The organism is Tropicimonas isoalkanivorans (genome assembly GCF_900112335.1).
GTDB classification, from domain to species: domain Bacteria; phylum Pseudomonadota; class Alphaproteobacteria; order Rhodobacterales; family Rhodobacteraceae; genus Tropicimonas; species Tropicimonas isoalkanivorans.
This window is the reverse complement of the sequence record NZ_FOLG01000001.1, coordinates 396,277-511,619: the sequence shown is the minus strand read 5'-3', so window position 1 is coordinate 511,619 and position 115,343 is coordinate 396,277. Positions and strand designations below refer to the sequence as shown.

The 115,343-nt window shown below is 64.2% G+C and carries 99 protein-coding genes, 1 tRNA gene and 1 pseudogene (2 of these 101 only partly in view); 46 read left to right on the top strand and 55 right to left on the bottom strand.

From position 1 onward, the window contains the following. Positions 1 to 659, bottom strand: partial view of an invasion associated locus B family protein gene (locus BM075_RS02340; RefSeq protein WP_093359049.1) — the 5' portion only. Its footprint begins 61 nt before the window's first position; the window shows 659 of its 720 coding nt (coding positions 1–659); its start codon is at positions 657 to 659; the stop codon falls past the left edge of the window. A gap of 526 nt (positions 660 to 1,185) precedes the next feature. Between BM075_RS02340 and BM075_RS02335 the strand changes: the two genes are divergently transcribed. Further along, positions 1,186 to 2,733 (top strand): helicase HerA-like domain-containing protein, encoded by a 1,548-nt coding sequence (locus BM075_RS02335; protein WP_093359048.1) that lies wholly within the window; start codon positions 1,186 to 1,188, stop codon positions 2,731 to 2,733. 195 nt (positions 2,734 to 2,928) lie between these two features. On the opposite strand, the gene BM075_RS02330 is transcribed toward BM075_RS02335, so the two are convergent. The 10 genes from BM075_RS02330 to BM075_RS02285 all read right to left on the bottom strand — a co-directional run bounded on the left by BM075_RS02330 (position 2,929) and on the right by BM075_RS02285 (position 14,922). After that, positions 2,929 to 4,182, bottom strand: coding sequence for a DNA polymerase IV (locus BM075_RS02330; RefSeq protein WP_093359047.1), 1,254 nt, complete (start codon positions 4,180 to 4,182; stop codon positions 2,929 to 2,931). A gap of 227 nt (positions 4,183 to 4,409) precedes the next feature. Further along, entirely contained in the window at positions 4,410 to 8,159 is a 3,750-nt protein-coding gene (gene metH / locus BM075_RS02325; protein ID WP_093359046.1) for a methionine synthase, read from the bottom strand. A gap of 166 nt (positions 8,160 to 8,325) precedes the next feature. Continuing rightward, positions 8,326 to 8,919: an RBBP9/YdeN family alpha/beta hydrolase gene (locus BM075_RS02320; RefSeq protein WP_093359394.1), complete on the bottom strand. Its 594-nt coding sequence runs from the start codon at positions 8,917 to 8,919 to the stop codon at positions 8,326 to 8,328. A 78-nt stretch (positions 8,920 to 8,997) separates the two neighbouring features. Further along, complete coding sequence (citX, locus tag BM075_RS02315; protein WP_177208222.1) at positions 8,998 to 9,558, bottom strand: citrate lyase holo-[acyl-carrier protein] synthase; 561 nt, start codon at positions 9,556 to 9,558, stop codon at positions 8,998 to 9,000. Then, positions 9,545 to 10,396 carry a triphosphoribosyl-dephospho-CoA synthase CitG gene (gene citG, locus BM075_RS02310; RefSeq protein WP_177208221.1) on the bottom strand — a complete coding sequence of 284 codons (852 nt, stop codon included), beginning with the start codon at positions 10,394 to 10,396 and terminating at the stop codon, positions 9,545 to 9,547. The genes citX and citG overlap by 14 nt, the downstream gene beginning before the upstream one ends. 101 nt (positions 10,397 to 10,497) lie before the next feature. Beyond that, entirely contained in the window at positions 10,498 to 12,015 is a 1,518-nt protein-coding gene (gene citF / locus BM075_RS02305; protein WP_093359043.1) for a citrate lyase subunit alpha, read from the bottom strand. Positions 12,016 to 12,028: 13 nt separating this feature from the next. After that, positions 12,029 to 12,901 carry a citrate (pro-3S)-lyase subunit beta gene (gene citE, locus BM075_RS02300; RefSeq protein ID WP_093359042.1) on the bottom strand — a complete coding sequence of 291 codons (873 nt, stop codon included), beginning with the start codon at positions 12,899 to 12,901 and terminating at the stop codon, positions 12,029 to 12,031. After that, positions 12,898 to 13,191 carry a citrate lyase acyl carrier protein gene (gene citD, locus BM075_RS02295; RefSeq protein WP_093359392.1) on the bottom strand — a complete coding sequence of 98 codons (294 nt, stop codon included), beginning with the start codon at positions 13,189 to 13,191 and terminating at the stop codon, positions 12,898 to 12,900. Before citD ends, citE begins: the two co-directional genes overlap by 4 nt. A 42-nt stretch (positions 13,192 to 13,233) precedes the next feature. Further along, complete coding sequence (gene citC, locus BM075_RS02290; protein WP_218152799.1) at positions 13,234 to 14,313, bottom strand: [citrate (pro-3S)-lyase] ligase; 1,080 nt, start codon at positions 14,311 to 14,313, stop codon at positions 13,234 to 13,236. A gap of 138 nt (positions 14,314 to 14,451) precedes the next feature. Beyond that, a complete protein-coding gene (locus BM075_RS02285) occupies positions 14,452 to 14,922 on the bottom strand; it encodes a heme-degrading domain-containing protein (protein ID WP_093359391.1) in 471 nt (156 codons plus the stop codon). A gap of 123 nt (positions 14,923 to 15,045) precedes the next feature. On the opposite strand from BM075_RS02285, the gene BM075_RS02280 reads away from it, so the two are divergent. The 3 genes from BM075_RS02280 to BM075_RS02270 all read left to right on the top strand — a co-directional run bounded on the left by BM075_RS02280 (position 15,046) and on the right by BM075_RS02270 (position 19,331). Continuing rightward, entirely contained in the window at positions 15,046 to 15,936 is an 891-nt protein-coding gene (locus BM075_RS02280) for a CAP domain-containing protein (RefSeq protein ID WP_093359041.1), read from the top strand. 111 nt (positions 15,937 to 16,047) lie between these two features. Further along, positions 16,048 to 17,697, top strand: a complete 1,650-nt coding sequence (locus tag BM075_RS02275; RefSeq protein ID WP_093359040.1) for an FMN-binding glutamate synthase family protein — start codon at positions 16,048 to 16,050, stop codon at positions 17,695 to 17,697. Between the two features lie 83 nt (positions 17,698 to 17,780). Then, positions 17,781 to 19,331: a bifunctional aminoglycoside phosphotransferase/ATP-binding protein gene (locus BM075_RS02270; protein WP_093359039.1), complete on the top strand. Its 1,551-nt coding sequence runs from the start codon at positions 17,781 to 17,783 to the stop codon at positions 19,329 to 19,331. A 21-nt stretch (positions 19,332 to 19,352) separates the two neighbouring features. Here BM075_RS02270 and BM075_RS02265 read toward each other — a convergent pair whose 3' ends face one another. Continuing rightward, positions 19,353 to 20,234, bottom strand: a complete 882-nt coding sequence (locus BM075_RS02265; protein WP_093359037.1) for a sugar phosphate isomerase/epimerase family protein — start codon at positions 20,232 to 20,234, stop codon at positions 19,353 to 19,355. A gap of 170 nt (positions 20,235 to 20,404) precedes the next feature. Between BM075_RS02265 and BM075_RS02260 the strand changes: the two genes are divergently transcribed. Continuing rightward, entirely contained in the window at positions 20,405 to 20,953 is a 549-nt protein-coding gene (locus BM075_RS02260) for an SIS domain-containing protein (RefSeq protein WP_093359036.1), read from the top strand. A gap of 61 nt (positions 20,954 to 21,014) precedes the next feature. Here BM075_RS02260 and BM075_RS02255 read toward each other — a convergent pair whose 3' ends face one another. From BM075_RS02255 to BM075_RS02245, 3 genes are all read right to left on the bottom strand, one after another. Beyond that, positions 21,015 to 21,974: an ABC transporter permease gene (locus BM075_RS02255; protein WP_093359035.1), complete on the bottom strand. Its 960-nt coding sequence runs from the start codon at positions 21,972 to 21,974 to the stop codon at positions 21,015 to 21,017. Further along, positions 21,971 to 23,539, bottom strand: coding sequence for a sugar ABC transporter ATP-binding protein (locus BM075_RS02250; RefSeq protein WP_093359033.1), 1,569 nt, complete (start codon positions 23,537 to 23,539; stop codon positions 21,971 to 21,973). The genes BM075_RS02255 and BM075_RS02250 overlap by 4 nt, the downstream gene beginning before the upstream one ends. A gap of 113 nt (positions 23,540 to 23,652) precedes the next feature. After that, positions 23,653 to 24,591 (bottom strand): substrate-binding domain-containing protein, encoded by a 939-nt coding sequence (locus tag BM075_RS02245; protein WP_093359031.1) that lies wholly within the window; start codon positions 24,589 to 24,591, stop codon positions 23,653 to 23,655. A 961-nt stretch (positions 24,592 to 25,552) separates the two neighbouring features. On the opposite strand from BM075_RS02245, the gene BM075_RS02240 reads away from it, so the two are divergent. Continuing rightward, complete coding sequence (locus BM075_RS02240; RefSeq protein WP_093359029.1) at positions 25,553 to 26,452, top strand: NAD(P)-dependent oxidoreductase; 900 nt, start codon at positions 25,553 to 25,555, stop codon at positions 26,450 to 26,452. Between the two features lie 154 nt (positions 26,453 to 26,606). On the opposite strand, the gene BM075_RS02235 is transcribed toward BM075_RS02240, so the two are convergent. The 13 genes from BM075_RS02235 to BM075_RS02180 all read right to left on the bottom strand — a co-directional run bounded on the left by BM075_RS02235 (position 26,607) and on the right by BM075_RS02180 (position 42,930). After that, positions 26,607 to 27,833 carry a glycosyltransferase family 4 protein gene (locus tag BM075_RS02235; protein ID WP_093359027.1) on the bottom strand — a complete coding sequence of 409 codons (1,227 nt, stop codon included), beginning with the start codon at positions 27,831 to 27,833 and terminating at the stop codon, positions 26,607 to 26,609. Continuing rightward, entirely contained in the window at positions 27,830 to 29,209 is a 1,380-nt protein-coding gene (locus tag BM075_RS02230; RefSeq protein ID WP_093359025.1) for a hypothetical protein, read from the bottom strand. Before BM075_RS02230 ends, BM075_RS02235 begins: the two co-directional genes overlap by 4 nt. Before the next feature lie 103 nt (positions 29,210 to 29,312). Further along, on the bottom strand, positions 29,313 to 29,906 hold the full coding sequence (locus BM075_RS02225; protein ID WP_245758718.1) for a WcaF family extracellular polysaccharide biosynthesis acetyltransferase: 594 nt from the start codon (positions 29,904 to 29,906) through the stop codon (positions 29,313 to 29,315). Positions 29,907 to 29,917: 11 nt separating this feature from the next. Next, a complete protein-coding gene (locus BM075_RS02220; protein ID WP_093359021.1) occupies positions 29,918 to 31,048 on the bottom strand; it encodes a glycosyltransferase in 1,131 nt (376 codons plus the stop codon). A 76-nt stretch (positions 31,049 to 31,124) separates the two neighbouring features. Beyond that, positions 31,125 to 32,117: a glycosyltransferase family 2 protein gene (locus BM075_RS02215; RefSeq protein WP_177208220.1), complete on the bottom strand. Its 993-nt coding sequence runs from the start codon at positions 32,115 to 32,117 to the stop codon at positions 31,125 to 31,127. A 37-nt stretch (positions 32,118 to 32,154) separates the two neighbouring features. Further along, on the bottom strand, positions 32,155 to 33,156 hold the full coding sequence (locus tag BM075_RS02210) for a glycosyltransferase family 2 protein (RefSeq protein ID WP_177208219.1): 1,002 nt from the start codon (positions 33,154 to 33,156) through the stop codon (positions 32,155 to 32,157). Then, on the bottom strand, positions 33,119 to 33,931 hold the full coding sequence (locus BM075_RS24335) for a hypothetical protein (protein ID WP_177208218.1): 813 nt from the start codon (positions 33,929 to 33,931) through the stop codon (positions 33,119 to 33,121). Before BM075_RS24335 ends, BM075_RS02210 begins: the two co-directional genes overlap by 38 nt. Positions 33,932 to 33,938: 7 nt before the next feature. Further along, positions 33,939 to 35,021: a glycosyltransferase gene (locus tag BM075_RS02205; protein ID WP_143089801.1), complete on the bottom strand. Its 1,083-nt coding sequence runs from the start codon at positions 35,019 to 35,021 to the stop codon at positions 33,939 to 33,941. Between the two features lie 215 nt (positions 35,022 to 35,236). Continuing rightward, the gene (locus BM075_RS02200) at positions 35,237 to 36,022 is read right to left on the bottom strand and encodes a Stf0 family sulfotransferase (protein WP_177208217.1); all 786 of its coding nucleotides are present in this window, start codon (positions 36,020 to 36,022) and stop codon (positions 35,237 to 35,239) included. 27 nt (positions 36,023 to 36,049) lie between these two features. After that, positions 36,050 to 37,225, bottom strand: coding sequence for a glycosyltransferase family 4 protein (locus tag BM075_RS02195; protein WP_093359011.1), 1,176 nt, complete (start codon positions 37,223 to 37,225; stop codon positions 36,050 to 36,052). A 2-nt stretch (positions 37,226 to 37,227) separates the two neighbouring features. Beyond that, positions 37,228 to 39,042, bottom strand: a complete 1,815-nt coding sequence (locus BM075_RS02190) for an ABC transporter ATP-binding protein (protein ID WP_093359009.1) — start codon at positions 39,040 to 39,042, stop codon at positions 37,228 to 37,230. 673 nt (positions 39,043 to 39,715) lie between these two features. Further along, positions 39,716 to 42,202, bottom strand: coding sequence for an ATP-binding protein (locus BM075_RS02185; RefSeq protein ID WP_093359007.1), 2,487 nt, complete (start codon positions 42,200 to 42,202; stop codon positions 39,716 to 39,718). Then, complete coding sequence (locus BM075_RS02180) at positions 42,199 to 42,930, bottom strand: winged helix-turn-helix domain-containing protein (RefSeq protein WP_093359005.1); 732 nt, start codon at positions 42,928 to 42,930, stop codon at positions 42,199 to 42,201. The genes BM075_RS02185 and BM075_RS02180 overlap by 4 nt, the downstream gene beginning before the upstream one ends. A gap of 241 nt (positions 42,931 to 43,171) precedes the next feature. Here BM075_RS02180 and BM075_RS02175 point away from each other — a divergent pair, with 241 nt between their 5' ends. The 3 genes from BM075_RS02175 (at position 43,172) to BM075_RS02165 (ending at position 47,497) form a co-directional block, all read left to right on the top strand. Beyond that, positions 43,172 to 44,203 (top strand): ABC transporter substrate-binding protein, encoded by a 1,032-nt coding sequence (locus BM075_RS02175; protein WP_093359003.1) that lies wholly within the window; start codon positions 43,172 to 43,174, stop codon positions 44,201 to 44,203. Between the two features lie 69 nt (positions 44,204 to 44,272). Then, positions 44,273 to 46,429: an ABC transporter permease gene (locus BM075_RS02170; RefSeq protein ID WP_093359001.1), complete on the top strand. Its 2,157-nt coding sequence runs from the start codon at positions 44,273 to 44,275 to the stop codon at positions 46,427 to 46,429. A 15-nt stretch (positions 46,430 to 46,444) separates the two neighbouring features. Continuing rightward, complete coding sequence (locus tag BM075_RS02165; protein ID WP_093358999.1) at positions 46,445 to 47,497, top strand: ABC transporter ATP-binding protein; 1,053 nt, start codon at positions 46,445 to 46,447, stop codon at positions 47,495 to 47,497. Positions 47,498 to 47,556: 59 nt separating this feature from the next. Here the strand turns inward: BM075_RS02165 and BM075_RS24725 are convergent, their stop codons facing one another. The 14 genes and pseudogenes from BM075_RS24725 to BM075_RS02100 form a co-directional block, all read right to left on the bottom strand. Then, entirely contained in the window at positions 47,557 to 47,919 is a 363-nt protein-coding gene (locus BM075_RS24725; RefSeq protein WP_245758717.1) for an SbtR family transcriptional regulator, read from the bottom strand. Between the two features lie 24 nt (positions 47,920 to 47,943). Next, positions 47,944 to 48,120 (bottom strand): annotated as a pseudogene (locus BM075_RS25145) (helix-turn-helix domain-containing protein); the annotation flags it as partial. 67 nt (positions 48,121 to 48,187) lie between these two features. Continuing rightward, a complete protein-coding gene (locus BM075_RS02155; RefSeq protein ID WP_093358996.1) occupies positions 48,188 to 48,979 on the bottom strand; it encodes an SDR family NAD(P)-dependent oxidoreductase in 792 nt (263 codons plus the stop codon). A gap of 21 nt (positions 48,980 to 49,000) precedes the next feature. After that, positions 49,001 to 49,567 carry a DUF4334 domain-containing protein gene (locus BM075_RS02150; RefSeq protein WP_093358994.1) on the bottom strand — a complete coding sequence of 189 codons (567 nt, stop codon included), beginning with the start codon at positions 49,565 to 49,567 and terminating at the stop codon, positions 49,001 to 49,003. 148 nt (positions 49,568 to 49,715) lie between these two features. Continuing rightward, positions 49,716 to 50,759 carry a LacI family DNA-binding transcriptional regulator gene (locus BM075_RS02145; protein ID WP_177208216.1) on the bottom strand — a complete coding sequence of 348 codons (1,044 nt, stop codon included), beginning with the start codon at positions 50,757 to 50,759 and terminating at the stop codon, positions 49,716 to 49,718. 73 nt (positions 50,760 to 50,832) lie between these two features. After that, positions 50,833 to 51,267 carry an L-fucose mutarotase gene (gene fucU / locus BM075_RS02140; protein WP_093358990.1) on the bottom strand — a complete coding sequence of 145 codons (435 nt, stop codon included), beginning with the start codon at positions 51,265 to 51,267 and terminating at the stop codon, positions 50,833 to 50,835. A gap of 18 nt (positions 51,268 to 51,285) precedes the next feature. Further along, a complete protein-coding gene (locus tag BM075_RS02135; protein WP_093358988.1) occupies positions 51,286 to 52,536 on the bottom strand; it encodes a class II D-tagatose-bisphosphate aldolase, non-catalytic subunit in 1,251 nt (416 codons plus the stop codon). A gap of 164 nt (positions 52,537 to 52,700) precedes the next feature. Then, entirely contained in the window at positions 52,701 to 53,645 is a 945-nt protein-coding gene (locus tag BM075_RS02130; protein WP_093358986.1) for an ABC transporter substrate-binding protein, read from the bottom strand. Positions 53,646 to 53,870: 225 nt separating this feature from the next. Further along, positions 53,871 to 54,890: an ABC transporter permease gene (locus tag BM075_RS02125; protein ID WP_093358984.1), complete on the bottom strand. Its 1,020-nt coding sequence runs from the start codon at positions 54,888 to 54,890 to the stop codon at positions 53,871 to 53,873. A 25-nt stretch (positions 54,891 to 54,915) separates the two neighbouring features. Then, a complete protein-coding gene (locus tag BM075_RS02120; protein WP_093358982.1) occupies positions 54,916 to 56,466 on the bottom strand; it encodes a sugar ABC transporter ATP-binding protein in 1,551 nt (516 codons plus the stop codon). A gap of 109 nt (positions 56,467 to 56,575) precedes the next feature. Then, positions 56,576 to 57,745, bottom strand: a complete 1,170-nt coding sequence (locus tag BM075_RS02115; protein WP_093358980.1) for an iron-containing alcohol dehydrogenase — start codon at positions 57,743 to 57,745, stop codon at positions 56,576 to 56,578. Between the two features lie 298 nt (positions 57,746 to 58,043). After that, on the bottom strand, positions 58,044 to 58,814 hold the full coding sequence (locus BM075_RS02110; RefSeq protein WP_177208240.1) for an L-iditol 2-dehydrogenase: 771 nt from the start codon (positions 58,812 to 58,814) through the stop codon (positions 58,044 to 58,046). Positions 58,815 to 58,899: 85 nt separating this feature from the next. Next, positions 58,900 to 59,907, bottom strand: a complete 1,008-nt coding sequence (locus tag BM075_RS02105; RefSeq protein WP_093358978.1) for an aldose epimerase family protein — start codon at positions 59,905 to 59,907, stop codon at positions 58,900 to 58,902. A gap of 54 nt (positions 59,908 to 59,961) precedes the next feature. Further along, entirely contained in the window at positions 59,962 to 60,900 is a 939-nt protein-coding gene (locus tag BM075_RS02100) for a tagatose kinase (RefSeq protein ID WP_093358976.1), read from the bottom strand. Between the two features lie 536 nt (positions 60,901 to 61,436). Between BM075_RS02100 and BM075_RS02095 the strand changes: the two genes are divergently transcribed. From BM075_RS02095 to BM075_RS02060, 8 genes are all read left to right on the top strand, one after another. After that, positions 61,437 to 62,462, top strand: coding sequence for a LacI family DNA-binding transcriptional regulator (locus BM075_RS02095; protein WP_218152798.1), 1,026 nt, complete (start codon positions 61,437 to 61,439; stop codon positions 62,460 to 62,462). 260 nt (positions 62,463 to 62,722) lie between these two features. Then, the gene (locus tag BM075_RS02090; protein ID WP_093358972.1) at positions 62,723 to 63,643 is read left to right on the top strand and encodes an ArsR/SmtB family transcription factor; all 921 of its coding nucleotides are present in this window, start codon (positions 62,723 to 62,725) and stop codon (positions 63,641 to 63,643) included. A gap of 98 nt (positions 63,644 to 63,741) precedes the next feature. Further along, the gene (arfA, locus tag BM075_RS02085) at positions 63,742 to 65,250 is read left to right on the top strand and encodes an arabinosylfuranosidase ArfA (RefSeq protein ID WP_093358970.1); all 1,509 of its coding nucleotides are present in this window, start codon (positions 63,742 to 63,744) and stop codon (positions 65,248 to 65,250) included. A 108-nt stretch (positions 65,251 to 65,358) separates the two neighbouring features. Beyond that, a complete protein-coding gene (locus BM075_RS02080) occupies positions 65,359 to 66,618 on the top strand; it encodes an extracellular solute-binding protein (protein WP_245758716.1) in 1,260 nt (419 codons plus the stop codon). A 75-nt stretch (positions 66,619 to 66,693) separates the two neighbouring features. After that, the gene (locus BM075_RS02075) at positions 66,694 to 67,587 is read left to right on the top strand and encodes a carbohydrate ABC transporter permease (RefSeq protein WP_245758715.1); all 894 of its coding nucleotides are present in this window, start codon (positions 66,694 to 66,696) and stop codon (positions 67,585 to 67,587) included. Next, positions 67,584 to 68,426 (top strand): carbohydrate ABC transporter permease, encoded by an 843-nt coding sequence (locus BM075_RS02070; RefSeq protein WP_093358964.1) that lies wholly within the window; start codon positions 67,584 to 67,586, stop codon positions 68,424 to 68,426. The genes BM075_RS02075 and BM075_RS02070 overlap by 4 nt, the downstream gene beginning before the upstream one ends. A gap of 3 nt (positions 68,427 to 68,429) precedes the next feature. Further along, positions 68,430 to 69,503, top strand: coding sequence for an ABC transporter ATP-binding protein (locus tag BM075_RS02065; protein ID WP_093358962.1), 1,074 nt, complete (start codon positions 68,430 to 68,432; stop codon positions 69,501 to 69,503). An 856-nt stretch (positions 69,504 to 70,359) separates the two neighbouring features. After that, complete coding sequence (locus tag BM075_RS02060) at positions 70,360 to 71,538, top strand: metal-dependent hydrolase family protein (RefSeq protein ID WP_218152797.1); 1,179 nt, start codon at positions 70,360 to 70,362, stop codon at positions 71,536 to 71,538. Positions 71,539 to 71,734: 196 nt separating this feature from the next. On the opposite strand, the gene BM075_RS02055 is transcribed toward BM075_RS02060, so the two are convergent. Genes BM075_RS02055 through BM075_RS02035 form a run of 5 tightly spaced genes read right to left on the bottom strand, consistent with a single transcriptional unit; the run spans position 71,735 to position 75,275 of the window. After that, positions 71,735 to 72,250 (bottom strand): DUF3299 domain-containing protein, encoded by a 516-nt coding sequence (locus tag BM075_RS02055; protein WP_093358958.1) that lies wholly within the window; start codon positions 72,248 to 72,250, stop codon positions 71,735 to 71,737. Beyond that, a complete protein-coding gene (locus tag BM075_RS02050; RefSeq protein WP_093358956.1) occupies positions 72,238 to 72,759 on the bottom strand; it encodes a DUF3299 domain-containing protein in 522 nt (173 codons plus the stop codon). The genes BM075_RS02055 and BM075_RS02050 overlap by 13 nt, the downstream gene beginning before the upstream one ends. Further along, the gene (locus BM075_RS02045; protein WP_093358954.1) at positions 72,756 to 74,006 is read right to left on the bottom strand and encodes an ABC transporter permease; all 1,251 of its coding nucleotides are present in this window, start codon (positions 74,004 to 74,006) and stop codon (positions 72,756 to 72,758) included. The genes BM075_RS02050 and BM075_RS02045 overlap by 4 nt, the downstream gene beginning before the upstream one ends. Further along, the gene (locus tag BM075_RS02040) at positions 74,003 to 74,677 is read right to left on the bottom strand and encodes an ABC transporter ATP-binding protein (RefSeq protein WP_093358952.1); all 675 of its coding nucleotides are present in this window, start codon (positions 74,675 to 74,677) and stop codon (positions 74,003 to 74,005) included. The genes BM075_RS02045 and BM075_RS02040 overlap by 4 nt, the downstream gene beginning before the upstream one ends. Positions 74,678 to 74,699: 22 nt before the next feature. After that, entirely contained in the window at positions 74,700 to 75,275 is a 576-nt protein-coding gene (locus tag BM075_RS02035; RefSeq protein ID WP_093358950.1) for a DUF2796 domain-containing protein, read from the bottom strand. A 615-nt stretch (positions 75,276 to 75,890) separates the two neighbouring features. Between BM075_RS02035 and BM075_RS02030 the strand changes: the two genes are divergently transcribed. The 5 genes from BM075_RS02030 (at position 75,891) to BM075_RS02010 (ending at position 81,770) form a co-directional block, all read left to right on the top strand. Next, positions 75,891 to 76,874, top strand: a complete 984-nt coding sequence (locus tag BM075_RS02030; protein ID WP_093358949.1) for an AraC family transcriptional regulator — start codon at positions 75,891 to 75,893, stop codon at positions 76,872 to 76,874. A 166-nt stretch (positions 76,875 to 77,040) separates the two neighbouring features. Next, positions 77,041 to 78,471 (top strand): amidohydrolase family protein, encoded by a 1,431-nt coding sequence (locus BM075_RS02025; protein WP_177208214.1) that lies wholly within the window; start codon positions 77,041 to 77,043, stop codon positions 78,469 to 78,471. A 125-nt stretch (positions 78,472 to 78,596) separates the two neighbouring features. After that, positions 78,597 to 79,364, top strand: coding sequence for a DUF3299 domain-containing protein (locus BM075_RS02020; RefSeq protein WP_093358944.1), 768 nt, complete (start codon positions 78,597 to 78,599; stop codon positions 79,362 to 79,364). 142 nt (positions 79,365 to 79,506) lie between these two features. Next, entirely contained in the window at positions 79,507 to 80,559 is a 1,053-nt protein-coding gene (locus BM075_RS02015) for an alkaline phosphatase D family protein (RefSeq protein WP_093358943.1), read from the top strand. Positions 80,560 to 80,585: 26 nt separating this feature from the next. Then, positions 80,586 to 81,770 carry a carbohydrate porin gene (locus tag BM075_RS02010; protein ID WP_245758714.1) on the top strand — a complete coding sequence of 395 codons (1,185 nt, stop codon included), beginning with the start codon at positions 80,586 to 80,588 and terminating at the stop codon, positions 81,768 to 81,770. A gap of 73 nt (positions 81,771 to 81,843) precedes the next feature. On the opposite strand, the gene BM075_RS02005 is transcribed toward BM075_RS02010, so the two are convergent. Beyond that, positions 81,844 to 82,062, bottom strand: coding sequence for a hypothetical protein (locus BM075_RS02005; RefSeq protein ID WP_177208199.1), 219 nt, complete (start codon positions 82,060 to 82,062; stop codon positions 81,844 to 81,846). Between the two features lie 119 nt (positions 82,063 to 82,181). Here BM075_RS02005 and BM075_RS24720 point away from each other — a divergent pair, with 119 nt between their 5' ends. Then, positions 82,182 to 82,904 (top strand): DUF3604 domain-containing protein, encoded by a 723-nt coding sequence (locus BM075_RS24720; RefSeq protein WP_245758713.1) that lies wholly within the window; start codon positions 82,182 to 82,184, stop codon positions 82,902 to 82,904. Between the two features lie 23 nt (positions 82,905 to 82,927). Beyond that, entirely contained in the window at positions 82,928 to 84,265 is a 1,338-nt protein-coding gene (locus BM075_RS24715; protein ID WP_245758712.1) for a DUF3604 domain-containing protein, read from the top strand. 493 nt (positions 84,266 to 84,758) lie between these two features. Here BM075_RS24715 and BM075_RS01995 read toward each other — a convergent pair. Together BM075_RS01995 and hpt are read right to left on the bottom strand one after the other, a co-directional pair. Then, positions 84,759 to 84,833 (bottom strand) — tRNA-Gln (locus BM075_RS01995). A 258-nt stretch (positions 84,834 to 85,091) separates the two neighbouring features. Beyond that, on the bottom strand, positions 85,092 to 85,655 hold the full coding sequence (hpt, locus tag BM075_RS01990; RefSeq protein ID WP_093358939.1) for a hypoxanthine phosphoribosyltransferase: 564 nt from the start codon (positions 85,653 to 85,655) through the stop codon (positions 85,092 to 85,094). Between the two features lie 85 nt (positions 85,656 to 85,740). Between hpt and BM075_RS01985 the strand changes: the two genes are divergently transcribed. Further along, the gene (locus BM075_RS01985; RefSeq protein ID WP_093358937.1) at positions 85,741 to 86,184 is read left to right on the top strand and encodes a type II toxin-antitoxin system RatA family toxin; all 444 of its coding nucleotides are present in this window, start codon (positions 85,741 to 85,743) and stop codon (positions 86,182 to 86,184) included. On the opposite strand, the gene BM075_RS01980 is transcribed toward BM075_RS01985, so the two are convergent. The 4 genes from BM075_RS01980 to BM075_RS01965 all read right to left on the bottom strand — a co-directional run bounded on the left by BM075_RS01980 (position 86,181) and on the right by BM075_RS01965 (position 89,290). Next, positions 86,181 to 86,810, bottom strand: coding sequence for a hypothetical protein (locus BM075_RS01980; protein WP_143089800.1), 630 nt, complete (start codon positions 86,808 to 86,810; stop codon positions 86,181 to 86,183). The two genes, BM075_RS01985 and BM075_RS01980, sit on opposite strands and share 4 nt — an antisense overlap. A gap of 134 nt (positions 86,811 to 86,944) precedes the next feature. Next, complete coding sequence (locus tag BM075_RS01975; protein WP_177208239.1) at positions 86,945 to 87,457, bottom strand: CinA family protein; 513 nt, start codon at positions 87,455 to 87,457, stop codon at positions 86,945 to 86,947. Between the two features lie 154 nt (positions 87,458 to 87,611). Continuing rightward, positions 87,612 to 88,112 (bottom strand): phosphatidylglycerophosphatase A family protein, encoded by a 501-nt coding sequence (locus BM075_RS01970; protein WP_093358933.1) that lies wholly within the window; start codon positions 88,110 to 88,112, stop codon positions 87,612 to 87,614. Next, positions 88,109 to 89,290: a bifunctional 2-C-methyl-D-erythritol 4-phosphate cytidylyltransferase/2-C-methyl-D-erythritol 2,4-cyclodiphosphate synthase gene (locus BM075_RS01965; RefSeq protein ID WP_093358931.1), complete on the bottom strand. Its 1,182-nt coding sequence runs from the start codon at positions 89,288 to 89,290 to the stop codon at positions 88,109 to 88,111. Before BM075_RS01965 ends, BM075_RS01970 begins: the two co-directional genes overlap by 4 nt. Before the next feature lie 171 nt (positions 89,291 to 89,461). Between BM075_RS01965 and dusB the strand changes: the two genes are divergently transcribed. The 9 genes from dusB (at position 89,462) to hflX (ending at position 101,477) form a co-directional block, all read left to right on the top strand. Next, positions 89,462 to 90,469, top strand: coding sequence for a tRNA dihydrouridine synthase DusB (gene dusB / locus BM075_RS01960; protein ID WP_425445182.1), 1,008 nt, complete (start codon positions 89,462 to 89,464; stop codon positions 90,467 to 90,469). After that, on the top strand, positions 90,469 to 91,557 hold the full coding sequence (locus BM075_RS01955) for a two-component system sensor histidine kinase NtrB (protein WP_093358926.1): 1,089 nt from the start codon (positions 90,469 to 90,471) through the stop codon (positions 91,555 to 91,557). Before dusB ends, BM075_RS01955 begins: the two co-directional genes overlap by 1 nt. Before the next feature lie 3 nt (positions 91,558 to 91,560). Continuing rightward, positions 91,561 to 92,934: a response regulator gene (locus BM075_RS01950; protein WP_093358924.1), complete on the top strand. Its 1,374-nt coding sequence runs from the start codon at positions 91,561 to 91,563 to the stop codon at positions 92,932 to 92,934. Positions 92,935 to 93,034: 100 nt separating this feature from the next. Then, the gene (locus tag BM075_RS01945; protein ID WP_093358921.1) at positions 93,035 to 95,293 is read left to right on the top strand and encodes a sensor histidine kinase NtrY-like; all 2,259 of its coding nucleotides are present in this window, start codon (positions 93,035 to 93,037) and stop codon (positions 95,291 to 95,293) included. A gap of 24 nt (positions 95,294 to 95,317) precedes the next feature. Then, complete coding sequence (gene ntrX / locus BM075_RS01940) at positions 95,318 to 96,730, top strand: nitrogen assimilation response regulator NtrX (RefSeq protein WP_093358919.1); 1,413 nt, start codon at positions 95,318 to 95,320, stop codon at positions 96,728 to 96,730. Between the two features lie 158 nt (positions 96,731 to 96,888). Then, positions 96,889 to 98,265, top strand: coding sequence for a Trk system potassium transporter TrkA (gene trkA, locus BM075_RS01935; RefSeq protein ID WP_093358917.1), 1,377 nt, complete (start codon positions 96,889 to 96,891; stop codon positions 98,263 to 98,265). Positions 98,266 to 98,278: 13 nt separating this feature from the next. Beyond that, positions 98,279 to 99,802, top strand: a complete 1,524-nt coding sequence (locus BM075_RS01930; protein ID WP_093358915.1) for a potassium transporter TrkG — start codon at positions 98,279 to 98,281, stop codon at positions 99,800 to 99,802. Between the two features lie 161 nt (positions 99,803 to 99,963). Further along, positions 99,964 to 100,197, top strand: coding sequence for an RNA chaperone Hfq (gene hfq, locus BM075_RS01925; RefSeq protein WP_042461931.1), 234 nt, complete (start codon positions 99,964 to 99,966; stop codon positions 100,195 to 100,197). Continuing rightward, positions 100,194 to 101,477, top strand: a complete 1,284-nt coding sequence (gene hflX / locus BM075_RS01920; RefSeq protein ID WP_093359387.1) for a GTPase HflX — start codon at positions 100,194 to 100,196, stop codon at positions 101,475 to 101,477. The genes hfq and hflX overlap by 4 nt, the downstream gene beginning before the upstream one ends. A 96-nt stretch (positions 101,478 to 101,573) precedes the next feature. Here hflX and BM075_RS01915 read toward each other — a convergent pair whose 3' ends face one another. Then, positions 101,574 to 102,866, bottom strand: a complete 1,293-nt coding sequence (locus tag BM075_RS01915) for an O-acetylhomoserine aminocarboxypropyltransferase/cysteine synthase family protein (RefSeq protein ID WP_093358913.1) — start codon at positions 102,864 to 102,866, stop codon at positions 101,574 to 101,576. Positions 102,867 to 103,118: 252 nt separating this feature from the next. Here BM075_RS01915 and BM075_RS01910 point away from each other — a divergent pair, with 252 nt between their 5' ends. The 12 genes from BM075_RS01910 to BM075_RS01855 all read left to right on the top strand — a co-directional run. Continuing rightward, a complete protein-coding gene (locus BM075_RS01910) occupies positions 103,119 to 103,961 on the top strand; it encodes a c-type cytochrome (RefSeq protein ID WP_093358911.1) in 843 nt (280 codons plus the stop codon). 115 nt (positions 103,962 to 104,076) lie between these two features. Continuing rightward, entirely contained in the window at positions 104,077 to 104,736 is a 660-nt protein-coding gene (locus tag BM075_RS01905; RefSeq protein ID WP_177208213.1) for a CerR family C-terminal domain-containing protein, read from the top strand. Beyond that, positions 104,736 to 105,689, top strand: coding sequence for an HlyD family secretion protein (locus BM075_RS01900; RefSeq protein WP_093358907.1), 954 nt, complete (start codon positions 104,736 to 104,738; stop codon positions 105,687 to 105,689). Before BM075_RS01905 ends, BM075_RS01900 begins: the two co-directional genes overlap by 1 nt. Beyond that, positions 105,686 to 106,618, top strand: a complete 933-nt coding sequence (locus BM075_RS01895; RefSeq protein WP_093358905.1) for an ABC transporter ATP-binding protein — start codon at positions 105,686 to 105,688, stop codon at positions 106,616 to 106,618. The genes BM075_RS01900 and BM075_RS01895 overlap by 4 nt, the downstream gene beginning before the upstream one ends. After that, positions 106,615 to 107,748, top strand: a complete 1,134-nt coding sequence (locus BM075_RS01890; RefSeq protein WP_093358903.1) for an ABC transporter permease — start codon at positions 106,615 to 106,617, stop codon at positions 107,746 to 107,748. Before BM075_RS01895 ends, BM075_RS01890 begins: the two co-directional genes overlap by 4 nt. Positions 107,749 to 107,841: 93 nt before the next feature. After that, positions 107,842 to 108,885, top strand: a complete 1,044-nt coding sequence (locus BM075_RS01885) for a Gfo/Idh/MocA family protein (RefSeq protein ID WP_093358901.1) — start codon at positions 107,842 to 107,844, stop codon at positions 108,883 to 108,885. 3 nt (positions 108,886 to 108,888) lie between these two features. Next, complete coding sequence (locus BM075_RS01880) at positions 108,889 to 109,908, top strand: Gfo/Idh/MocA family protein (protein ID WP_093358899.1); 1,020 nt, start codon at positions 108,889 to 108,891, stop codon at positions 109,906 to 109,908. Further along, on the top strand, positions 109,905 to 111,014 hold the full coding sequence (locus tag BM075_RS01875) for a Gfo/Idh/MocA family protein (protein WP_093358897.1): 1,110 nt from the start codon (positions 109,905 to 109,907) through the stop codon (positions 111,012 to 111,014). The genes BM075_RS01880 and BM075_RS01875 overlap by 4 nt, the downstream gene beginning before the upstream one ends. Continuing rightward, positions 111,011 to 112,282 (top strand): ABC transporter substrate-binding protein, encoded by a 1,272-nt coding sequence (locus tag BM075_RS01870; RefSeq protein ID WP_093358895.1) that lies wholly within the window; start codon positions 111,011 to 111,013, stop codon positions 112,280 to 112,282. Before BM075_RS01875 ends, BM075_RS01870 begins: the two co-directional genes overlap by 4 nt. Positions 112,283 to 112,504: 222 nt before the next feature. Then, complete coding sequence (locus tag BM075_RS01865) at positions 112,505 to 113,476, top strand: carbohydrate ABC transporter permease (protein WP_245758710.1); 972 nt, start codon at positions 112,505 to 112,507, stop codon at positions 113,474 to 113,476. Next, on the top strand, positions 113,469 to 114,521 hold the full coding sequence (locus BM075_RS01860; RefSeq protein ID WP_093358893.1) for a carbohydrate ABC transporter permease: 1,053 nt from the start codon (positions 113,469 to 113,471) through the stop codon (positions 114,519 to 114,521). Before BM075_RS01865 ends, BM075_RS01860 begins: the two co-directional genes overlap by 8 nt. 10 nt (positions 114,522 to 114,531) lie before the next feature. Then, positions 114,532 to 115,343, top strand: the 5' portion of a protein-coding gene (locus BM075_RS01855) for an ABC transporter ATP-binding protein (protein WP_093358891.1). Its footprint extends 337 nt past the window's final position; only the first 812 of its 1,149 coding nucleotides appear in the window; its start codon is at positions 114,532 to 114,534; its stop codon lies off the right edge, out of view.

Sequence of the window (115,343 nt, the reverse complement as noted above, 5' to 3'; positions counted from 1 at the left end):
GCTTCGTTGGCGGCGTTCAGTTGCTTGATCTTGTCAAAGCCGGCGGTGAAGCCGTTGAGCGAAATCGTCAGCGCGACCTTCTGATCCGGAGCAACCATCGGCACGATGCTGAGTTGAGCCGCATTCCCGCGTTTGAACCGGTCGACATCGGCTTGCGCGAAACCAACCCGGGAAACGCAGCCACGTTGGGTGCAGAAGTTAAACGGGTAGGCGCGCCCGCCGTTTCCGTCCACGGAGAGCGTGATCTGTTCGGTCAGCAGCGTTTCGAGCGGCGTCACGATGGTCGCCCCGGCCACGGCCTGCCGGCCAGCGGGCAGGTTCACCATTTCGATCGTCGCCACCGGGTTGTCGGATTCGTCCCGCAGCATCTGGTGCAGCGCACAGGGATCGGCGTCCAACTGGGTTCGAACGCAATGAATCTCCCAGTCGCCGGAGACGTCCTCGATGTAGGTCGAGCCGATCGTATCCTGTTGCGACCCATTCTCGCCGACCGGCGTACCCATGTTCAGGCCGTCGCCGGACCCACCTTCCGTCGCCTCGGCGGTCGCAGGCTCGGACGGCTGCTCAGGCGCCGCAGTCTCCTGTGCGAAGACCGGCGTGGCGGCCAGCAAGGCGGCAAGGGCCAGAGAGGGCAGGCGGGTATGAAGTCTCTTGGTCATATCTGAAAGATCGCTTTACGGCTCGAGGTTGATTTTTTGCGGTCGTTTTGCCGCTGCATTTATCACGGGCAGCGCAAACTGTCAGGTCCCAATGTGGTGAGGCGCGCCAGCGCAAGGGAAGGGCGCGAGACCTTGCCGAAGGCCCCGCGCAGGCGACGCTTCGGATGCTGGGCGTGGTTTTTCAACGGCGAAAAAAGGGTCCGGTCGGACCCTTTTCTCGGGGGATACCCCCGGACGCTTTGCGCGCCATTCTTTGCTCCCTGTCGGACGGGCCGACTTGACGCGTGAGACGCTATGTCCATTGGAAATAGGGGTCAACAGGCAAAATCGGTGTCGGAGTCATTTTGTTTGCTGATCGCACCCATGAGCCGCGTTGATGGAAGGGCGGGTGCCGCAGGGATGCCCTGAAAGGGGCAAAATGGCTTCCGATCCAAGTCGTTGCCGGACTGGCGCGGTGCCGTCCTTTCTGGCACATCCTGTCATAGGCAGGCTATTCGCCGGATAGTTTCCAGGAGGGACGGCAGCGATGGAGCGGATATTCGTGGGCGGATGCGGCGAGGACTATGTCCTGCCGGAGGAACTGCTCCTGCGCTATAGCAATCGGCACGGGCTCATCGCGGGGGCCACGGGCACCGGCAAGACGGTGACGCTTCAAGTCCTTGCCGAAGGGTTTTCGGCCGCCGGGGTGCCGGTGTTCCTCGCCGATGTGAAAGGCGACCTGAGCGGCTTGGCCGCGGCGGGCTCGGCGGAGGCCGGGACCCATGCGCCCTTCACGGAGCGGGCGGCCACGATCGGGTTGAGCGACTATGCCTACAGGGCCTTCCCGGTAACGTTCTGGGACCTGTTCGGCGCGCAGGGGCACCCCGTGCGCACGACCGTCGCGGAAATGGGCCCGCTCATCCTCTCCCGCCTTCTGGATCTGAGCGAGGTGCAGGAGGGCATTCTCAACATCGCCTTCCGGGTGGCCGACGAGGAAGGCTGGCCGCTGCTGGATCTGAAGGACCTGCAATCCCTCCTGGTCTGGGTCGGGGAGAACCGAGCCACGCTCTCCCTGCGCTACGGCAATGTCTCCACCGCCTCGATCGGGGCCATTCAACGGCGCCTGCTGGTACTGGAAAACGAGGGCGGGGCGGGGCTCTTTGGCGAGCCGGCACTGGAGCTTGCCGACCTGTTCCTGACCGATGAGGACGGACGAGGACGGGTGAACATCTTGGCCGCCGACCAGCTGATGGCCGCACCGAGGCTCTACGCCACGTTTCTTCTGTGGCTTCTCAGCGAGCTGTTCGAGACGCTGCCGGAAGTGGGCGATCCGGAGAAACCTAAGCTCGTCTTCTTCTTTGACGAGGCACACCTGCTGTTCGACGATGCTCCCAAGGCGCTGCTGGACAAGGTGGAGCAGGTGGCCCGGCTTATCCGGTCGAAAGGCGTCGGGGTTTATTTCTGCACGCAGAATCCGGCGGACGTGCCAGAGGACATCCTTGGCCAACTCGGCAACCGCGTGCAACACGCGCTGCGCGCGTTTACAGCGCGAGACCGCAGGGCTCTCCAGCAGGCTGCCGAAACCTATCGCGACAACCCCGCCTTCGAGATCGAGCAGGCGATCCGGGAGGTGGGTGTCGGGGAAGCGGTGACGTCTTTCCTCGAAAAGAAAGGCGTTCCAGGGATGGCGCAGCGCACGTTGATCCGCCCTCCATCCTCCCAACTCGGGCCGCTGGATCCGGCTGTACGCGCTCAGATCATGGGAACGTCTCCCGTGGAGGGGAAGTACGACACCCTTCTGGACCGAGAGAGCGCCCACGAGATCCTTCTGGCCAAGGCGACCGAAGCGGCCCGGGCGGCGGACGACGCGGAACGATCCGAGGCAGAGTCCTCGACCGCCGAGCGGGAATACTCGGCTGGCCGGAGGTATTCCGGCACGCGGGTGGGCCGCTCTACATCCAAGCCCGCGCGGCGGTCCTCACGAACCGATAGCGTTGGCGAGGCCTTCGCAAAGAGTTTCGCGCGTCAGCTCGGGACGAAATCGGGACAGGCTGTCGTTCGCGGAATCCTGGGAAGTCTGTTCAAGGGAAAATGAGTCCGATCGCACGGGAGACCCAAGGTCGGTAATAGACGCCGGTAGGTCTCCCGCCCCCTTCGTTCGGCCCTGCCGGGCCGACAAAGGCGTTGGGCCACGCAGGCCTGCGGCCTGCAACAGGTGGAAGCCGGGGCGCAAATGACCCCCAAGGCGCCAATGCTCTATCGGGATAAATGGGGCGTTCAGACGACCCGATCAGCGCAGGGCCCGGCCCTTGAGAATTGCATCGGGTCCGAAACGCGCCCGTATCCGGTCGGCGGCCCGCTCAGCGGTGGCACGGCGCTCAGCGGCCGGGTCCAGCAGGTCCCCCGAAAGATCTGCCTGATGCTCCGGGACCAGGTTCGAGATCCCGACACCGATCAGCCGGAACGGCCCGCAGTCCACCGACTGTTCCAGCAGCGGGCGTGCGGTGCGATAGATCCGGTCGGCGATCTGCGTAGCGTCGTCCAATGCGTGCCGCCGCGTGAGAACCGCGTGGTTCGCCCGTTTCAGTTTCAGCGTCACCACGCGCCCGGCCATTCCCTTCGCCTTGGCCCGGTCGGAGACCTTTTCCGACAACCGCCATAGGTGCCCGTCGAGCAGGTCGTGCGCGCCGGTGTCCTTGAAGAAGGTCGTCTCGCTGGAGATCGACTTGACCGGCGCGTTGCGCCGTACCCTGCGCGCGTCTTCCCCGCGGGCAAGATGCCAGAGCCGGTCACCCGAACTTCCGAAGCGCGCGTGCAGATCCTTGCGGTCCCACCGAAGAAGGTCGCCGAAAGTGCGAATGCCAGCCCGGTCGAGTGAGTCTTGATACGCCTGTCCGACCCCCCAGATCAGCCGCACCGGCCGATCACGCAGGAAATCGGCCGTCTCCGCCTTTCCGATCATCGCGAACCCGCGCGGCTTGTCGAGGTCGGACGCCACCTTGGCAAGAAACTTGTTGTGGCTCAGGCCGATAGAACCCGAAAGGCCCAACTCGGTTTCCATCCGCCGGACCAGGCGCGCCAACATCACTGCCGGCGGCGCGTGGTGGAGCCGCGCAGTGCCGGTGAGGTCGAGAAACGCCTCGTCGAGCGACAGCGGCTCGATGGCCGGCGTCATCTCCTCCATCATTGCGCGGATCGCGCGCGACGCCTCCATGTAGGCGGCACCGCGCGGCTTGACCACCACGGCCTCCGGGCAGAGCTTCAAGGCTTGGAACATGGGCATTGCGGAGCGAACGCCATAAGTGCGCGCGATGTAGCAGGCGGTCGAGACAACACCGCGCTTTCCGCCGCCCACAATCACCGGCTTGTCCGCGAGACTGGGGTCGTCCCGCTTCTCGACCGAAGCGTAGAACGCGTCGCAATCCATGTGCGCGATGCTCAGGCTCAGCAACTCCGGATGCGACACGACCCGCGGTCCGCGGCAGGCAGGGCAGCGGTGACCGGCATCGAACAGGTGGAGGCAATCGCGGCACAGGGCGGGCATGGACCTTCCGGGTGGAATCGGGACTCATTGCGGCGACGGGCAAGACGAGCATAGGGATCTCGCTTCCTCAGGTCACCCATGAGTTGGTCAAGCGCATACCGGCACGCGTCTCAAAACCGCGCCCCGGTCCGGATGTCGTGCGACCCTGCCGCTTCTTGTTGGTCCCAATACCCCGGGGTCCGGGGCGGCGCCCCGGTCCCGAACTGTCAGCCGACGCGCCGCCGGGACTATTCCGCGCCGATCTCGGCAGGCGACCGCGTCCGAGGCGCATAATTCAGCACGGGTGCAAGCCAGCGTTCGACGTCGGACACCGACATGCCTTTTCGGGCAGCGTAGTCTTCGGCCTGGTCCCGCTCGATCTTTCCGACCCCGAAATAGTAGCTCTCGGGGTGGGCGATATAGAGTCCGGAGACCGAGGAACCTGGCCACATGGCATAGCTTTCGGTAAGCGTAACGCCGGTCGCGGCGGTCGCATCGAGCAACTCGAACAGCGTCTGCTTTTCCGTGTGATCGGGCTGGGCCGGGTACCCCGGAGCCGGGCGGATGCCGTCGTAGTCCTCGGCGATAAGCTGGGCGCACTCGAGGGCCTCGTCTGGCGCGTATCCCCAGAATTCGGTCCTGACCCGCTCGTGAAGGCGTTCCGCAAAGGCCTCCGCAATCCGGTCCGCCAGCGCCTTGACGAGGATTGCCGCATAGTCGTCGTGCGCCTTCTCGAAGTCTGCCGCGATGTCGGATTCCTCGGGGCCGGCGGTGACAACGAACCCGCCGACATAGTCAGGCGCCGTTCCTTCGGGGGCCACGAAATCTGACATGGCAACGTTCGGCCGGTCGCCACGCTTCGCGGTCTGCTGGCGCAGTGTGTGGAGCGTCGCCACCGTTCCGGCGCGGGTTTCGTCAGTGTAGAGCCGAATGTCATCCCCGACCGCGTTCGCTGGCCAGAAGCCGACAACCGCGCGCGGCGTGAACCATTTCTCTTCGACAATCCGCTGCAGCATCGCCTGCGCATCTTCGTAAAGCTGGCGGGCCGCCGCGCCCTGTTTGGGGTCATCAAGGATCTTCGGGAAAACGCCCTTCATCTCCCAGGTTTGAAAGAAGGGGGTCCAGTCGATGTAGCGGACGAGCGCTGCCAGGTCCCAGCCGTTCAGGACCTTCGTCCCAAGGAAGCTCGGCTGCTTCGGGCGATAGGCCGAAAAGTCGATCTTGAGGGCGTTGGAACGGGCATCCGCCAGCGGCAGGCGCGACTTGTTCCGATCGCCCCGCGCGTACTTTTCCGCGATATCGGCGTAGTCGGCGCCGACCTTGCCGACGAATTCATCCTTCCTGCTTTCGGAGAGAAGCGAGGACACGACGCCGACCGCGCGGCTGGCGTCGGTGACATGCACCGCCTGGCCCCGATGATAGGCGGGGTGGATCTTCACCGCGGTGTGCACCCGGCTGGTCGTGGCGCCGCCGATCAGAAGTGGGACATCGAAGCCTTCGCGCTCCATCTCCGCGGCTACATGCACCATTTCGTCGAGAGAGGGCGTGATGAGCCCCGACAGGCCGATCACGTCGACCTCCTCGGCTTTCGCGGTGGCGAGGATCTTTTCCGCCGGCACCATGACGCCAAGGTCAATGATTTCGTAATTGTTGCACGCCAGGACGACGCCCACGATGTTCTTGCCGATATCGTGCACGTCTCCCTTCACGGTCGCCAGCAACACCTTCCCGGCGGTCTCCCGGCCACCACTCCGGCGCTTTTCCTCCTCCATATACGGCAGGAGAACGGCCACGGCCTGTTTCATCACGCGGGCCGACTTGACGACCTGGGGAAGGAACATCTTGCCGGAGCCGAAAAGGTCTCCAACCACGTTCATCCCGTCCATCAGGGGGCCTTCGATCACGTCGAGCGGCCTCTCGGCGGCCACACGGGCCTCCTCCGTGTCCTCGGCGATGAACTCGGTCAGGCCATTGACGAGGGCATGTTCCAGCCGTTTCTGCACGGGCCACTCGCGCCACGACATGTCCTTCTCGCGCGCCTTGCTGCCGCCCTGACCCCGATACCGCTCGGCGAGTTCAAGGAGCCGCTCAGTGCCGTCCGGCCGGCGGTTCAGCACTACGTCCTCGCAGGCCGCGCGCAAATCCGGTTCGATCTGGTCATAGACGGCGAGCTGCCCGGCGTTGACGATGCCCATGTCCATCCCGGCGCGGATAGCGTGGTAGAGGAAGACCGCGTGCATCGCCTCCCGTACGGGCTCGTTGCCACGGAAGCTGAAGGACAGGTTGGAGACGCCGCCGGAGATATGGACGTGCGGACAGTCGGCGACGATCCGGCGGGTCGCCTCGATGAAGTCGACGCCGTAGTTGTCGTGCTCCTCGATCCCAGTGGCGACGGCAAAGACGTTGGGATCGAAGATGATGTCTTCGGGCGGCACGTCCGCAACTTCAGTCAGCAGGCGGTAGGCGCGGCGGCAGATCTCTACCTTGCGGTCCTCGGAGTCCGCCTGACCCTGTTCGTCGAACGCCATCACCACCATCGCCGCGCCATAGGCCCGGCACAGCCGCGCTTGCCGAAGGAAGGCCTCTTCACCCTCCTTCAGCGAGATCGAGTTGACGATCGGCTTGCCCTGCACACATTGCAGCCCGGCCTCGATCACCTCCCACTTGGAGCTGTCGATCATGATCGGCACGCGGGCGATATCGGGCTCGGAGGCGACGAGGTTCAGGAAGTCGACCATCGCCGCGCGGGAGTCGATGAGTCCCTCGTCCATATTAATGTCGATCACCTGCGCGCCGTTCTCGACCTGGGCGCGGGCCACCTCCAGCGCGGCGGTGTAGTCGGCGGTCTTGATCAGCTTTCGGAAGCGGGCGGAGCCAGTGACGTTGGTCCGCTCGCCCACGTTGACGAATGGAATGTCCGGCGTCAGCGTGAACGGCTCCAGCCCCGACAGGCGCATCCGGCGCGGTTGCTCCGGCACGATCCGCGGCGCGCTGTCCTTCACGGCCTCCGCGATGGCGCGGATGTGCTCGTAGGTCGATCCGCAGCAGCCGCCGACGACGTTCACCAGCCCTTCGCGGGCGAACTCGGCGACCTGGGCTGCCATCTGCTCCGGCGTCTCGTCATAGGCCCCCATCTCGTTGGGTAGCCCGGCATTCGGGTAGGCGCAGATCAGCGTATCCGCCGCTCCCGCCAGCTCCGCCAGATGCGGCCGCATGGCGGCGGCGCCGAGGGCGCAGTTGAGCCCCACTGTGAAGGGTGCAGCGTGGCGGATGGAATGCCAGAAAGCCGTCGGCGTCTGGCCGGACAGGGTGCGGCCGGAGAGATCGGTGATGGTGCCGGAGATCATGACCGGAAGGCGCTCGCCCCGCGCGGCAAAGACCTCCTCGCAGGCAAAGATCGCAGCCTTTGCATTGAGCGTGTCAAAGATGGTTTCGATCAGCAGGATATCCGCCCCACCTTCGACCAAGGCCTCCGCCTGCTCGAAATAGGCCGCCCGCAATTGCTCAAATGTAACAGCGCGGTAGCCGGGGTTGTTCACATCCGGACTTAGCGACGCTGTGCGGTTGGTCGGCCCTAGGGCCCCGGCGACGAACCGTGCCCGCCCGTCATGCGCCTCCGCCCGGTCCATCGCCTGCCGCGCGAGACGCGCCCCGGCAAGGTTGATGTCGCGCACGGCGGATTCCATGCCGTAGTCCGCCTGGGCGATGGTGGTTGCGGAGAACGTGTTCGTTTCCACGATGTCCGCGCCGGCGAGGGCGTATTGGTAATGGATGTCCTCGATCGCCTCCGGCCGCGTCAGATTGAGAAGGTCGTTGTTCCCCTTCTGCGGCCGCTCGCCTCCCGGCGCCGGATGGCAGCCGCAGGCGCCGCTCCCGTGGAAGTCCGCCTCCGACAGCCCGAGTTTCTGAATCTGCGTCCCCATGGCTCCATCAAGAACGAGGATACGGGAACGCGCCGCCTGTTGCAGGCGGGAGAAAACGGAGGAGGGAGAAGTCATGGCGTCTTTCGAGATTGCTGTCGAGGCTCTGAGCGAGTGGACATGTATCGAATGCGGCGGAGAATATGAAATTCATAATCGGCATCATTTACATGAGTTGGGCTCATGTTATTACCGGCCTTGCTTCACGCCCCCACGGGTCGTTCATCGTGATGCGGCACGCCGGTTACCCCTGCGCGGCCGCACCGTCCTCGATCCGAGCGACGAGATCGGCAAGGATCGTCAGGCCGTAAGGCCATCGCCCGAACCCGGATTCCGAATTGATGTGGCCTGCGTCTCCCAGATCGACGAAGTCCGATTGCCAGTTCTGCGCCAGCCCCTGCGTGCGCGATAACGAGATCAACGTGTCGTTGTGGCTGGCCACCAGCACGGTGGGTCGTGGCAGCGGGGCATGAGGGATCTGGTCCTCGGCCTCGAAGCGCATCGGTTCGGCCGGCGCCACCAGCATTCCGCCGGCCACGCGGGGATGCGCTTCGGCGATGACGCAAGCGGAGGCCAGCGATCCCAACGAATGCCCGATGAGGATTACGGGCTTTTCGACCTCCGCCAGCAGCCGCCGGATGGCGTCGATCCAGAAATGGATGTCGCGGTGCGTCCAGTGGCTGTGGGTGATGCGGGTGAAGAACGGTGTACTGTTCTGCCAGTGGCTTTGCCAGTGCTCCGGGCCGCTGTTCTTGAAGCCCGGGACCAAAGCGAACACGTAACGCTCCGACAGCGCGGACAATGCGTCCAGCGCTTCGGGGTTTGCGATATTGGTCATCTCTTTGGCCACTTCGGACACGTGCGAGCCTCTCGCCGCGGATTGTCTCCAGCAGCCAATAGATTGCAGGCAACTGGCCTATTGGCAAGGTTGACCGGAGGACTGCCAGGCCTCAACCCTCTGATGCATCGCCTCTCGGAGTTCCGCGAGCGCGTGTGCACGCGACCGGGCGCAGGCGTGAGCAGGTTGCTCGCAAAGTAGGCACTGGCGCGGCGCGCGGCCGACGACGCTTCGGGACACCGCGGTTCCTGTCCCGTCGTGCACGTCGATGTCCCACAACCGGCCCAGGGGGTGCGTTTCTTCCAAGTCGATCATGGTCAGCTTCAGGGGCTTGGCAAGGGTGGAGACCGCAAAGAGCGTCTCCGGGCCGGTGGCGTAAGTCTCCGACAGGACAGTGTCGGCGTGCCAGTGCATCCGATGGAATACGTCGCTGACCGCACGGCAGGCCTCGGAGGCCAGCAGGCGCGACATCGGACAGTCCTTCACCGCACCGGGCATAACCACCGTGACGGTCACGGCAGGCACGCCAAGCCAGTCCTGTGTCGACTGGCGTAACGCGACGCGTCGCTCGCGCGCTCTGAGCATGTCGGTCAGGCTGACCGGCGGTCCGGCGAATGGGTCTTCATTATTGCCCGCCATGGCGGTCGCACCCGGCGGCGTACACCGGCAATTCAGCGAGAAACCACGTGACGCCGACGAGGTCGGCTGTTCCGCCGGGACTGAGGTTGCGGGCGATGAGCGCGTCGTCCATCGCCTCCAGCCGTTCGAGCGCATCCGGGGCGAAGATCCCGCCCGCCTCGCGCAGCCGAACTGCCTCCCGCCGGACGAAACGCAAGCCATCCATGCCGCCACGCGCGACGAGGTTCGTGTCCCCGTTGACGGCGAGGAGGTCAATGAGCGCGGCCAGCAGGGCAAGCTCCCGAGGTGCTCCATGCTCTTGCGCCGCGCGATACGCTGGCAGTCCCACACTGCGCACGCTTGCAAAGCCAGATTCCGCTTCGCCGCGCGCACCCGTGAGTCCGTACCGGCGGAAGATGTACTCGCCAGCCGTCCGAGCGGTGCGTCGGCGCACCGCAAGGTCCCGCTGCACCAGCCCGGCGGCGATCAGCGCCGCTTCCTCCGTAATCCGCTCGGGTGTCGGAGGCTGCCCGCCGGCAATCAACCGGCCCGCCGCCCCGAGCAGGAGGCCAAAGGAGAAGATCGCCCCTTTGTGTGTGTTGACCCCCGCCGTCGCCACCAGCATCGCACTCTCGCAGGCAAGGCCGATGCGCCGAAGCTCCGGCAGCGCGTCGGCTGGGGGCGACGCGCCGGAGCCCATGCCAGCCTCGACGAACGCCTCGAAGAAGGGGCGCAGCGCGTCGGCGCTGACCTCGAAGGTGGCCAACGTCATGTCCCTGTGAGAGCCCGTGTTGCGCCGGTCCACAAGGCCCGGTTTCGGGGTCAGGTGGACCTCCCGCAGCAGGGCCTCGTGCGCCAACGCGGCCCACTCCTGTGGAGAGAGGGCCGCGCCTGGGGCTCGGAGCCCGCCGCGCCTCGGTGCCGTGGTCCCCTCGGGACAGAATTGCGTCGTGCGCGGCGTCACGGTGCAACCTGGCGGACGGTGTCGATCAGTGTGCCGTCACGATACCGCACGTGCCCGACCACCCGGTCGAGGAAGCGCAAGGGTTGCGGTTGGCCCGAGATGGCGATCGCCCTGCGGTGCAGATCCTCGATCGGAACCACGGGTAGGCCTGCTGCCTTCAGCCTGTCGGCGACGTCTGGCCGACGCGGATTGACCGCGATGCCATGGTCGGTGACCAGAACGCCGATGGTCTCGCCCGGCGTGACCCGCGTTGTGACCTTTTCCACAACGGTGGGGATGCGGGTGCGCAGGAGCGGGGCGACCACGATGGCGAGCTTGGCTCTGGCCGCCGTGTCCGCATGGCCGCCGATGGCCCCGCGCACCACGCCGTCCGACCCGGTCAGGACGTTCACGTTGAAGTCCAGATCAATCTCCAACGCCGACAAGATCACCATGTCCAGCCGGTCCACCACCGCGCCTTTGGCGAGCGGGTTGGCGTAGACGTGGGCCGAAATCTCGGAGTGACGGGGTGACTCGGCCAGCGAGCGGGCGGCCACGGCGTCGAAGCTCTGGGTGTCGAGCAGCGTGCCGATCAAGCCTTTCTTGTGCAGATCCACCATGCTGCCGGTCTGCCCGCCGAGTGCCCAGGCAGCGGCGATCCCCTTGCTGCGCATCCGGTCCTCCAGGAACCGGGTGGTCGCCGTCGCGGAACCGCCGGTGCCGGTCTGCATCGAGAAACCGTCCTCGAAGTAGCCCGCGTGTTCCATCACCTCGGCCGACAGCCGGGCGATGAGCAACTCGCGCGGGTTGGTCGTGGCGCGGGCGGCGCCGACGCTGATCTTGGCCGGATCGCCCACCTCGTCCACCTGCACGATCCAGTCAACCTGGTCCTGCCGGATGCTGGCCGGGGCGTTGGGGTAGGGGACGACCTCCTCCGTCAGCATCACCACGTTGCGGGCGAATTGCGCGTCGACCATCGCATAGCCAAGCGCGCCGCACCACGAGCGCCCGGAGACGCCGTTGGCATTGCCGAACGGATCGCAGGCGGAGACACCCAGGAAGGCGACGTCGATTTGCAATTCTCCACGTTCGATCAGCGCTGGCCGACCGCCATGGGAATGGAAGGTAACGGGCGTGTCCATCAGCCCGTTGGAGATCGCATCGCCCAGCTTGCCGCGCATGCCGGAGGTGTAGATCCGGCGGATCACGCCGTTCTTGATGTGCTCGATGAGCGGAGCGTTGGCGGATAGCAAGGAGGAAGCGGCGAGCGTGAGATCCTTGAAGCCCATGCGGGCGAGCACGCCGACGACCATGTTGATCGTCTTGTCGCCCTCGCGGAAGGCATGGTGAAAGGACACGGTCATGCCGTCCTTCAACCCGACGCGGCGCACGGCCTCCTCGACACTGTCCACGATCTTGCGGTCGGGGTTGGCCTCCGGGCCGCAGGGGTACGGGATGTTGGCGTTGCGCCCTCCGAACGGCGCGAGCTCCGCTGCGCGTTCAGTTCCGGCGTTCGATTGATGTTGCGAATCCATGTCTCGTGTCCGCCTATTTCCGCAGTCCAGACGCCGCCGCCCGGTTGAGCACGCGTTTCGCGTTCTCCACCACGGGGGCATCGACCATCTTTCCGTTGAGCGAGATCACCCCGAGGCCATCCGCCTCGGCCTGCTCTGCCGCCGCTACCACGCGGCGGGCATAGTCCACGTCTTCCTGCGTGGGGGCGTAGGCGTTGTGCAGGAGCTCAATCTGGCGCGGGTTGATGAGCGACTTGCCGTTGAAGCCCAGTCGCTTGATGAGCTCCACCTCTTTCATGAAACCTTCCTCGTCATTGAGGTCGGGGAAGACCACGTCAAAGGCATCGATCTCTGCGGCGCGGGCGGCGTGCAACACCGCACAGCGCGCATAGAACAGCTCCGTTCCATCACCGCGGGTGGTCTGCATGTCCATCACGTAATCGAAGCCCGCGAGCGCGATGCCGACGATCCGTGGTGAGGCCGTGGCGATCGAGGTGGCGTTGACGACGCCCGAGGCGGATTCGATGGCCGCCATCAGGCGCGTCGACCCAACCTCGCGCCCGCAGTCCCGTTCCACCTCCGCGACGGCCGCTTCCAACTCGTGCACTTCATCGGCGGTGTTGGTCTTGGGCAGGCGGATCACATCGGCGCCGCCGCGCACGGCCGCCTGCAGGTCATCGTGGCCGAAGGGGGAGGACAGCGGGTTGATGCGGACGACCCGTTCGATCCCGTCGTAGAGCGGCATCTTCAGCGTCCGGTAGACGAGCAGTCGCGCAGCGTCCTTTTCCCGGAGCGACACGGCATCCTCGAGGTCGAACATCACGGAGTCCGGCTTGAAGATGAAGGCGGTGGAGAGCATCGCCGCCGAGGAGCCCGGCACGAAGAGCATGGAGCGTCGGAGGGTCATGACAGCGCCTCCCAATCGACCTCGGTCACACCGGCGGCACGCATTGCCGCGGCGTGTACTCGTGCCCGGATGGTGCAGTCGAGCGCGCCCTTGTCCTCCACGATTACGATACCTTTCGTAACCTTCAGCATTTCCAGCGTTTCCACCACGGCGGCGCGGATCTGGTCGCCGAACTGGTGGCCGACCTCGCTGTTGATGACCACCTCAAGCGGCTCGTCGCTGGGCGATATGCGGATAAAGAGATCGCTGGACTCCAGCGTTCCCGCCAGCGACTCCTGTTTCAGTTCCATTTTTCCGTCCTCTCCTGTCGCCGGCCGCATGCCGGCGCAATTTCATGTATCGGTGACCGGCCGCGCCAACGCCGCGTATTTCGATTCCAACAGGTCGAAGGTGGCCGGCGGAACCATGTCGCGGATGCGCTCCATCTCGCCCTTGCGCAGCAGCCGGCGCACCTCCGAAGCCGAGATGGCCAGGCCGTTTCGCTGGGTCCGCTCGATCTCCACCACCTTGATCGGCGGCGCTTTCGAGACGTCCTCCTGCAGCCAAACTTTCATGTCGGTGTTGTACTTGTTGGTGGTGGGGCAGAACGGCTCGGTGCCCACGAAGCGGTGCGTCACGCCGAGCGCCGGGGCGATGTGATTGCGGAACAACAGCAGGTCCACGGCCGTGCGGCATTTGCCGACGATGCCCCGGTCCTTGAAAAAATAGCAGGGGAAGGTGGCCCGCGAGATCATGTAGTGGGAGCCCTCGTGGAGCGTCACGTTCGGGATGCCGCGGATGTTTTCCTGCGCGAGGTAGTAGCGGTCCTTGTAGGAAAAGAGGGAGACGTCCTCGCGCACCATGAACAGATGTAGCCAGTCGCAGGCCTTTGCCGCCTGTTCGATCAGGTAGCGGTGGCCGAGGGTGAAGGGGTTGGCGTTGGCCACGACGCAGCCGATTTTCTCTCCCGCCACCCGCTGCCGGGCGAGCTTGGCGCAGTAGGAGCGGATGCCGATGGGCGTATTCTCCAGCAGCGTCACCCGGTCAGGAACTTCCACCAGGTCGTAGAAGCCGCACCCGCGGAAGAATTCCGCGTTCTTCGGCTCGGTGTAGACAAAGAGCAGATCCAGCCCGCGACTGTGAGCGAGATAGGTGATCTCGCTGACGAGTTTCAGGCTCATCGCGCCGCCGCGGTAGTCCGGGTCGATGGCGACGTCCTTGATGATGTCCTTCTGCAGTCCCGCACAGGCGACCAGTTCATTGCCGTCACGGCAGACGACGAAAGCTTCGATCTGCTCCTCGTAGGAGAGGCCGCATCGTGCCAGCAGTTGCTCGATGTCCTTCCGCTCCACCCGATTGGAAATCGGGTTCACCGTGTAGAACTGAAGATCTTCGGTCACGACCTTGGCCTTGTGAAAGTATCGACGTGCCATCCAGGGGGAAGGAGAATCCCGTACCTGTGTGAGTCCCCCCGTCTGCTACTCCAAGGGTATGGGGCGGTCCATTCGATAAGGTATGCAGTGGTAGGCTGTGGCGGGCTTGCGACGTTGTGACGCCGCGCGCCCGACGCTCTAGTCCGCAAGGCCGAGGTGACGCGAAAGCACCTCGGCGATCATCGCGTGATCCTCCTCCGACGCGAGGCCCGAGACCGTGATGGCGCCGATGACCCCCACGCCGGAGACCCGGATCGGAACGCTGCCGCCGTGCGCAGAAAACTCCATGGGATCCAGGCCGATCCCCGGCCCGACGTCGCGACCCTTCGCGGCCAGGCGCATCCCGGCGAGGAGAGAGGAACGGTGCTGGCGGAGAACGGTATTGCTCTTGCGCCGCGCCCAGTGGTCGTTGTCCGGCGCGCTTCCCGGCATCGCGGCGTGAAACAATGTCCGGTCCGGCGTGCGGATGTCGACAATGACCGGCGCCGATGCCGACCGGGCGGACTCCACCAAAGCCGTGCCGACCTCATAGGCGGTCTCCTCATTGAACTGCGCGAACACGAAACGCGCCTCCTGTTGCTCCAGGTCGTCGATGGTGGGTTGAGTCATGGTTCGGGTCCTCCGGATTTCGGCGCCAATCATGCCAATTCCCGGACCGGCGGCAACCGCGTCGCGAGCCCATGGGTGCATCGAGGGGTTGTCGCGGCGTCGGTCCGGGATAGATCGCATCCCATGAAACCTGCGCACTTGCTTCCGATGTTCCTGTGCCTGATCTGCGCGCCGGCCCTGGCCGAGCCGGGGGAGGCGCTGTCACTTGTCAACGGTTCGCGAGCCGAACAAGGATTGCCCGAGTTGGAGACGGACGCGGTATTGCAGGCCGCGGCCGAGGCCCATGCCGAGGACATGCTGGCGAGGGAATACTACAGCCACACGTCGCCGGAGGGCGAGGACGTACGCGACCGCGTGCTGGCGGCCGGTGGCAGCCGGTGGAGCGTGGTTGCCGAGAACATCGCCCGCTGCGAGGGGTGTGGTACCCCGGATGAGGCGGCGCAGGTGCGTGCCTTCCACGACGGCTGGATGCAAAGCCCCGGGCACCGGGCAAACATCCTGGGCCAAGGGCTGGACACGTTCGGTTTCGCAATGACCTCCGACGGCGATACGATCTATGCCGTGCAGACGTTCTCCGGCCCGGGCACGCCCCCAGGGCACGACGGCGCCGACGAACCGACGGCCGCTGTGCCAGAAGAGGTTCGGGCCGCGGCACTGGAGGCGCTCAACGCTGAACGGGACGGGCAGGGACGTTCACCGCTCGCTTCGGACGCGGGGCTCGACACATTGGCGGAGCGCTTGGCCGAGGGGGCGACGTTCTCGGACGATGATATGGTGCTCCCGGATGATGTCTTCGGCCTGCTTCCGGATGAAAGTGAGGGCTGGACCAGCCTTTCCGTCGCCTCCGAGGCCTGCGGTGGGTGTGGAGCAAAGGCGGTTCGGAGCGATGGCGCCTATTTCGCCCCGCGCCTCGCCTCCGGCGGAGAAGACCAGATTTTCACGCACATGGGCTTTGCGCTTGTGGCGAACGCCGAAGGGCGCAAGGTCGCCGTCGCGGTCTACGGCGCAAAGTGATTTGCGGACGGGGTGCGACCGCCCACCGACACCCCGATTTATCCTGTCGGCTGAACGGATGTTGATCATCCGGGCGCGTCGCCTACCATCCGCAGCGATCGGAGGCCACTCATGCTCGACCTGTTAAAGCGCGCCATCATCCCAGCAACGGCTGCGGGGCTGGCCATCGTTTCACTGGCCCTCGGCTGGTACTGGCTCGTGCCGCTGGCCGTCGCCGTGGTGGCGATCGGCATTTACGACTTCTACCAGAAGAAATGGACGATCACCCGAAACTACCCCGTTGCGGGCCGTATCCGGTGGCTGTTCTATCAGCTTCGCCCCTATCTCCATTCCTACATCGTCGAAGGCGACCTTTCCGGCACGCCCTACTCCTTCGATGCGCGCAATCTCATCCACGCGCGGGCGCGGGGCGAGACCGATACGCATCCCTTTGGCACCGAGCGTCACGTGTCGGACCCCGACTACCACTGGGTCGGACATTCCATCGCTCCCGAGCCCAGGCCGGACGAAAGCCCGCGGGTGCAGGTTGGCAACGATCAATGCGCGCGGCCCTACTCGGCCTCGGTCCTCAACATCTCGGCGATGAGTTTCGGCGCGTTGTCGGCCAATGCCGTGCGGGCGCTGAACATCGGGGCGAAACAGGGAGGATTCTATCACGATTCCGGCGAAGGGGGGCTAAGCAAGCACCACCTGGCACACGGCGGGGATCTCGTCTGGGAACTGGGCTCCGGCTATTTCGGCGCACGAGATGAGCAGGGCAACTTCGATTCTGAGAAGTTCCGCGACGGCGCGGCCCACGATGCGGTCAAGATGACCGAAATCAAGCTGAGCCAGGGTGCCAAGCCCGGCCACGGGGGGATGCTTCCGGCCGCGAAGGTGACGGAGGAAATTGCCGAAGCGCGCCAGGTTCCCGCGCATCAGGACTGCCTGTCGCCACGCGGCCATTCCGCGTTTTCCACGCCCATCGAATTGATGGAATTTGCGGCCCGGATGCGGGACCTCTCCGGCGGCAAGCCTGTCGGCCTCAAACTGTGCATAGGGCAGCCGCACGAACCCTTCGCGCTGGCCAAGGCGATGCTGGAGACAGGAATTCGCCCCGACTTCATCGTGGTGGATGGTGGCGAGGGTGGCACTGGGGCGGCGCCGGTGGAGCTGTCGGACTGGGTCGGGATGCCGCTCTCGGAGGGGCTCGTGCTGATGCGAAACGCGCTGGTTGGTGCGGGTCTAAAGGACGACGTGCGACTGGCAGCGAGCGGCAAGGTCTACTCCGGGATGGGGCTGGCGCGCTGCCTGGCGCAGGGCGCGGACTGGTGCAATGCCGCCCGCGCCTTCATGCTCTCGATCGGCTGCGTTCAGGCACAAAGGTGCCACCTCGGAACCTGCCCGACCGGTGTCACGACCCAGAACAAGAGCCGCCAGAGGGGCCTGATCCCGGAGGTGCAGGGGGAGCGCGCCGCGCGGTTCCATGCCAAGACGCTGGAGGCCCTGGCGGAGATCGTCGCCGCCGCCGGCTTTGCCCATCCGCGCGATCTGCAGCCGCATCACCTGATGCACCGGGTCGGCCCGGAACGGGCGCTGCCGATGGACCGCGTGCAATCGTTCCTCGCCGAAGGCGTGCTGATCGATGCACCGGAGGACACGGTCTATGCCGAATGGTGGCGCGCGGCACAAGCGGACAGTTTCCGGCCCGCCGTGGACCTCGTCCAGTCGCGGGCCGGAAAACCCCGTCATAATGACGGAGCCACACCGTCCGGGCTCTGAACATTGCGCCGCTTGATCCCTGTCAACACGTGTCCGCCCATCTGCCGGTAGCATGGCGATGACAGGCGCGAAGGGAGGCGAGGATGCTCGTTCAGGACCAGCGCGCGACGATGGAGTTTCTTGCCAATCCCGAAAGCCACGGCGGAACCGGGCCGGTCGAGGTTGTCGAGACTCATATTTCGGCAGTCTTCCTGACAGGTGCGCGGGCCTTCAAGCTGAAGAAGGCGGTACATCTTCCCTATGCCGATTTCTCCACGCCGCAGATTCGGCTGGCGGCCTGCGAGAAGGAACTGGCGCTGAACCGTGCGACGACGCCGGCACTCTACCTCGGGGTGCGGCGCATCACGCGGGGGCCGGACGGTCTGACGTTCGATGGCGACGGCGAGCTGGTCGACGCGGTGGTGGAGATGGTTCGGTTCGATCAGAGTAGCCTGTTCGACGGCCTGGCCAAACGTGGCGTGCTGACGGCGGCGTGTCTGGACGAACTGGCGGGGGAGATCGTGGCGGCCCACGACGCAGCGGCGGTCGTTCACGGTGAGAGCGGCGCCGAAAACGTGCGCGGTGTTCTCGACATCAACCGCGCGGGGTTCGGGGAGAGCCGCGTGTTCGACCCGGCCGAGATCGACGCGATCGATGGCGCATTCCGGTCCGCCCTCGACCGCCACGCGGCGCTGCTTGATGCCCGCGCAGCTGCGGGTGCCATCCGGCGCTGTCACGGGGACCTCCACCTGCGCAACATCTGCCTGTTCGAAGGGCGGCCGCGGCTGTTCGATTGCATCGACTTCAACGACCGGCTGGCCACGGTGGACGTACTCTACGATTTCGCGTTCCTCGCGATGGATCTCTGGCACCGCGGGATGGAGGTGCAGGCCAACCAACTCACCAACCGCTACCTGGACCTGGCGGGGCAGGAGGACGGGTATCCCCTGATGCCCCTTTTCACTGCCCTGCGGGCCGCGGTGCGTGCGCACGTCACGGCGACGCGCGCCGAGGGGGTGAAGGGGGAGGAGGCTGACCGGGCAAGGGCCTCGGCCCGCGCCTATTACGACCTTGCGCTGGAGATCCTCGATCCGCGTGCGCCGCAGTTAGTTGCCATCGGTGGGCTGAGCGGGAGCGGCAAGTCGACCCTCGCCGCCACGCTTGCGCCCCGGCTCGGTGCTCCGCCGGGGGCCCGGCGGCTGGAAAGCGACCGCATCCGCAAGGCAATGTTCGGGGTGGGTGCCGCCACGCATCTGCCGCAGGAAGCCTATACCGACGCGGTCTCCGATGCCGTCTATGGCCAGATCACACAGCGTGCGGCGTCCCTCGTCGCAGCAGGCTGCGCGGTGGTGGCCGATGCAACATTCGACCGGGCAGGCCGCCGGGATGCGATTGCCACCTGCGTCGGCGATGCCCCGTTCCTCGGCGTCTGGCTGGAGGCCGATCCCGCGGTCTTGCATCAGCGGTTGACGTCGCGCGACAGCGGGGCGTCGGATGCGGACGCGGCGGTGCTTGACGCCCAGCTTTCCCGTGATCCCGGGATCATCGCGTGGCTGCGGCTGACGACGAACGATCCTCTGCCCAAAACGCTCGCCGCCGTGATTGCGGCGCTCGGCGAGGAGAAGGGGGGCAACGCCGGTACGGAACAAGCATGAAGGCCGGGCGTCGCGCGCGCTCTAGACGGATCGCAGCATCTTCATCGCGGCCTTCATGTCCTCCAGAACGACGGCGTCCGGTTCCTCGAAGGGATAGATGATCTCCAGGAAGTAGGTCTGCTCGTCCAACTCGTGCCGGTCCCAGAAGTCTGACAGGATCTGGGGGGTGATCAGCCCGTCGCGAGTGAAATTCCAGTGCCGGTCGTAAAGACCGTCGTGCTGTTGGATGTGGAAGGTCGCGATGTAGTTCCCGACGACCTCCATCCAGTGCTCCATGGTGGCCTTTTCCCCGAACAGCGGCTTGAACATGGCATGCCCCCAGTCGACGCAGAGCCGGACCGGCACGTCCGTCTGGCCGTCGAGGTCCGTCATCAAGCGCAAGGCCTCCTCCGCGCTTGCAGGGAATTCGGTAGCCAGCGGGACGGGTTCCACCAGCAACATCGAAAGACCTTGTTCCCGCGCATGGCGCGCAAGGTCGACATAGGCCTCCAGCGCCATCTTGTAGATCTCCTCCCGGCGGGCGGGGTTCACGGCGTCGTCGGCGCTAAAGGAGCCCAGCGGCATCCCGGCGGCCGGCACCTCCATGGCGGCGGTCATGTCGATGGCATTGCGAAGGTGGGCCTTCCCGAGCGCGCGCAGTTCTGGCGTGGGCGCAAGGATGTGGTTGAAGGTGTAGGACGCCAACCCGCCGAAGGTGCTTTCGACTGTCACGCCCGCAGCGGCAAACGCGGTCGCATACTCCCGGGCAAGCGTGTCGCGGGTAGACGCGGGCCAGTCCGGGTCCACCAGATCCCAGGTAAATTGGACATACCGCGTCTCCAACTCGTTGGCGACCAGCGCCGCCAGGCGCTCCCCTCCCAACCAGCGCTTGATGGCGAAGGAGAGATTGAGACCGAGTTTCATGATGACCTCCCAAGGTGGTGTCTTTCGTGCGTCGGCGGCAGGATGGACAGGAGCGCTCCGGCGCGCGCCCGTTCCATTGCGGTCCGTCCGGTTCCGGACGATGCTATCGCCGCCGGCCGGCGCGAGGCTTGTGCGCGAAATATGGATCGTGAGTTGAAGGAGACGAGGCGATGACGCTCTACCATGAGGCCCTTGGCGACCTGGCGAAGGTGTTTGATCGGATCGACGAGGCGGCCGTCGATGCGGCGGTCGAGGCGATTGCGGACGCGCGGCGCATTGCGCTTTACGGCGTGGGCCGGGAAGGCTTGCAGATCAAGGGATTGGCGATGCGGCTCTTTCACCTCGGGCGCGCGGCCTCGATGGTGGGCGATATGACCACGCCGCCGCTGGGGGAGGGAGACCTGCTGATCGTCTCTGCCGGGCCGGGATATTTCTCGACCGTCGCCGCCCTGATGGATACGGCCTCCAGCGCCGGGGCGCGGACGCTCTGCGTGACTGCGCAGCCCGACGGGAAATGCGCGCTTGCCGCGGACGTGGTTCTCCCGATCCCCGCGCAGACGATGGCGGATGACACCGGCGCGGCGGTCTCCGTCCTGCCCATGGGGTCGCTGTTCGAGGGCGCGCAGTACATCCTGTTCGAATGCATGATCCTCAAACTGCGCGACCGGCTCGCAGTCGATCCGCAGGCCATGCGGGCCAACCACACGAACCTGGAATAGCTGTCCGTGGAGGGCAGGGCGCCGCTCGGCGCCTTGCCCCGATTTGCCCGCGCGCATGGCGCTAGTGCCGTCCGAAGAGGAAGCGCCTCGAGATCGAGTCGAACGAGATCGCCAGAACGACCACGACACCGCTGATCACGCCCTGCCAATAGGGCGACACCCCGTAAAGCACGATGATGTTCTCGATCACGCCGATGATGCCGGCACCGAGGATCGCACCGAGTGGCGAGCCCACGCCCCCCGTGGTCGCCACGCCGCCGATGACCGCGGCGGCGATGGACGGCAGCACCCAGGAATCCCCGATCGAAGGTTGCGCCGTGCCGAGCCGCGCGACCATGAGCGTGCCGGCCAGCGCCGCAAGCGTGCCCGCGAGGGTAAAGACCATGATGCGAATGCGGTTCGTCTTGATCCCCAGCATCCGCGCCGCCGGAGGGTTGTCGCCGATGGCGAAGATATACCGGCCGAACGGCGACTTGTGGGCGATAACGGTGATCAACAACGCGATGACGAGCATGATGATGAACGGCACGGGAATGCCCCAGACCTGCCCGCGCCCGAGAAACTGCACTTGCTCGGGAATGTTGGTGATCGCCACGCCCTTCGTCAGCACCAGGTTGATGCCCTTGTAGACACCGGCCATGGCGATGGTCAGCACCAGGGAGTGAAGGCCAAGCCCGGTCACCAGAAGCCCGTTGAACAGCCCGAACAACGCGCCGAACATGACCGCCAAGAGCATGGACACGAAGGGGTTGAGCCCAAGGTTGACCATCAACATACCGGCGATAACGCCGCACAGGCCGCCGATCGTGCCGAGCGAGATGTCGAGTTCGCCAAGAAGCATCAGCATGGCTTGCCCGGTGGTGACGAGGCCGATGAAGGCCAGGCTGCGGGCGATAATCATCATGTTGTAGGAGCTGGCGAAGTACTCCGACACCAGCGACGACACGGCGATGAGCGCCGCCAGAACGATCGCCACGATCCCGATCTGCATCGTGGAGAACCCGATGTTCTTGAGTTTCATTGCTCGTCCCTCCTGCCGCCAAAGATGGCCGTGACCAGCTCTTCGTTGGAGCATGTTTCGTTGTCGAATTCCGCCTGGATGCGGCCCGCATAGAGGCAGGCGATCCGGGTGGAGCATTTGCGCAGCTCCGTCATCTCCGACGAGATGACGATGACGCCCACCCCCGCTTCGGCAAGCTGGGTGATGATTCGGTAAACCTCGATCTTCGTCCGGACGTCGATGCCGCGAGTGGGCTCGTCGAGGATCAGCACTTTGGGCTGGAGCGCCATGGCGCGCCCGATGATCGCCTTCTGCTGGTTGCCGCCGGACAGGAACATGATGCGGTTGCCGAGCGAGGACGTTTTCACGTCGAAACGCTGCACGATCTCGCTCACGCGGGCGCGTTCCTTCGACGCCGAAATCAGCCCTCTGCGGGCTGTCTCGTCAAAGAGCGTCACGCCGATGTTATGCAGTACGCTCTGCAACGGCAGGATGCCATGCAGCTTCCGCTCCTCGGAGAGATAGAGAAGGCCCGCCCGCACCGAAGCGGAGGTGTCGCCCAACTTGAGCGGCTCGCCGTCCAGAACGACATCGCCGGATTTGACGGGCAGGTAGCCAAACACCGCCTGCATCGACTCCGTGCGCCCGGCGCCGACCAGTCCTGCAAGGCCGAGCACCTCGCCGCGCCGCAGTTCGAAGCTGATGTTCTCGAATCCGGGGCCGGTCAGCCCGCGCACCTGGAGGATGACTTCGCCCTCGTCAACTTCCGGCTTGAAGCGTTCATCGGTATCGACCTCCCGGCCGGCCATAAGCGACAGCAGCCGCCGCTCGTCGAGGTCGGCCATCGGATAGGTGCCGACCAGCTTGCCGTTCCGGAGCACGGTGGTCTCGTCGCCCATCTCGAACACTTCTTCGGATTTGTGGGAGATGAAGACGATCCCCTTTCCTTCGTCACGCAGGGCGTTGATCAGGTCGAACAGGCGCTCGACCTCCGACGCCGTCAGGGACGAGGTTGGCTCGTCGAGGATCAGCACGTCGAGTTCCCGGTGGGAGAGCGCGCGGGCGATCATCAGCAGCTGCTGGTCCGAGACCGATAGGCTCTGCACTTGCTGCTCCGGGCGCGCATTGATCTTGAAACGCTCCAGTTGTTCGGCTGCGTTGCGTTGCATCCGCCGGGTGTTGAGCAGCGCGCCCCCGTAACCGGACTGTTCGAACGGCATGAAGAGGTTTTCGGCCACTGTCATGTGCGAGAACAGGCTCAGTTCCTGCGGCACGTAGCCGATCCGATGGAACAACTGCGGGTCTTCGGCAGCGGGCCGGCCGCCGATGATGACCTCGCCGCGGGTGGGGGATTCGGTCCCGGTCAGGATCTTCACAAGGGTGGATTTGCCCGCGCCGTTCTCACCGGCGATGACATGGACCGAACCTGCCCGGATACTGATCGCCACGTCCTCGAGCGCGGTGACGCCCGGATAGGTCTGGGTAATGCCGCGCGCTTCTACCAGCACGCCGTCGGTCGTATCCGTCGCGGCGCCGCCTGGCGGTTCAGCGGGGGAGGTCGGTGCGGGGGCGCGAACGCTTGCCATGTCGGGTCTGTCCTTGCGGTGGAGGGGCGGAAACCGACGGCCCCCGGGATGGGGGGCCGCCGGCATCATTTCCTAGCGTAAGGGGGGGGCGGGCGACGCCCGCCGCGCCGCGTTCAGCGAAGCTCGCCTTCCAGGTTGTCCTTCGAGATCAGCAGGATGCCGGTATCGACGGTCTTGGGCGTGACGATGCCGTTGGCGCCATCGTAGAGCATCATGACCGAGTAGAAGCCCTGGATCTGCGGGCGCGTGGAGGAGGAGGAGTCCGCGACGCCCTCTTCAACAAGGGTGATCATGTCGGGCAGGTTGTCGAGGCCGACCATCTGGACCTTGCCCTCAAGCCCCGCTTCCTTGATCGCCTGACCGATCCCGATCGGGCCGGCAGCATCGCACGCGACCCAGCCGCCGAGGTCCGGGTTCGATTGCATGATCGTCGCGGCCTGTTTCTGGGCGGTCTCGATGTCGTCGTTGTCGATGCCCTCGGCGACGAGTTCGATGTCCGGGTAGCTCGCGAACACCTCCTTGTGACACTCATAGCGGATGTTGTGGTTGGGGGCCGTCGGCACACCCTGCATGATCGCGACCTTGCCCTTGCCGCCAAGAAGTTCGACCAGCCGCTCGGAGGCAAGCTTGGCCTGTTCGCAGAAGTCGTTGCCGATGGCAGTGAAGACCATGCCGTCCGGCGGCACGGAGTCGAACGCGGCAAGCTTGACGCCCGCCTGTTGAGCTTCCTCCAGGACGGGCTTGTTGGCCGATGCGTCCAGAAGGTCGATCGCGATGCCGTCGGGACGGGTTGCGATCGCCCGTTCCAGGATCTGGTTCTGCTCCACGACGCTTGCGGTCTGCGGCGCGAGGTACTCGACCTCCACGTCGACGCCCGCGGTTTCCTTGAGATAGGCCGCCGCTTCCATGGCGCCGTCGTTCACCAGGTCGAACCAGGGATGCACCACCTTCGGTACGATCACGAAACGGTAGCTGTCCTTGGCCACGGCCGCTCCTGACAGCCCTGCCATGACCGCAGCGGCGACCGCCGCTCCAAATACCATCTTCTTCATTGTTGTTCCTCCCATATCGGTTTTCACGTTGTTGTGCAGCGCGCGGCCGCGGGTTTAGCAACACCAACCAGGGTGCCGCAGGTTTCGGACGTTGGGTGAGGGTTGCGTCCCAACGCCGAAATTCGGGGAATGGGCGTGACCGCCCTTGCGCGGATCACTGCCCGCTGCGCATCTGTTGGCAGGGTCGCCCGCATGTCAGGCGCGGACCAAGGGATCACCGCCCCTGTCCGGTTTAGACCCGCCCGCTCCGCAGCCGGCAGACGTGCGAATGCTCGCAACCTGCAATTGCATTGTCGACAGCTCCTCCAAGCGATCTGCGCGGTTATCTCGCGTCAAAACCGCGCATTGGCGGTGAGCATCGAACCACGGCTGGCTCACCATAGACATGCACCGGAGGGACGATCAATGCCCCATTCGCGAAAGATCAGGATTCCTGAAATACCTAAAAATATTCAAAAAAGTATCAGTGTTTGCGAAGATTGATATCAGCGGAACGGCTGGGTGCCGGTCTTGTCACCAAGCGGCCGAGCGCCCCGTGCTTCCGGATTGGCGTGTTGCAGCGGGCCCATGCGGCGCACCCCAAAGGAGAGAGTGTCACCCTCGGTTCACCCCGCCCGCAAGCCGCGCGGACCAAGCAGCGTTGACGTTCCGAAACTCCGTCCCATGGTTGTCATCCTCGCTGGCGGGGCGCAAGCAGGGGGGGCGGGAACGCGTTCACCGACCGCGGCGAGTCGCGCCGCGATCCGTGGTCTGATGCGGGAGCGGCCCAGGGAGGACGGCATGAAAATCTTGGTCCGGGATACCTCTGGAGGACCGGGACCGAATCGTGCGCTTAAGATGCGCTGGTTCCCTAAGTCTTCGCAGGACCCGGACGCGTTCCGTTCCGGCGCCCCTCGCTCCGCTCGAAACCCGCTCTGCGGGAAAAGCAGAATTGGCGAAATAACATTCCGAAGGTGAGAAAATGACCAAACCCGTAGTCGGCTTCATCGGTGTGGGCCTCATGGGCCACGGCATGGCGCGGAATATCCAGAGTGCCGGCTATCCGCTCGTTGTCGTTGCCCACCGCAACCGTACCGGCGTGGAGGACCTCATCGAACGCGGAGCGACCGAGGCGTCCTCCATCGCCGAGCTCGCGTCCCAATGCGAGGTGATCCAGATCTGCGTGTCCGGTAGCCCTCAGGTTGAGGCCGCCATCCGGGGAGACGGCGGGATCGCGACAAATGCCGCGCCAGGCAGCGTCGTCATCGACAGTTCGACCTCCAACCCCGTCAGCACCTTGCAACTCGCCGAGGAACTGGCTGAGCGGGACATCCCCCTTGTGGACGCGCCCTTGGGTCGGACACCGAAAGAGGCGCTGGCCGGAACGCTCGACACGATGGTCGGCGCGGATGACGCGACCTTTGCGCGGGTCGAGCCGATCCTGACGTGCTGGGCGGGAAATATCGTTCGCCTCGGCCCGGTTGGGGCGGGGCACAAGATGAAGCTCATCATGAACTTCATCTCGATGGGGTATGCTGCGCTTTACGCGGAAGCGCTCACGATCTCCCGCAAGGCTGGGCTGAGCGTCGAGCAGTTCGACGCGGTCATCGGCTCCAGTCGCATGGCGAACGGATTTTATGAGACGTTCATGAAGTGGTCGCTGGAGCGCGACGAGACGGCCCACCGCTTCTCGATCGCGAATGCGCATAAAGACATGCGCTACCTAACCGCGCTGGCGCTCGATGTCGGCGCAGTGAACCCGGTGCAGTCCGCCGTGCGAAACAGCTTCGCAGCGATGGAGGCGGTAGGACAGGGCGAGAAGTACGTCCCCATGCTTGCCGACTTCATCGCTGCGGGAAGTGGGCTGACCGAGGAGGAGTAGGGACGTCCGCCCGCCGTCATGGGGGTCACGGACCTGCCGTTTGACGCAATCGGCGTGGCGTTCCGCAGGCTTGCGGCGCTGCCGATAGAACCACTGGGCATCCGCCCCACCGCGTCTTTCGCAGATCCGCCGCACCGGCGCATCCACCCTGGCTTCAGCCGGCGGCAGCCGGCCTCCCGGATTGGATGAGCGCGGCCACTTCCGCCGCGGCCCGGGGCCAGGTGAAGGTGCGGCGGACGTCGGTGGCGGTTGCGACGGCGCTGGCTGGCCAGCCGTCGCCGGTCACGAAGCTGACAATAGCGTCAGCGAGCGCTTCGGGGCGGCTGTCCACAAGGCGACCGCCGCTGATCGCGCAGATGTCCGGGAGAACCCCGGCCGGGCTGCCGATGACCGGGAGGCCGGCCGCGGCGGCATCCAGCGCCGTGAGGCAGAACCCCTCTTCGGTGGAGGGCTGCACGTAGAGGTTCGCGCGGTTGTAGCACTGCGCGAACTCTGCCAGGTCGAGCGCTTCGTGCATCCGGAGGTTGGCGTCCACGCCGAGGCATCTGGCGCGCTCGATCACCGCCTGGCGGTAGGCGTTCACGCGGGAGGCCGGCCCGGCGATTTCCCAGACGACCAAGTGACCCGCCTTCTGAAGGAGCGCGAGCGTGTCGGGGATGATGATCTGACGCTTGTGAGGCACCCACCCCCCCGCCGTGAAGATCCGAATGGCCTCCCCATTCGCCGGGGCGCGACTTTCCGGCGGCGACATGGCAGCGAGCAGCGCATCGTTCACCCCGTGCCAGACGACGCGGATGTCAGCCTGCGGCAAGACGGCCTGTAGGGTCCGGGCCACCTGCTCGGAGGGCGTGACGTAGACGTCGTACTCATGCTGGCGCAGTCGCGCATGGTTCTTTCGGGCAACGAGCCTAAGCCGCGCTGTCTCGGCCAGACGTTTTCGCAACGGCGCTCCCGGCCACGTCCGCCCGCATTCCATCGGTGGCACGTTGTGGACCGTCGCCATTGTACGCACCCCTGCCGCCCGGACGGCCTGTGTTTCAAGCACCTCCATCAGGAACAGCCCGAACAGGACATAGACCGCGTCCGGCCGGTTTTCCGTCCCGCTCGTTACTCGTCGCTTGACCTCGGCATTCGCTCGTTCGCAGAAGGCGTAGCGTTCCGCCCGCGTCGGCTCGCCGCTCGCCGGATAGCCTGCGTCGATCCATGTCACCCGGTAAGGACGGTCCGAAGGGGCCGTATCCTGCGCAGGCACATTCGGTCCAGGCACAAGGAGTTCGATGTCTGCGCCGCTCTCCGCCAGGGCCGTGCACATTTCGTGCACGTGGTTCGTCGTCCCGCCGACCCGGGGCCAGTAGTGCTCACTAAGGCAGAGGATTTTCATGAGGCGGAACGGCCATTCGCCGGGAGTGCCGTTTGCCCCGGCTCCGGACCGTACTCTCCAAGCGGGGACTGGGAGTTGCTCTCGTTCTCCTCGGACACCCTTGTGCGGAGTTGGGCCAATCCAATGCCGGTCACCACCGCAATGTACAGCAGCGTCTGGATCGTCAGGCTCTGAACGGTCAGGAACAGCAGAGCGAGAGTGAGGAATACGAATCCCCGTCGTCGAAGGCGGAAGATCAACAGAACGAGGCCCGAGAAAAGCGTGGCTGCAGCTATGCCGCCCACGTCGAATGTAAGCTCAAGCGCCATTGCGTTGATGGGCAAAAGACGGCCGCCCGCCAGGCCCACCCCGTCGCCGTATTTCGAATGCAAGACGTTGTAATACTGCCCCACGCCCACGCCAGTAAATGCCGTTCCGGGATGGCGCTCCAGGTAGTCCTGCGCGAAGAATTCCTGGCGGTAGACCACATAGCCATCCGTCCCCAGCTCGACCTCTTGCTGTCGCCGTTCGATGCCAGTCTCCAGCGCCTTGTAAAGCCCTGTGTTCTGTCCGAAGGCGACGAATGCGAGACTGAAAACGAGCAGCGGAATCCAGGCTTTCCGGAGGCGGACTGGGTAAAGCACGAATGCGCCGACCCCGAAGAGGGCAAGGGCCAGGAAATAGGAGCCCGAGAAGGTGAAGAGCGACACGAAGAGCACGCCAACGCCCCAAAGAACAGAATTTCTCCGTGCCTTGCCATGCAGCCATGTGGCGCGCTCGAAGAAGGCCAGCGCCCCGACAAAGAGCACATACCCGAGCCGCTTCGGTTCGTTTGCAAGGCTGTTGATACGAAGAATGCCATTTTCGAATGCGGAGTCTGCGCCATAGGCGCCGCGCAGGATGCCGCGATACGGCAGTCCTGTGGCCGACGCAAAAAACTGATAAAGGCCGTAGAGGCTCAGGATTGCCGCGGTGACGGCAAAACCGACCACAAATAGGCGATAGGCTTCTGGGCGTCGGCCGATATCGTAAGCGTATAAGAATAGCGCAAACGTACTAGCGTAGTAGATCGAGCGTATGACCGCGCGTGTCGGATCCCTTCCCAGCACAATCGCGTATACGCATGAGACTAAGAATAGGAACATCAGCAGGGCGACGAAGGGCCTTGCCGACTTTGGCAACACAAGCTTCCCTTGGGCAATCAGCCAGAACATGAGCAGCAGGGGGACCGTCTGCCACAAGGTCAAAAGAGTGACCGTTGGAATAATGAAGTACAGACAAAGCGCCGCGGGAAGAAACGCCATCAGGCGCACCGGGTCCCGGACCAGAAGGAAGCCAGCATAGGCTGTCCCGATTAGGACAATCAGCGGATCCAAAGGTGTATAGCCAAAGACCATCGCGATATTCGCTAAATCATCGGATCTGGAATTGCGGTCAACAGCACGACCGCGCTCACGGCGAGCGCCCGTAGGCCGTCGATCTCCGGCCGATAGCGAACGCTCATGCCGTCAGCCCCGCGGTGTCTGCTGCGGTGGCTGCGGTATTCAGCGCAGGTCTGCGCTCCATTCGCGGCCGGTGAACCGCGCCATCGTAGCCGCCGTGGATCGTCCAACCTGACAGCCGCCCCGTTCCCACTGCGGCCATCGTCAGGACCGCGCCGCGCTCCATCACTGTTCCGGGGGCCAGGCAGGCCCGCGCGCCGACCCAGCATTCGCCTTCGAGGACGATGGGGCGGGTTTGCAGGGAAAAGCGCGGGTCGGCCCAGTCGTGGCTTCCGGTGCAAAGATACGCGCCCTGCGACAGGCAGGAGTGCCCGCCGATAGTGACTTGGGCGAGGTTGTCGATCCAGACGTCTTCCCCGAGCCAGACATGGTCGCCGACCTTCAGTCGCCAGGGGAACTTCACCCGAAGGCCGGGCTTGATCACGACGCCGTCTCCGATCTCGGCCCCGAAGGCCCTGAGGATCGTGCGCCGCCAGCCGGTTCCCGGGATCCATGACGCGACCAGCACTCCAGAGACAACCGTCCACGCAGCTTCCTTCGCGCGCGACGCGCCGCGATCGAATTCCGGGTTTGAGAATCTGTCGAGACGCAAGGACTGCTTCCTCAATGGTGTACGTCTGCGGGTGTATCGCCACCTCTTGCGACCCAGTTATACACGTCGCGCATTCGGCTCGCTACCATGTCCCAGCCGAAGTCGCGTTCAACCCAGGCTCGACCGCGCACGCCCATGTCCCGCCGCGCCGCATCCGGCGTGGCCATCGCCCTTGAAAGCGTCGAGGTCAGCGCCTGCTCGTCGAGGTCGATCCACCAGCCACAGCCATGGGTTTCAAGGCCGGACCAGGGGGCATTCTTGGTCGTTACCACCGGAACCTCCTGCGCCAGCGCTTCGGCGACAACCAACCCGAAGTTCTCCGCATGGGTCGGAAGCACGAAAAGGTCGGCGCTTCGGTACAGCGCGGTCTTTTCGTCTCCCTGCACCTCTCCGACGAAGCGAATGCGTTGCAAGCCCAATGTCTCCGCAAGTGCGCGCATCTCCGCCTCGTGGCCGACCTCCTCGGGTCCGGCGATGACAAGCTCCCAGTCAGGAAATTTCCGTTGGAGGGCAGCCCAGGCTCGCACCAACAGGGGCAGTCCTTTCTTGGGATGAATGCGGCTCAGGAAGAGAAGGCGGGAGAGAGGTTTTGAAGGGCGGGGGGCAAGCGGCTGCACCGCGATGGCGTTGGGCACAATCGCGATCGGATTGGTCAGGCCGGCGCTGCGGAAATGCTGCGCTTCCATCTCCGCCGTCGCGCGCAGGCACCGTGCCGTGCGCAGGTGCGTACCCTCGAACAGCCCCCAAGCCAATTTCTTCTTCCACGCGGAGTTGTTCAGCGCCCAGGGGTCCAACATGCCCCTCGGCGTCACAATATAGGGCGTGCCGGTGCGTTGGTGATGGCGCAGGTTGGCCAGCGACGGGTACGTCCACAGCCCCTGAACGTCCACAAGGTCGGGCGCGAAGTCTTGAACGGCGCGCGACATGCCTGGTGCGAACTGCAATGCCTGCGGTCCCTTAGTGGCGCAAGCGCGGACGGCCGGCCCCCAGGCGTCAGCTTCTTTCGGCCGGGCGGGATCGAGAGTGCCGATAGTAAGCACATCCTCTCCCGCCTGCGCCAGAGCGTGCGCCATTCCGGGCACAGAGACTCCAAGACCGCCGGCAGCGGACGACATCTTTGAGGTCACGAGCGCGATCTTCATGCAGGAGATGCATTCCAGTGGCCCACGCGTCGCTCGGCCTGCCGGAACGTCATGGCCTGATCCAGACAGCCGCGCGTCACCCCCGGACGCCGCCCGCCAGCCGCCCGCGAAGCAGTCGTGCAACCGCCATGACCGATTTGGCCGCGTCCGGGCCGCCGATCCTCCGCGCAAGCCTGACCGGCCAGCGGCCGGGCAGGGGATACGTCGGGCAGACCGCGTGCGCGCGGGCGAGGATGCTGCGCGAACACGCGGGATCGAGGGCCCAGCAGGCCATCGCGATCTGGTCCATCCGTTGCGCCATGGCGACCCTGACTTCCGGCGTCAGCCCACGGCCCGTCTCTTCCAACGCTGCTATCGTCTTCTCGCAAACGGCCAATCGTGCCTCGATCTTTCGCAGATCGTCGTCGGAGGACACGCGGGTGACGCTGTCGGTGTGGGTGTAGATGTAATCCGCTTCCGGCACTGCAACGAAGCTGTAGCCCGCAAGCAGCACACGGATGAGCAGGTCGCCGTCCTCGTCCGTCCGAAGCGCCTCGTCATATCCGCCAAGTTCGAGCAGCAGGGCCCGCGGGAAAAGCGCGCCGCAGTGGTGGAGAAACGGTGCATGAAGCAGCCGCGCCAGTTGCGCCTCTGGCCTGCTGCCCGCGCTGCGCCAGCTTTCGTTGCGCATTTGAGCGCCGGACGGCCAGCTGTGAAGGGTCGGGGCAAACGGGATAGCCTTCTTATCGAGACTATCCGCCGATGCGAGCAAAGCGGCGATATGACCGTCACTGAGCCGGTCGTCCATGTCGAGGAACTTGATCAGCGCCCCGCTCGCCGCCCGCAATCCCACGTTCCGCGCCGCTGCCTGTCCCCGGTTCTCGGGCAGGCGGATGACACGCACGCCCTCCGCCGCGAGAGAGTCGAAGAGGGCATCGAAGTGCGGCCCAGAGCCGTCGTCGACTACGATCCACTCCGCCGATTCGCAAAGTTCGTTTGCGGCGATAGCCGCAAAAAATGCCTGGGCGCCTCTGGGCCGGAAGGCCGGCGTGACGACACTGATTAAGGGTTTGGATGGTATCTGGTTCAAGCGGACTGACATTCCGTTTTGGCGCGCCTTGTCGGGTTCACGATTGCTTCGCTTTCCTGCCCCGGATGGACACAAGGAACTGCGCCAGCTTTTCCTTCGCCTTCAGCCCTAACAATCGCGACCCGATCCGGTGATATGTGCCGCCTTCGAACGTCGGCCAGCCAGCGCCCTGACGATAGACATGGATCCGTTCTTGCAAAGCGTCCAACGCGTGGCGTGCCGCCATGCGTTCTAAATCGTGTGTGGCCACGGAGAACGCCCTCTCAATCTCATTGGACGCCTCCTCTGTGACAGCAACGTGATCTCGGCAACGGCACAGTACTTCAAAGCTGTCCTGGAGCTTAACTTCCGAAACGACGTTACTGATCCGGTGTGCTCCATCGTGGTGCCAATAGACGGCCGCGCCCTCATTGCTTACGGCCAGTTTAGCGCCTGCGATCGCAGCTCGGAGCACAAGTTCGCCGTCCTGGTTCTTTCTGAGGTTTTCGTCCCACCCACCAATCGATCGAACAGTCTCGGTACGCCACAGCACGCCACAGGGCGGAATGTAGCTACCGGTGATCCAGTCAATGACGAATTCGGAGGTGCAACCGGTCCGGGGCCGCCGACGCGGGGGCCTGTCGCCGGTGTTTGTCCGTTCAATAACCGGCGCAAAGGCGATATCGGCGTTGTCTTCCGAAAGCGCAGCAACGAGAGCCGCAAGTGTGCCGGGCTCGATATAATCATCCGCATCGAGAAACATGGTGAACGGCGCATCTGCGAGAGCAAGACCACGGTTTCGCGCTGCGCAAGCTCCGGCGTTTGCGCCGGTCTCCCAAAACACGGCCTGTCCCAATTTACTGAGGACGTCGGGTGTTCCATCAGTGGACCCGTCATCGATCGCGATAATTTGTGTTTCGACCTCTTCTTGCCCGCGTACGCTCTCCACGGCACGGGCCACGAAGCCGGCAGCATTGTAGCAAGGGATCACGACGCTGACGAACGTGGTTGGGGCCGGACGATCAGGTGTCATCGAGAAACCGCGCTTCAGGTCGGCCACGGAGGAGTGATTGGATCTCTTCGTAATTCTGGAGGAGATCGGAAAGCGGACGTGTGACCATCTTGCGAAGGTCGGGGACCAAGTCTTCCTGCTGAAGCTGAAGATAGGATTGTATTCGGGTAAATGTTGCCTTCTGCGCATCCGGAGCCTCAAGGTCCCGTTCGTAACATAGGGTCAAGTGATCCAGGCCGTCCAATGCAGTCCGTTCCGCAGTGCGCTGGCGGGACCGCAACTTTATGTCGCTTAACAGGCGGTTTGGCTCCATATAAACAGTCCGAGGGCGCTCACCGCCCCGACCACGGTCATGATATGCACCTAAGGCTTCGGCAAACACGTTGGAGACCGCATGTCTAACCAGGTTCTCCCGGAAAAGATATATGATCTTCCAACCTCTCGCACTCAGGCTACCTAGGAATGCCCCCACGTCGTCGACGCGTTGCCACGCAGACAACTGATAGATCTTAACGTGGAATCCAAAATTGTGGGCCCCGCTGTCGCTCGCTCGGTTCTCGACAAAATTTTGGGGAAACATGCGCGGGACCCCGAGGATCTCGTCATCGCAGACCACCTGTGAATGCATATTCAATGTGGACGTCAGCAAGGTCGATCCCGTACGCCCCTGGGCGAAGATGAGAAAGCGGTTCACCCGGCGGCGATGGAGTTGCCAGTGTGCGAGCCTCGCCTCGTTCTGGAAACCCTTCCGCGCCATACTCAGGACAGGCCGGTGCTCGTAGACCTCGGGGACCAACTCGTTGATATGGGGTAGCCAGGCCATCGCGCCGCTATTCGATACCCATGATGGAGCGGAGACGGCTGGCGACCACATCCTCGCTGAACTCGGCAGAGGCCTTTCGGCGACCGGCTATACCCAAATGTGCCGCGCGTACTGGGTCGTCAAACATGCTGTTTATCGCGATCGACATTCCAACTTCATCGAATTCCGCGACGAGAATGCCCGTTTCGCCGTCGATGACTGCTTCCGGAATGCCGCTGTGACGCGTTGCCACGACGGGGATGCCGGATGCCATGGCCTCCAGGATCGCAACCGGGAGGCCTTCCTCGTCTCCATCTGCCGCCCGAACCGAGTGTTGGATGAAGAGGGAAGCCTGCGATAGGAGTTTGCGCACGAAAGGGTGGGGCCGCGCCCCATGCAGCGTTACCCGCTCACTCAGTCCATTCTCGCTGAGCAAGACTTCGGCCTGAGGCTTTAATGGGCCATCACCCACGACATGCAGGTGTGCCTCCGGATGGTTCTTCGAAGCTTGGGCAAAGGCGCGGATGGCGTGTAGCGGCGCTTTCTTTTCCACCATGCGTCCGACCATCACGACATGACCTGAAATTCGCTCCGTGGGTTTGAACGCGTCGAGCGCCACACCGCATGGGGAAACGTGGATCTTGTCTGCTGGGCACCCCATGTCGACGAGCTTGTTCGCGATGTACGCAGAGGGGGCAATGATACCATCGGCAACGGCGAAGAGTTTCGAATACTGCCGCATCCAACTCGCCTGCCGCGGGAGTACCGTGGCGTCGTAGCCGTGAAAGTGAACAAAAAGGCGTGCGCCGGACCTGCGGGCGGCGAGCGAAACGCGACATCCGATAGGGCCGAACTCCGCCAGAACGTGCGTGACCCCGTGCGCGAGCAGAAATGACCTGATCCGCTTCTCGGACACGCCGCCGAGACGTTGATCCACCCTCGTGCGCCATCGGTAGCGAAGGGCGTTGGAGATGTGTTCGGGAAAGGTTGCCGCGGGGGGGTAGGGGTCGAGATCGGACAGCAGCGGCATCCCCAATGCCTCCGCGCCCATTCCGTTTTCGCAGACCAGAACAGTTCTTCCCGGCGCTATCGTGCGCGCATGGGCGCGCACGAAAGTCTCCGAAGGCTGGCTAAAGGAGGGAGCGGCTACGGCGAGCACTCACGTTCTGCCTTCTGGGCCAATGGCTGTACGTAGAGTGTTCGCGTCACTTGAATTGCGCAGGTCACAGAAAATAAAATGCACTTTTCCTCTGGATTTAATTCCGCTCATATTCGTGACAATGCAGATCAACTTTCGGCACAATTTCAAGCAACTGTTATGGCTACTCACAACACAGTCCGATGGACCCATGATTCCAGCTTGCGCAGGACCCGACGGGGGATGCGCATATCTCGGCGGAACATCGCCTTAAAGTCCTGCTTGGACGAGTCTCGTTGTTGCCGGACGTGGCTCTCCGAAAGACTCACTGGAGTTATGCCTATGGTTTCGAACATAATCTCGGGCTTTTCCCGAAATTCTTCATAATACAATGTCGGTACGGTTCCGCCTCGGCCGGCAAAATATCGGTCAAGTTTTTTCTCGAGTTGACGCAATCGACCGTAGCCTTGCGCAATCGCTTTGGCATCGTACAATACTTCTTTACCCTGACCGTACGCGCTGCTCCATACGCCGGATTGGCGCGCGACATAGTAAGATACCGCTTGGCCATAGGTGTCCCGTCGCCTGATCCGGAGCTCGATAACCGTGTCGATGGTGTCTGGCAAATGATCTCGGCACGCCTCCCAGCCTTCAATGTGATGGGCGTGAAGGTTAATTCCCAGCCATCCGCTCGGTCCTGTGCGGTGTTTTGCCAACGCATTGGCGTAGGCTTTATCGTCTCCAGGTGCGACGCCCCAGCGGCTTTCCAATGCGGGCCGATAGTCCCACGGTTGAAAGTACTCATGCGGTACGCAGAGACCCGAGCGCCGAACCAAATCGCAGGCGAAGGTGCTTCCACTGCGAGGGGTGCTAAATATTAGCAGCAATGTACGAGGCGTGACACCGGGCGCTTCGTCAAACGCCGCGCTGGCGAAGTCGCCTTCGGGAATTGTCCTGAAACTTTGCTTTGACAAGAAAACCTCTATAGACAAGCGGATGGTCTAGAGAATGCCATAGTCCCTGAGCACATTCTCCAGCCGTTGTGACTGTGTAAGCGGGTGAATTCGGTATGCAAAGTCGCGGCACGCTTTCTGTAGCGCCATGTGCTCTTCAGCCGGCATCGTGCAGGCGCGATGGATGACGCGTGCGAGGCCATCGGGATCGTCAGGTGCGTAGAGGAGGTGATGGTTTTCTGGAGGAACCGCCTCCTTAATGCCCCCCCTGTCTGCCCCTACGATAGGTTTGCCCATGGTCATCGCCAAAGCAGCAAACCCTGATGTGAGAACGCGCTTGTAATTTAGAACTGCGAAGTCCGTTTCGGCGAAGAGCGATGAAACCTCCTCGTCCGGCACAAATCCGTATCTTAACTCCACATTTCGGTTGTCGGGAACATGTTGCGATAAATCGGGGCTCCTATGCCCCCAATGCGGTCCCGCGATAATGATTTTGCCACAATGATGATCGAAATCAGCCTGGCCGATAGTTGTTAAGAACTCCTCAATACCTTTGAATGGAAGGATTGTCCCGAAGCATAGGAAACGGCGCTGGTCTGCCGGATGGGTGGGGCTAGGAATATCACCGTAGCTACCGAAGTAACTGGGATGGGCTATCCGTGCGATCCGATTGCGAGGGCTGTCGAGAGTATCGCGGGCGTGCCTTGCACCCGCCTCGTTGAACACGTGAACCACGTCAGCATTCTGCGCGAGATAGCGCCGCAGCTCGAACATCGCGTCCGAAAACGTCGTTTCGTAGTGGTTTTCGGCGTTGTGCAGCGTCCATACAAGGCGTCCGCCGTTTGATATAAATTCTGTCAGAAGTTCCACGGCCTCCCGCGCGGCGTTTTCGAGAGATTGCCTTGGTTCGAACCGCGTGCGCCTTGTGACTTGATCCTCGAAATGGATGTGCAGAGCGTCGATCCGTCCATGGCGCGCGAGCCGCAAGCCTCTTCGCAGACTTGGTAATGCAACCACCTCCGCCTGAAAATTGGAATAGAGCAGCGGCAGGAACGGGTTCTTGAGCGGATAGGGGAATACGCCAAGTACCTTCCGGCTTCGGGGGATGACTCTCGGCCAGATACGATAGCGTAATGCCTTCGCATTCCGCGTATGCTCTTGCGAAATCTCATTTACGGACCGCATCAAGCTATTCGGGGCGACGTTCATCGGCGCGTTGGACATTTCTAGGCTGCGTCGCCGGCAATGCGCGAGAAAGCGTCGGAGTAGCGAATGAGCTCGTCCCACGTGCCCACATCCGCAATTCTCCCTCCGTCCATAACGACGATGCGGTCACAGACTTTTACGGTACTCAATCGGTGCGCGATCATCAGGATCGTTTTGTCCCCGGGCAGCGTCTCGACGGCGCTAAGGACTTCCCGCTCGGTAAGATTGTCGAGTGCACTGGTGGCCTCATCGAAGGCAATGAGGTCCGTGTCCCGATAGAGCGCCCGTGCGATTCCGATGCGTTGCCGTTGGCCGCCGGAAAGCCGAAGGCCGCGCTCGCCAATTCGGGTGGCATATCCCTCCGGCAACTCGCCCATGACGAAGTCGTGGAGATGCGCGGCGCGTGCGCTCTGTTCCACTCTTTGGGCGTCGATCTTCTCAGGAGGAACGCCGAGCGCAATGTTCTCGGCGAGGCTTGCATCGATCAGAAAAATGTCCTGCGGAACATATCCCACGCTGCGCTGCCACGCCCGAATGTTGTCCGACGTCAGCTGTGTCCCGTCGACGTGAATGGCGCCGCTGTCCGGGGTAAGTAGGCCGAGTACAACATCGACGAGGGTGGTCTTTCCGGCGCCACTGCTGCCGACGAAACCGATCCGCTCGCCCGCGCGAATGTCCAGACTGACACCGCGGAGGCCCGGTCGCTCGGCATTGGGATATGTGTATTGAACGTCGTCCAGCACCAGCGACCGCTTGAGGCCGAGGGGCGCTGGCTGCGTACGCACCAGCCGGTGCGATGGGCTGTCGTTGAGATCATTGTAGACGCGGTTTAGTGCCGCTCCCCCGTACGTCATTGCCGTTATGGCCGAGTACAGCTTCTGAAGTTCGGGCATCAGTCTCTGTCCGGCGAATGCGAGCAGGCCGATGATGGGCAGAATCCCGCTGAGTGCCGCGCGGTCTTCCAGCCCGGAAGGATCGAGGAGGAGCAGGCAAACGATGATGATACCGCCGAATGCGACAATCTGGATAGCGTAACGAGGCGCTTCCGATAGCACGCTCACCGCGACCTGCGACCGTGCCATCTCCAGGGACGGGTGGCTGTACCTGTCGAGGTAGGTCGCTTCATGACCTAGCAGTTTCACGTCCTTGATGCCGTTGAGCGCTTCGCTGGCGTAACGAAACCTTCTGCTGTTGGATTCCGTGCGAAGTTGTCCAAGACGCCGAAGGTAGCGTCGGGTTGTAACCATCAGTCCGCAATAAATCAGGCCGAACGTGACAATGACACTCGTGGCAACGACAGGCTCGATAAGTACGACCGTAGAGATGACCGCGACCGACGTAAGCGAAGCCGAAATGAAGTTAGCCAGCGGGCGAAAGAACTGGTTCACGACCTGCGAAGACTCTGCGAGCATCGTTGTGGCCAGATCACCGGTATGTTTGGTGAGAAAGTACCCATAACCCTGTGCGAGATAGTGGGCTAGGAGGCGGCGGCTAATGGAATGGGTCCGCATTTGCGAGAAACGCAAGTTCGCCCAAGTGCTCAGGATAAGGACAATATTCGAGAGGACGATTAGAACAATCGCCGCAAGCCCAAGTGTCACTATGAATGTATACTTGGAGTCGAAACCCAAGGTTTGGTAGCTCCAATGCAGCAAGGGTACCGTATCAATAAGATCCGGGTCCGATAGCACCGACAGGAACGGAAACACCGATCCGATCATGACCGCGGACGCAAATGCGGCGACGATCATCAGGGCCAGCACCTTGAGGGCGTTGCGTCGCTCGTGGGCGTCGAGCAGGGCCCAGGCGCGTCGCAGGTCATGGCGAGAGATCACGGGGTCACCGTTGAATGGATCGATTTAAGGCGTCGGCGAAAACCGAGAACCGGCGGGCCATGGTCCGAGGGGGCGACAACCGCTCGCTCGCTTGGCATGGTTGATAATTCGGGAATGTTCATGCCGGTTCTATGAGGCGACATCGTAGCCAGGCGCTCGCGCAGGGTGGGTGCAGCACGGCTACCGCACCGGCGCTCGCTGTGCCGCGGCCCGTCATGTGACATGACCTTTTCGTCATGAATCCCATGAGGCTGTGGTAGTCTACAATGCGGAATGGCTCAAGCGGCTCGGCGCAGGAGGAGGATGCCGTTGACTAAAATGCACCACTTTAAAATGCATTGATACCAATGTGTTAGAAAGATATATGAAGTTTTTACGAATCTCGGGCGGGTGAGTTTTCCTCCGTCGTTCCAGGTCATTGCACAAATTTGCGACGACCGACGGTCGGCGGCCGTGAACAATGATCTTTTCCGGGGTGGATTGTCGCAACGGAGAAGCAAGATTGAATGCCGGGGCGGGCCGCAGCCTTCAGGATGTTTCACAGCGAAGTCGCACGTTATTCCGGTGCCGGCCGTGCGCTTTCCTCGCGTGCGACGGCATTTTGAGTTGCGGCGACATCTGAGATTTTTCGGTCCGACGACGTGTCGCCGACGACAAACAACGCGGCTTGACGTCAGGACGCGTCAGATGTCGTCTCGCCGGCCCGCGCCGTCGCCAGCGCGGTACGCAGGGCGGCGAGGGTGAGCGGTTTCGGAAGGGTGACCAGCCGGTCGCCGAACTGCCCCTTCAGCGGGTTAATGTCGGGCAGCCGCCCGGAAACAACGGCGACACGGGTCTCGGGACGCCGGCTCAGGGCCGCACGGGCAAGGCGCCAGCCGTCAGTCACGCCATGCAAGCTCAGGTCGGTGACGACAAGGTCGATCCCGCCTGCCTCGATGGCTGCGAGTCCAGCTCCCGCCGTGCTGCGGCTCTCCACCCGTTCGGCAACCGGGTACAGCAGCGCCAGCGCCCGTTCCATGTCCCTCGGGTCGTCCTCGATGACCAGCACATTTCGCCACAGCATCTGCTCCGGCTTCTCGGCCGTCACATGCCGCGGCAGGCTCAGGCGAACCCGGGTACCCCTTCCTTCGGTCGACGTGATGTGAACGCCGCCGCCGGACTGCCGGATGAAGCCGTAGACCATGGCCAACCCCAGCCCGGTGCCTGACCCGTCGCCGCGCGCGGTGAAGAAGGGCTCCATCGCGTGTGCGAGGATCTCGGGCGGCATTCCGGCGCCTGTGTCCGCCACGTCGAGCAGGACCTGATCGCCGTCTCCGCGAACCGAAATCACGATCTCGCCCGGACCTTCCATCGCCTGCCCGGCGTTCAGACACAGGTTGAGGATTGCGCTTTCCATCTGGCCGGGGTCCACCGTCACCCAGAGCGGCGCGGCGGTCGTGTGGATCTCCAGGGCGATATCCTCACGTAACGCGAACCCGATCAGGTCTGTCATGCCCTCCACCAGCATGTTGAGTTCCACCTGCTCCGGCTCAAGGCGCTGACGCCGGGCAAAACTGAGCAGCCGCTGCGTAAGCGACGTGCCAAGCTCGACCGCCGAGGCGATGGACTGGCGCAAGCCGGCCTGACGGGCCTCCGGCGCGGTCTCCATCATGTGCAGGTTGCCGGAGATCGTCGACAGGATATTGCCGAAGTCATGCGCCACTTCGCCCGACACCTTGCCGAGCGCCTCAATGCGTTGGATCTGCCGCAGCCGATCGTCGAGCTGCGTGCGTTCGGTGGCGTCGGAGATCAGCACCACGCTGCCGCCGTCGGGCAGGGGGCTCTCGCGGTATTCCGCGTGGTAGCCGCCGCCCCGCGTCAGGTTCGATATACCCCCCGGGCCGGGGGTGGACTGCCAGCCAGCCTCGGCGATCAAGTCCGACAGGATCGGCCGGCCGGTTAGGCGATTGGGCGGGACGTTGATCACCTCCGCCAGGCGGGCGTTGCATGCCACGATCGCGCCGGTCTCGGACAGCACCGCAACCCCATCGTTGATCCCTTGCAGGGTTTTCTCGAACAGCGCGTTCCGCTGGGTCATTTGCCGGTTCGATCGGTCGAGCCGCAGTGTGTTGGCTCGGAACATGCGGAACGCATGGAACAACTTGCCGATCTCGTCGCCCGCACCTTCGCCGCGAGGCAGGCGGCTCGACCGGTCGCCCATCGCCAGCCGCGTCATGGCGTCGGAAATCGCCCGCAGGTTCGCCGTGACGTAATTCGAGACGTAAAGCGCCGCGATGAGGGCCACCGCAGCGCTCAGGAACCCAACGAAGAGGATGGTCGATTTGGCGACGGAAATGGCGGTCATCGTCCGCGCCCGTTCCTCCGCGATCCGCGCCTGAGCCTCGGCGGTTACCGCGGCGGAATGGGCGATGACTGAGGCGCTGCCCTGGCGGATGCGCACCAGCGCGGCCTCCGCGCCGATCCGACGGGAGAGCTCCTGCCGCCGCAGTTCGAACAGCCCCTCCGGCCCGCGTGCCAGAGAGAGCAGGCGGGACAGATCCTCCGCGCCGACCTGGGTCGGGGCCGTTTCGGGACGGATCAGCAGGTGAACTTCCCGCTGGTATTCGCCGACGGAGATCAGGTTCTCCGCCCGGCCGGCCCCGAGCAACGCGGCGGCCAGCCGTTGCAAGACGAACCAATCCTGCCGCTCCGTCAATGTCGCCGCCGGGCTCGCCGCCATGGCGGCGAAGCGGCGTTCGGAGCGCGCCAGTTCGGCATTCAGCCGCAACGTTCGGTCGCGCAGCGCGGCGCGCAGCGAGGTTTCCCGAACGAGATCGGCTATGGCACGGCGGGTATCGGCGAGGATGGCCCGGGGTTCGCCGCCCGCCGGCAGGCCCGCCGCGATTGTATCGACGAGCCCGGTCGCCACATTGCCCTCCTGCGCAATGCGAAACGGACTGTCGAGCGTCAGCAGATAGGGCGCGAGTGTCGCAAGGTCCGACGCGAGCCGAGACAACGTCAGCGCCTGGTCGACCTCCACCAAGGTTCCGTTTTGCTGGGTCTCGAGCTTCGCGCTGCCTTGGTTCAGGGCATTCCAGCTGATCGCGCCGACAATCAGCGTGGCAAAGGCCAGCAGACCGAGCGCCAAAAGAAGCCGCGCCCTGACGGTCAGGCGTCTCATTCGGCGCCTCGCGCAACAAAGATATACCCCTGACCCCGACGTGTTTGCAGGTGTACCGGCTTCGACGGCACGCTTTCGATCTTCCGTCGAAGGCGCAGGATCAGCACGTCAATCGTACGATCCATGTACTGCGACAAGTCGTTGCCCAACTCGGTCAGCAACTCGGTGCGCGGTATGATCCGGTCGGGATTGCGCAGAAAGTAGTCGAGCAGCCGGTACTCGGCATTGGTCAGGGGGATTTCCGAGCCATCCGCGCCGTGAAGCTCGCGGCGCGTCATGTCCAGCCGCAGTGCCCCGAACGCCCGCACCTGGTGGCCGGCGGTGGCAGGCGCGTCCACAGCCGGATGTCCCGCCCGCCGCAGCACCGCCCGCAGGCGCGCAATAAGCTCGCGCGGGTTGAACGGTTTCATCAGGTAGTCGTCGGCACCCGATTCCAGCCCAATGATCTTGTCCATCTCGTCACCGCGACCCGTCAGCATGACAATCGGCAGGCCGAAGCGATCACGGATATGTATTGCCAGCATCAGGCCGCTTTCGCCCCGCAGCCGAAGGTCGATCAGGGCGAGGTCAACGCCTGGGTCGGAGCCGAGGGCATGGAAGGACGCGCTGTCGGGCAGTGGCAGCGGCGTGAACCCGTTCTCTTCCAGCAGCGCGGCCACCGTGGCACGCAGATCGGGATCGTCGTCGATCACGGCGACCACAGGGCTCGATGGCGCCTGATGCTGCATCTCTTCCTCCCTACGGATATGTTGGTCCGCAGGCCCATCATGGCGCAGATCGACGGCAGACCAAACGCCTATCAGGTTAAAAGCATTATCGATTCCAATCCGGCCCTGTAACATTGTTCATACAAAAGATGGCCGGCCGTCATTCTGTTAACCTCCGCAACCTCGCTCCACGGCGCAGCCGCGTGACAAGTTGGGGGCAGGCCCGATGTCTCCGGACCGGGCGGAATTTTGGGAGGATCACATGAACCGGACACTTTCGATCAGCGCATTCGCGCTGGCCGCCGCTATTGGCGCTACGGGCGCTTCGGCCGACACGCTCAACGTCGTCTGCTCGAACGAGCAGGTGTGGTGCGATCTGATGGCGCAAAACTTCCAGATCGACACCGGCATCGACACCGCAATCGTGCGCAAGTCCACCGGCGAGGTGCTCGCGCAGGTGCGCGCGGAGGCTGGCAACCCCAAGGTCGATGTCTGGTGGGGCGGCACGGGTGACCCGCACCTGATCGCCGCCGCGGAGGATCTGACGGTCGCGACTGGCGTCGACACCTCCGGCCTGCTGGGCTGGGCGCAGAACATGGCTGAAATGACCGATGGCAAGGCGATCGGCGTCCACGTCGGGCTGCTCGGGATGCTCTACAACACCGAAGTCCTGGAAGAGAAGGGCCTGCCGGCGCCGGCGTGCTGGCGCGATCTGACCAAGCCCGAGTACAAGGGCGAGATCACCGTCGCCAGCCCGCAATCCTCCGGCACGGCCTATACCGAACTTGCGACGCTCGTGCAGCTTTTCGGCGAGGACGAGGCGATGCAGTTGCTCGCTGATATCGGCCAGAACGTGAACCAGTACACCAAGTCCGGCTCCGCCCCCGGCAAGATGGCGGCGCGCGGCGAGACGACCATCGCAATCGGCTTCATGCATGACATGGTGAACCTCAAGAAACAGGGCTTCCCGGTCGAGATCGTCTCGCCCTGTGAGGGCACCGGGTACGAGACCGGCGCGGTTTCGGTCATCAAGGGCACGCCGAACATGGACGCGGCGAAGAAGTGGGTCGAATACGTCATCAGCGCCGATGCGCAGTCGCGCGGGCTCGAAGTCGGGGTCTACAACATCCCGTCGAACCCCGATGCGGCCACGGACCCCGAAGCCCCCGACATGGCCTCGGTCAAGCTGATCGACTACGACTTCGCGACCTACGGCGCCTCCGACACGCGCGAGCGGCTGCTTGAGCGGTGGGAAGCCGACGTCAAGTCCAAGGGCGGCAACTTCGAGGAGTGACCTTCGGGTAATCCTTCGCCCGCCCCGGCCAGACCGGGGCGGGTCAACTGGCGAACCGGGGCGGATTCGATGCGGCGGACGGCGGGGCTTTGGCTTCTGATCGGGTTGGCGGGCTATGCCCTGCTGCCCTGGTACATGGTAACCGGCGGCGTCCTGTCGTTCGGCTGGCTGGGCGATCTGAGCGGCGAGGGTGCGTCCGCGCTTCTCTGGTCGCTCTCGGGGCGCACGTGGTTGTGGCTGCCGCTGTTCGGTTTCGCGGGGGCGGCCCTGGTTCTGGCCCTGAAGCGCGACCAGTTGCAGACAGCCCGGGGGCTCGTGGCCTCCGGCGCCGGCGGGCTGGCGCTGATGGCGGGGCAGGGGCTGGTCATTCTCGGCCATGGCACCCGCTTCGGCCTCGCCGAAGGGGCGAGCCAGCCCGGCATGGGCGCGGGGGCGCTCGTTACCGCGGCGGGGCTGCTGTTCATCCTGACGACCGGAATCTCGGGCCTTGGGCGCGGGCGGGGCGATGCCTTCATTACCGGCATGGTGGGCGCCATCGTGGCGCTGGTCGGCATCTTCGTCTTCTACCCGATGGCCTTCATCCTCGTCAGCGCCTTCGAGCTGAAAGGCGGCGCCGGTTTCGGCATCTCGGAATTCTTCCCGCGTTTCTTCGCCCCAGAAATATGGTCCACCGCCTGTTTCACCGGCCGCGGCTACTGCGGCGCGGCGATGAACTCGCTCATCCTCGGGCTGTCGACGGCGCTCGGGACCACGCTCCTCGGCCTGTCCTTTGCCCTGATCTTCACGCGCACTGCCTTTCCGGCGAAGAAGTTCCTGCGGGTCCTGACGATCCTGCCCATCATCACGCCACCCTTCGTGATCGGCCTCGCCCTCATCCTGCTCTTCGGACGGGCCGGAACCGTCACCGAATTCTTTTCCGACATGTTTGGCTGGGAGAAGACCCGCTGGCTCTACGGCATCTGGGGGGTGTGGCTGGCGCAGATGTTGTCGTTCACGCCCATCGCCTTCCTGGTGCTGATCGGCGTCGTGGAGGGCGTGTCGCCGTCGATGGAGGAGGCCAGCCAGACGCTCGACGCGAACCGCTGGCAGACGTTCCGCTACGTCTCGCTGCCACTGATGCGGCCGGGGCTCGCCAATGCCTTCCTGCTCGGTTTCATTGAAAGCCTCGCCGACTTCGGCAACCCGCTGGTGCTGAGCGGCAACGAGAACTTCCTGTCCACCGAAATCTACTTCGCCATCGTCGGCACGGTCGCTGACCCTGCGAAGGCGGCGATCCTGTCGCTCGTCCTGCTGTCGCTGACGCTGACCGCCTTCCTGGCGCAGCGCTACTGGCTGGGCTCGAAGAACTACGCCACCGTCACCGGCAAGGCCGACGCTGGCCGGCACGCGGCCTTGAACCCGGTGTTGCGCTGGACCTGCTACCTCGTCGCCATTCCCTGGGCCGCATTCACGATGATCCTCTACGTGCTGATCGTCTTCGGCAGTTTCGTGAAGCTCTGGGGCTACGACCACACCCTGACCACCGAGCACTACAAGCGGGCCTTCGGGATCGTCCACCGCAATGGCTGGCATTTCATCGGCTCCGCCTGGGACAGCTATTTCACGACGCTGACCATTGCCTCGCTCGCCGCGCCGCTGACCGCCGCGGTCGGACTTGCCACGGCCTACCTGCTGGTACGGCAGAAATTCTTCGGCAAGGACGCGTTCGAGTTTTCCACCATGCTCTCCTTTGCCATTCCCGGCACGGTGATCGGCGTGGCCTACGTGATGGCCTTCAACTTCCCTCCAATCGAGTTGACGGGCACCGGCCTGATCCTGATCATCGTCTTCATCTTCCGCAACATGCCGGTCGGCGTGCGGGGCGGCATCGCGGCGATGAGCCAGCTCGACCGCTCGCTCGACGAGGCGTCGATCACGCTCGGCGCCAACAGCGCCACCACCCTGCGGCGTGTGATCCTGCCGCTGATGGGACCGGCGATCCTCGCCGCGCTCACCTACAGCTTCGTGCGCGCCATCACGTCGGTCTCGGCCGTCATCTTCCTCGTCTCGGCGAGGTACAACATGGCCACCTCTTTCATCGTCGGCCGGGTCGAAAACGGCGAATATGGTATCGCCATCGCCTATGCAGCGGTGCTGATCGTCACCATGCTGCTCGCCGTCCTTGCCCTGCAACTCGTGATCGGCCGGCGGACCCTGCGCCGCGCCGACCGTATCGAGGCCCACTGATCGCTGGAGACTTCAATGACCAAAGGTTCCGTCCGTTTCGACAATGTCACCAAGCGCTTCGGCGCGGTGGTCGCGTTGAAACCGCTGTCGCTGGATATCGCCCCCGGCACGCTCGTCACGCTCCTCGGCCCCTCGGGCTGTGGCAAGACGACGACCTTGCGTCTGATCGCCGGACTGGAAGCGCCGACGGACGGCCGCATCCTGATCGGCGGCGAAGACGTGACGCACCTGTCGGCGACCTATCGCGCGGTCTCTATGGTGTTCCAGTCCTACGCGCTCTTCCCGCACATGACGGTGGCCGAGAACGTCGCCTACGGGCTGACTGTGAAGCGGGTCCCCAGGGCCGAAGCGCGGGAGCGGGCCGAAACAGGGTTGGAGATGGTTGGCCTGAAAGGGTTCGGCGAACGTCTGCCCTCCGAGCTTTCGGGCGGCCAGCAGCAGAGGGTGGCGGTGGCCCGTGCCATCGTTCTGGAACCGGAGGTGCTGCTTCTCGACGAGCCGCTATCGAACCTCGACGCCAAGCTTCGCCGCCAAGTCCGCGAGGAGATCAGGCAGATCCAGCAGACCCTCGGCCTGACAGCCGTCTACGTCACACACGACCAGGAGGAGGCGATGGCGGTCTCGGACCGGATCATCGTCATGAAGAACGCCGAGATCGCGCAGGAGGGGACACCGGGCGACCTTTACGACCGACCCAACTCCGCCTTCATCGCCGATTTCATCGGCGATGCGAACCTGATCGACGTCGAGGTGACGGCCAGCGGCAAGGAGACCGAGATCGAACTGCTCGACCATCGCCTCAGGGTTCCCTTGTCCGGTGTCTCCAGCGGGCCGGCCAAGATGGTTCTACGCCCGCACCAGCTCCGCCTGTCCCGGGAACCTGGCCCGGTCACGCTGCCGGCGGAGGTCGGTTATGCGGCCTACCTCGGGAACTCGGTGCAATACACATTGAACACGCCCGCCGGGCAGGTCTTCGCCATCATGCCGCCGACCGCGAACCCGTTCCGGCAGGGCGACAATCTGCACCTTGGATTCGATAAGGAGGATATCCGCCTCGTGCCCGCCTGACAGGCTTCAGGCTGCAGTCATCGTGGCGGAGCCCACTGTTGTCGTCTGGCGCTGTCCCGCTAGTCCGGCGCCGTCAATCCGGCGATCAGGATCTTCGCGGCCCTTTGAGTGACTGCGGCGCGGCGGTCTCCCCGGATGCCTTGCGTTGCTCCGGCGAGCATACGTCCGAACAGTTCGATATCCTCGGTTGTGAGGTCAGGCCGGCACAGTCCGGCCGCCTTCGCCGCACGGATGGAGGCACCGAAAATCGGCTCTACGCGGCGCATCGCTTTGGAAACGGCCGGATGGTTCGGATCTGCGGAAATCCAGTAGTCGACGAGGCCCGCCCGTTGGCCCATGCGTTCGGTCATGAACCACAGAATGCGGGGCAGGGCGTCCTCCTTGCCTTCTAGCGACTTTGCCAGGGCCTCAAGTTCATCCATGGCTAGGTCCAGCAAGGCGGCGAGCAGACAATCCCGGTTCGGAAAGTGCCGAAAAAAGGTCATCCGCCCTACGTCGGCGGAGCGGATCACCTGTTCGATTGTCGCGTCAGTGCCGTGTTCCTGAAATACGCGGTCAGCCGCGGACAGAATACGTTCGCGGCTGGCTCTGGCATCTGCGCGAAGCTTGGGTCGAGACGGCATGTTCTGTCCCTACAGTCATTCCGCGTCGGTGGCCAATGCGTTCGGTAGGGCGATGGCCGGTATTGGGTCAGGTATTCTTCACGAGCGTCGGAATCAGACTTTGCGGTAACAGGTGCATGGCCAGCGACGCAAAGCCCGCCCCGGGACCCGCAAGCACCTGAGCTTTGCCTTTGCGCATTCCATCGTAGGCTTGCTTGGCGACTTCGGCCGGTGTGCCGACTTTCCCGGTCTCGAACAACTTTTTGACCATGGACTTGCCCTCGAACGTGTCGATGCCGGCGGTCTTGGTGAACTTGGTATCTACGGGCCCCGGGGTCAGGCAGGTGACGTTGACGCCATGCGGACGCATCTCCGCGCGGAATGCGTAGCTGAAGGCATTCACAAAGGCCTTGGTGGCACCGTAGCCCGCGAGGCGGGCCGCAGGAACCATGCCGGCGGTCGACCCCACGTTCAGAATGTTGCCTTTCCCGCGCGCCTTCATGCACGCTCCGAATAGCACCGACAGTTTCATGAGCGTGACGACGTTCAGCTTCGTCATGGCTTCGAGACGGCCGAGGTCCACGTCAACCGCATCGCCGAAGACGGCGTATCCCGCGTTGTTCACCAACGTGTCGACATCCAGACCCAGCGAGTCGGTAAACTCGATGAGCCGTTCGGCCGCGTCCAGTTCGGAGAGATCCTGTGCGCGAGTCGTCAACGTGCCGCCGGCATTCGCCATCTCCTCCTGGAGCGAGGCGAGGCCTTCTTCATGAAGGCTGATCGCGACGACATGGGCGCCATCCTGAAGAAACAGGCGTGTGAGCTCCCGCCCGATCCCCGATCCCGCGCCCGTAACTACGGCGATTTCCTGATTACTCATGGTCGTCTCCTTCAGACTGACTCAAGCGTCCAGCGGTGCGGGGGACGCTTCGCGCCGCAGAGCAAACAGGAACGGTTGCTCGAATCCGCGCATGTCCATCGCGCCGATCAGGGTGTCGGGACCGACCGCGCGAAACACGTCGATGATCGGCAGCGCGTCGTAGACCATCGACGCCGTCACGACGCCGCGATACTCGATCATGCGGAGACGCGCCTGCGGGTCCTTGGTTGCGAGCATCCCTGATGAGAGGCGGAAGAAAGACGCGGATGCGCTGGAGCGCGCAAGATCGACGTGGTCCAGAACCATACCCATCGGCAGGCGCGCCGGATTGAGATAAAACAGCGACCCGTCTGGCTTTTCAAAGACCAAAGGGTGCGCGATTTCCGTCGTTTCAAAGCGTTTGCCGTGCCAGCCGAATTCCTCCAGCATTCCGTCGAAGACGTGTCCCGTTGGAACTCCACTCCCACGCCAAGCGCCGATCATCTGTTCCAGCGATGCGGCAGGGAGCGAGTCGTAGAATGCCCATGCATCCGAGGACGAACTCCCTTGTTCCAGCTCTTCAAGTCTCTTTTCCGCGTCGGCACTCATTTTTAGCTCCGCTGAATGGCGCACCCGTGGGTGACGCTGGGGAACCGGAGATATATGGTACTAATGGTATCACTTCAAGTTTTGCAGGCACGCACGGGCGGTCCTTCGCCCAGGCATTAGCCCGGGCGTGTCGCCCCTAGGAGGCCGTTTAGCCGCCTATGGTGGCCGCTGGAATGAGCTGGTGCGGCACGCTGATCGCAGCGCCTTGGTCCGCAGGCGTGCCGGCCATGAACAGAGCGAAGGCCGCTTCCATGATGGCGCGCGGGTCCTGCTTGATGCTGACGATCTTGAGGTTGGTCAGCAGGCGCATGTAGGGCGAACTGTCGAAGACGCCGTAGTGGACCGTGCGGCAGGTCTCGAAATTCTCCGGGATATAGCGGATCAAGCCTTCCATTGGCGGGATCGAATTGACGAACATGCCGCCGTTGTCGCTGACGCCGTCGAAATGCCGGGCGATGATCCCGTAAGATGCCCCGGCCTCGAATGGCGACCAGATTACCTGGTCTTCGGCGAACTCGATCCCCGCCGCGGCGAGGGCGGCCCGGAACCCGTCGAGACGCAGCCGCGTCACCTGGTGGTCGGCCATACCTCCGAAGAAATAGATCCGTCCCTGACGTCCCTCGGACGCCATCGAGCCGATGATTGCCTGCGTTAACTCGCGCGCCGCACCGAAGTTGTCGGTGCCGACGGTGTTGCACCCATCGGCCTCGGCATCGATGAAGATCTGCAACGCCCCGCTGCTGTCGCCGAGCGCGGCGATCTCGGCCAGCCCCATCGGGTTGGCGACGAAGACGCAATCGGCGTTCTGGGACTGGAAATAGCGGGTGGCGCTGATTTCCTCCTCCCGGTCGTAGCGGGTGACGTGGATCAAGGCCAGTTTCCGCTCGGCGCGGGCATGTGCCTCGAACGCCTCGGCCAACTCGCCGAAGAACGGGTTGCGAAGGGTCGGCACCATAAGCCCGAGGATGTCGCTGCGCCCCGACCGCAGGTTGCGGGCATGGATGTTGGGCTGGTAGTTCAGCTCCTTCGCCTTGGCGAGGATCAGATCGCGCGTCTCGTCGGTGATGTTGTAGTCGCTCGCGCGACCGTTCAGCACCAGGCTGACGGTGGTATTGGAAAAGCCGGTAAGCTGGGCGATCCCCCGGATCGAGGCCGGGCGCGGGCCGGTGGCGGTCGTTTTCCTTTTCGCCATGGAGCCCTCGGCCCTCCTTCGGTCCGCAAGCGCGGGATTGCAGGTCAGGCGCATCGCACCCGGCCAGGGTTGGTCATTCGACCGGCGTCACACCCTTTTTCAGGATGATGTTGCCGTACTTGGCCATCTCCCCGCTCTGCACCACGGCGAAGGCCGTCTTCGCTCGGTCGTAAAAGGAGAAACGGTCGATGAAATTGGTTTCGGGCGCTCGCGGGTCGTGGCGCTCAATCGCTACTCGGTAGCGTTCCAGAACGTCGGGATCAAGCGTATCCCCCGAGACCGCCGACATCATGACGATAGGGTCCGGCACGTATGGGTCGAGCACGAAGAGCGGCAGGATCGCGTTTATCAGCGCATCCACGGGCAGGCCGTCTGCGCGGATGACACGGGCGTTGAAGGTGAGGGCCGGGAAATGCGCATCGGCCAGAACGATCTCGTCTCCGTGCCCCATGCGGTTGAGCGCATCGAGCAGGTCAGGCGAGATCAGCGGGGAGATACCGCGAAGCATGGAACGGTCCCTTTCAGGTCAGGCGTCGAGATAGAAGTCGATCACGTCCGAGATCCGGGCAATAGCCAGATCCCGCGGTTCGGCGGAGATCTTTCCGGCGCGATAGGCCCGATACTGGGCCGGCAGGAACTGACTCAGAAGCCCCTCCGGCACGCCTCCGGACAGATTCGCAAACAGGGTTTCCACGGCGGCCCGGATCGCAGGCTGCGGCAGGTAGTACCGCGCACGGTCGGAATAGCTGTAGATCAGCTTGAAGGCGATCTCGTCGGCCGTGCCGGTGTAGTAGCTTTTCCAATGCTTCGGATCGTCCTTCATGGTCCGTGTCAGAGCGGCACGGAACTCCGATGGCTCTTCGGGCATGGATTCCCGTTCAACCAGTTCCAGCGCCATCAGCGCCTCGCGCAGCGCGTAGGTAAGCCACGGCCCGACCTTGAGGATGCCGAAATGGTCGGCGACCAGACGGCTGAGGTTCTCAGGCGTTTGGTAATCGGTGGAATGGGCTTCGAACACCATGCCGGGATAGTCGAGGATCGTTTTGGAAAGATCGGGCGCCCCGGCGTAATCCTCCACCAGTCCGTCCCCGAATTCCACGCCGGGCTGCACCACGAGGCCGGTCACGCGCTCCCACGCTGCCTCCAGCCCGTGACGTTTGAAGGCAGCCTCGAACGCTGCGAGCGTTTTCTTCACATCCTCGGGGCTGGTGACGTGCATTTCCTCGTCCTTCACCACGCCGCCGGGCGTCGGGACTTCGGTGCCGATGATGTAGACGGGCGGTACATCCCCGCAGGACGCCTCGGCCACTTTGCACATTTGCGCCGCGCGTTCCGACACGATTTCGTCGGTGAGCGGCGCGGTGTCGTCGGCGCAGACGAACGAGGCGTCGAGGTGGATCTTGCGGTACCCCGCCTGCACATAGGCCTCGACCAGTTTCAGCGTCTTTTCCATCGCCGGACCGGAGCCCTCGGCGCGCCATGTGTTGGGGCCGAGGTGATCGCCGCCCAGTAAAACGCGATCGCGCGGGAAGCCTTCGTCGTCGGCAATATCGAAGACCAGTTTCGCGAAATCGGCCGGCGTCATGCCGGTATAGCCGCCGTATTGGTCGACCTGATTCGAGGTCGATTCAACCAGCGCCACCGAGTCCCGAGATAGCGCCGAGCGAAAGAGCGCCCTGAGCACGAGGGGATGCGCCGAGCAAATCGAGGCGACTGCACCGCCCTTGCCGGCGCGGTTGCCTTCAAGGATGTCGCGGTAAAGCTCCAGGGAGGTCATGCGTGTCTCCGTTCGTGTCTCGGGTGGATCGCGGCGACCCGTGCGCCTGCAGATCTGTCGAAAAGCTTGGGGGCGGCGCCGCCGCCGGTCTGGAACGGGCCGGTGGCGACGCCGGGGGAGGGGACCTACCTGCCCGGAGGCGGGCAGGTCCTGGCGAGCAGAGGTTAGTAGAGGACGTTCTGCGCTTCGGGCTGATCGATGTTTTCTTCGGTCACGAAAACGACGCCCGTGTCGATGAACTTCTCGACGCTTTCGCCCGCGAGCACCTTGGCCACGGTCTGCACGCCCAATTCGCCCATCTGGAACGAGCCCTGCACGGCGATGCCTTGCAGCGTACCGTCGCGGACGAAGTTCTGCAGATCCTCGTTGCCGTCGAAGCCGATCGCGGTCAACTGGCCAGCTTTACCGGCCTGCTCGATGGCGCGACCCATGCCGGCGGCGGTGGGTTCGTTGGCCCCGAAGATGCCGTCCAGGTCCGGATAGGCGGCCAGCGCGTCGATCGTCTGGTTCAGCGCGGTCGCCATCTGAGCCTGAGAATAGAACGTGTTGACGATCTCGATGTCGGAATTGGCCTTGATGTAATCGGTGAAGCCGCCGACGCGCCCGATTTCGGAGCCGACACCCGCGACGTAGGACATGATCGCGATCTTGCCGGAGTCCCCCATGCGATCGATCATTTCCTGAGCGCAGAGCTCACCCGCGGCCTTGTTGTCGGTCGACAGGAAGGACTGGTAGTAGTCCTTGCCGGAGTCGGAGATGCCGCTGTCGATCAGCACGACGGGAATGGCGTTTTCCCAAGCCTTCTTGATCGAAGGGATGAGCGCATCGGGGTCGGATGGCGCCAGGACGATGCCGGCGACGTGCCGGTTTACCGCGTTGTCGACCATGTTCACCTGATCGGCGACGTTCGACTCCGCAACCGGACCCTGGAAGGTCATGGTGTAGTCGGGCAGGTCCTTGACCGCCGCCTCTGCGCCCTTGTTGACGTTCTGCCAGAAGTTGGAGTTGGCCGTCTTCACGATCACGGCGATTTCGTTGCTCTGGGCGAGCGCGGGGAACGCGGTGCCGAGGGCGGTGGCGGCCATCAGGCCGATCATAAGTTTCTTCATGGGAACTCTCCTTTCCTCCTTGTCGAGTTTCCTGACCGGTCCAGGGATCTGATCCGGTCTCTGTGACACCGCCCCCTCCAGAAGACGGACCCGTCGCCGGGCATGCGGTGCTCCCATTGGCTGTCGGGCCGCAGGGGTGGTGGCGCCGCGCCGGCCGGATAGGGCAGGCGCGAAGCCGCTTTCTGGGTGAGGACGGGCGATGGACCCGGCCCCCGCGGCAACCGGTCACTTCCGGTTGCGCAGCTGGTCGATCCAGACGGTGGCGATGATGACGAGGCCGATGATGATCATCTGGATGAAGAACGAGACGCCGTTCATGTTCAGCCCGTTGCGCAGGATGCCGATGATGAACGCGCCGATGATGGTGCCGGAGATCGTGCCGACGCCGCCGGCAAGCGAGGTGCCGCCGATCACTGCCGCCGCGATAGCGTCCAGTTCGTAGGCGACGCCCTCGTTGGGCTGGCCGGTAACCAGCCGCGACATCAGCACGATGCCCGCGATTCCCGCCATGGCGCCGGACAGGATGTAGGCGCCGGTCTTGACCCGATCGACCTTGACGCCGGAGAGCCGCGCGGCCTCCTCGTTGGATCCGATGGCATAAAGATGCCGACCGAAGGACGTCTTGCGCAGCATCACCGCCACAGCCACCGCGAGGATGGCCATCAGGATCACGGGGTAGGGGATGCCGGGAAAGATCACTTTGGGAAAGCCGTTGGGGGCCATCTCGACAATCCGGAACAGCGACCCGCCGCCGAGCGTACCGAAGCTTTCAGGCAGGCCCGAGACGGGACGCGCGCCGGTGATCTGCAAAGCGACGCCGCGGGCGATCATCATCATGCCGAGCGTGGCGATGAAGGGCGGCAGCTTCAGCCGAGTGACCACGAGGCCGTTGAACAGCCCGCAGACCGCGCCGGTCAGCACGCCGATCAGCATGGCGATAGGCACTGGAATGCCGACCTGTGCGGACAGCGCCGAGACAACGCCGGCGAGCGCCAGCACCGAGCCGAGGCTCAGGTCGATCCCGGCGGTGATGATTGTAAGCGTCGCGCCAAGGCCGATGAAGGCGATCGTCGATGTCTGCAACGCGATGGTGACCGCGTTGCTCATGGTATGAAAGGCGCCGTTGGCGAGCGAGAACGCGATGACCAGCAGCACGAGGCCCGCGAGAGCGGCGAATTTCTGGATCAGGTCGTTACGGTCGATGGGTTGTTTGGCGTACTTCGGCGCCGTGTCGATACTGGCCACGGTCGTGTCTCCTCCAGCGGGTGTGTCACAAGTCCATGCGTTTCACGCCGGAGGCGTATTGCATGATCTCTTCCTGGTCGGTCTTGGCTGTCTCAAGGACCCCGGCGACCTCGCCTTCGTGGAACACCACGACGCGGTCGGTCATCCCGAGGATTTCGGGCAATTCCGAGGTGATCATGATCACCCCAATCCCTTCGCTCGCCAGTTCGTCCAGCAACTCGTAGATGGCAAACTTGGCACCGACGTCGATGCCGCGGGTCGGCTCGTCGAAGAACAGCACACGGCTTTGCCGGAACAGCCACTTGCCGATCACCACCTTTTGCTGGTTGCCGCCCGACAGGTTGCGCACCACCTGGTCGATGGTCGGGGTCTTGATGTCGAGCTTCTCGACCGCCTCGCGCGCCGCCTCGGCCTCTGCAGCGTCGCTGATGAATCCGTTCCGGCAGACAGCGTCCATGTTGGCCATGGTGATGTTTTCCTTGACCGTCATCTTCACGGACAGGCCGTTCAGCTTGCGGTCTTCGGACAGGTAGGCGAGCCCGGCCTGGATGGCGTCGACAGGGGTCTTGGTGTCGATCTCCGTGCCTTCCAGAACGACCTGGCCGGCAGTCTTGGTGTCGGCGCCGAAGATGGCGCGGGCTGTCTCGGTCCGCCCGGCCCCCATCAGGCCGGCAAAGCCCAGGATCTCGCCGCGGCGAAGGTTAAAGCTGACATCGCGGCAGTTCTTGGGGCCGGACAGCCCCTTGACCTCGAAGAAGACCTCGTCGGTCGGAACCGACTTCCGTTCCGGGAACTGGTGTTCCAGCGAGCGGCCGACCATGGCGGCGACGATGTCGTCGACCGAGGTTTCGTCGAACCGCTTGGTCCACACGTAGCCGCCGTCGCGCATCACCGTCACCCGGTCGACAATGCGGCCAAGCTCCTGCAGGCGGTGCGAGATATAGGCGATTGCGACGCCATCGGCCTTCAACTCGTGGATGATCTTGAAGAGCTGGTCGATCTCGGATTCCGTCAGGGCCGACGTCGGCTCGTCCATGATCAGCACTTCAGCATTGAGCGACAGCGCCTTGGCGATCTCCACCATCTGCTGACGTGCGACCGACAGGGTCAACACCTGGTCGGAGGCCTTGATGTCGACCTTCAGCCGATCCAGATAGACCTGCGCATCGGCTTCCATCTTCCTGCGGTCGACGAACCAGCCGCTTTTCGGCTCGCGGGCGAGAAAGATGTTCTCGGCCACCGTCAGGTGCGGCACCAGGTTCAGCTCCTGGTGGATGATGGTAATGCCGGCTGCCTCGCTGTCCTGAAGCGTCGCAAAATGTACCGGCTTGCCTTTGTACGTCACTTCGCCCGCGTCGGGCTGGTAGAGGCCGGTGATGACCTTCATCAGGGTCGACTTCCCGGCGCCGTTCTCGCCGCAAAGCGCGTGGACCTCGCCGCGGTTTAACTCCAGGTGCACGTTGTCGAGCGCGAGCACCCCCGGGAACCGCTTAACGACATCACGGGCGCTCAGGATCGTCTCTCCTACGCCGGCGTCGGAGACGGGCGGCTTTTGCGAAACCGTCGCTGCAGGCATCCGTTCCTCCCTTGCTGTACGTTTCGTTCCGGCCCCGTCCGTCGCTCATCTTGCGGCGGGCGGAGCAATGTCATGCAATGGCGCAGCTTTCGATGCGCCGTAATGCCGTTCAGGCGGCGCGGAAGCTCGTCATGTAGATCGACCGCATGTCCTCTTCGGTGGGCACCACCGGGTTGCCCTGGCTGTCAGGGAATTCCATGGCGTGCACGAGGATCGGCGGGATGTCGTCGGGCGTGATGCCGAAATCATCAAGGCGGCAGTAGAGGCCGATCAGCTTCAGGAAGCGTTCGATCTCCAGCTCAAAGTTCTGCGCCGCGACCTCGTCGGAGGCGGCCGAAAGGGCAGGATTGAACATCCGCGCCACCTTGGCGAATTTGGCGACCGCGCCACGCCAGGTGAAGGCGGCGAAGGCCGGATAGATCACCGCAAGCGACTCGCCGTGGCTGACCTTCGGAAAGTGGCCGCTGATCGGCTGGCCGGCGGCATGGGGCAGGGTGGTGCCGACATTGGCCAGGCATTGCCCGGCAAGCGTGTCCGCCCAGGCGAGATCCTCGCGCGCGGAAAGGTTCGAGCCGTTTGTGATCGCAACCGGCAGCGAGCGGATGACCCGGGCAATCGCGTCAAGGGCGATCGCATCGACTGCTTCCGAAGAGCCGGTGTTGATGTAGCTCTCGAAGGTGTGGGTGAAGATGTCGAAACCCGTCGCCGCGGTCACCCGCACCGGCACGCTGACCATCAGTTCGGGGTCGATGATCGCCACCTTGCAAAGCAGGTGGTCGTTCCACATCGCCGATTTGCAGTTTTCCTCGGTGTTGGTGAAGACGGAGACCTTCGAGGTCTGGGTGCCGGTGCCCGAGGTGGTGTTGATTGCCATGATCGGCAGCGTCGCGTCGGTGGGCTTGTCCTTGAAGTAGAGGTAATCCCAGGCCGTTCCGGGATGCGTCGCCGCGACCGCAATTGCCTTGGCCGTGTCGATGGCGCTGCCGCCGCCCATGCCGATCACGGACTTGACGTTCTCCGCCTTGGCAACTTCTGCGCCGCGCTGGATCGCATCGAGCGTCGGGTTCGGCACCACGTCGCTGAACATCACCGTGCGCACGCCGGCTTTCTCCAGCGCTCTGGTGACGTCTTCGACCTTGTCGGCGGCGACCCTAAGCAGCATGGGATCGACCACGAGCAGCGTGCTGTCGGCCATTTCGCGTGCGGCCGCCCCTGCCTCGGCGCGGCGACCCGAGCCGAACAGAAGGCGGGTCGGTTGATAGTAGTTGAAGCTTTTCATCTTGTCCTCGTGCTCCCAGTAGCCACCGCGGTGCGGGTCCCTCCTGGCGGCAGCTGGTTTCGGCTCCGCGACCGGGCACGAGATCCTTGTGCGCCGAAGCCATGCCTCGGCGGGATGCACGCCCTGATCGACTCAGCTGCTATGTCGGAGGTCCACCTCCCGTGAACTGCCTTTGCTTTTACCAGCACTGGGCGGATTCGTCTAGCTAAAACGTGTTAGTGATACGTTTTAGCTAGACTGTAAAACCATGCAGCAAGCCGGGAGGCGGGGAGTCATGCCCGCCTCCCGGCACGCGGGCTCAGCTCATCCACTGACCGCCGTCGACGTTGTAGCACTGGGCCAGAATGTAGTCGGAATCCGACGACGCCAGGAAGACGGCCATCGGCGCCAGTTCCTCGGGCTTCGCCATCCGTCCGAAGGGCACGCTCTTGTCGACCATGGCTTTCTTCTCGCCGGGTTGCAGGCCCTCGGCCTTGGCAAAGGCGGCGTCGACACCATCCCAGTGTTCGTCATTGACCACGCCCGGAGCGATGGCGTTGACGTTAATGCCGTACTTGATCAGGTGCAGCGCCGAGGATTGGGTGATCGAGATGATCGCGGCCTTGGTGGCGCAGTAGAGAGTCACCAGCGCCTCGCCCCGACGGCCGGCCTGACTCGACATATTGATGATCTTGCCGCCCTTGCCGCGCTTGATCATCGAATTGGCCGCGGCCTCGGTGGTGAAGATCACGCTTGCCAGGTTGACGTCGAGGACATTCTGGTAATCTTCGCGGGTGATTTCGGTGATCGGCGCCATGTGGAAGATGGCAGCGTTATTGACCAGGATGTCGATGCCGCCGCATTTCTCCTCCATCGTCTTGATGGCGTTTTCGATCGAGTCCTGCTTGCTCACATCCATGTAGAGCGGGAAGGCGTTGGGGCCGAGTTCCTCGGCGGTTGCCTTGGCGCCGTCCTCATTGATATCGGCGATGCAGACGGTCGCGCCTTCGCGGATATAGGCTTCGGCGAATGCCTTGCCGATGCCGCGGGCGGCGCCAGTGATGAGGGCGGCTTTGCCTTCGAGTTTCATGATGTCCTCCTGATGGGCGCTTGGCCCGGTTGAGTAGGGGGCGCCGAAGCGGGCCACTGCCCGCTTGCGGCATGGCATCCGGGCGTCAGAGCGCCCGGAAGCGGTATTCGCAGGTGTTGCGGTAGGTGACGCCGGGCTCCAGCACTGGCGACGGGAAATGCCGCCAGTTGACGGAGTCGCAGAACCCCGCCGCCTCCAGGCAGAGGCCGAGGCTCGGCCCGAGCTTCTGCCCGTAGGTGCCCGGGCCCTCTTCGAGCCCCGCGGCGGTATAGAGCAGAAGCCCCGGCTGGTCGGTCGCAACTTCCATTTCCAGGTCCTGTGCCGGCGAGCGCAACCGCGCGACCGGCACCACGGCGCCGCGCGGACCCTTGAGCACGAAGTTCACTTCGTAATCCTGTCCAAGCGCACGAAGCTCGCGAAAATCGTACTCCGTCCCGTCGACCTTCAGCACCTCGCCGGTGGGGATCATGTTGGGCAGCGTGGGCGTGTAGAAATCGGAGGCGACCTCCAGCCAGTAATCCTTCGCCCGCGCACCCTCGGCCAGCGTGAAGTAGCTGTGGTTGGTCATGTTGAGCAACGTGACCGCGTCGGTCGTGCCCTCCAGCTCCATCCGCAGCGTGGTGTCCTCGGTCAGGGTATAGCGGCAAGTCACCGTGACCTCGCCCGGATAGCCCTCGTCGCCGTCGGCGGAGACGATCCTCAGCAGCACGGAGTCAGACGCGGTCTCGACCACCTCCCAGTTCCGTAGGGTGAACCCCTTCGGTCCGCCGTGCAGGTGCACATCACCCCCGCCGTTCACATCTAGCTGGTAGTCCGTGCCGTCCAGCGTGAAACGCCCATGCGCGATGCGGTTGCAGACCCGGCCGCACACCGTGCCAAGATGCGGGCCGTTGTCGCCGTAATCGGCCACGTCGGCATAGCCCAGTACCACCCGGCGCTGGCTTCCGTCGGCCATGGTCACCTGCATGTCGCGCACCACCGCGCCCCAGCTGAGGATCGCGGCGCGGGCGCCGGCGGCGTTGGTCAGGATCACCTCCTGCACCGTCTCGCCGTTCACCACGTGCTCTCTTGTCCGTTCTGAGACATCAGCCATGTCTGTCCCCCTCGTTGTACTGGCGGGCGGGCCACGCCCGCGCTGGAATTCGGTTCAGGCCCGTTCGGTGAGGAACGCCTCGATCTCCGCGCGCCGGGACGTGCCCTCCATCGGCCCCTTGCGGGTCACGGCCAGCGCCCCTGCCGCGGCGGCGAACCGCAGCGACGCCGCCGGATCCTCGCCGCGCAGCCAGCAGGTGACGAACGCGCCGCCGAAACTGTCGCCCGCGCCGGTCGGGTCGATCTCCTCCACCGCGAAGGCGGGCTGGTCGATGCGGCCGCGCGCGTCGATGTAGCTCGCGCCCTCCGATCCCTGCTTGAGCACGATCGCCGTCACGCCGCGGCTAAGCAGCTCGGCGATGGCGCCGACGTCGTCTTTGGCTTCCGTGAGCAGGCTCAGCTCAGGGCCGCTCGGCAGGAACAGGTCCGTCTTGCTCAGGATCTCCTGCATCGCCTCGCGCATGCCGGGCAGGTCCAGCATCTCCTTGCGCAGGTTCGGGTCGAAGGTGACGAGCCCGCCCTTGGCCTTGATGACCTCCGCCGCTTGCAGGGACAGCTTGACGGAGCCCTCGCAGAACAGCGCCGAGCCCATGACGTGCAGGCAGTCGGCGGAGTCGAACAGCGCGTCCACCTCCGGCGCCGGGCCGATCTGACCGTTGGCGCTTTGCTTGATGTTGAAGACGAAATCGCGGTTGCCGTCCTCGCGATAGCGCACGAAGGCGCTTCCGGTGGCGTATTCGGGGATCACGCGGATGGCCGAGGTGTCCACCCCGTCGGCCTTCAGCCTGTCGATATTGAGTTTGCCGAAGTCGTCATTGCCCACGCAGCTGACAATGCCGCAGGGCTGGTCGAGCCGGGCCACCTGGTCGATGAAGATCGCGGGCGCCCCGGACGGAAACGGCCCCACCAATGGGATCGGCTCCAGAAACCCGTTGCCAAGTTCCGTGGCCATGATCTCGACCACGATCTCACCAATCGTGACGATCTTCTTCATTCTGGAACTCCTCCTCCTGAGCGACGGGCCCGACCGGAGTCAACCGGCGCGAGCCTGCTCGGAGCGCCCCGCGCAAATCCACGCCCCGGCGCCACGACAGTCGTGTCTATGCGCCTCGACTGAGACCCGGTCAATAAAAACTTTGCACGTGATACTTTTTGTCTCTGTGCAAGGTGGGCTGTTCATTTGGAAGCCAACGCGCAACGCCGTTAGTAAGTGGCTGCTGCATGTTGTAAACGCTATTGCTGCACCCTAATGACGGGGTGCTTCCGTTGCAAAATTCAACTCAGGAAAGTCCGGATAATTATCTCGTGATATCTTTCGTTGACACGATGGCAGGGGAGGGCATCTATTCGCGCTACCAGCGCTGACGTCCTGGATCTGTGTTCACCGGCCGGAGTTCCTGGCCCAAGGCTGGCGCGGCGCGTCCATTGGCTTGCCGCCTCCCTGATCGAGGGACTAACGTAACTGGCACATTTCGGCGCGCCTCAGAGGAGCGGAGCGACCTTAGGACAATGGCGGACAAAATCGGGAACATGAGTGACTTCGCCCGGATCGTCGGCCTGTCCCGACCGACCGTGGCGAAGTACTTTGCCGATCCGACGTCGGTTCGGAGCACGACGCGGCGCCTGATCGAGGATGCTCTGCGGGTGCACGATTTTCGTCCGAACCTGTTCGCCCAGAGCCTGAAGCGGCGCAATCCGCGGAACATTGGCCTGGTCGTGCCCCATCTGATCGACCCCTTCTATGCGGAAGTCGTACGGCGGATTGAAACGACCTGTCGCGAGATGGGCTACTGGGCCATCGTTCTGAGCTCTCATGGCGAGCCGTCCGAGGAAACTGCGGCCCTTGAAATGTTGCTGTCCCTCAACCTCGCCGGCGCAATCGTGGCGCCTCTGGGTCACAAGTCCAACCTAGATCTGCTGCAAAAACTGAACAAGCGGATTGAACTGGTTGTCCTCGATGCCCGGATCGGCATCGATGCGCCGTTTGTCGGCACCGACAACGATCAGAGCATTTCGATGATGGTCGACTACCTTTGCCGAACCGGCGAGCCGCCCTGCTTCATGGACATGCCCGGGGTCAATTCCAACGCCATCGAGCGTCGGGAGGCTTATGTCCGGGCCATGGGACGCGCCGATCGGACCCCGACGGTCATTCCAGTAGACGCCGATGGCTGGAATTTCGAGGCAGCCGGGTTCGCGGCGGCGAACCGACAGATCGACATTGGCGGCTTTCCAACACGGACCATCATGTGCGCGAACGACCGGATTGCCTTTGGCGTGATGGCTGCGGCGTGTCGGCGCGGGGTGAAAATTGGCCGCACGGCGGACTCCGATTTGCGGGTGGCAGGTCACGACGACCATCCGCTCAGCCCCTTTTCGTGTCCCGGCCTGACGACCGTGGCGCAGGACTATACCGCAATCGCCACCACGAGCCTGAACCTGCTGCTGGCGGCCATATCCGATGAAGGCCTAGATGCCGGGGAGGCGCCCTGTGCTGACATTCCTGAGGGAACCGCGCTCTTCCCCGCCCGTTTGATCATGCGTGAGTCGGCCTAGGGATCTGCGCGCCGTCCGACGCGGGCCAATCTGGCCAAACCTTCCGGATCAGGCCCTCGACCAACCGAGCGGCCTGACGGCCACGCGTGCCAGACCATGTCGGGGTCTTACCCGGCCGTGAGGGAGCCCAAAGTGCGCAGCGAGGCGTTGCAAGGCGACGGAAAACGTCGCCGCTCCCGTTTAACGGGCGATTGGCTCTTTTTTCATATCCGCTTACCGGATACATATAAGGGCGTTGACTGCCGGAGAAAGCCATCCCGATGACCAACAAACTGCTCGTCGTCGATCCTATTGATCAGTTCGATGTTCTCAAGGGCCTCGCAAGCGAAGTCCGCATTTCGATCCTGAAACTCTTGGCGAAGTCCGGACCGATGAACGTCAACCAGGTCGCGGCCGAACTTTCGCTTCCCCAATCCACGATTTCTTCGAACATTCAGGTGCTCGAGACCGTCGGCCTCGTCGTTACGGACATCCAGAAAGCGCGGAAGGGCAGTCAGAAGGTTTGTCGGTCCGTCTTCACCGAGATCCTCGTGGCGTTCAGCGATCAGGGGCCGGAGGTTCGCGACGACGAGATCGAGGTCTCCATGCCGCTGGGTCTGTATTCGCACTTCGAGGTGACTGCTCCGTGCGGGCTGTGCTCCGCAGACGGGGTCATCGGCCTCCTTGACGTGCCTGATACCTTTCTCGATCCCGACCGTATGCGGGCGGGGCTCCTTTGGTTCACCCGGGGGTTTGTCGAGTACCAGTTTCCCAACAATGCCAAGCTCTTGAATAAGCCGGTGCAGTCGCTCGAGTTCTCCATGGAGCTAAGTTCCGAGGTGCCGGGCACCTCCGCCGACTGGCCCTCCGACATCTCGTTGAGCGTGAACGGGACACACGTGGCCACATGGACCTCGCCCGGCGATTTCGGCGACAAGCGGGGCGTCTTCACCCCCGATTGGTGGAAGTTGGCGGGATCGCAATATGGCAAGCTCAAGACGTGGCGAATCAACGGCACCGGCACCTACGTCGATGGGGTGCGGGTTTCGGATGTAACGCTGAAGGATCTAGAGGTCGACAGGCACCGATCCATCCGGGTCCGGATCGGCGTCCGCGAAGACGCCGAACATCCCGGAGGGATGAACATCTTCGGGCGTGGCTTCGGAAACTATGATCAGGACATCACGATGCGCCTGCGCTGAGAGCGCAGAAAAGCCTTGACTGCGAGGCTGTCGCCCGGCAACCATACCTAAAAGTACGGTATAAACCTGAAATCAGGGTACATAGGGGAGGGGATGCCATGAGGGCACGTGTCACAGCGCATTCGCGCTATGCAATCGCGGATATCGACAAACGGCTTTACGGGTCGTTCCTGGAGCATCTTGGCCGGGCCGTGTACACCGGCATTTACGAACCTGATCACCCAAGCGCTGACGCAAGCGGGATGCGGACGGACGTTATCGACCTCGTACGCGAACTCGACACGCCCATCTGCCGGTATCCGGGCGGCAACTTCGTCTCCGCCTACAATTGGGAGGACGGGATCGGTCCGAAGGAAGACCGGCCGACACGGCTGGATCTCGCGTGGAAGACGCTCGAGAACAACCACGTGGGCATTCACGAGTATGCCGACTGGGCCGAGAAGGCGGGCGTGGAGATGATGCTGGCAGTCAACCTCGGTTCGCGCGGGCTCGACGAGGCTCGGAGCTTCGTCGAGTACGTGAACCATCCCGGCGGCAGCTATTGGTCAGACATGCGCCGCAAGAATGGTCGGGAAAGCCCGTGGGGGGTGAAGACCTGGTGCCTCGGCAACGAGATGGATGGCCCCTGGCAGGTCGGCCACAAAACGGCCCGCGAATACGGGCACCTCGCGAACGAGACGGCCAAGGCACTGCGCGCGTTCGACAGCGACCTGGAACTCGTGGTCTGCGGCTCCTCTCACTCGGACATGCCGACCTATCCGCAGTGGGAGGCCACTGTGCTCGAGGAGACCTACGACAACATCGACCATATTTCCTTGCATATGTACTTCGAGAACTACGAGAAAAATACGGCGAACTTCCTTGCTCTGCCTGAGAAACTGGACCGTTATATCGGCACGGTGAGTGGCGTTATCGACTTTGTGAAGGGCAAGAAGCGGTCGAAGAAAGATGTGAAAATCTCCTTCGACGAATGGAACGTCTGGTATCACACCCGCAAGCAGGATCAGGTCTACCTGGAGGGCAAGGACTGGAAGTACTGGCCGCCAATCCTGGAGGACGTCTACAACTTTGAGGACGTGCTACAGGTGGGCTGCATCCTCAACACTTTCATCCGCCGGTCGGATCGGGTGCGCATCGCCTGCATCGCGCAGCTCGTGAACGTGATCGCTCCGATCATGACGGAGCCGGGCGGGCCGGCCTGGCGGCAGACGATCTATTACCCGTTCAAGCTCGCGTCGCGCCATGGCCGCGGTACCGCTCTGCAACTGGACGTTGATTGCCCGACCTATGACGCGGACATGGCGGCAGGGGTCAGCTACCTCGACATTGCAGGTGTCCACGACGCCGAGGCGGGCAGCGTGACCTTCTTCGCGATCAACCGGAACGGGAGCGAGCCCCTGGAGGTCGAGCTTTCGCTCGAACGGTTCGGCACGCCGAAGGAAGTGAGCCATACCCTGATCCGGCATGACGACTTGGAGGCGAGAAACACCAAGGAGGCGCCGGACACGGTGGTGCCGCAGGATGGCAACGGCGTGAGCATCGAAGGCAATTCGCTCAGCGCAACACTGCCGCCCTACAGCTATTCCATGATCCGCGTAGGGCTTTGACGACCGTACCATAAAATCGGGTATATACCGACAGATCGTTGATTGGATCTGGCAGTCGTGTAACATCGATCTCGGACCGGGACCGGTCGCTGTATGGGAGGAGGAAAGATGAAACAACTGATTGGAATCGCCCTTGGGGCCACGCTTGCGACGGCGGCGCAGGCGCAGGAAACCGTAGTCTGGTGGGACTTTCTGAGCGGCGGCGACGGCGTTCGAATGAAGTCGCTGATCGAGGACTTCAACGCCGCCCACGAGGGCGAGATCGCCATCGACGCGACCACGCTCGAATGGGGTGTCCCCTTCTATAGCAAGGTGCAGACCTCGGTCGCCGTCGGCGAAGCCCCCGACATCATGACCTACCACGCCAGCCGCATTCCGCTGGCCGTGAGCCAGGGCGTGATCCAGCCCATCACCGATGCCGACTGGGAGCAGATGGGCCTGAGCCAGGAGGACTTCGCAGAAGCCACCTGGAACGCGGTGACCGTCGATGGGAAGCAGTACGCGGTGCCGTTGGATACGCACCCCATCGTGCTCTACTACAACCGCGAACTCCTCAAGAAAGCCGGCAGGCTCAACGAGGATGGCACGCCCATGGGGCTCGACAGCCGCGAAGGCTTCGAGGAAACCCTGGCTGCGCTCAAGGATGCGGGCGTCGAGTATCCGCTGGGGTCGGTAACGGCCGACGGAAACTTCATGTACCGCACCATCTACTCGTTCATGGGCCAGCAGGACGGCGAGCTCCTGACCGACGGCGAGTTCCTGGCCGGCGACAATGCCGAAAAGCTGCAGAATGCGCTGACCGTGCTGCAGGAATGGACCAAAAACCAGTGGCAGTCGACCTATACCGACTATCCCGCGACCGTCGCGCTCTTCACCTCGGGCGAGGCAGCGATGATGATCAACGGCGTTTGGGAAGTCCCGACGATGAAGGATCTTGCCGACGAGGGGAGGCTTTTCGATTGGGGCGCCGTTGAGCTGCCGGTGATCTTCGACCACGCTTCGACATACGCCGACAGCCACGCCTTCGCGATCCCCGCCAACAACGGCGTGGATGAAGGCACGGCCAAGCGCGATGCGGTCCTCGAAGTCATGTCCTGGATCTCCAAAAACTCGCTCTTCTGGGCGACCGCGGGCCACATCCCGGCCAACTCCGGCGTGACGGCGTCCGAGGAGTATTCCCAGATGGAGCCCAATGCGACTTACTCCTCCCTGACGGCGAACATGATCTTCGACCCCCAGAGCGAATTCTCGGGTGTCGCCGGTCCGATGTTCGATGTGATGTCCACGTACTTCGTTCCGACGCTGAACGGAGAGATGGACCCGGCCAAAGCGGTCGAGGAAATCCAATACGAACTTAACGACATGTAATACTCCCGGGAGGGGGGCGTGCGCCGAGCGCGCGCCCCTTTCTTGTGACGGCCGGTTCGAATGGGAGGACCAGACGTGATCCGCAACACCAAAAATGACACGCTGATCGCCTATGTCCTGATTGCACCGTTCCTGGTGATCTACGGTCTGATCTTCGTTTATCCGACGATCAACATGTTCATCCTGTCTTTTCAGGATGCGCCGCTCATCAGCTTCGGACCGCAGTCTGCAGAGTGGACCGGACTCGACAACTACACCCGATTGCCGGATGACCGACGCTTCGGCACGGCGTTTTGGAACACGGCCTACTTCGTTCTGCTGACGGTGATTCCGGGGACGCTTGTGGCGCTCGCCATCGCCCTCGGCATCACGCGGCTCTCAGGCCGAATTCAGTCTCTCGTGCTGGCCCTGTTCTTCCTGCCCTACATCCTGCCGGTCTCCGTGGTCTACCGGATCTGGGACTGGACGCTGAACTTCCAGTTCGGCATCGCCATGCACCTCTTCGATGCCCTGGGTATCGACCGCATTCCAATCTTCAAGACGTCGACCTGGTTCATGCCGGCCGTTGCCTTCGTGACGATATGGTGGACCTGTGGTTTCTCGATCCTGCTGTTTCTCGCAGGCCTCAGGGCAATCCCGGTGGAATTCTACGAGGCGGCAGAGCTGGACAATGCCGGCCGCTGGACCGTCTTCCGCAAGCTGACGTGGCCATTGTTATGGCCCGTCACGGCGCTGGTTCTGACGATCCAGCTGATCCTTCAGCTGAAGATCTTCGACCAGGTGTACCTGTTCACCACAGGAGGGCGACCGAACGACAACCTCGTGATGGTCTACTACATCTACCAGCGCGCCTTTCAGAACGATGACGGTGGCCGGGCCGCGGCCATCGCGGTGGTGCTCTTCGTGATGGTCATTGTGGTCTCCGTGCTGAATTTCCAGCTCCTGCGTTTGGCGGAGCGCAAGACATGACCCCTGACACGACGCGACGCTACAATATCGCGGGAGGGATCATCACCATCATCACGGTGATCGCCGCCCTCATCTGGGCCTTCCCGATCTACTGGGGCATCGTTTCGTCCTTCAAGCTCGAGGACGAAGTCGTGCGGCCGTATATCGAGCTCTGGCCCGAGAACCCGACTCTACGCCATTACTGGTTCGCCCTGACACAGACGCAGATTGGCAGCTGGTACCTGAACTCGGTGGTCACGGCGCTTGGCGTGACCGTCCTGACCGTCTCCACGTCACTCCTCGCAGGCTATGCCCTCAGCCAGCTTCGGTTCCCGGGACGGCGCCCGCTTTGGTGGCTGATCCTGGCGAGTTTCATGGTGCCCACGCAGGTTCTCATCATCAATCATTTCGTGCTGATCGCGAACATGGGGCTGCTGAACACCTGGGCCGGGATTATCCTGCCGCAGCTTATCCACCCCGTGGTCATCATCGTCTACAAGCAGTTCTTCGACCAGGTCCCGCGAGAGTTCCGCGAGGCGGCCGTGATGGACAACGCCTCGGAGTTCCGGATCCTCACCAAGGTCTATATTCCGATGAACTGGGGCGTGACCACGGCGCTCTCCATCGTCACCTTCATCTGGGCGTGGAACGCCTTCCTGTGGCCGTTCCTGGCGGTCACGCGGACCGAAATGATGACCATCACGGTCGGCATCACCCAGGTCAGCGACGCCTTCGGTGTCTATTACGCGCGGCAGCTGGCCTCGGCCGTCCTCGCCGGTTTCCCTGTCGCGCTGGCCTACCTGCTGTTCCAGAGGCGGGTCACGCAGGCCATTACGCTCAGTGCGGGGATCAAGGGGTAAGGTATGGCGGAAATCGCACTAGAGAACGTCTCGAAAAGCTTCGGTGCCGTCGAGGTCATCAAGGACATCAGCCTTCAGGTCGGGCAAGGGGAGTTCGTCGTTTTTCTGGGGCCCTCGGGGTCGGGAAAATCGACGCTCCTGCGCATGATCGCGGGGCTCGAGACCATCGACCGAGGCAAGCTCCTGATCGGCGGGAAGGAATGTCAGAACCTCGTGCCGGGCAAGCGGAACGTCGCGATGGTCTTCCAGAACTACGCGCTCTATCCCCACATGACCGTGCGGGACAACATGGCCTTCGGCCTGCGAAACGTGGGCATGAAGGAAGCGGACATCGCCGCACGGGTCGAGGATGCCGGGCGCATCCTCGAGATGGACGCGCTTCTCGACCGCCGTCCGAGCCAGCTGTCGGGCGGGCAGCGCCAGCGGGTGGCGATCGGCCGGGCCATCGTCAAGGAGCCGGCGGCGTTTCTATTCGACGAACCGCTGTCAAACCTCGACGCCGCACTTCGGGTGCGGACGCGGGTGGAACTGGCGCAGTTGCACCAACGCATTGCGGCCACGATGATCTACGTCACCCACGACCAGACCGAGGCGATGACGCTCGCCGACCGCATCGTCATCCTCAACGACTGCCGGATCGAGCAGATCGGAACGCCGATGGAAGTCTACACCTATCCTGCTTCGCGCTTCGTTGCCGGCTTTGTCGGAAATCCAGGGATGAACTTCCTTGACGCCGACGTATCGACCTCAGGCAAAGAAGCGAGCGCAACCCTCGGGGACGGATCCCGCGTGGCGATGACCATCTCGATACCCGATGACGGCGCCTACGAACTGGGGATACGGCCGGAGGCGGTCCATGTCACGACGGGCGAGGGCGACACAAAGGGCGAGGCGACCGTGGTGGAACATCTTGGAGACCGGACGCTGGTCTACACCCGCCTCGGCGACGGCACCTCGGTGATCGCGCTGGACGACGGACGGTCGCAGGTCGCGCCGGGGGACGTCGTAACCCTGCGCTTCGACACGAGCCAGTTGCATCTCTTCGACTCCGCCGGCCGCGCCTATCACGCCGATTGACAGGCTCCGTACGGCGCTGATGGCGATGCAGGAGCGTGGCCGGATGCAGGAGGCATGATCGCCGATCTTTTCGTCTTCAATCCCGGCTGCCGCGTTCGACCAATGGAGTACACCTGAGATGAATGCCAGGCAGGATGCTCTTCGATCGGAATACGGTCGCGATAGCAACTGAGCGGATCGAGTAGCAGGTAAAGCGCAATTTGCCAAAGGCTCGGAAACAACTGGGAATTGGGCCACAACGAACCGATTTCGCCTGCGTAATTGCCTGTTCCAACGGGCTCGCGCCCCGTCGAACGTGCTGCACCGGAGCAGGGCCTTCGAGGCACGCGGGAGATGGATGGGTATGAGCGAAGGCTGACGCGGTATTTCCTCGATTGGGACCTTGAGATCGCGCGGCCCGTCTCGCAGCAGTTCGGTATTCGCTCCGATCCACGATGAACCGGAAATGCCCGAATGTGCACGTGCACGCCGGCAGGGTATGCCTGAACGCGCCTCCGAATACCGGGAAATTCTTCAGCGTCTCCAGGCGGAGGTCATGGGTCACCTCGGGGCGCAATGCCGGTTCGTCAGGTGTCGCAATACGAAATGGTGCGCGACAGAAGACAAAATGACGGGCACACTCGCAATCGCGACTGCACATCATGTCGCTGCGGATTGCGGGCATTTACCAAGGAAAGAAATCAGGATGAAACGCTATTTTCTACATTCCCTTCTCTGCGGGGCCACGGCTCTCGCGACCGTCTGCGCGCCTCAAGCTCAGGCGCAGTCGGACACTGCGCCCAGTGCGGTTTTGATCCGCGGCGCAAAGATCTTCACGGGATGTGCTCCTGACCTTGTGGAAGGCCAGGATGTGTTTATGGCGGGTCCCTTGATCACCCGCATCGGTCCGAACATCGAGCCGCCCGAGTTCGCCACCGTCATCGAGGCCGATGGCCGTGTGCTGATGCCAGGCTTGATCGATGCGCATTGGCATGGCGTTTTTGCGACGGCTACGATTGCCCAGCTGATGGCGACCAATGAGGGCTATTGGAACCTCAAGACCGCGGCCGCGCAGCGTGACACGCTCTATCGCGGCTTCACGACCGTGCGCGACGCCGCAGGGCCAATGTTCGATATCGCCCGCGCGACAGACGAGGGCCTGATAGAGGGGCCGAGGGTCTTTCCCTCCGGCCCCGCACTCTCGCAAACGGCGGGTCACATGGATTTCCGCACGACGAAGGACGTGCCTGCCACGCCGGACAAACTGAACCCCTTCGAGACCTCCGACATGTTCTACATCGCCGACGGTGTTCCCGAAGTGCTGCGGCGCACGCGCGAGAACCTCATGCAGGGGGCAACGCAGATCAAGTTGATGGCCGGAGGCGGAGTCACCTCCACCTACGATCCGATCCACGTCAAGCAATACACGCTGGCGGAGCTTGAGGCGGCAGTTGAGCAGGCAGAAAACTGGGGCACCTACGTTCTGACCCACGCGATCAACGACGAGGCCGTCAACCATTCTCTCGACGCGGGTGTGAAGAGCATCGAGCACGGTCACATGGCAACGCGAGAAACGCTGCAGCGCATCAAGGACGAAGGCGCCTGGCTCAGCATGCAGCCATTCCTGGATGACGAGGATGCGCCAACCTTGAACGATTTTCAGAAGGCCAAGTACAAGTTCGTCACCGACGGCACTGATTTCGTGTACCGCACGGCCAAGGAACTGGGCGTGAAGATCGCCTTTGGCACGGACACGCTCTTCAGCGCCGATCTGGCCTCGAGGCAGGGCGCGCAGCTTGCCAAGCTGCAGACATGGTTCACGCCCTACGAGGCTCTAAAGATGGCCACCTGCGACAACGCCGAATTGCTGGCGCTTTCGGGTAAACTCACGCCCTATCCGCTCGGTCCGCTCGGGGTGGTTGAGGAAGGCGCCTATGCCGACTTAATTCTCGTCGACGGCAATCCGCTGGAGAACCTAGATCTGGTGAGCGATCCTGAAAACAATTTCGACGTCATCATGAAGCACGGCGTGATCTACAAGAATACCCTGGACTGATTTCAGAACCGCCGCCGGTTCAAAGGACGGGCGGCGGTAGTCTTTCTGTTCCCGACGCAGTTCACGCGAGCATGCCAGAGGAACCGGACATGCACGTTTCCCGAAAGACCTGCCTTTCCTCTGGCCGGACGCTGGCACTTGGCTCAACCGCATATACGCGAAATCTCGCTGCCGGTCGGGCTGCGCCCGCAATCGCCTAACGCGCCTTGTATGTTTCGATGTTATCGGCGGAGAGCGCATACCCAACGTCTGCAAGTTCAGTCGATGCCGCCGCCGTGCCGAACATCCCCGTCACGGTCACCGGCTCGAACAGGCCGTCCGTTTCGTAGGGGCGTTCGGTGGTGACGAGCACAAGCTGGTTTGCAGGCGGCGGCGGGACGTGGACGCACGCGCCGACATAGGGCACCAGAATGAACGCGGTTACGCCGGTTCCGTCAAAGTCGAGCGGAACCATGTAGCCGGGAAGTCGGACGGTCCTGCCATTCCAGTCGGTCCGTACGCCTGACGATTGCGGCTGCTGGCTCATGAGCGCGCCCTGATCGTGCTGCACCAGGCCCTGCAACTCGGCCGGAAGCGATGTTTCGCCCTTGGGCACCAGGTCGCTCCATTCGAGATCGACCACCTCCTCCGAGGCAACGGCGCGCAGGGGAACGAACCCAAAGGCCGCGATCCCGAAAGACACGGTGCGCCTGGGAAGACTCAGTCGAGCCATTGGTAGAGCTCGATCTTTTCCGCAGCGATCTGGTAGCCGATCTCTGCCACCTCGGTTGATTGCAGCCCGGTGCTGATCCGCCCCGACACCCACACCGCGTCCCAGAGGGCGTCGCTCGGCCAGGGCACCTGCGTCGTCACGAAGACAAGCTGGTTCGGCGGCGGCGGCGGGACATGAATGCACGCTCCCACGTAGGGCACCAGGACGAAGCTTGTGACGCCGTCGGCGCCGACATCCAGCGGGATGATGTAGCCCGGCAGCTTGACCGTCTCGCCCTCCAGGCCCGTGTTCAGCTTCGTCGCGTTCTCGTCGAAGATCGGGTTCCAGGTGTCGTTTTCCTGGTCGAGTTCGCCCTCGCCGATGATCTCGGAATAGGGGACGCCGGGTGGGATCAGGTCTTCCCAGGTGATTTCCCGGAACGGCGCGGCGCGCGCGCGGGACGGCAGCACGAGGCCCGCCGTGCCAAGCAGCAGGACGGACCGCCGCGAGAGAAGGATCGATCGAGTCATATCCTCACCATCATGCCATCAGCGAGGGACATCCGGTAGGCCCGGATCGCCGGAACAAGGCTCGCAAGCGCCGCTGCGGCGATCACACCTGCGAGAACCCAGAGTTCGCGTACATCCGGCGGCTCGATGGGGAGCCAGATGCCGAAGGTTGCGTCCACCCAGGGACGCGCCAGGGCAAGCCCCGCGTAAAGCAGGGCAACTCCGAGCACCGCACCCGCCGCGGCCATCAACGCAGCCTCCAGCACCAGCAGCGACAGGATCGTCGCCGGCCGTGCGCCCATTGCGCGCCAGACGGCCATTTCGCGCCGCCGTTCACCGAGGCTCGACAGGATCATGGCCATCATCCCCAGAAGCGCCGTAACCACGACCATCGCCGAGACACCGATCAACGCCTTCTCGGCGATCCCGACGATCTGCCAGAGCTCCTGCAACGCCACGCCGGGGAGCACCGCCAGTAGCGGCTCCTCGGGGTATTCGTTGATCCATCTCTGGAGCTTGAAGACCTGAAGCCGAGACTTCACGCCGACAAGCGCGGCGGAGATTGCCGTCGGCGTCAGGTCCATCGTTCGGATCACGTCGACCGGTGTGGTTTTGCCCGGGATCTGCGCACCGCTTTGCCAGTCCACGTGGATCGCCTCGATCGCTTCGAGGCTCACGATCACCGTTCTGTCGACCGGCGTGCCGGTCTTGGCGACGATCCCGGCAACGCGGAACGGCTGATCGCTGTGCGCGGTGAAAGATGCAAGCCCGTGGGAGACCACGATGGGGTCACCGACCGCGTAGCCGAGTGTGTCGGCCACATCCGCGCCGATCACGGTGTCGTAGAGATCCCCGAGGCTGTGGCCTGCCGCAAACGTCAGCGCACGTCCGCCGCGATACTTGTAGCGATCGAAGAATTCCGGCGTCGTGCCCATGACGCGGAACTGCCGGTGACTGTCACCGAGCGAGATCGGCACGATCCAGTCCACCTCGGGCCGGGTGGCGATGTCCTGGTAACTTTCCCAAGTGACGTTGTTGGTGGCATTGCCGATGCGGAACACCGAATAAAGCAGCAGCTGGACCGAACCGGAGCGGGCACCGACGATCAGGTCGGTGCCCGAGATCGTGTCGGCGAAGCTTGCGCGCGCGCCAGTGCGCACCTTCTCAACCCCGAGAAAGAGAGCGACCGACAGCGCAATCGCGAGCACGGTCATGCCGACCGTCAGCGCGCGGGCGAGAAGCGAGCCGATTGCGAGCCGAAGGATCATGCATCAGCTCCTTGGGTGTTCACGACGCTTTCGAGGTGGATCACCCGGTCGAAACGGCTGCCAAGCCGTTCGTCGTGGCTGACCATGAGGAGAGAGGACCCGGCCTCGCGCACCTGGGCGAATAGCAGGTGCAGGAAGCTGTCCTGTGTCGCGGCATCGAGCGCGGAGGTCGGCTCATCCGCGACGATGAGGGGCGGCCGGCCGATCAGGGCGCGGGCGACCGCGACCCTCTGCTGCTGGCCGACGCTCAACCTGCCTGCCGCGGAAGATAGCACGCGGGCCGGAAGCCCGAGGGACTCGCACAGCTTTTCTGCTTCGGCGTGGCCGTCGCCCGCCCGCGCACGCCGAACAGGAGCGAAACGCAGCGGAAGCAGGATGTTGTCGAGTACCCGGGCATAGGGCAACAGGTTGAACTGCTGGAAGATCACGCCGATCTGCTCCGCCCGGAATCTGTCCCGCGCACCGGTTCGCAGAGAGGCGATGTCCGTTCCTGCGACCATGATCCGGCCGGCTTGTGCGGCGACGATTCCGCAGGTCAGCGAGAGCAACGTCGACTTTCCCGAGCCGCTTTCGCCGAGGAGCAGGACGCTCTCACCCTGCTCCAGCCGGAACGCCGGCACATCGATCGCAAAGGAGGCCCGCCCCGGCCACCGGAACCGGACCTCCGTCATGGCGATGGCGGGCGCTGGGCCGTTACGAGCGTCCGGCAAGTTCGAGCACCGGGGCGTTTCGTTCGATCTCGAAGGCCTGTGCGCCCGTCTCCGTCAGGACCTGCAGTTCGAGTTCACGCGCGTTCGGGAAGGTCTCGAAATAAGCGAACGCGATCCTATCAATGGCCGACGGGTTGGCACAATCCAGGGCGTATTCGGCGTGGAACTCCGTGTGCCCGCCGTCGTCGTCATGGGCGTCGGCCTCGTCATGATCGTGCCCGCCTTCCTCCCCGCTCTCTTCATGCGTTTCGGCCTCAATCTCCGCCTTGGCTTCGACCACGGTGCATTCGGCTGCGGAAGGAAACACGAACAGGTCGAGCGGCCGGGCCAGAAGAGCCACAGCGCTGTCGATCTTGGCGCGATCGTCGGCGTTTCCCGCCGCGTGTTCGAAACCGACGATGTCCGCCCCGGGTGCGTGCAACTCCATCCAGAGTCGCGTCCCTTCGATGGCGATGTCCATTTGCCCCACGCCGTGCTCATGGGCTCCGAGTTCGCGGTGTTCCTGTGAATACACTTGCGTCGCCACGAGCGATGCAAAAATGGCGATACGGCCGATCATGGAGGCACTCCTGCTTCGTGAATTTGACGTTACACTATAACGCCAATGCGACAGAGGAAAGACATGGGACTGGTCGTTGCAAACTTCGAAGACGATTCCCGCCGATCCGACGTGGCATTGCGCCGGACCAAGCGACCCAATGGAACCTGTGGCCGAAGTCTCGGGGGACTCTCTGCAGTTCACTTCACCTGATTTGGCTGTGCCACCTGTCGTCGCTCTCACACAGGGGTGAGTGCGTTCGCCTGCGCCCGTGGCGGATGCGGCCTCGACAAAAACGGGTTCGACTTCAAGCCCTGACACAGCCTTGGCGAGATCCGACAATTGGGTAAGTGGGGCAGAGGTCGGGGTCGTCTGCGCAACGGTCTTGGCCCTGAAGATCGCGACTTGCTGACCTCATGGCCGGCGCGGGCATACGGCATCGCGTAGCTGGTACTGGTCGGAAAAGTCCGGACTCGGCCGCACACTACGATCGGACCGCGGCCGGGTCCTCCCAATCTCTATGGCGATACCTAAGCCGTGCGTTCCGTGTTAGGATGACCGAGGGGCAGGCGTACTTCGAGAAGGCTCAGCGTTGACTTCTTTAGGGCGTGGAGGACTGATGACAGCCTTACTTCGATGATACCTTTGGTACGCGCCCGGTACAGTGCCCACTTCGTCGATGCACTGCGCGCGACGGGACTTTCCGAAGGTCCAGTCATGGACCGCGCCGGCCTGAGCGACGGCGTGCTGGAGCGGGCCAACGGTGTAACGACGATTTGGCAACTCGGCGAGGTAGCAAGGCATTGCGCCGTCAGAACTGGGCACCTTGACATCGGTTGGACAGCGGCCGCTTCCGCGGCACTGGACGATTACGGACAGTTTTCCGAGCATGTCCTCTCCACTCAAACGCTTGCGACCCGCCTAAGCGCCTTTTGCCGTGCCGCGAACGACGAGTATTCGGAAGCTTCGTTCAACGTCGAACGTCGTCGGAACGCCCTGCTTTTCAAGCGTGGGCCAATCGCTGGCGACGAGATCTCGGCGCGTCAGACGGAACTTTATGTCGTCTACATGATGCTCTCCACCATTCGGAGCGTTCTGGGACGTGCCTGGCAGCCCATGCAGATCTGGCTGCAGACTTTCCACCGGAAAGAGACCGAAGCCCTGTTCGATGTCGGCAAGACCGACCTGCGCTTTGAGCATTCAGAGACGGTGATCGCGATCCACGACGACGATCTGGTCAGATCGCTCGAGACCGCCGAGCAAGCGAACGCCGAAGATGATTTCAATAGCCTGTCGGTCAACACGGCCGGTGCGCTCACCAAGCTTATAGACAGCTATCTGGGAGACCGGCATGTATCGCTGACGTTCATAGCTCGGATCTGCGACGTGCAACCGCGCGCCCTGCAACGGCTCCTGGCGCGCGAAAACACGACGTTCGGAGAGTTGCTTGCGCAGCGGAGGACGACGGCAGCTGTCGAGCACCTGAAGTCGCCGGACATGTCGATCGCCGACGTGTCCTACTGCCTCGGTTACGCCCATCAAGCTCACTTTTGCCGGGCGTTCCGCCGTCAAACCGGCCTCACGCCGTCCGAGTACCGCCGCGCTCTGCAGAAGAGCTGATTTCCCGCGGTGCCGGTTTCGAATCCCGCCGCAGCAGGATCGGCTCGTTTTACCAATTGGCGACATAGTCACGACCGAGAAAGACGGGCCGGTGAGCGCTTCCTAACCATCAGATCTGAACTATCAGAATTAAGGCAATGGGAGGTAGTCGGGAATGCTCGCGAGAATGAAGACAGGCGCAGTCATCGGTGCGGTTTTGGTGGGAGGGACGTCTGCAGCGCTGGCGCAAGAGGCAGACGGGCCGCCACCGATCCTTTTCACCAATGTCGACGTGTTCGACGGGTTCGGTCCGGACCTGATCGAGGATGCCAACGTGCTCGTCGAGGGCAACGTGATTACTCAGGTCTCCACCGACCCGATCGAGGTCGAGGGCGCATTCGAGGTCGACGGCACTGGTAAGACGATGACGCCCGGCTTTATCGACATGCACCAGCACGTGATGCTGAACATGCCAGAAGGCACAGGCTCGTTCATTGCCAGGTGGGACGAAGCTGCAAGTGGCGCCTTTGCGCAGCACCATCTCAACCAGAACATGCTCATGAAGGGCATCACGACGATCCGGGACATTGCGGGCGATCCGTTGGATGTCGCCAAGGCCATCGACATGGGTCTCTTGCCGGGGCCGCGGATATATTCATCCGGTGGCGCGATCGGCCAGACTGGCGGTCATAGTGACTGGGCGGCACGCAACTACCCCGCTCGTCTCCTGGAGGAAAATCAGGATGTCGGGCAGGCCACGCAGATGACGTGGGTCGTGGACGGCGTTGACGACGTGACCCGCGCGGCACGGTTCAATTTCCGTCGCGGGGCCGCGTTCTTGAAGGTCATGGGCGGCGGCGGCGTGGCCAGCGAATTCGACCCGCTGGAAATCCTCGGTCTCGCCGAAGATGAAGCGGCGCGGGCAAACGAGATTGCGAAGGACAACGGAACCTATGTCGCGGTCCATGCCTATTTCGACGAAAGCTATGACCGTCACCTGCGTCTCGGCACCCGCTCTTTCGAGCATGGCTTCCTGATCTCGGAGGACATGGTGAAGCGCATGGTCGCCAGGTACAACGAGAGCCAGGACATCGTCTGGAGCTTCCAGTGCTACATGAGTGTCAATTCCTTCGGCAGCTATGAGACGATGCCGGATTTCTTCACCCATGAGCAGAAGCTCAAGGGCGTTGCGGCCGGCGAAGGCGTGCGTCGGATGTCGAAGTGGATGAACGAGTATGGCATGTTCATCGTAGGTGGCTCCGATATGTTCAGCCCCGGACTTGTCGAGAAGATCAAGGAAGACATCGTTTGCCCCACGTCTGTCGGATATACGCCTGCACAGGCGCTGAAGCACTACACGGGCAATGCAGGGATCGTGCTGAAATGGTCCGGCCCCAAGGACCCGTACCCCACCTACAACCTAGGGCAGATCGCACCTGACAGCTATGCCGACATCCTGATCTGGGACGGCAACCCGCTGGAGGACATCAACCTGATCCTCGACGAGAGCAAGCTGCAACTCGTTATGAAGGATGGCCGCGCCTACAAGAACACGATGGTCGACACCGACAGCATCATGTACCGGCCGGCGGTTCGCGAGCCGGGCATCTATCCTTGAGGCACCGGTGGAGTGGTTCTTCCTTCAGCTGATTTGACGGAGAGGCCCATCGACTGGGCTTCCCTGACAGTCATCTTTCCGAACGGAATGATGGCCAATGGAAACGCAGGAAAGGTACGCCCCACATGCGCAAGACGCTCCTGGCCCTCGTCGGATGCCTGTTCGCCCATGTCGCAGCGGCGCAATCGCCGATCACGTGGCCCGATCTGATCGATCCGACTGCACAGCTCTATGAAGACCCGTTTCGCGACCTGAGCTTCGAACAACTCGAAAAACTGCGTGTCGTCGCAAAGGCGGAGCAAACGCTTGAAGATGGCGTATCGGCCACGGAGACCCGCGATGAGATCGAAGCGCGGCTGAATGACGCCAAGGCGTCGTTGGCAGAACAAGGCATCGACGCCCCCAACCTTCTTTCGCAGCGCTGGGTGGTTGCGGAACGCCGCAAAAAAGCCGCCGAAGCCGGAAATGCCGCGCTCGATGGCGAGTTGGTCGTTCTGGCGGGGTACGCCATTCCCGCGCCCCCGGCGGATGACGGCACGCCGGTCGCATACCTCGTCCCTGAACGCGGGATGTGCAGCCACACGCCACCGCCCAAACCCAATCAAATGGTGCGGGTTTTGCTCAAGGGAGATTGGCGCCCGGCGACCATGCACGAACCTGTGCAGGTTAGGGGACGCCTCAGCCTGTCCGACACGACACATGACATTCAGGTCGTCGACGGCCTGGTGCCCATGCGCGCCGCTTACGAGATGGAGGCGACCGGGACTCTGACGAAGCAGGATTTACAGGACACCGCCGACTCCCGGCAAGAAAATGCGTGGGCGGCGGCCATTGTGGAGCGCCTGCGCGCATCTGGGCAACTGCCTCAGAATAAAAACGGAGACTCGAACTGAAGCGTGGCGGAAGTACTGGACGTATCGCCTCCGAAATTTCCCACGCGCCCCGAATCCCTTGGAATAAAAGCGCGATCTGAAATGAGGCGTTGATCCAGTGTTGACAAGACGTCTTTTCCTATCGTCCGCAGTTGCCACCGGCATGACTGCGGGCCCGTTTTCCCGGGCCATCGGACAGACCTCCACCCAGACGCTGTCGCGCATTGCCTTTGGCTCGTGCGCCAAACAGTGGGAGCCACAACCGATCTGGAACGCAATTGCGCGTCGCGAGCCGGACCTCTTCCTCTTCCTGGGAGATGCGATCTACGGGGACTGGCACGGAGACGAGGTCTTCATAGCGACCGAAGAAAGTCTCCGCGCAGATTGGGACCAATTGGCAGCGATCCCGGAATTCGCGACTTTTCGCGAGCAGGTTCCGATGCTTGCCACATGGGATAATCACGATTTCGGCAAGCATGACGGTGGTGCCGAGTTCGAACTCAAGGAACAGTCGAAAAAGCTCTTCCTCGATTTCTTCGGTGAGCCTCCGAACACGGAAAGACGCAACAGGCCGGGGATTTACGACGCGATGACCTACGGCCCTGAGGGGCGCCGCGTCCAGATTATTCTGCTCGACTGCCGGACATTCAAATCGCCCTACAGCCCCGATCCGCGCAGCGCGGAGGAAAAAGCCGCCCTGAATATCCGCGGCCAGTATCTGCCTGCAACCGATCCCGACGCGACCCTGCTTGGTGAGGCGCAATGGCTATGGTTGGACGAGCAATTGCAGAAACCTGCCGAGCTCCGGTTGATCGCCTCCGGCACCCAGATCGTTGCCGATGAGAAGGCGATGGAGGAATGGGGAAATTTCCCCGCGGAGCGTCGGAAACTGTTCGACCTGGTCGGCAAAACGGATGCGGAAGGCGTGATCCTCCTGTCCGGAAACGTACACTTCAGCGAAGTCTCCCGGACGACTGAGGGTCCTTATCCGCTGACCGATTTCACCTCCAGCGGTTTGACACATTCCACACCTGCTTATGCCGAGCTGAAAAACTCGAAACGGGTGGCCGGTCCGTTCACGGGGGTCAACTTCGGAGAGATAGACATCCGGTGGGAAGATCCAGAAGGGACGAATGTCATTCTCACCTGTCTCGATGCCGAGGGTTCGGCCCAGTTCGAACACACGGTGCAACTCTCATCGCTCAAAGAGACCTGAGCCGCCATCGGTCGGAGGACACACGTTTGAAAGCCATTCGCATCGCTGCGCTTATCGTGACGGCACTCGCGCCGGCAACCGTTGTGGCACAAGGGCTTGCGGGCCCATCCTCTGTCGCTGCCGACCTGAAACCTGGCGACGGGCTGACCGATCCGCAGCCGCGAACGGATTTTCCTCGCAATGTCCTGCCCGGCTATTTCGCCTGGAAGGAGGGCCTCGCAGAGAACGGCTTCCGCTTCAATCTCGACTACCTCGCCCTGGGCCAATGGAGCGACAGCGATCTTGGCGAGAGCGAGGCCGGCAGTGGCATCCTGCGCGTCTACGGCAGTTGGCAGGCGACCGAGACCGGCGCCCTGACGTTCAAGCTTGAAAGCCGCCAAGCCTATGGAGCCATCGCGCCGCAGGTCTACGGCTTCGACATCGGCGCTCTCTCGATCACTGGCACCGCCTTCAATGACAACGGCACCATGCTGACCAACCTGTTCTGGACACAGCGGGACCCGGAAGGTCGATGGACCCTGCAAATTGGCCAGATCGACGTGACGGATTTCGTTGATGTCTACGGTTTGGTCAGCCCCTACACCGCGTTCCAGAACCTTGCCTTCAACACCAATCCGACCATCAACGCCCCCAATCCTGGTCTTGGCATCGCCGCCGGTGCGAAGCTTGGGGAGACTTTCTACGTCGTCGGTGCGGTCGCTGACGCGAACGGCGACCCGACGGAACCGGCTTTTGATGTGTTCGAGACGGGCGAAACGTTCAAATCGATCGAAATCGGCTACACCAGCGGCTCGGACCGGCTCTATTTCGACAATGTGCACCTGACCTTCTGGCAATCGGACGAATCCGAAGATGGCACCCGCGCAGAGGACAGAGGCGGGACCGTCTCGGCCGCCTGGTTCTTTGACAACACCTGGATGCCGTTCGTCCGGGCCGGTGTCTCCGACGGAACGGCGTCGCTGTACAACCGGTCCCTGTCCACGGGGCTCGGCTGGTACCGACGCAACCAGGACCTGGCGGCCATCGGCCTGAACTGGGCGGAGGCGGAGGGTTTCGACGACCGACAAGTCACGGCAGAAGCCTTCTATCGATTCAACATCTCGCCAGACGTCCAGATCACGCCGTCGATCCAGTTCGTCAAGAACCCCTTGCTCAATCCGGGATCTGGCAACCTGACCATTGTTGGATTGCGCGCGCGGATCGTCTTCTGATGCCGCGGGTTTTCGTTTCCATTCGAGATCGCTCAGCTGCTGACGAAAGCCCGCGAAAAGATGCACGAACATGTCAATCGTTGGCTCCTCGCGCCATTCGCCTGGCCCTCGTGCCCTGCTCCAATGGCCATGCACCGACGCGCGATTCATGAGCATCCGCCTTCGGACAGGCCAAAATTGGTCGGGCGACCACGGCGGGCAGCCTGACAATGGGATGATCGGTGATGCGCGCCAGCGTCTCCAGCCCCGCGTGTCGGCACGCCACGCCCCATTCGTCGTTGGTCTCGATCATCAGCGCGCCGATTGCCAAGCATTTCCACCATATCAGGTCGTTTGGACAAGTTTCGCCTCGCCAAATGCTTATTGCTTAAGTTAATATTATTTTGAAATGAAATTCCGCAGGAGGTTAGCGTGGAGCAATATTCATATATAACAGCCGCACTTTTCCTCAGCGCGAGTGCTGCTTTGGCCTTCGAACCGTCACCCGAGGGGTCGACCCTGACCGAGGCCTTCCCGGGATCGTCATATTCGCCTTACGCCGGGCGCGGGATCCCAGACCGCCCACTGTGGGGTGACTCGCACCTGCATACGTCTACCTCCTTCGATGCGGGGGCGTTCGGTAACCGGCTCGACGCCCGCGCTGCATACCGGTTTGCAAAGGGGCAGGAGGTTCAGGCTACCACCGGCTTCATGGCGCGGTTGTCGAGGCCGTTGGACTGGCTGGTGGTTGCCGATCATTCCGACAATATGGGGCTGTTCGACCTGATCTTCGCGCAGGACCCGAGCATCATGTCTGATTCCGAAGGAAACCGAATTGCCACCATGATTGCCAATGGCGGCGAAGAGGGCGTCGCGGCGGCGCTGGAATTGATCGACGCCTACTCGCGGGGCGACGTGGTTTCGCCGGCCCTCGCCGTGGAAGCCGGGTCCAAACCGTTTCGCTCTGTCTGGCAACGTCAGATCGACGCGGCCGAAGAGGCTTACGAACCGGGCCTATTCACCAGCTTCATCGGCTACGAATGGACCTCGCTCATTCAGGGCGGGAACATGCACCGCGTGGTGATGTATCGCGACGGGGGCGAACGGGCCGGAATGATAGACCCATTCACGACCGAAGCGCCGTTTGGTCGATAAATCCGCGCGACCTGTGGAAATGGATGGCAAATTACGAGGAGGTCACGCGCGGCGACGTGCTTGCGATCGCTCACAACGGCAACCTGTCCAATGGCATCATGTTTCCCGAAACCGCGCAGTTCGATGGCCGGGAACTGGACGCCGAGTACGCGGAAACACGTGCCCTCTGGGAGCCTGTCTACGAGGTCACGCAGATCAAGGGCGATGGCGAGACACACCCCTTCCTCAGCCCAAACGACGAGTTCGCTGACTACGAAACCTGGGACAAGGGCAACCTGAACTTGTCCGAGCTCAAGACCGACGACATGTTGGCCGGTGAATATGCGCGCGAGGCGTTGAAAACCGGGCTGATGCTGGAAACGTCTCTCGGCACCAACCCTTACAAGTTCGGCATGGTCGGCTCGACCGACAGCCACACATCGCTCGCCACGGCGCAGGAGGACAACTTCTTCGGCAAGCATTCCGGCGCCGAGCCAAACCCGCAGCGACCGGAGCATATCGTCGGCCAATTCGGCGACGTAAAGGTCTTAGGCTGGGAAATGGTCGCCTCTGGCCTCGCGGCGGTTTGGGCGGCAGAGAACACTCGCGAGGCGATTTTCGACGCGATGGAGCGAAAGGAGGTCTACGCGACGACGGGGTCGCGCATGGGCGTTCGTTTCTTCGGCGGCTGGGATTACACGATGGACGACCTGACCTCCCGGACCCCGGCTGTTGCCGGCTATGGGAAAGGTACGCCCATGGGGGGCGATCTGGCTGCGGCGCCGGAGGGAGCCGAGGCGCCCAGCTTCATGGTCTATGCCCTCAAGGACCCGCTCGGAGGTAACCTTGACCGGATCCAGATCGTTAAGGGTTGGATTGACGCCGAGGGGGAGACCCAAGAACAGGTCTACGACGTTGTCTGGGCCGGCGACAGGCAACCCGACGCAGATGGCAAGCTTCCTGCCATCGGGTCGACCGTGGACGTCGAGCGCGCCACCTGGACCAATTCGATCGGTCAGGCAGAGATGGGCACGGTCTGGAGCGATCCCGACTTCGATCCATCCCAGTCGGCGTTCTACTACGCTCGGGTCATCGAAATCCCGACCCCGCGGTGGACCGTCTACGATGCTTTCCGAATGGGCGCGTCGCTGCCCGAGGAGGCGCCAACGGAGACGCAGGAACGCGCCTACACGTCACCCATCTGGTATAGTATACCCCGGGCTAAGCTCACCCCTTCCTTCCTGTGCCGAAGGGCGGCCCCACGGGCCGCCCGTTTTCGTAAAAGAACTGACATCAGGTTGAATAGTCTGAGTGCGCATCGACGGGCGGATCCAAATCCAACCGGCACCGACCGGATCGACCGCACGGCAGGCTCTGCCTGAAATCACTCGAACAGCGGCTAGTCACACGGAGCGGTCGAGTAAGGTTGCACGACCGCCGGCGAGGTCGGTCAGCGAAGTCGGCTCGACGAACCGACAAAGATTAAAGAGTCCCGAGCGCAGACGATCCGACCCCTCTTCGACCTCGATGACGGGCTCGGGACGGTTCGCGCGCTGCCGGGCGTATCCGGCATCGGCAAAAGACCTACGAGGGGATATCTCCGGCGATCATCCTTCCGGATCGCTGGAACCGTCTCCAGCAGTCACTCCAGGCGGGTGTCGCGGGGACAGGACCAAACACCGCCAGGTTATGGAGACACTATGATCTCCCAACTCGCAACCTCGTATGACGAAAGCGGCCCGCGCAGACCTTCGCGGCATTACGCTCATTGCAGCGACCGGCATGCTCTCTCAGCAAGCGAACAAGTCTCGGAAGTCTCTGACTTGCAGGCGCAATTCGCGACACGCTTCGCATCGTCTTCAGTCAGGGAACTACTGGCTGGGGTGGTAGGATTCGAACCTACGGTACACGGTACCAAAAACCGCTGCCTTACCACTTGGCTACACCCCAGCAGCGGAGCGGTTGATACTTGGACGGGTGGCTCACCGCAAGCCCCATTCGGTCGAAAATTTTCGGATCTTGAGAGTCCTTTGTGCCTGCCGCGCGGGGCAGTGGGACGGCGCGGTGCGCACGCCAACCAAAGGCGCGTCGCGACGCGCTAAGGGGATGGCGAAAGGCAGGCGCAGGTCGACTGCCAGATCAGCGCGTGGCGCAACGACGTGGGGGACGGTGTCAAAAGGGGTCTGGCCGGCTGAGCGTCCGCCAGGGTCAAGGCTGCCCGGTGTCGTCCGCCTCGCCGGTGAACCTCACCGAGCCGATGAAGGGGAGGTTGCGGTTGCGCTGCGCGTAGTCGATTCCGTAGCCGACCACGAACCGGTCCGGGATTTCGAACCCGGTCCAGTCGGCGGTATAGTCCACCTCCCGCCGTGCCGGCTTGTCGAGCAGGCAGATCGTGCGGAGCCGCCCCGGCTCCCGCGCCGACAGAAAGGCGACGACCCGTTTCATCGTGTGGCCGGTGTCGATGATATCCTCCACCACCAGCACGTCGCGGCCGCCGATCTCGCCGCGCAGGTCCTTCAGGATGCGCACCTCTCGGCTGGAGGTCATGGAATTGCCGTAGGAGGAGGCTTCGAGGAAATCCACCTCCACCGGCAGGTCCAGCTCCCGCACGAGATCGGCGATGAAGATGAACGAGCCGCGCAGCAGTCCCACGACGACCAACTTGTCGGTGTCCGAAAATTCCGCCTCGATTTCGCGCGCCAGTGCCTCGATTCGGGCGGCAATCGACTTGGCGGAGATCATTTGGTCGATGACGTATGGTCGCGAGGTCATTGGCTTCCCTTGATATTGCTCGCAGAGTCTACGACATGTTCCGCTCAAGACGTGAACCGAAGCGACAGGGGCCAATCGCCGCACGATGCTCACCCATACCGACAGCCGCGTGATGCCGTATTCCGCCAAACAGATGTACGATTTGGTGGCGGACATCGAGTCTTATCCAAAATTCCTGCCCTGGACGGCCGCCGCCCGCGTACGTGGTCAGCATCCGGAGGGGGGCGTGATCGTGGCGATTGCCGACATGGTCATCTCCTTCAAGGTATTCCGGGAGAAATTCGCCACGAAGGTCACGATGGACGAAGACGCAGGCACGATCGTCAGCGATTTCCTGGAAGGCCCGTTCAAGTTCCTGGTGTCCAAGTGGCGCTTCGAGGATGTCGACGCCGGATGCGCCGTCGATTACCACGTCGAGTTCGAATTCCGGAACCGGCTCCTGCAAAAAGCAGCCGGCGCGTTCTTTCAGGAAGCGCACAGGCACGTGATGGGCGCGTTCGAGAAGCGCGCTCGGGAGCTCTACGGCTAAGCGTGGCCCTGCAACGTCGCGCGCGAAACACTGACCCAGAACGCCGCCCAGGCTCCGAAACCCGTCACCTTCAGCAGATCCTCGATGACATAAGAGGTGCCGACCTGATCGGCCGTGACGGAAAGCGCCATCACCCCGGCCGGAACCAACAGGCCGGAGACCCATGGCTTCAGGCGACCGCGCCAGACGGCGATCAGCAGGCCCGTCGCCCATAGCGCGTAGACCGCCATCACGACCTCCTCCTCGATGCCGAAATAGCGCTTGATGATGCGCTCATGCAGCATGAACTGATCGTCGAGGGCCAGCATCAGACTCAGCAGACCAACCGCGGCCAGCACGGCTCTGTTCGTCCGCGTTGCCATGGCGGTCACTGCCGCCGCTCCGCTCGTCAGCAGAAGCATCACGACACCGATGAACGACACGCTGCCCGCTGAGATCGGCACGTCGAACTCGGCGGCGGCGTCCCGGATCAGCGCCGAAACGTCGTACCCCGCCCGGTCGGCCAGACCGACGATGGCTGCCGTGGCGATGAGCACGGCGAGAGCGGCCACCGCGGGCGTGCGCCAGCGGCCACCCTGCCTTTTAACATCGGCTCCACCTTGGATCTCGGAGTCTCTAGTAAACATCGTAAGTCCTGTGCCGCGCCGGGGAGGCGAACGTCACACGGGTGTCATGTGCTTGTCAATAAACTGAGACACTTGGTCCGCCCTTCGGTTCCGACCGTGGCCGGATATCTGGAGCGAGGCGGAGGGCGGCCGTGTCAGCCGCCGTCGTCCAGCAGGGGGCGGTCTTTCGGGGGCGGTGCGTCTTCCAGCCCGCCGATGAGCAGCTTCAGCGCGTGGTTGACCGTGGACTGCCGAACCGCCGCGCGTCCAAGGGCGCCGAAGTCGACCGTCTTGCTGACGGTGATGTGCCCGCGCCGGGCAAGGCCGAAGCACACCCGGGCCTCCGGCTTGTGCTCGGAGCCGCCCGGGCCTGCAATGCCCGTGACGGAGACCACCAGATCGGCGTGCGAACGTGCAAGCGCGCCGTCGGCCATCTCCCGCGCGACCTGCTCGGAGACTGCGCCGAACCGCTCCAGACTGTCGGACCGCACGCCCAACATCTCCTGCTTGGCCGCGTTGGAGTAGGTCACGAAGCCGCGGTCGAAGACGTCGGACGAGCCGGCAACATCCGTGATCGCCCCCGCAATCATGCCGCCGGTGCAGCTTTCGGCCGTTGCGACTTTCAGGCCCCGTGCGCGAGCACGGTCGAGCAGCGTCTCCGCACTCAGGGTCGTGATATCGACGATCTTGGCAATCTGGCTCATCTGGCGAATCGGCATGTGAGGCGTGCGGCCAGTATCATGCCCGTCCGTCGCCCTGCGGCAAGAATCGCTGTCCGGTCCGGCAATGTCCCGCGCAGTGCAGGGCGCGACGGACCACCTTTCATCCCATGAACCAGGTGTGGGAGACGAACGCGGCGACGGAGACCGCCACTGCCGCCAGCACACCGGCGATCATGTCGTCGAGCATGACCCCCCACTCGCCGTGAAGCCGCTCCGCCCAACCGACGGGGCCGGGTTTCCAGATGTCGAACAGCCGGAACAGGAAGAACGCGCCGAGCCAGCCGGGGTAGGGGAAGACGTAGGAGGGAACGCCGGAGAACCACAGCCCCGCGGAGAGCGGCAGCAGGGCGATCCACATCCCCACCGCCTCGTCGATGACGATCTCGGACGGGTCCGGGTCCGTGCCTCTCAACAACTCCGTTCGGATCGTCCACCAGCCGATGGCAGCGGTCGCGGCGGTTGCGATCAGCAGGAGCGGGAAGCCGCCCAGCCAATGTAGCAGGTAGGCGACGGGAATGGCGGCCATCGAGCCCCAGGTGCCCGGAGCCGGGCGCAGCAGCCCGACGCAGAAGAACGTGGCGAGGAAACGCGTCGCGGTCATGCCGTCACCAGCGTCGCGGTGGCCAGCGCCGCGATCCCTTCTTCCCGTCCGGTAAAGCCCAGGCGCTCCGATGTCGTCGCCTTGACGCTCACCCGTCCGGTCTCCACACCCAGAATTGCCGCCATCGCCTGCGTCATCGCCTCGGCGTGGGGGCCGATCTTGGGCTGCTCGCAGACCAGAGTGCAATCGACGTTGGCGATCCGAAAACCGCGGGACGCGACGCGCTCCACTGCGTGGCGCAGGAAGATCTCGCTCGCCGCACCCTTCCACTGTGGGTCGCTGGGCGGGAAGTGCCGGCCGATGTCCCCCTCCGCGAGCGCGCCATAGAGCGCGTCGGTGACGGCATGCATCCCCACGTCGGCATCCGAGTGCCCCTGAAGCCCCCGCGAATGGGGGACGTCGACGCCGCACAGCACGACGTGGTCCCCCGGCCCGAACCGGTGCACGTCGTATCCGTTGCCCAGCCTCACATCCATTTGCGTTCCTCTCGACAGGATCTTCTCGGCCCGGGCGAAACAGCCCGGCAGCGTCACCTTGATGTTGTCTTCGTGACCCTCAACGATAGCGACTTCCAGCCCTGCGGCCAGCGCTACCTCCACATCATCGGCCGCTCCGCCGGGGTGCGCGGCATGGGCCGCCCGGATCGCGGCCAGATCGAATCCCTGCGGCGTCTGCGCGCGGAACAGGCCCTCGCGGGGGGTGGGCGCCAGCACGCGCCCCTCTGCACCGCGCCAGAGCGCGTCTGTGACGCTCACCGCCGGCGCCGCGCCGGGCGACGACTCGAGTGCCGCCAAAACGCGGTCGATGACCTCCGCCGCGACCAGCGGGCGGGCGCCATCGTGGATCAGAACGTGGCGCACCCCCTCCGGAAGCGCCGCCAGACCTGCCCGAACCGAGGCATCCCGGGTGTCCCCACCGGGCACGCGTGCCACATCTTCGGGCAGTACGTCCGCCGCCAGCGCGGCATCCGCCGCGGCGATCACCACGACCACGTCATCCACACCGGGATGGGAAAGGAATCGTTCAACCGTCCGCGCCAGTGCCGGACGCCCGGCAATGCTCTGATATTGCTTCGGGATCTCGCCACCCGCGCGCAGGCCACGACCGGCCGCGACGATCAGCGCCGCAACACGGGCCGGCTTTTGCCCCGAGGGCGCGGTAAATCGGTCCAGGCTCATGCTCATTCGTCTAGTGCGTGACCGATGGGAGGGCAACGGGCAAGCCGGGAGGGGGGCAGTTCGCCCAATTTTTGTGCGTTTGGTGCTTTGCGGGCGGGTCACGTCGGTTTGCACCTTCCAACTCATGTAGCCTTCGCTGTACGACGACTTGACTGCACAAGGATTGAGCAATTGACGGTTTGCTTTGCAAACTTTGCCTTGACACCGCCCGTACTGCTGGCCCCCCTCGCCGGGATCACCGATCTGCCGTTCCGGCAGCTCGTGTCCCGTTTCGGCGCGGGGCTGGTCGTGTCGGAGATGGTCGCGAGCCAGGAGATGGTTCAGGCAAAGCCGGGCGTGAGAGAAAAGGCCGAACTGGGATTCGGCGAGGCGAAGACCGCTGTCCAGCTGGCTGGTCGCGAGGCCTATTGGATGGCCGAGGCCGCCCGAATGGCCGAGGCGAACGGGGCCCGGATCATCGACATCAACATGGGCTGCCCGGCGAAACGGGTCACGAGCGCCAGCGGGGCAGGGGCGAGCGGCTCCGCGCTCCTGCGCGATCTCGACCACGCGCTCAGCCTGATCGAGGCCGTCGTGGGAGCGGTCTCCGTGCCCGTCACCCTGAAGACCCGGCTCGGGTGGGATGACAGCACCCGCAACGCGGCCGATCTCGCCCGTCGGGCCGAATCGGCTGGCGTGCAGATGGTGACGATCCACGGCCGCACGCGGCAGCAATTCTACAAGGGCCAGGCGGACTGGGCCGCGATCGCCGAGATCAAGCGCGCCGTCTCCATCCCCGTCATCGCCAATGGCGACATCGTGGACAGCGCCACCGCACGCAGGGCGCTGGCTCAGTCCGGCGCCGACGGCGTCATGGTCGGCCGCGCCGCGCAGGGCCGGCCGTGGCGGCTGGCCGAGATCGCGGCGGACCTCTTCGGCGCGCCGGCTCCGGCCGTCCCACGCGGTGCCGCGCTGGCAGAGACGGTCGCCGGTCACGTGGAGGCGATGCTCTCCTTCTACGGCCCCACGCTCGGCAACCGCATGGCTCGCAAGCACCTCGGCTGGTACCTCGATCACGCGGGCGACCCTGCCGGCCTGCGCCGCCGGTTGCAGACCGAAGCCGACAATGCCGAAGTACAGCGCCTCATCGCCCGCGCCTTCGACGTGGACGCTCCGTCCACCGCCCGGGAGGCCGCGTGATGCCCGGATCGGGACGCATTTGGTCTTCGCTGCCGATTCCGGCGCTTGTGCTCGACCCCGAAGACAGGATCACGGCCATCAACCCGGCGGCGGAGCTGTTCCTGAACACGACGATCCGGGGCCTGGAGGGGGAACTGGTCTACGACAAGCTGGTGATCGACGTCGCCATCGAGGAAGCGCTGGCACGGGTGCGCCGCAACCGCTCCCCGATCTTCGTCAATGACGTGGACGTTGGCACGGGCGAGCGCGCCCCGGTCGAATGCAACCTGCAGATCGCCCCCATGAGTCACGACACCGACAGGGTGCTCTTCCTTGTCTCCCCGCGGGAGATCGCCGGTCGCCTGGGCCGATCCATCAACGCCGACAAGGCGGCGAAATCGGCCATCGGCATGGCCGAGATGCTGGCGCACGAGATCAAGAACCCGCTGGCGGGCATCACCGGTGCGGCGCAGCTCCTGTCGATGAACCTGTCGAAAGAAGACCTTGAACTGACCGACCTGATCGTCGCCGAAAGCCGCCGCATCGTTAAGCTGCTGGACCAGGTGGAGCAGTTCGGCAACCTGCGGCCGCCGCAACTCAAGCCGGTGAACATCCACGACGTGCTCGAACGCGCGCGCAAGTCCGCCAGCATCGGGTTCGCCGCACACATGACCGTGCGGGAGGATTACGACCCCTCCCTGCCGCCGGCCTTCGCCGATGGCGACCAACTCCTTCAGGTGTTCCAGAACCTCTTGAAGAACGCGGCCCAGGCCGCGGAGTCGGACGGCGGCGAGATCATGATCCGCACCTTTTACGAGGCGAGCCTGCGGGTGCGCCGCAAGGGTGAGCAGGCGTTCCGCGTTCCGCTCCAGGTCGAGATCATCGACAACGGCCCCGGCCTGCCGCCCGAGATTTCCGACGAGGTGTTCGAGCCCTTCGTCTCGGGCCGCGAGAACGGCACCGGGCTGGGGCTGGCGCTCGTCAGCAAGATCATCGCCGAACACAAGGGCTGGATATCAGTGGAATCCGTGCCGGGGCGCACGGTGTTCCGCATCTCGCTCCCCGTCGCCCCCAAACATATGCAGCAGGACATGGACAAGGAGACCTGATAGATGGATGGCACCGTTCTTGTCGCCGACGACGACCGCACGATCCGCACCGTTCTCACCCAGGCGCTGACCCGCGCAGGGTGCAAGGTGCACGCCACCTCCTCGCTTGTCACGCTCATGCGGTGGGTCGAGGAAGGGAAGGGGGATCTCGTCATTTCCGACGTCATCATGCCCGACGGCAACGGGCTGGAAACGCTCCCCAAGATCGCGGAGGAACGCCCCGGCCTGCCGGTCATCGTGATCTCCGCGCAGAACACGATCATGACGGCGATCCAGGCAGCGGAGGCGGATGCCTACGATTACCTGCCGAAACCGTTCGACCTGCCGGACCTCATGAAGCGCGCCTCCAAGGCGCTCGAGACCAAGCGGCGCGCACCCGCGACGCGGCCGTCCTCCGGGGAGCCGTCGGGCGAGTCGGACGACCTGCCGCTGGTCGGCCGCACCCCGGTCATGCAGGCGCTCTATCGCCTCGTGGCGCGCGTGATGAACACCGATCTCGCCGTGCTCATCACCGGCGAATCCGGAACCGGCAAATCGCTCATCGCCCGCGCCATCCACGACTTCTCCGACCGCCGCACGCTGCCCTTCGTGGTGGCCGGGGCCGAGGAGATGGCCGCCATCGACGGGCCGGCCACCGTACTCGCCAAGGCGCGGGGCGGCTCGGTCCTGTTCGACGAGGTCGCGGACCTGGAGCCGGAAACGCAGGGCCGCATCGTCCGCATGCTCGACGCGCTCTCCGACACTGCGCCGCGCGTGATGGCCACCTGTCAGGGCAACCTGATGCAGAAAATGGAATCCGGCGCCTTCCGGCAGGACCTGTTCTACCGCCTGAGCGGGGTGACGCTGAACGTGCCGTCCCTGCGCGAGCGGGTGGACGACATCCCGCTTCTGGCGGAGCACTTCCTGGCCCGCGCCGAACGGGACGGCACTGGCACGCGTCGCTTCTCGCCGCAGGCAATGGAACTGATCCGCGCCTATTCTTGGCCCGGTAATGTGCGCCAACTCGAGAACACCATCCGCAGGCTCGTCTTCACCTCGTCCGAGGAGGAGATCGGCCGCGCGGAGGTCGAGATGGTGCTGGGCAACCAGCCGGAAATCGAACCGCTGGTGGGCGGTGGCGATACCGAAAAGCTCTCCGCCTCCGTCGCGAAGCACCTCCGCCGGTACTTCGATCTGCACGGCGGTGTTTTGCCGCCGCCGGGGCTCTACCAGCGGATTTTGCGGGAAGTGGAGATTCCGCTGATCGAGATCGCGCTCGACGCAACTGGCGGAAATCAGGCGAAATGCGCCGATCTGCTCGGGATCAATCGCAATACTTTGCGCAAGAAGATTACAGACCTCGATATTCGCGTGACACGCCGCCGCAAATTGATGTAAAACCGCAACAGAGCCGTGGCATCGGGGGCACGCCCCCGCAACGATCACGGAATATGGCGGTCGCGCCACAGGACCCCGTGGGGTTCCGTGGCGCAAACACATGAGGCGAAGCTTGGCAGGCAGCACCAGGCGGCTCAATTGGGAATACCTGATCCGGCTCAGGCGCCGGCGCAGGGTCCAGACGACAGCGGCGCTTACGCTTGTCGTCCTCGGTCCTGTTCTGGTGGTCCTGACCTTCGTAATGCTCGGCCCGCTGGGCGAGGGGGTCTCCTCTCCCACGCTGCGCATGATCCTTCTGACGGACCTGGTCTACATCCTCGCCGTGGCGACGTTGGTGCTGCGCCGGGTGATGGCCATGGTCGCAGCCCGGCGCAGGGATTCAGCCGGCTCCAAGCTTCACCTGCGCCTGACCGGCGTCTTCGCGCTGATCGCGCTGACCCCCGCCGTGCTCGTCGCCATCTTCGCCGGTCTTACCATCAACATCGGGCTCGAAGGGTGGTTCTCCGACCGCGTGCGCAACGTGGTCGGCGCCTCGCTCTCCGCTGCCGAGGCCTATGAGCAGGAGGAAGTGCTTGCCCTCCGGCAGGACGCTCAAGGCCTCGCCGCCTATATCGACGCGGCCAGCGGCCTGTCGCTCGGCCTTTCCGACGGCGAGGTGCGCCAGCTCCTGACCCAGGGCCAGGCCCAGATCCAGCGCGGCCTGCGCGAAGCCTATGTGATCGACTCCTCCGGCCAACTCCGCTCGCGTGGGGAGCGGTCCTACCTCTTCGACTACGAGCAGCCCGCCCCGGGTACATTCGCCCGTGCCGAGGCCGGCGAAACGGTGATGATCGAGGATTGGGACATCAACGAGTTCCGCGCCCTCGTGAAGCTGGACTCCTTCGCCGACCGCTACCTCTACGTCAGCCGGGAAGTCGATGGAGACATCCTCTCGCTGCTGGACGAGACGCAGGAGTCCGTCCGGCTCTACAACCAGCTCGAAAACGAACGCGGTCGCATCCTGTTCGAATTTTCGCTGCTCTACATCGGCTTCGCCCTCATCCTGATCCTCGCCGCGATCTGGCTTGGCCTGTGGTTGGCGGAGCGGCTGTCGCGGCCGATCGGCCAACTCGCCGCCGCGGCCGCCGATGTCGGCAAGGGCGACCTCACGGTTCAGGTCCGCGAGGAACAAGGCGACGACGAGATCGCAACCCTTGGCCGCGTCTTCAACCAGATGACCCGCCAGTTGAGCGCCCAGCGGCAGACGCTTCTGGAAAACAACGCTCAGATCGAGGCGCGCCGGCGGCTGTTCGAGACGGTCCTCACCTCCATCACCGCGGGGGTCATCGGGCTCGACCCCGAGGGCCGCGTGGACTTCATGAACCCCGCCGCCATGCGCCTGCTCCGGATGGGGGAGAGCGCGGGCGACAAGCACGCCGCCCTAGCCAAGGCGGTGCCCGAATTCGCCGGGCTGCTGGCGCGGCTCCGGGCCGACGACCGCAGCGAAACCCAGGAAGAGATCCGGCTGACCCGCGACGGCAAGCAAGAGACGCTGCTGGTGCGGCTGGCCGAGCGGCGATCGGTTGGCGGCGAGTTGGAAGGCTACGTGGTGGCCTTCGACGACGTGACCGAGCTTGTGACGGCCCAACGGACGGCGGCCTGGGGCGACGTGGCCCGGCGCATCGCGCACGAGATCAAGAACCCGCTCACGCCCATTCAGCTTTCCGCCGAACGGCTCAAGCGGAAGTTCTCGCGCAAGCTCGACGACGAGGATGCCGAGACCCTGGCTTCCATGACCGACGTCATCGTGCGCCAGACCAACGACCTTCGCCGCATCGTGGACGAATTCTCCAAGTTCGCCCGCATGCCGGAGCCCGACCGCAAGGATACCGACCTGACCAAGCTGGTCCGTGATGCGGTCACACTTCAGCGCCAGCAACTCGGCGACGCGCTGCACTGCGATCTGCCCGAGGATTCCACGCCGGTTCTCGTGGACGAGACGATGATCGGTCAGGCGTTGACGAACTTAATAAAGAATGGCGGTGAAGCCATTGAAAGTCTGGAAGAAAGTGGAGTGCCGGAAGGTTTCGTTCCGGAGATCCGAGTCAGCCTGCAGCAAGACGGAACGCAGGCCGTCATCCGGATCGCCGACAACGGCATTGGCCTGCCGGAAGACCGGGGACGGTTGTTCGAGCCCTATGTAACGACGCGCGCGAAGGGCACCGGCCTCGGCCTGCCCATCGTCAAGAAGATCATTGAGGAACACGGCGGCACGCTCGAGCTGAAAGACGCGCCGACGTTCGAAGGCAACGCGCATCATGGCGCGATGGCGGAAATACGGCTGCCTTGCGCAGCCCGGCTCGGCCAAGCGGCTGAGTGAGAAAACTTGAGGGAGATCAGGTATATGGGCGACATTCTTATCACAGACGACGAGCGCGACATCCGGGAACTGATCGGAGATATTCTGCGCGACGAAGGGTTTACCGTCCGACTGGCGGCGAACTCCGAGGAATGCATGAATTCGATCAGCGAGGAGCCCCCGGCGCTGATGATCCTCGACATCTGGCTGAAGGACAGCAAGATGGACGGCATCGACATTCTCAAGTCGGTCAAGCGGGACCGGCCGGAGATCCCGGTGGTCATCATTTCCGGTCACGGCAATATCGAGATCGCCGTGGCGGCCATCAAGCAGGGTGCCTACGACTTCATCGAGAAGCCGTTCAACATCGACCAGCTCATGGTGGTGATCCGGCGCGCGATGGAAACCTCGCGGCTGCGCCGGGAGAACACCGAACTGCGTCGCAAGGACGTCTCCACCTCGGAGATGGTCGGCTCAAGTGCCGCCTTCAAGGCCTTGAAGGCGCAGCTTGAAAAGGTGACCCGCTCCAATGGCCGGGTCATGCTGACCGGCCCGGCCGGCGCCGGCAAGGAGGTCGCCGCGCGCTTCATCCACGCCAACTCCAACCGCGCGGACGGGCCGTTCGTGTCCGTCAATTCGGCCTCCATCGAACCCGAGCGCATGGAAGAAGTCCTGTTCGGCCGCGAGGGTATGGACCGCGGCGTCGAGCCCGGTCTGCTGGAGGAGGCGCACGGCGGCGTCCTCTACTTCGACGAAGTGGCCGACATGCCGCTCGGCACCCAGTCCAAGATCCTGCGCGTGCTGGTCGACCAGCAGTTTCAGCGCGTCGGCGGCTCGGACAAGGTGCGCGTGGACATTCGCGTGATCTCCTCCACCAACCGCGATCTTGAAAGCGAGATCGCCGCCGGCAACTTCCGCCAGGAGCTGTACCATCGCCTGAACGTCGTGCCGATCCGCGTGCCCGGGCTCGACGAACGGCGGGAGGACATTCCGGAGCTCGCGAACCACTTCATCTCCAACCTCAACTCGACCCAGGGCCTGCCGCTCCGGTCGCTGAGCGAGGAGGCGGAAGCGCTGCTGCAGACCATGCACCTGCCCGGCAACGTCCGGCAGCTGAAGAACGTGATCGAGCGCGTATTGATCCTCGGCGAAGGTTCCGCACCGATCGGTGTGCGCGAACTCGAGGGCGCCGACCGCAGCGACGGGGACGACGGGCGCGTGGTGCTCTCCGGCGCCTTGGCGACACTGCCCCTGCGAGAGGCGCGCGAGCTGTTCGAACGGGAGTACCTGCTCACCCAGATCAACCGCTTCGGCGGCAACATCAGCCGCACCGCCACGTTCGTCGGCATGGAACGCTCGGCGCTCCACCGCAAGCTGAAGTCCCTCGGCGTCGTGACGTCCTCCAAGGCCGGCACCCGCGTCGCCCATATCGAGGAGGCATCCCAGGCGGCGGAGTAGGGGGCTCAGCGGCGCGCGGCCTCACCCAACGTCCAGAGTTCCGCCGGACGACCACGCCCGGCGGAACAAATGCGGAAACAGTATCCTCCGTGCGCCCGTTGACGCCCGCCCCGCGCTCTGCCATCCCTGTGCCAACTGCGATTTCATAGGCCGGGGCGATGAAGGTCATCATCTGCGGGGCGGGCCAGGTCGGCTGGCAGATCGCCCGGCATCTTGCCAGCGAGAAGAACGACGTAACGGTGGTCGATAACAACCCGGTGCTTGTGCGTCGGGCGACCGACACACTGGATGTGGCCGGCATCGCCGGGTTCGCCAGCTATCCCGACGTGCTCGACCGGGCAGGGGCGCGCGATGCCGACATGGTCATCGCCGCGACGCATTCGGACGAGGTCAACATGGTCACTTGCCAGGTGGCCCACTCGATCTTTGGCGTGACTCGCAAGATCGCGCGTCTGCGTGCGCAGTCCTACCTGGAGGCGATCTATCGCGATCTCTACAAGCGCGATCACATGCCCATCGACGTGGTGATCAGCCCCGAGCGCGAGGTGGCCGAAGCGGCCCTGCAACGGATCGCCGCGCCCGCCACCTTCGACACCGAGAGCTTTCTCGACGACGAGGTGCAACTGCTGGGCATCCAGCTCGACCCGGACTGCCCCGTCCTGCACACCCCGCTCCGCCAGCTCACCGACCTGTTCTCGACCTTGCGCGCCATGGTGGTGGGCGTGCGGCGGGAGGGGCGGCTGTTCTCGCCCGAGCCGGAAGACCAGCTTTTCGTCAACGATCAGGTCTATGTCGCCACTCACCGGCTGGACGTGAACCGGACGCTGGAGATCTTCGGCAAGACCGTCCACCGGCAGGAACGGGTTGTGATCATCGGCGCGGGCAACGTCGGCCTTGCCGTCGCCCGGGCGCTGGAGGCCGGGGAGCAGCGGATCCGGGCACGTGTGATCGAAATGGACCGCTCCCGAGCGGAGCGCGCCGCTGACGCGCTGGAACGCACCATCGTCCTGCACGGCGACGGCATGGACAACGAGGTCCTGTCGGAGGCCAGCGTGGACCGCGCCGATGCCGTGGTCTGCGTGACGGACGACGACAAGGTGAATCTTCTCGCGGCGGTGCGCGCCAAATCGGCGGGCTGCAAGATGTCCATCGCTCTGGTCAACGATCCGACGCTTGTGAACCTGATGGAGCCGCTGGGAATCGACGCCTACGTCAACCCGCGCGCCACCACGGTCAGCTCGATCCTGCGCCATATCCGCCACGGGCGCGTCCGCGGGGTCTATTCCATCGGCGATGCGGAGGCGGAGGTGATCGAGGCGCAGGTGCTGTCCACCTCGCCGATCTCCGGCCGGCGCCTGCGGGAGGTGGACTTCCCCGAAGGGGCGCTGCTCGGCGCAATCAAGCGCGGGGACGAGATCATGATGCCGAACGGGGCGACGCGCATCCTCGAAGGCGACATCGTGCTCATCTTCGCCATGGCCGACGATGTTCCGGAGGTGGAGCGCTTGCTGCAGGTCTCCATCGACTTCTTCTGACTCCGGCCGCGCCATGAACCGCCTGTTCGATCTTCCGCTGATCGTGCTCTTCATGGGCGTCGGCTCCCTCGCCATGGTCGTTCCGGCGCTCCACGGGCTGGCCATCGGCGATCTGCGGACGGCCCATGTCTTTGGCCAGTCGGCCATGCTGTTCCTCTTCATCAGCGCCATCATCGCCGTCGCCATGGCGAACCGCGCCAACAGCGGGCACGTGCGCAGTCACCTTGCCGGGCTGGTCGCCGCCTACACGCTGGTGCCCCTGATTCTGGCGGTGCCGTTCCACGAACGCATTCCCTCCACCACCTACATGAATGCCTGGGTGGAAATGGTCTCCTCGATCACCACCACCGGCGCGACCTTGTTCGAGCCCGACCGGCTGGTGCCGTCGCTGCACCTGTGGCGGGCGCTGGTGGGGTGGCTCGGCGGGTTGCTGGCTTGGGTCTCGGCCTTCGCGCTGATGGCACCGATGAACCTCGGCGGGTTCGAGGTCATCTACTCCGGAACGTCCGCCGGAAGCGGCGCCCGGCTGACGCGGCGCCCGGCCGGTCTGGTGGCGTGCGACCCGCGCGAACGGCTGTGGCGGTTCACCCTCACGCTGCTGCCGATCTATGCCGGGCTCACACTGGCGCTCTGGCTTGGCCTGCTGGCCGTGGGGGAGGAGGCGTTGACCGCCGCCTGTCACGCGATGTCGACGCTCGCCACCAGCGGCATCAGCCCGGTGGGCGGCGTCGAACACGCCCAATCTGGGCTGGCGGGGGAGTTCCTGATCTTCCTCTTTTTCGCCTTCGCCATCTCCCGCCTCACCTTCACCGGGGCCTTGACGCAAAAGGGTGCTCGCAATCTGGCGCAGGACCCGGAAGTGCGGATCGGCGCGGTGCTGGTGATCCTGGTGCCGAGCTTCCTGTTTCTCCGCCACTGGATCGGCGCCTACGAGGTCGACACGGTGGCCGCGCTCCCCTCGGCGCTGAACGTGCTCTGGGGCTCCACGTTCAGCGTGCTGTCGTTCCTCTCCACCGCCGGCTTCGTCAGTTCGGAATGGGAAGTTGCACGGGCGTGGTCCGGCCTGCAGACGCCCGGGCTGGTCCTGCTCGGCCTCGCGCTGATCGGGGGCGGGGTGGCCACCACCGCGGGCGGGGTGAAGCTGCTGCGCGTTTTCGCGCTCTACAAACACTCCGAACGCGAAATGGAACGGCTGATCTATCCGTCCTCCATCGGCGGGGCGGGCACGGCGGGGCGCAACATCCGCCGGCAGGGGGCCTATGTCGCCTGGATCTTCTTCATGCTGTTCGCCCTGTCGCTGACCGGCGTCGCGATGGCCCTGGCCGCGGCGGGAGCTGCCTTCGACGAGGCGATGGTGATGGCGGTCGCCGCGCTGTCCACCACCGGGCCAGCGGGGCACGTCGTGCTCGACCACCCGGTGAGCTATGCCGCGCTCAACGACCCGGGCAAGGTCGTCCTCGCCTTCGCCATGGCGCTCGGGCGTCTGGAGACGCTCGCCATCCTGGCGTTGCTGAATCCACACTTCTGGCGCCGATAAGGTGGGATTCAATGCCGCAGGCGCAGAAAAGTCTTTGCGTAGGGGCATCTTGGGGGCTGGAATCTACTGCGAACCCATACCATAGTGGGCGGCAACGGGTGAAAGAGCATCCGCGAACGAGAGACGGCCTTCGGGTAACTATAAGAAAATAAGGCAAGGACATGGCTGCCGATAAGCAGAATTTGCAGGATGCGTTCCTAAATCATGTGCGTAAGACAAAGGTCCCTGTCACGATCTTCTTGATCAATGGCGTGAAGCTGCAGGGCGTCATTACGTGGTTCGACAATTTCTGCGTGTTGCTGCGCCGCGACGGACAGTCGCAGCTTGTCTACAAGCACGCGATCTCGACCATCATGCCGTCGCAACCGATCAATTTGTACGAGGGCGAAGACTGACCCAGGACCCTAGCGGGGAGGCCCCCGCCGAGCGCGCGCTGGTACTTCACCCCGACATTCTCAACGATCCCGACCGGCGACCTGCGGGCCCCCGGCTTGAAGAAGCTGTCGCTCTCGCCGCCGCCCTGCCGGGGCTGGACATCGTGGGCAGCGCAGTTGTCGCCCTTCGCGCCCCGCAACCCGGCACGCTGTTCGGCAGCGGCAAGGTGGAGGAGCTGAAGGCCCGTATCGAGGCCGACGAGGTCGGTCTGGTGCTGATCGACGGCCCCGTGACCCCCGTCCAGCAGCGCAACCTGGAAAAGGAATGGGGCGTCAAGCTTCTGGACCGGACCGGGCTGATTCTCGAAATCTTCGCCGACCGCGCCGCCACCCGCGAGGGTGTGTTGCAGGTGGAACTGGCCGCGCTCTCCTACCAGCGTACCCGGCTGGTGCGCGCCTGGACCCACCTGGAACGCCAGCGCGGCGGGCTGGGGTTCGTCGGTGGTCCGGGCGAGACCCAGATCGAGGCCGACCGCCGGGCCATTGACGAGGCGATCACCCGCATCCGCCGCCAGCTCGAAAAGGTGGTGAAGACCCGCGCGCTCCACCGTGCCTCCCGCGCCAAGGTGCCATTCCCGGTCGTGGCGCTGGTGGGCTACACCAACGCCGGCAAATCGACCCTGTTCAACCGTCTGACAGGAGCGGAGGTGTTGGCGAAGGACATGCTTTTCGCCACGCTGGACCCCACAATGCGGGGCGTCACGCTCACCACCGGCCAAAAGGTCATCCTATCGGACACGGTGGGATTCATCTCCGACCTGCCAACGCAACTCGTCGCCGCCTTCCGGGCGACGCTGGAAGAGGTGCTGTCGGCCGACCTGATCGTGCACGTGCGCGACATCAGCCACACCGAGACCGAAGAGCAGGCGGAGGACGTTGAGGCGATTCTGCACGAGCTCGGCGTCACCGACGATACGCCCCGGATCGAGGTCTGGAACAAGATCGACCTGGTCCCCGCCGACGTGCGCCCGACGCTCGACACGCTCGCGTCCCGGCGGCCGGACGTGCAGACTCTGTCTGCGTGGACCGGCGAGGGGATGGACGACCTCGTCGCCGCCATCACCGAAGCGCTCGACGGGGCCCGCAGCGAAACCTCGCTCGACCTTGCGTTCTCGGAGGGCAAGAAGCACGCCTGGTTGCACGAGCAGAACGTGGTGACGAACGAGCGGCAGGGCGATGCCGGATGGACGATCGACGTCCGCTGGACCGCCCGCCAACGGGACGCCTTCGAGCGGCTTTAGCCGTAAGCAACGTCCGCGACGGTCAACGCCGTTGACCAGGTCCGCGCCGGAACAGCCGGTGCCCTCAAGGGCACCGGCAATCCCAAAATCCCGCCGTCAGGCCGTCGCCTTCGCCAGCGCCTGATCCAGGTCCGCGATCAGGTCGTCGGCATCCTCGATCCCGATGGACACGCGCACCATGTTCGGCGCAGCCCCGGCGGCCTCCTGCTGTTCCGGCGTGAGCTGCCGGTGCGTGGTGGAGGCGGAATGAATCACCAGCGACCGGGCATCGCCGAGGTTGGCGACGTGGCTGAAGAGCTCCAGCGAATCCACCAGCTTGACGCAGGCCTCGTAGCCCCCCTTCACCGCGAAGGTGAACAGCGCCCCGGCCCCTTTCGGGCAGATCTTCTGCGCCCGCCCGTGGTAGTTCGAGGAGGGCAGGCCGGCGTAGGTCACGGACTCCACACGCGGGTCCTTCTCCAGCCATTCGGCCACCTTCACCGCGTTCTCCACGTGCCGGGCCATCCGCAGCGACAGCGTCTCGATCCCCAGCAGCGTGTAATGCGCGCCCTGCGGGTTCATCGTCATGCCCAGATCGCGCAGACCGACCGCGATGGAGTGGAAGGTGAACGCCATCGGCCCGAGCGCCTGGTGGAAGACCAGCCCGTGATAGGCAGGCTCCGGCTCGCTGAGCGAGGGGAACTTGCCGGAGGCCGACCAGTCGAACTTGCCCGAATCCACCACGCAGCCGCCGGTGACGGTGCCGTTGCCGGTCAGGTACTTCGTCGTGGAATGGACGACCAGCGTCGCGCCGAGCGCAATCGGGTTGCACAGGTACGGCGTGGCCGACGTGTTGTCGACGATGAGCGGCAGGCCCGCCTCCGCAGCGATCTCCGCCATCAGCGGAATGTCGGTGACGTAGCCGCCCGGGTTGGCAATCGATTCGCAGAACAGCGCGCGCGTGTCGTCGTCGATGGCGTTCCGCACCGCGTCCACGTCGTCCATGTCCACAAACCGCGCCGACCAGCCGAAGCGTTTGATCGTTTGCGAGAACTGGGTGATCGTACCGCCGTAGAGCCGGGTGGAGACCACGATATTGCGCCCCGGGCCCATCAGCGGGAACAGCGCCATGATCTGCGCCGCGTGCCCGGAGGAGCAGCAGACCGCACCAGCGCCGCCTTCCAGCGTGGCGATGCGCTCGGCCAGCACCTGCACGGTGGGGTTGGTCAGCCGGGAATAGATGTAGCCGACCTCCTGCAGGTTGAAGAGCGCGGCGGCGTGGTCGGCATCCCGAAACACATAGGCCGTCGTCTGGTAGATCGGCGTCTGCCGGGCTCCTGTCGCCGGATCGGGGCTGGCGCCTGCATGGACTTGAAGGGTGTCGAAGCCGAGTGTGCGGCCGTCGGTCATGGGGGTGTCCTCCGGTTGGGTCCCGTTTGCGTGGCGCGGAGACTAGAAGAACGCCCGCGCACAGGCAACGCGCTCCGGGTGCGGCCGATGGCACGTGGCCCGCCGGGGCAGGGGGCGGGTGAATGCAGCGCCCGGTGCGGCCAGGCAACCGCGCCGCCACGATTTTTTCGTCTCCGATGTCGTGGGCTGTTGATGGCCGATATTCACGTCATGGTAGGTTGACGTTGCGTACAGGAGAAAAGGGAGGCGCTTATGAAACGGAGTGCGAGCATCGCAGCCGTCGCCCTCGCCGTGGGATCGACCTCGGCAGTGGCGGAAACACTTCTCGAACGGGGCGAATATCTGGTGCGGGGGCCGGCGGGATGCGGCAACTGCCACACGCCGCTGGGGCCGGAAGGGCCGGTGGAGGGCCAGGAACTCGCAGGCCGGCTGGTGGAGAAGAACGACGCCTTCACCGCCATCGCGCCGAACATCACGCCGGCCGGGGCCGTCGCGGACTGGAGCGACGAAGACCTGGCGCGTTCCATCCGCGAAGGCATCCGCCCGGACGGCTCGCTGATCGGCCCGCCGATGCCCTTCGAATTCTACCGCCGTCTCTCGGACACCGACCTCTCGGCCATCGTTGCGTTTTTGAGGACGGTCCCTGCTGTCGAGAATGATCCCGGCGAATCCGTCTACAATATTCCCCTGCCGCCCGCCTACGGCCCGCCCGTGGAGTCCGTGGCGGACATCCCGCGCGGCGTGACGGTCGAGTATGGCGAATACCTCTCCGGCCCGGTTGCGCACTGCATGGAATGCCACACGCCCATGGGGCCGCAGGGCCGGTTGACGGAAACCGACCTCGGCCGCGGCGGCTTCGAGTTCCACGGGCCGTGGGGCATCTCCGTTTCGGCCAACCTGACCAGCCACGAGGACGGGCTGGCGGAGTATACCGACGCCGAGATCGCCGACATGATCACCAAGGGCGTCGAACCGGACGGGGAACAACTCCTGCCGCCCATGCCCTACGGCTACCTCGCGCGGATGACCGAGGACGACCTCGCCGCGATCATCCTCTATCTCCGGAGCCTGCCGCCGCTGCCCGACAAGTCGTAGCCGGAAAAATTCACCAATGAATCAGCCCCCGGAGGCGCATGTCGCCTCCGGGGTTGCAATTCGCGTCGGGCGGGTGCATTATTTAATCAAACGTTTGATTGAATTTGGTGACCCGATGACCTCCACCCCCGAAATGCCCGAAAGCCCGTCCGACCAGACGCGCCGCGCCCTGATCGACGCCGCGATCGCCCTGTTCGGGCAAGAGGGGTTCCGGGGCACCAGCACCCGCGCCATCGCCCAGAAGGCCGGGACGAACGTCGCCTCCATCGCCTATCACTTCGGTGGCAAGGAGGGGCTTAGGGTGGCCTGCGGCACGGCCATTGCCGAACGCCTCGCCCGCGTCGTCGGCAAGACCGACCTGCCGGAGGTGGAGACGCCCGAGCAGGCGCTCCACCTTCTGGAAGGGGTGATCGCGGCCTTTGCCCACTACCTCCTGCTGGAGCAAGGCGAGGCGGACATCGTCGCTTTCATCATGCGCGAAATGGCGGAGGACGGCCCTGCCATCCGCGAGGTCTATGCCACCACGATGGAGCCGCGCCACCGCGCCTTCTGCCGGCTGTGGGAAGTGGCCACCGGCTGGCCGGCCGAGAGCGACCGGACCCGCCTGACCGTCTTCGCCGTGATCGGGCAGGCGCTCTATTTCCGCATCGGCCAGACCGTCGTGCAACAGCGCATGGGCTGGGAGCGGCTGGACGAGGAGACCGTCCGCCAGATCACCGAGGTCCTCATCGCCAACCTGCGCGCGATCGTCGCCGCCAACCGGAGGCAGCCGTGATGCTTGATGTCTGTTCGATCCCGGTGCTCGCCACCTTCTTCGCCGCCTGCACAGGGCTTCCGCCGCTCGCCACCGGCTACGTGGAGGGCGAGTACCGCCTGATCGCGCCGATCACCACGGCGCAGGTTGAAACGCTCAACGTGGCCCGCGGTGCGCGGGTGACGGCGGGCGAGGTGCTGGCGGTGATGGAAACCCGCGACGCCGCCATCGCGCTGGCGGAGGCGAAGGCCGCGCTGGAGGCAGCCGAGAGCGAGCTCGACAACCTGCGGGAAGGGCGGCGGCAGGAGGAAATCGCCGTGATCGAGGCCTCGCTGGCCTCCGCCAAGGCCGAAGCAGCGGAGGCGGAGCGGGAGGCAAAGCGCCAGGAAGACCTCGCTCGGCGCGGCATCGCCCCCTCCGCCCAGGCCGAGGACGCCCGCACCCGCGCCGACGTGACTCTGGCCAAAATCGCCGAGGTGGAAGCGAACCTCGCGGTGGCCAAGCTGCCCGCTCGCCCGCAGGAGATCCAGGCCGCGCACGCGGCGCTGGCGCAGGCGGAGGCGGGCGTGTCCGCGGCCCAATGGCAGCTCGAACGGCGCACCCTCGCCGCCCCCGCTGACGGTCAGGTGCACGAGGTTCTGCGCACCGCCGGGGAGATCGCCGGCCCGCAGGCCCCGGTCCTCTCCATGCTGCCCGACGGCGCCGTGCTGCTCCGGCTCTACGTGCCGCAGTCGGAAATCTCGCGGCTCTCCATCGGCTCGGAACTGACCGTCAACTGCGACGGCTGCCCGGAGGGGCAGACCGCGCATGTGACCTACCTCGCCGACGGTCCGGAATTCACCCCGCCCGTGATCTACTCCCTCGATAACCGGCAAAAGCTCGTCTACCTTGTCGAAGCCCGCCCGGACGTCGCCTCCCACTGGCTGAAGCCGGGGCAGATCGTCGATGTCCGGCTGTCGGAGCCGGAGTCATGACAGAGGGGCCGGCAATCCGGGTCGAAGGGCTGGTCAAGCGCTTCGGCGGCCGCACCGTGGTGGACCACGTCTCCATGACCGTCGCCCGCGGCCAGATCACGGGCTTCCTCGGCCCCAACGGCTCCGGCAAGACGACGATGATCCGCGTCATGTGCGGCCTGCTGACGGCGGACGAGGGAACGGGCATGGTTCTGGGCTACCGGCTCGGCCGCGATACCCGCCGGATCAAGCGCGAGATCGGCTACATGACCCAGCGGTTCTCGCTCTACGAGGACATGACGATCCGCGAAAACCTCGCCTTCGTCGCCGGCCTCTACGGGCTGCGCCCGCTCCGGCGCGTGGTGGACGAAACACTGGAAGGGTTGGGCCTCACCAGCCGCCAGCACCAGCTGTCCGGCACGCTCTCGGGTGGCTGGAAACAGCGCATGGCCCTCGCCGCCTGCGTCATGCACAAGCCGAAGCTGCTGCTGCTGGACGAGCCCACGGCGGGCGTGGACCCCAAGGCCCGCCGCGACTTCTGGGAGGAGATCCACCACCTCGCCGCCGGCGGGATGACCGTGCTGGTCTCCACCCACTACATGGACGAGGCGGAGCGCTGCCATTTCGTCAACTACATCTCCTATGGCCGGCTCGTGGCTTCCGGAACCGTAGAGGAGGTGATCGCCCATGCCGGGCTCACCACCTTCCTGATCGAGGGGCCGATGGACAAGGTCGCCGAGGCGGAGCGGCAACTGCGCGGCATGCCCGGCGTGGACGAAACCGCGCCCTTCGGCACGTCCCTGCACGTGGTCGGACGCGACGCGGGGGCGCTGAAGACCTCCGTCCGGCAGGTCGCCGCCGAGACCGGCACCCGGATGTCGGCCACCGAGACCAGCCTCGAGGACGCCTTCATCCGGTTCATGAACCAGTCGCAGGACAACATGGCATGAGGTGGTTTTCGTTCCGCAGGCTCCGCGCGTTGCTCAAGAAGGAGGTGATCCAGATGCGGCGGGACCGCATCACCTTCGCCATGATGATCGGCGTGCCGCTGATGCAACTCGTCCTCTTCGGGTTCGCCATCAACAACGACCCCAAGTCGCTCCCCGCCGCGCTGGTGGCCCCCACGCAGGACCGCTATTCGCGCGCCATAGTCACCGCGCTGGAACTGACCGGCTACTACCGGTTCGACCACATCACCCCTTCGGCGGCCGAGGCGGAGGCGCTGATCGAGCGCGGCGCCATTTCCTTCGTGGTGACAATCCCATCGGATTTCGACCGCCGGGTCGACCGGGGCGACAATCCGCAGATCCTGATCGAGGCGGATGCCACCGACCCCGCCGTCGCCTCCGGCGCGATCTCCACGCTGGGGCAGGTGGCCTCCGAGGCGCTTCTGCACGAGAGCGGCAAGGACGCGCTGGCCGAGGAGCAGACCCGCAGCCAGCTCGAAGTCATCGTCCACCGCCGCTACAATCCCGACGGCATCACGCAGTACAATATCGTGCCGGGGCTGCTGGGGGTCATCCTCCAGATGACCATGGTCATGATGACCTCCATGGCGCTCACCCGCGAAGTCGAGCGCGGCACGATGGAGAACCTGCTGGCGATGCCCGCCACCGGGCTGGAGATCATGTGCGGCAAGATCCTGCCCTACCTCGCCGTCGGCGCCTTTCAGGTGTTCCTCGTCCTCGGCGCGGCAAAGGCGCTCTTCGGCGTGCCCTTCGTCGGTTCGCTGTCGCTCCTGCTGTTCGGCGTCTTCATCTTCGTCCTGGCGCTGGTTCTGCTCGGCTACACGATCTCCACCGCCGCGCGGACGCAGATGCAGGCGATGCAGCTCACCTTCTTCTTCTTCCTGCCGTCGCTCCTGCTTTCCGGTTTCATGTTTCCCTACAGGGGGATGCCGGGATGGGCTCAGGTTCTCGGTGAATTCTTCCCGCTCACCCATTTCCTGCGCATGATCCGCGCCGTCATGCTTAAGGGCGCGGACCTGACCAACGTGTCGGGCCCCATGGCGGCCATGGCCGTCTTCGTTCTTGCCTATGCCCTGCTTGCCCTGACCCGGTTCCGGCGGACGCTCGATTGAGAGGCAATCGCGGGCCGGTCTGGTCAAGTCTCATGCGACGTGTTTAGTCTCGGGGGGCTGGAAGCGGCGTCGGAACGGTTGCGGGAGGGTTTCATGCAGGCAGTCTTGATCGGCGTGGGCATGGTCGCCCGCACCCACGTGGACGCCGTGGCCGCAACCGACGGCAAGGTCACCCTGCGTGGCGTCATGGCGGCGCACGCGGACAGGGCGGAGGCCTTCGCCGAAACCGTCGCTTCGGCATCGGGTCAGAAGCCCAAGATATACAACGATATTGCCGAAGTCGCCGCCGACCCCGCCGTGGACCTCGTTCTGCTCTGCACACCGCCCAACGCCCGGATGGAGATCGTCCGCGCGCTGGCGGAGGCCGGCAAGCCGATGCTGATGGAAAAGCCGATCGAGCGCGACAGCGCCGCCGCGGAGGAGATCGTCACGCTCTGCGAGGCCAATGGCGTGCCCCTCGGCGTCGTCTTCCAGCACCGGATGCGGGAAGCCTCGCAGCACGCCGCCGCGGTTCTGGCCGAGGGCGCGCTCGGGCCACTGGCGGCGGTGGAGGTGACGGTGCCCTGGTGGCGGCCCCAATCCTACTACGATGAGCCGGGCCGCGGCACCTACGCACGCGACGGCGGCGGCGTGCTCATCAGCCAGGCCATTCACACGCTCGACCTGATGCTGTCGCTTACCGGCCCGGTACGCAGCGTGCAGGCCATGGCCCGGACGACCGCGTTGCACCGCATGGAGGCGGAGGATTTCGTAACGGCCGGTCTGGAATTTGCCAACGGCGCCGTGGGCTCGTTTGTCGCCTCCACCGCCAGCTATCCCGGCGGCCCGGAATCCATAGTTCTCCACGGGCAGTCCGGCAGCCTCCGTTTGGAATCCGGCACCTGCACCCTCGATTTCCACGACGGGCGGCACGAGACGCTCGGCGCCCAGGCCACCGGCACCGGCGGCGGCGCGGACCCCATGGCTTTCACCCACGAGTGGCACCAGGGCGTGATCGAGGACTTTGCCGACGCCGTCGCCGAGGGTCGCGCGCCGCTGGTGTCCGGCCGGGAAGCGCTGCGCGTCCACCGCCTGATCGACGCGCTGGTCGAGTCCTCACGGGAGCGACGCGCCGTTATTCTGAAGGACGCCGAGTAACCGATGGAACGCGCACTGAAATTCGCCGCCCTCGGCATCGAACACCGCCACATTTTCGGCATGGCGCAAAGCATGGCGACCGAGGGCGCGAAGTTCGTCGGGTGGTGGAACGACGGCGACCCGATGATCCTCGACGGCTTCAAAAAACGCTTCCCCGACGTGCCCCGCGCGACAGACCGGGATACCCTGCTGGCGGACCCGGATATCGACCTGATCCTGATCGCCGATGTCCCCCGCCGCCGCGCCGCGCTCGCCATCGAAGCGATGCAGGCCGGCAAGGACGTGATGGTCGACAAGCCCGGCTGCACGACGCTGGAGCAGCTTGACGCGCTCCGCGCTACGCAGGCGGAGACGGGCCGCATCTGGTCCGTCGATTTCTCCGAACGGTTCGAGGTGCCGAGCGTCACCCGCGCCTCCGAGTTGGTGGCCGAGGGGGCCATCGGCCGCGTGGTGCAAACCGTCGGCCTCGGCCCGCACCGTCTCAACAAGCCCACCCGCCCGGACTGGTTCTTCGACCGCGACGCCTATGGCGGCATCCTGTGCGATATCGCCTCTCACCAGATCGACCAGTTCCTCCACTTCACCGGCGCGACCGACGCGGAGGTCACGTTGGCCAGCGTCGGCAACTACGCCAACCCGGCCACCCCCGGACTTCAGGATTTCGGTGAACTTGCGCTCAGAAGTCCCGAAGGTCACGGCTATATTCGCGTCGACTGGTACACCCCCGACGCGCTGCCCAACTGGGGCGACGGACGTCTGACCATCCTCGGCACGGACGGCTACATCGAGCTGCGGAAGTACGTCGACGTCGGCGGCGCGCCGGGCACCGACCACCTCGTCCTCGTCAACGGCACGCGCTGCGAAAAGGTCGATTGCGCGACGGCCGGTCTGCCCTATTTCGGCCGGCTCGCGGCGGACATTCGCGACCGCACCGAAACGGCCATGTCGCAGGCCCACTGCTTCACCGTCATGGAGCTCGCGATCCGGGCACAACGGATGGCCGAGGGAGCCACGCGGCCTTGATCCGCACCGCGATCATAGGCGCCGGCATCGGGCGGGAGCACCTGGAGGGCTACCTCGATCTTCCCCACCAATTCGCCGTCACCTGGATCTGCGACCTCAACCTCGCCCGCGCAGAGGAAATCGCCGATCCCCACGGCATCCAGGTCGCACGCAACCTGGCGAACGTGCTGGCCGACCCGGACGTCGATCTCGTGGACATCTGCCTGCCGCCGCACCTGCACTACAAGGCCGCGAAGGCCGCGTTAAAGGCCGGCAAGCACGTGGTCTGCGAAAAACCCATGGTCCCCTCGCTCGCCGAGGCGGAGTCCCTGATCGCCACAGCCCAGGCCGCCGGCCGCGTGCTGTCGCCGGTCTTCCAGTACCGCTACGGCCCGGCCATGGCTCAGATCGAAGCCCTCCGAACGGCCGGCCTTCTGGGGCGGCCCTACGCGGCGAGCGTGGAAACCCACTGGAACCGAGGCCCGGACTACTACGCCACCTCCTGGCGCGGTACCTGGGCGGGGGAGAACGGCGGCGCCGTCCTCGGCCACGCCATCCACAATCATGACCTGTTGACCGCCCTGCTGGGGCCGGTGCGCGAGGTGCAGGCCACGGTCGCCACCCGCGTCAATGCCATCGAGACCGAAGACTGCGCGGCGATCGCGCTGCGCTTCGAGTCCGGCGCGCTGGCGACCAGCTCCATCACCCTCGGCGCCGCGACCGACACCACGCGCATCCGCATCTGCTGGGAGGGGGTGACCGCCGAAAGCGGCACCGAGCCCTACGCGCCCATGGCCCAGCCGTGGACCTTCACCGCCCGCGCCCCCGTGGAGCAATCGCAGGTGGACGACGTGCTGGCCGGCGTCCGCCCCTCGCGGACCCGCTTCGCCGGGTATTTCGAGGCGCTGGCGGACCGGCTGCAGGGCAGGGAGGCGCAGGCCGTCACCCCCGAAGACGGGCGCCGCTCCGTCGAACTGGTGGCCGCGATCTACAATGCCGCGCGGACGGGGCAGGCCGAATACCTGCCGCTGGCCGAGGATCACCCGTTGTATTATGGCTGGGCCCCCGAACCGGGCGCCGTCGAACTGGTCCGAGACAGGGACGACTCAGGGAGGAGTGACCGATGACACCGACTGGATATTTCACGAAAGGCGCCGCACTGGCCGCCATGCTGGCCGGAGGCGCCGCCTCGGCACAGGAAATCCGCTTCATGTGCTACTCCGACGGCAACGAATGCGAGGCCGCCGGCGAGATCATCGAGCGCTTCGAGGCCGAGAACGACGGCGTGAGCGTCGTGATCGACAAGGTCCCCTACAAGGCCATCCTCGAAAACCTGCCAGTGCAGCTCGCCGCTGGCACCGGCCCCGACATGGCCAAGGTCACGGACCTGGGAGGGCTCAGCAAGTACTACCTGGACCTCGCGCCTCACGTCGACCGCGCCTACTGGGAGGAAAGCTTCGGCCCGATCCTCGACTGGTACCGCAAGGGGCCCGACGACGATGGCATCTACGGCCTGCATTCTCAGCTCACCATCACCGGACCCTTCATCAACCGCACCCTCTTCGATCAGGCGGAGGTAGAGGTTCCGGGGCCGGATGCCACCTGGGACGACTGGGCAGAGGCCACCCGCAAGGTTGCGGAGGCGACCGAGACGCCGTTCGCCATGGCCATCGACCGCTCCGGCCACCGCATCGCCGGCCCCGCGATCTCCTACGGCGCCAAGCTGTTCGGCGAAGACGGCACGCCAACACTGGTGGACGAGGGCTTCACCACCTTCGCGCAGAAATTCGTCGACTGGAATAAAGACGGCACCATGGCGCCGGACGTCTGGGGCGCGGCCGGTGGCACCACCTACCAGGACGCGGCGCAGGAGTTCATCAACGGCGAGCTCGTGTTCTACTACTCCGGAAGCTGGAACGTCCAGCGCATGGACAGCTCCATCGGCGACGCATTCGACTGGGAAGTGGTCGGCTCGCCCTGCGGACCCGCCGCCTGCACGGGAATGCCGGGAGGCGCCGGCATCGTCGGCTTCGAACAGACGCAACATCCCGAGATCGTGGCGAAGCTGATCGACTTCCTGGCGGAAAAGGAGAACTACGCCGACCTGACCGCCAAGTCCCTCAACATCCCCGCCCATGCCGCCGTCGCCGCTGAGGGCGTGACCTACGAGGGCGCGTCCGAGCAAGCGGCCGCGGCGCTGAACGCCTTCGCCGCCCAGGTCCCCACCGTCTCGCCGATCGCCTTCGCCTATCAGGGCTACAAGAACAACCGCGCCATGTTCAACATCTCGCTCGCGCGCGTCAGCCAGGCCATCGTCGGCGAGTTGACGGTCGAAGAGGCCATGGCGCGCGCCAAGGACGACCTGGCTCAGGCGCTGGCCGAATCGGGCGAGTGAGACGGTGAGACGTCGCACCGGACTGTCGACCGGCCGCGTCTGCGGCTGAGGGTCGGATATGGGTATTTTCACCAACAAGAAGCCCAAGGTGGAGTCTTCTTGTTGGCCCAAATACCCAAATTCCGACGTGTGGGCCGGGAGGTGCCGTCGACGCTCCGGACGCGCGCCCGATGACCCGCTGGCCGCGGGGCGCTGTCCGCGCCCGGCATGGAAAGAGACCGCATGCTGCTTCGCCTGATCTCACCCCTGATGAATGTGGTCGACCTGCCGATGCGGGCGCTGCAGCGCCGGCTCGGAATCTCCCGGCTCGCCTGGGTGTTTCTCCTGCCCAACCTGCTGCTCTTCGGGACCTTCGCGTTCCTGCCGATTCTGCTGAACTTCGCCTATGCCTTCACCGGGACGGACAACATCCTGCTGCTGGATCGAACCTTCGTCGGCGCGGAAAACTTCGCCCAGCTTCTGGATTGCGACAGCTATCTCGATCCGAACACCTGCGCGCGCGATCTTTTCTGGCGCGCGGTGCACAATACCGCGTGGTTCATCGTGATGCAGGTTGGGTTCATGGTCGGCTTCTCCCTGCTGACCGCCCTGGTTCTGAACCGGGAGATCAAGGCGCGGGGCTTCTTCCGGGCGGTCTTCTTCTTTCCCGTCCTTCTGTCACCGGTGGTGGTGGCGCTGGTCTGGAAGTGGGTGCTCCAGCGGAACGGAATCCTGAACGCCGGGCTGGAGGCGGTGGGCATGGACAGCGTGGTCTGGCTGCTCGACCGTCATTGGGCGTTCTTCTGGTCGGTGTTCCTGTCCGTCTGGGCGCACATGGGCTTTTATACCCTCATCCTTCTCGCCGGGCTGCAGGCGATCCCCCGTGACGTCTACGAGGCCGCGGTGATGGACGCCGCCGGCCCCTGGCGGACGTTCCGGCGCATCACCCTGCCGCTCCTGATGCCGACGATGCTGGTCGTGATGGTGCTGGCGCTCATCAAGGGCGTGCAGACCTTCGACGAGATCTATGCCTTTACCGGGGGTGGGCCGGGATCGGCGACCACCTTCATCATCCAGTATATCTATGAGACCGGCTTTGGCGGCGCGCCGCGCCTGTTCGGGCCAGCGGCGGCGGCCTCGCTGCTGCTGGCGCTGCTTTTGGTGGCGCTGACGGTGATACAGCTCTGGATTACGCGGAGGTCGTCCAATGGCTAATGTAACGGCCTTTCTGACCCGCACCCGGGGGCGGGGTCGGCTCCACTGGACCGATTGGGCGAGCTACGCCTACCTCGCCCTCGGCGTCTTCCTGATGTTCGGCCCGGTGATCTGGCTCGTGGTCTCCTCCTTCAAGACGCAGGCGGAACTCGACCGCTTTCCGCCGCGCTTCCTTCCCTATGCCCCGGAGACGGTGCAACTCGACGGCCATGCCGAGCCTCTGCCGCTGTTTCGCGTGACGGATGGCCCGCTGGCGGGGGAAACGGTGGCGCAAGTGCGCCGGATCGGACTCACGAGCCAGGTCGTCCGCCCGGAGGCGCCAGGCGAGGTCGTCAAGATCAACCGTGCCGACAGGGTGCCGGTGGAACGCGTGAAACCGGCGCTGGAAAACTATCGCACCCTTTTCGAGCGCTTCGATTTCATGCGCTATTTCTGGAACTCGACCTTCATCACCCTGACCGCAACGGCAATCACCCTGCTGGTCAACTCCATGGCAGCCTTCGCGCTGGCAAAATACGAGTTCCGGGGACGGGGGGCCGTCGTCGCGCTGGTGATCGGCGTGCTGATGGTGCCGCAATCGGTGGTGCTGGTGCCGCTCTTCATGGTCACGCGCGAATTCGGGATGCTCGACAGCCCCTGGGGCGTGATCATTCCCGGCGCCGCGACGCCGACGGGGGTGTTCCTGCTGCGCCAATACATGCTGACGATCCCGGACGAAATCCTGGATGCCGCCCGCATGGACAAGGCCAGCGAGTGGAAGATCTTCTGGCGGATCGTGCTGCCGCTCTCCGCGCCCGCCATCGCGGTGTTGGCGATCCTTTCGATCATGTGGCGCTGGAACGACTTCCTCTGGCCGCTGATTGCCCTGTCGCGCAGCGAGAACTACACGCTGCAACTGGCGCTGAATTCGTTCCAGGGCGAAATGCGGACGGAGTGGAGCAGCCTTCTGGCGATGACGGTGCTGACGCTTTTGCCCGTGGCGCTGGTTTTCGCCTTCCTCCAGAAGTACATCGCCACGGGCATCGCCTCCACGGGCGGCAAGTGAAAGAGAGCGGATGACGACGGCAGGGGAGCAGACACCGCACATCTCGCGCCGGACGGCGCGGCTGGAGCTGCGGAACGTCACCAAGTCCTTCGGCAAGGCCGAGGTGATCCGCGGGGTCGACCTGACCGTGGAGCAGGGGGAGTTCTGCGTCTTCGTTGGGCCCTCGGGCTGCGGAAAGTCCACCCTTCTGCGCATGATCTCGGGGCTGGAGAACGTCACAGCGGGGGAGATACGGATCGGCGGCGACGTGGTGAACGACGTGCCGGCGGCCGAGCGGGGACTGGCGATGGTGTTCCAGTCCTACGCGCTCTATCCGCACATGAGCGTGCGCCAGAACCTGTCGTTCGGCCTGGAAAACCTGCGCACCCCCCGCGGGCAGATCGCGGAGACGGTGGAGGAGGTGGCCGCCATGCTGCAGATCGACATGCTGCTCGACCGCCGCCCCAAGGACCTGTCGGGGGGCCAACGGCAGAGGGTTGCCATCGGCCGCGCCGTCGTGCGGGAGCCGCGGATCTTCCTGTTCGACGAGCCGCTCTCCAACCTCGACGCCGAATTGCGGGTGGAGATGCGGGGCGAAATCTCGCGCCTGCACGCGCGCCTCGGGAACACCATGGTCTACGTGACCCACGACCAGGTCGAAGCGATGACGATGGCCGACCGGATCGTCGTTTTGCGCGACGGGCAGGTGGAGCAGGTGGGGGCGCCGCTGGAGCTTTATAACTCGCCCGCGAACCTCTTCGTCGCAGGGTTCATCGGCTCGCCCCGGATGAACTTCCTGACCGGCCGCGTGGAGGCAGGCCGGCTCAGGCTCGACAACGGGCA

Excerpts from the sequence above, each read along its gene's own strand:
- BM075_RS02335 (WP_093359048.1), top strand. The coding sequence starts at position 1,186 with ATGGAGCGGATATTCGTGGGCGGATGCGGCGAGGACTATGTCCTGCCG.
- BM075_RS02330 (WP_093359047.1), bottom strand. The coding sequence starts at position 4,182 with ATGCCCGCCCTGTGCCGCGATTGCCTCCACCTGTTCGATGCCGGTCAC.
- metH (WP_093359046.1), bottom strand. The coding sequence starts at position 8,159 with ATGACTTCTCCCTCCTCCGTTTTCTCCCGCCTGCAACAGGCGGCGCGT.
- BM075_RS02320 (WP_093359394.1), bottom strand. The coding sequence starts at position 8,919 with ATGACCAATATCGCAAACCCCGAAGCGCTGGACGCATTGTCCGCGCTG.
- citX (WP_177208222.1), bottom strand. The coding sequence starts at position 9,558 with ATGGCGGGCAATAATGAAGACCCATTCGCCGGACCGCCGGTCAGCCTG.
- citF (WP_093359043.1), bottom strand. The coding sequence starts at position 12,015 with ATGGATTCGCAACATCAATCGAACGCCGGAACTGAACGCGCAGCGGAG.
- citE (WP_093359042.1), bottom strand. The coding sequence starts at position 12,901 with ATGACCCTCCGACGCTCCATGCTCTTCGTGCCGGGCTCCTCGGCGGCG.
- citD (WP_093359392.1), bottom strand. The coding sequence starts at position 13,191 with ATGGAACTGAAACAGGAGTCGCTGGCGGGAACGCTGGAGTCCAGCGAT.
- citC (WP_218152799.1), bottom strand. The coding sequence starts at position 14,313 with ATGGCACGTCGATACTTTCACAAGGCCAAGGTCGTGACCGAAGATCTT.
- BM075_RS02285 (WP_093359391.1), bottom strand. The coding sequence starts at position 14,922 with ATGACTCAACCCACCATCGACGACCTGGAGCAACAGGAGGCGCGTTTC.
- BM075_RS02280 (WP_093359041.1), top strand. The coding sequence starts at position 15,046 with ATGAAACCTGCGCACTTGCTTCCGATGTTCCTGTGCCTGATCTGCGCG.
- BM075_RS02275 (WP_093359040.1), top strand. The coding sequence starts at position 16,048 with ATGCTCGACCTGTTAAAGCGCGCCATCATCCCAGCAACGGCTGCGGGG.
- BM075_RS02270 (WP_093359039.1), top strand. The coding sequence starts at position 17,781 with ATGCTCGTTCAGGACCAGCGCGCGACGATGGAGTTTCTTGCCAATCCC.
- BM075_RS02265 (WP_093359037.1), bottom strand. The coding sequence starts at position 20,234 with ATGAAACTCGGTCTCAATCTCTCCTTCGCCATCAAGCGCTGGTTGGGA.
- BM075_RS02260 (WP_093359036.1), top strand. The coding sequence starts at position 20,405 with ATGACGCTCTACCATGAGGCCCTTGGCGACCTGGCGAAGGTGTTTGAT.
- BM075_RS02255 (WP_093359035.1), bottom strand. The coding sequence starts at position 21,974 with ATGAAACTCAAGAACATCGGGTTCTCCACGATGCAGATCGGGATCGTG.
- BM075_RS02250 (WP_093359033.1), bottom strand. The coding sequence starts at position 23,539 with ATGGCAAGCGTTCGCGCCCCCGCACCGACCTCCCCCGCTGAACCGCCA.
- BM075_RS02245 (WP_093359031.1), bottom strand. The coding sequence starts at position 24,591 with ATGAAGAAGATGGTATTTGGAGCGGCGGTCGCCGCTGCGGTCATGGCA.
- BM075_RS02240 (WP_093359029.1), top strand. The coding sequence starts at position 25,553 with ATGACCAAACCCGTAGTCGGCTTCATCGGTGTGGGCCTCATGGGCCAC.
- BM075_RS02235 (WP_093359027.1), bottom strand. The coding sequence starts at position 27,833 with ATGAAAATCCTCTGCCTTAGTGAGCACTACTGGCCCCGGGTCGGCGGG.
- BM075_RS02230 (WP_093359025.1), bottom strand. The coding sequence starts at position 29,209 with ATGGTCTTTGGCTATACACCTTTGGATCCGCTGATTGTCCTAATCGGG.
- BM075_RS02220 (WP_093359021.1), bottom strand. The coding sequence starts at position 31,048 with ATGAAGATCGCGCTCGTGACCTCAAAGATGTCGTCCGCTGCCGGCGGT.
- BM075_RS24335 (WP_177208218.1), bottom strand. The coding sequence starts at position 33,931 with ATGGCCTGGCTACCCCATATCAACGAGTTGGTCCCCGAGGTCTACGAG.
- BM075_RS02195 (WP_093359011.1), bottom strand. The coding sequence starts at position 37,225 with ATGTCCAACGCGCCGATGAACGTCGCCCCGAATAGCTTGATGCGGTCC.
- BM075_RS02185 (WP_093359007.1), bottom strand. The coding sequence starts at position 42,202 with ATGAGACGCCTGACCGTCAGGGCGCGGCTTCTTTTGGCGCTCGGTCTG.
- BM075_RS02180 (WP_093359005.1), bottom strand. The coding sequence starts at position 42,930 with ATGCAGCATCAGGCGCCATCGAGCCCTGTGGTCGCCGTGATCGACGAC.
- BM075_RS02175 (WP_093359003.1), top strand. The coding sequence starts at position 43,172 with ATGAACCGGACACTTTCGATCAGCGCATTCGCGCTGGCCGCCGCTATT.
- BM075_RS02170 (WP_093359001.1), top strand. The coding sequence starts at position 44,273 with ATGCGGCGGACGGCGGGGCTTTGGCTTCTGATCGGGTTGGCGGGCTAT.
- BM075_RS02165 (WP_093358999.1), top strand. The coding sequence starts at position 46,445 with ATGACCAAAGGTTCCGTCCGTTTCGACAATGTCACCAAGCGCTTCGGC.
- BM075_RS24725 (WP_245758717.1), bottom strand. The coding sequence starts at position 47,919 with ATGGATGAACTTGAGGCCCTGGCAAAGTCGCTAGAAGGCAAGGAGGAC.
- BM075_RS02155 (WP_093358996.1), bottom strand. The coding sequence starts at position 48,979 with ATGAGTAATCAGGAAATCGCCGTAGTTACGGGCGCGGGATCGGGGATC.
- BM075_RS02150 (WP_093358994.1), bottom strand. The coding sequence starts at position 49,567 with ATGAGTGCCGACGCGGAAAAGAGACTTGAAGAGCTGGAACAAGGGAGT.
- BM075_RS02145 (WP_177208216.1), bottom strand. The coding sequence starts at position 50,759 with ATGGCGAAAAGGAAAACGACCGCCACCGGCCCGCGCCCGGCCTCGATC.
- fucU (WP_093358990.1), bottom strand. The coding sequence starts at position 51,267 with ATGCTTCGCGGTATCTCCCCGCTGATCTCGCCTGACCTGCTCGATGCG.
- BM075_RS02135 (WP_093358988.1), bottom strand. The coding sequence starts at position 52,536 with ATGACCTCCCTGGAGCTTTACCGCGACATCCTTGAAGGCAACCGCGCC.
- BM075_RS02130 (WP_093358986.1), bottom strand. The coding sequence starts at position 53,645 with ATGAAGAAACTTATGATCGGCCTGATGGCCGCCACCGCCCTCGGCACC.
- BM075_RS02120 (WP_093358982.1), bottom strand. The coding sequence starts at position 56,466 with ATGCCTGCAGCGACGGTTTCGCAAAAGCCGCCCGTCTCCGACGCCGGC.
- BM075_RS02115 (WP_093358980.1), bottom strand. The coding sequence starts at position 57,745 with ATGAAAAGCTTCAACTACTATCAACCGACCCGCCTTCTGTTCGGCTCG.
- BM075_RS02110 (WP_177208240.1), bottom strand. The coding sequence starts at position 58,814 with ATGAAACTCGAAGGCAAAGCCGCCCTCATCACTGGCGCCGCCCGCGGC.
- BM075_RS02105 (WP_093358978.1), bottom strand. The coding sequence starts at position 59,907 with ATGGCTGATGTCTCAGAACGGACAAGAGAGCACGTGGTGAACGGCGAG.
- BM075_RS02100 (WP_093358976.1), bottom strand. The coding sequence starts at position 60,900 with ATGAAGAAGATCGTCACGATTGGTGAGATCGTGGTCGAGATCATGGCC.
- BM075_RS02095 (WP_218152798.1), top strand. The coding sequence starts at position 61,437 with ATGAGTGACTTCGCCCGGATCGTCGGCCTGTCCCGACCGACCGTGGCG.
- BM075_RS02090 (WP_093358972.1), top strand. The coding sequence starts at position 62,723 with ATGACCAACAAACTGCTCGTCGTCGATCCTATTGATCAGTTCGATGTT.
- arfA (WP_093358970.1), top strand. The coding sequence starts at position 63,742 with ATGAGGGCACGTGTCACAGCGCATTCGCGCTATGCAATCGCGGATATC.
- BM075_RS02080 (WP_245758716.1), top strand. The coding sequence starts at position 65,359 with ATGAAACAACTGATTGGAATCGCCCTTGGGGCCACGCTTGCGACGGCG.
- BM075_RS02070 (WP_093358964.1), top strand. The coding sequence starts at position 67,584 with ATGACCCCTGACACGACGCGACGCTACAATATCGCGGGAGGGATCATC.
- BM075_RS02065 (WP_093358962.1), top strand. The coding sequence starts at position 68,430 with ATGGCGGAAATCGCACTAGAGAACGTCTCGAAAAGCTTCGGTGCCGTC.
- BM075_RS02060 (WP_218152797.1), top strand. The coding sequence starts at position 70,360 with ATGGCGGGTCCCTTGATCACCCGCATCGGTCCGAACATCGAGCCGCCC.
- BM075_RS02055 (WP_093358958.1), bottom strand. The coding sequence starts at position 72,250 with ATGGCTCGACTGAGTCTTCCCAGGCGCACCGTGTCTTTCGGGATCGCG.
- BM075_RS02050 (WP_093358956.1), bottom strand. The coding sequence starts at position 72,759 with ATGACTCGATCGATCCTTCTCTCGCGGCGGTCCGTCCTGCTGCTTGGC.
- BM075_RS02045 (WP_093358954.1), bottom strand. The coding sequence starts at position 74,006 with ATGATCCTTCGGCTCGCAATCGGCTCGCTTCTCGCCCGCGCGCTGACG.
- BM075_RS02040 (WP_093358952.1), bottom strand. The coding sequence starts at position 74,677 with ATGACGGAGGTCCGGTTCCGGTGGCCGGGGCGGGCCTCCTTTGCGATC.
- BM075_RS02035 (WP_093358950.1), bottom strand. The coding sequence starts at position 75,275 with ATGATCGGCCGTATCGCCATTTTTGCATCGCTCGTGGCGACGCAAGTG.
- BM075_RS02030 (WP_093358949.1), top strand. The coding sequence starts at position 75,891 with ATGATACCTTTGGTACGCGCCCGGTACAGTGCCCACTTCGTCGATGCA.
- BM075_RS02025 (WP_177208214.1), top strand. The coding sequence starts at position 77,041 with ATGAAGACAGGCGCAGTCATCGGTGCGGTTTTGGTGGGAGGGACGTCT.
- BM075_RS02020 (WP_093358944.1), top strand. The coding sequence starts at position 78,597 with ATGCGCAAGACGCTCCTGGCCCTCGTCGGATGCCTGTTCGCCCATGTC.
- BM075_RS02015 (WP_093358943.1), top strand. The coding sequence starts at position 79,507 with ATGACTGCGGGCCCGTTTTCCCGGGCCATCGGACAGACCTCCACCCAG.
- BM075_RS02005 (WP_177208199.1), bottom strand. The coding sequence starts at position 82,062 with ATGATCGAGACCAACGACGAATGGGGCGTGGCGTGCCGACACGCGGGG.
- BM075_RS24715 (WP_245758712.1), top strand. The coding sequence starts at position 82,928 with ATGGCAAATTACGAGGAGGTCACGCGCGGCGACGTGCTTGCGATCGCT.
- hpt (WP_093358939.1), bottom strand. The coding sequence starts at position 85,655 with ATGACCTCGCGACCATACGTCATCGACCAAATGATCTCCGCCAAGTCG.
- BM075_RS01985 (WP_093358937.1), top strand. The coding sequence starts at position 85,741 with ATGCTCACCCATACCGACAGCCGCGTGATGCCGTATTCCGCCAAACAG.
- BM075_RS01980 (WP_143089800.1), bottom strand. The coding sequence starts at position 86,810 with ATGTTTACTAGAGACTCCGAGATCCAAGGTGGAGCCGATGTTAAAAGG.
- BM075_RS01970 (WP_093358933.1), bottom strand. The coding sequence starts at position 88,112 with ATGACCGCGACGCGTTTCCTCGCCACGTTCTTCTGCGTCGGGCTGCTG.
- BM075_RS01965 (WP_093358931.1), bottom strand. The coding sequence starts at position 89,290 with ATGAGCCTGGACCGATTTACCGCGCCCTCGGGGCAAAAGCCGGCCCGT.
- BM075_RS01955 (WP_093358926.1), top strand. The coding sequence starts at position 90,469 with ATGCCCGGATCGGGACGCATTTGGTCTTCGCTGCCGATTCCGGCGCTT.
- BM075_RS01950 (WP_093358924.1), top strand. The coding sequence starts at position 91,561 with ATGGATGGCACCGTTCTTGTCGCCGACGACGACCGCACGATCCGCACC.
- BM075_RS01945 (WP_093358921.1), top strand. The coding sequence starts at position 93,035 with ATGAGGCGAAGCTTGGCAGGCAGCACCAGGCGGCTCAATTGGGAATAC.
- ntrX (WP_093358919.1), top strand. The coding sequence starts at position 95,318 with ATGGGCGACATTCTTATCACAGACGACGAGCGCGACATCCGGGAACTG.
- trkA (WP_093358917.1), top strand. The coding sequence starts at position 96,889 with ATGAAGGTCATCATCTGCGGGGCGGGCCAGGTCGGCTGGCAGATCGCC.
- BM075_RS01930 (WP_093358915.1), top strand. The coding sequence starts at position 98,279 with ATGAACCGCCTGTTCGATCTTCCGCTGATCGTGCTCTTCATGGGCGTC.
- hfq (WP_042461931.1), top strand. The coding sequence starts at position 99,964 with ATGGCTGCCGATAAGCAGAATTTGCAGGATGCGTTCCTAAATCATGTG.
- BM075_RS01915 (WP_093358913.1), bottom strand. The coding sequence starts at position 102,866 with ATGACCGACGGCCGCACACTCGGCTTCGACACCCTTCAAGTCCATGCA.
- BM075_RS01910 (WP_093358911.1), top strand. The coding sequence starts at position 103,119 with ATGAAACGGAGTGCGAGCATCGCAGCCGTCGCCCTCGCCGTGGGATCG.
- BM075_RS01905 (WP_177208213.1), top strand. The coding sequence starts at position 104,077 with ATGACCTCCACCCCCGAAATGCCCGAAAGCCCGTCCGACCAGACGCGC.
- BM075_RS01900 (WP_093358907.1), top strand. The coding sequence starts at position 104,736 with ATGCTTGATGTCTGTTCGATCCCGGTGCTCGCCACCTTCTTCGCCGCC.
- BM075_RS01895 (WP_093358905.1), top strand. The coding sequence starts at position 105,686 with ATGACAGAGGGGCCGGCAATCCGGGTCGAAGGGCTGGTCAAGCGCTTC.
- BM075_RS01890 (WP_093358903.1), top strand. The coding sequence starts at position 106,615 with ATGAGGTGGTTTTCGTTCCGCAGGCTCCGCGCGTTGCTCAAGAAGGAG.
- BM075_RS01885 (WP_093358901.1), top strand. The coding sequence starts at position 107,842 with ATGCAGGCAGTCTTGATCGGCGTGGGCATGGTCGCCCGCACCCACGTG.
- BM075_RS01880 (WP_093358899.1), top strand. The coding sequence starts at position 108,889 with ATGGAACGCGCACTGAAATTCGCCGCCCTCGGCATCGAACACCGCCAC.
- BM075_RS01870 (WP_093358895.1), top strand. The coding sequence starts at position 111,011 with ATGACACCGACTGGATATTTCACGAAAGGCGCCGCACTGGCCGCCATG.
- BM075_RS01865 (WP_245758710.1), top strand. The coding sequence starts at position 112,505 with ATGCTGCTTCGCCTGATCTCACCCCTGATGAATGTGGTCGACCTGCCG.
- BM075_RS01860 (WP_093358893.1), top strand. The coding sequence starts at position 113,469 with ATGGCTAATGTAACGGCCTTTCTGACCCGCACCCGGGGGCGGGGTCGG.